The sequence below is a fragment of the Pseudomonas sp. NPDC087336 genome, assembly GCF_044744285.1.
In the GTDB taxonomy this organism is placed as follows: Bacteria; Pseudomonadota; Gammaproteobacteria; order Pseudomonadales; family Pseudomonadaceae; genus Aquipseudomonas.
Map to the genome: position 1 here is coordinate 228,584 of NZ_JBIUYA010000002.1, position 94,043 is coordinate 322,626.

General features: G+C 61.0%; 67 protein-coding genes and 1 pseudogene. 39 read left to right on the forward strand and 29 right to left on the reverse strand.

Annotated elements, in window-relative coordinates; translation table 11 throughout:
- Positions 1–277 precede the first annotated feature (277 nt).
- From ACIO0C_RS03520 to ACIO0C_RS03530, 3 genes are all read left to right on the forward strand, one after another.
- Positions 278–1,078: an endonuclease/exonuclease/phosphatase family protein gene (locus ACIO0C_RS03520; protein ID WP_401307856.1), complete on the forward strand. Its 801-nt coding sequence runs from the start codon at positions 278–280 to the stop codon at positions 1,076–1,078.
- Positions 1,079–1,308: 230 nt separating this feature from the next.
- Positions 1,309–3,891 (forward strand): autotransporter outer membrane beta-barrel domain-containing protein, encoded by a 2,583-nt coding sequence (locus ACIO0C_RS03525; RefSeq protein ID WP_401307859.1) that lies wholly within the window; start codon positions 1,309–1,311, stop codon positions 3,889–3,891.
- A gap of 310 nt (positions 3,892–4,201) precedes the next feature.
- A complete protein-coding gene (locus ACIO0C_RS03530) occupies positions 4,202–5,269 on the forward strand; it encodes an autotransporter domain-containing protein (protein ID WP_401307862.1) in 1,068 nt (355 codons plus the stop codon).
- Positions 5,270–5,342: 73 nt separating this feature from the next.
- Here the strand turns inward: ACIO0C_RS03530 and glgB are convergent, their stop codons facing one another.
- The 3 genes from glgB to ACIO0C_RS03545 all read right to left on the reverse strand — a co-directional run bounded on the left by glgB (position 5,343) and on the right by ACIO0C_RS03545 (position 13,070).
- The gene (glgB, locus tag ACIO0C_RS03535; protein WP_401307865.1) at positions 5,343–7,577 is read right to left on the reverse strand and encodes a 1,4-alpha-glucan branching protein GlgB; all 2,235 of its coding nucleotides are present in this window, start codon (positions 7,575–7,577) and stop codon (positions 5,343–5,345) included.
- A gap of 2 nt (positions 7,578–7,579) precedes the next feature.
- Entirely contained in the window at positions 7,580–10,921 is a 3,342-nt protein-coding gene (treS, locus tag ACIO0C_RS03540; RefSeq protein WP_401307868.1) for a maltose alpha-D-glucosyltransferase, read from the reverse strand.
- 154 nt (positions 10,922–11,075) lie between these two features.
- Positions 11,076–13,070 carry an alpha-1,4-glucan--maltose-1-phosphate maltosyltransferase gene (locus ACIO0C_RS03545; RefSeq protein ID WP_401307871.1) on the reverse strand — a complete coding sequence of 665 codons (1,995 nt, stop codon included), beginning with the start codon at positions 13,068–13,070 and terminating at the stop codon, positions 11,076–11,078.
- 204 nt (positions 13,071–13,274) lie between these two features.
- Between ACIO0C_RS03545 and ACIO0C_RS03550 the strand changes: the two genes are divergently transcribed.
- Positions 13,275–13,442: a hypothetical protein gene (locus ACIO0C_RS03550; RefSeq protein ID WP_401307873.1), complete on the forward strand. Its 168-nt coding sequence runs from the start codon at positions 13,275–13,277 to the stop codon at positions 13,440–13,442.
- Positions 13,443–13,757: 315 nt separating this feature from the next.
- Here ACIO0C_RS03550 and ACIO0C_RS03555 read toward each other — a convergent pair whose 3' ends face one another.
- Complete coding sequence (locus ACIO0C_RS03555; protein WP_401307876.1) at positions 13,758–14,261, reverse strand: MgtC/SapB family protein; 504 nt, start codon at positions 14,259–14,261, stop codon at positions 13,758–13,760.
- A 139-nt stretch (positions 14,262–14,400) separates the two neighbouring features.
- Here ACIO0C_RS03555 and ACIO0C_RS03560 point away from each other — a divergent pair, with 139 nt between their 5' ends.
- The 3 genes from ACIO0C_RS03560 (at position 14,401) to mapR (ending at position 17,776) form a co-directional block, all read left to right on the forward strand.
- A complete protein-coding gene (locus ACIO0C_RS03560) occupies positions 14,401–14,634 on the forward strand; it encodes a DUF3203 family protein (RefSeq protein WP_401307879.1) in 234 nt (77 codons plus the stop codon).
- Positions 14,635–14,829: 195 nt separating this feature from the next.
- Positions 14,830–16,260 carry a cytochrome c oxidase accessory protein CcoG gene (gene ccoG, locus ACIO0C_RS03565; RefSeq protein ID WP_401307882.1) on the forward strand — a complete coding sequence of 477 codons (1,431 nt, stop codon included), beginning with the start codon at positions 14,830–14,832 and terminating at the stop codon, positions 16,258–16,260.
- Between the two features lie 106 nt (positions 16,261–16,366).
- Complete coding sequence (gene mapR / locus ACIO0C_RS03570) at positions 16,367–17,776, forward strand: GntR family transcriptional regulator MpaR (RefSeq protein ID WP_401307885.1); 1,410 nt, start codon at positions 16,367–16,369, stop codon at positions 17,774–17,776.
- Between the two features lie 123 nt (positions 17,777–17,899).
- Here mapR and ACIO0C_RS03575 read toward each other — a convergent pair whose 3' ends face one another.
- The 7 genes from ACIO0C_RS03575 to tpx all read right to left on the reverse strand — a co-directional run bounded on the left by ACIO0C_RS03575 (position 17,900) and on the right by tpx (position 31,053).
- Complete coding sequence (locus ACIO0C_RS03575) at positions 17,900–18,646, reverse strand: SDR family oxidoreductase (RefSeq protein ID WP_401307888.1); 747 nt, start codon at positions 18,644–18,646, stop codon at positions 17,900–17,902.
- A gap of 91 nt (positions 18,647–18,737) precedes the next feature.
- Positions 18,738–20,819: a putative bifunctional diguanylate cyclase/phosphodiesterase gene (locus ACIO0C_RS03580; RefSeq protein ID WP_401307890.1), complete on the reverse strand. Its 2,082-nt coding sequence runs from the start codon at positions 20,817–20,819 to the stop codon at positions 18,738–18,740.
- Between the two features lie 290 nt (positions 20,820–21,109).
- Positions 21,110–22,591 (reverse strand): efflux transporter outer membrane subunit, encoded by a 1,482-nt coding sequence (locus ACIO0C_RS03585; RefSeq protein WP_401307892.1) that lies wholly within the window; start codon positions 22,589–22,591, stop codon positions 21,110–21,112.
- On the reverse strand, positions 22,588–25,695 hold the full coding sequence (locus tag ACIO0C_RS03590) for an efflux RND transporter permease subunit (protein WP_401307895.1): 3,108 nt from the start codon (positions 25,693–25,695) through the stop codon (positions 22,588–22,590). The genes ACIO0C_RS03585 and ACIO0C_RS03590 overlap by 4 nt, the downstream gene beginning before the upstream one ends.
- Positions 25,692–28,796 carry an MdtB/MuxB family multidrug efflux RND transporter permease subunit gene (locus ACIO0C_RS03595; RefSeq protein WP_401307898.1) on the reverse strand — a complete coding sequence of 1,035 codons (3,105 nt, stop codon included), beginning with the start codon at positions 28,794–28,796 and terminating at the stop codon, positions 25,692–25,694. Before ACIO0C_RS03595 ends, ACIO0C_RS03590 begins: the two co-directional genes overlap by 4 nt.
- Positions 28,793–30,109: an MdtA/MuxA family multidrug efflux RND transporter periplasmic adaptor subunit gene (locus ACIO0C_RS03600; RefSeq protein WP_401307901.1), complete on the reverse strand. Its 1,317-nt coding sequence runs from the start codon at positions 30,107–30,109 to the stop codon at positions 28,793–28,795. The genes ACIO0C_RS03595 and ACIO0C_RS03600 overlap by 4 nt, the downstream gene beginning before the upstream one ends.
- A gap of 443 nt (positions 30,110–30,552) precedes the next feature.
- The gene (tpx, locus tag ACIO0C_RS03605; protein ID WP_338580704.1) at positions 30,553–31,053 is read right to left on the reverse strand and encodes a thiol peroxidase; all 501 of its coding nucleotides are present in this window, start codon (positions 31,051–31,053) and stop codon (positions 30,553–30,555) included.
- Between the two features lie 232 nt (positions 31,054–31,285).
- On the opposite strand from tpx, the gene ACIO0C_RS03610 reads away from it, so the two are divergent.
- From ACIO0C_RS03610 to ccoN, 15 genes are all read left to right on the forward strand, one after another.
- Positions 31,286–31,711, forward strand: coding sequence for a YciI family protein (locus tag ACIO0C_RS03610; protein ID WP_401307904.1), 426 nt, complete (start codon positions 31,286–31,288; stop codon positions 31,709–31,711).
- A 359-nt stretch (positions 31,712–32,070) separates the two neighbouring features.
- Positions 32,071–32,862 carry a hypothetical protein gene (locus ACIO0C_RS03615; protein WP_401307907.1) on the forward strand — a complete coding sequence of 264 codons (792 nt, stop codon included), beginning with the start codon at positions 32,071–32,073 and terminating at the stop codon, positions 32,860–32,862.
- Positions 32,863–32,873: 11 nt separating this feature from the next.
- Positions 32,874–34,325 (forward strand): DUF1254 domain-containing protein, encoded by a 1,452-nt coding sequence (locus ACIO0C_RS03620; protein WP_401307909.1) that lies wholly within the window; start codon positions 32,874–32,876, stop codon positions 34,323–34,325.
- A 43-nt stretch (positions 34,326–34,368) separates the two neighbouring features.
- Positions 34,369–35,316 carry a transporter gene (locus ACIO0C_RS03625; protein ID WP_401307911.1) on the forward strand — a complete coding sequence of 316 codons (948 nt, stop codon included), beginning with the start codon at positions 34,369–34,371 and terminating at the stop codon, positions 35,314–35,316.
- An 8-nt stretch (positions 35,317–35,324) separates the two neighbouring features.
- Positions 35,325–36,305 carry an AAA family ATPase gene (locus tag ACIO0C_RS03630; protein ID WP_401307913.1) on the forward strand — a complete coding sequence of 327 codons (981 nt, stop codon included), beginning with the start codon at positions 35,325–35,327 and terminating at the stop codon, positions 36,303–36,305.
- On the forward strand, positions 36,302–37,237 hold the full coding sequence (locus tag ACIO0C_RS03635; RefSeq protein ID WP_401307916.1) for a DUF58 domain-containing protein: 936 nt from the start codon (positions 36,302–36,304) through the stop codon (positions 37,235–37,237). Before ACIO0C_RS03630 ends, ACIO0C_RS03635 begins: the two co-directional genes overlap by 4 nt.
- A complete protein-coding gene (locus ACIO0C_RS03640; protein ID WP_401307919.1) occupies positions 37,234–37,815 on the forward strand; it encodes a DUF4381 domain-containing protein in 582 nt (193 codons plus the stop codon). Before ACIO0C_RS03635 ends, ACIO0C_RS03640 begins: the two co-directional genes overlap by 4 nt.
- On the forward strand, positions 37,802–38,794 hold the full coding sequence (locus tag ACIO0C_RS03645) for a vWA domain-containing protein (protein WP_401307922.1): 993 nt from the start codon (positions 37,802–37,804) through the stop codon (positions 38,792–38,794). Before ACIO0C_RS03640 ends, ACIO0C_RS03645 begins: the two co-directional genes overlap by 14 nt.
- Position 38,795: 1 nt before the next feature.
- Positions 38,796–40,376 carry a VWA domain-containing protein gene (locus ACIO0C_RS03650; protein ID WP_401307923.1) on the forward strand — a complete coding sequence of 527 codons (1,581 nt, stop codon included), beginning with the start codon at positions 38,796–38,798 and terminating at the stop codon, positions 40,374–40,376.
- Positions 40,373–41,689, forward strand: a complete 1,317-nt coding sequence (locus ACIO0C_RS03655; protein WP_401307926.1) for a hypothetical protein — start codon at positions 40,373–40,375, stop codon at positions 41,687–41,689. Before ACIO0C_RS03650 ends, ACIO0C_RS03655 begins: the two co-directional genes overlap by 4 nt.
- The gene (locus ACIO0C_RS03660; RefSeq protein ID WP_401307928.1) at positions 41,686–42,714 is read left to right on the forward strand and encodes an HAD family hydrolase; all 1,029 of its coding nucleotides are present in this window, start codon (positions 41,686–41,688) and stop codon (positions 42,712–42,714) included. Before ACIO0C_RS03655 ends, ACIO0C_RS03660 begins: the two co-directional genes overlap by 4 nt.
- A 72-nt stretch (positions 42,715–42,786) precedes the next feature.
- Positions 42,787–44,367, forward strand: a complete 1,581-nt coding sequence (locus ACIO0C_RS03665; protein WP_401307931.1) for an arylsulfatase — start codon at positions 42,787–42,789, stop codon at positions 44,365–44,367.
- 189 nt (positions 44,368–44,556) lie between these two features.
- Complete coding sequence (locus ACIO0C_RS03670; protein ID WP_401307934.1) at positions 44,557–47,070, forward strand: fused MFS/spermidine synthase; 2,514 nt, start codon at positions 44,557–44,559, stop codon at positions 47,068–47,070.
- Between the two features lie 152 nt (positions 47,071–47,222).
- Positions 47,223–49,577 carry a multiheme c-type cytochrome gene (locus tag ACIO0C_RS03675; protein WP_401307937.1) on the forward strand — a complete coding sequence of 785 codons (2,355 nt, stop codon included), beginning with the start codon at positions 47,223–47,225 and terminating at the stop codon, positions 49,575–49,577.
- A 321-nt stretch (positions 49,578–49,898) separates the two neighbouring features.
- Positions 49,899–51,326 (forward strand): cytochrome-c oxidase, cbb3-type subunit I, encoded by a 1,428-nt coding sequence (gene ccoN / locus ACIO0C_RS03680; protein ID WP_401307940.1) that lies wholly within the window; start codon positions 49,899–49,901, stop codon positions 51,324–51,326.
- A gap of 132 nt (positions 51,327–51,458) precedes the next feature.
- Here ccoN and ACIO0C_RS03685 read toward each other — a convergent pair whose 3' ends face one another.
- From ACIO0C_RS03685 to ACIO0C_RS03700, 4 genes are all read right to left on the reverse strand, one after another.
- Positions 51,459–51,953: a hypothetical protein gene (locus ACIO0C_RS03685; protein WP_401307942.1), complete on the reverse strand. Its 495-nt coding sequence runs from the start codon at positions 51,951–51,953 to the stop codon at positions 51,459–51,461.
- 92 nt (positions 51,954–52,045) lie between these two features.
- Positions 52,046–52,567, reverse strand: a complete 522-nt coding sequence (locus tag ACIO0C_RS03690) for a GNAT family N-acetyltransferase (RefSeq protein ID WP_401307945.1) — start codon at positions 52,565–52,567, stop codon at positions 52,046–52,048.
- Between the two features lie 176 nt (positions 52,568–52,743).
- Positions 52,744–53,721: a LysR substrate-binding domain-containing protein gene (locus ACIO0C_RS03695; protein ID WP_401307948.1), complete on the reverse strand. Its 978-nt coding sequence runs from the start codon at positions 53,719–53,721 to the stop codon at positions 52,744–52,746.
- Between the two features lie 73 nt (positions 53,722–53,794).
- Complete coding sequence (locus tag ACIO0C_RS03700; protein ID WP_401307951.1) at positions 53,795–54,235, reverse strand: carboxymuconolactone decarboxylase family protein; 441 nt, start codon at positions 54,233–54,235, stop codon at positions 53,795–53,797.
- Positions 54,236–54,437: 202 nt separating this feature from the next.
- On the opposite strand from ACIO0C_RS03700, the gene ACIO0C_RS03705 reads away from it, so the two are divergent.
- The 4 genes from ACIO0C_RS03705 to ACIO0C_RS03720 all read left to right on the forward strand — a co-directional run bounded on the left by ACIO0C_RS03705 (position 54,438) and on the right by ACIO0C_RS03720 (position 57,833).
- Complete coding sequence (locus ACIO0C_RS03705) at positions 54,438–55,871, forward strand: PLP-dependent aminotransferase family protein (protein ID WP_401307952.1); 1,434 nt, start codon at positions 54,438–54,440, stop codon at positions 55,869–55,871.
- A gap of 122 nt (positions 55,872–55,993) precedes the next feature.
- Positions 55,994–56,287 (forward strand): antibiotic biosynthesis monooxygenase family protein, encoded by a 294-nt coding sequence (locus tag ACIO0C_RS03710; protein WP_401307954.1) that lies wholly within the window; start codon positions 55,994–55,996, stop codon positions 56,285–56,287.
- Positions 56,288–56,482: 195 nt separating this feature from the next.
- Positions 56,483–56,893 (forward strand): cupin domain-containing protein, encoded by a 411-nt coding sequence (locus ACIO0C_RS03715; RefSeq protein WP_401307957.1) that lies wholly within the window; start codon positions 56,483–56,485, stop codon positions 56,891–56,893.
- A 229-nt stretch (positions 56,894–57,122) separates the two neighbouring features.
- Positions 57,123–57,833, forward strand: a complete 711-nt coding sequence (locus ACIO0C_RS03720) for an ATPase (protein ID WP_401307960.1) — start codon at positions 57,123–57,125, stop codon at positions 57,831–57,833.
- Positions 57,834–58,011: 178 nt separating this feature from the next.
- Here the strand turns inward: ACIO0C_RS03720 and ACIO0C_RS03725 are convergent, their stop codons facing one another.
- Positions 58,012–62,901 carry an NAD-glutamate dehydrogenase gene (locus tag ACIO0C_RS03725; protein ID WP_401307963.1) on the reverse strand — a complete coding sequence of 1,630 codons (4,890 nt, stop codon included), beginning with the start codon at positions 62,899–62,901 and terminating at the stop codon, positions 58,012–58,014.
- A 737-nt stretch (positions 62,902–63,638) separates the two neighbouring features.
- Positions 63,639–64,715, reverse strand: coding sequence for an RHS repeat-associated core domain-containing protein (locus tag ACIO0C_RS03730; RefSeq protein ID WP_401307966.1), 1,077 nt, complete (start codon positions 64,713–64,715; stop codon positions 63,639–63,641).
- Between the two features lie 193 nt (positions 64,716–64,908).
- On the opposite strand from ACIO0C_RS03730, the gene ACIO0C_RS03735 reads away from it, so the two are divergent.
- Positions 64,909–65,262 (forward strand): hypothetical protein, encoded by a 354-nt coding sequence (locus ACIO0C_RS03735; RefSeq protein WP_401307969.1) that lies wholly within the window; start codon positions 64,909–64,911, stop codon positions 65,260–65,262.
- Between the two features lie 111 nt (positions 65,263–65,373).
- Here the strand turns inward: ACIO0C_RS03735 and ACIO0C_RS03740 are convergent, their stop codons facing one another.
- The gene (locus tag ACIO0C_RS03740; protein WP_401307971.1) at positions 65,374–66,765 is read right to left on the reverse strand and encodes a hypothetical protein; all 1,392 of its coding nucleotides are present in this window, start codon (positions 66,763–66,765) and stop codon (positions 65,374–65,376) included.
- A 174-nt stretch (positions 66,766–66,939) separates the two neighbouring features.
- Between ACIO0C_RS03740 and ACIO0C_RS03745 the strand changes: the two are divergent.
- From ACIO0C_RS03745 to ACIO0C_RS03790, 10 genes and pseudogenes are all read left to right on the forward strand, one after another.
- A pseudogene (locus ACIO0C_RS03745) lies at positions 66,940–67,139 on the forward strand (hypothetical protein); the annotation flags it as partial.
- Between the two features lie 261 nt (positions 67,140–67,400).
- Positions 67,401–68,360: an AAA family ATPase gene (locus ACIO0C_RS03750; RefSeq protein WP_401307974.1), complete on the forward strand. Its 960-nt coding sequence runs from the start codon at positions 67,401–67,403 to the stop codon at positions 68,358–68,360.
- Positions 68,361–68,365: 5 nt separating this feature from the next.
- Complete coding sequence (locus tag ACIO0C_RS03755; RefSeq protein ID WP_401307977.1) at positions 68,366–69,310, forward strand: DUF58 domain-containing protein; 945 nt, start codon at positions 68,366–68,368, stop codon at positions 69,308–69,310.
- The gene (locus ACIO0C_RS03760) at positions 69,307–69,801 is read left to right on the forward strand and encodes a DUF4381 domain-containing protein (RefSeq protein WP_401307980.1); all 495 of its coding nucleotides are present in this window, start codon (positions 69,307–69,309) and stop codon (positions 69,799–69,801) included. The genes ACIO0C_RS03755 and ACIO0C_RS03760 overlap by 4 nt, the downstream gene beginning before the upstream one ends.
- Complete coding sequence (locus ACIO0C_RS03765) at positions 69,794–70,873, forward strand: vWA domain-containing protein (protein ID WP_401307982.1); 1,080 nt, start codon at positions 69,794–69,796, stop codon at positions 70,871–70,873. The genes ACIO0C_RS03760 and ACIO0C_RS03765 overlap by 8 nt, the downstream gene beginning before the upstream one ends.
- Positions 70,870–72,603 carry a tetratricopeptide repeat protein gene (locus ACIO0C_RS03770; RefSeq protein ID WP_401307985.1) on the forward strand — a complete coding sequence of 578 codons (1,734 nt, stop codon included), beginning with the start codon at positions 70,870–70,872 and terminating at the stop codon, positions 72,601–72,603. Before ACIO0C_RS03765 ends, ACIO0C_RS03770 begins: the two co-directional genes overlap by 4 nt.
- Positions 72,600–74,252: a BatD family protein gene (locus ACIO0C_RS03775; protein ID WP_401307988.1), complete on the forward strand. Its 1,653-nt coding sequence runs from the start codon at positions 72,600–72,602 to the stop codon at positions 74,250–74,252. The genes ACIO0C_RS03770 and ACIO0C_RS03775 overlap by 4 nt, the downstream gene beginning before the upstream one ends.
- Before the next feature lie 154 nt (positions 74,253–74,406).
- Positions 74,407–75,651 carry an exonuclease SbcCD subunit D C-terminal domain-containing protein gene (locus ACIO0C_RS03780; protein ID WP_401307991.1) on the forward strand — a complete coding sequence of 415 codons (1,245 nt, stop codon included), beginning with the start codon at positions 74,407–74,409 and terminating at the stop codon, positions 75,649–75,651.
- A complete protein-coding gene (locus ACIO0C_RS03785; RefSeq protein ID WP_401307994.1) occupies positions 75,648–79,289 on the forward strand; it encodes an AAA family ATPase in 3,642 nt (1,213 codons plus the stop codon). The genes ACIO0C_RS03780 and ACIO0C_RS03785 overlap by 4 nt, the downstream gene beginning before the upstream one ends.
- A complete protein-coding gene (locus ACIO0C_RS03790) occupies positions 79,286–79,882 on the forward strand; it encodes a glutathione S-transferase (protein ID WP_401307997.1) in 597 nt (198 codons plus the stop codon). The genes ACIO0C_RS03785 and ACIO0C_RS03790 overlap by 4 nt, the downstream gene beginning before the upstream one ends.
- Positions 79,883–79,975: 93 nt before the next feature.
- On the opposite strand, the gene ACIO0C_RS03795 is transcribed toward ACIO0C_RS03790, so the two are convergent.
- From ACIO0C_RS03795 to ACIO0C_RS03835, 9 genes are all read right to left on the reverse strand, one after another.
- Positions 79,976–80,233, reverse strand: coding sequence for a hypothetical protein (locus ACIO0C_RS03795; RefSeq protein ID WP_401308000.1), 258 nt, complete (start codon positions 80,231–80,233; stop codon positions 79,976–79,978).
- Positions 80,230–80,442: a hypothetical protein gene (locus ACIO0C_RS03800; protein ID WP_401308003.1), complete on the reverse strand. Its 213-nt coding sequence runs from the start codon at positions 80,440–80,442 to the stop codon at positions 80,230–80,232. Before ACIO0C_RS03800 ends, ACIO0C_RS03795 begins: the two co-directional genes overlap by 4 nt.
- Before the next feature lie 115 nt (positions 80,443–80,557).
- On the reverse strand, positions 80,558–80,680 hold the full coding sequence (locus tag ACIO0C_RS03805; RefSeq protein WP_008066313.1) for a hypothetical protein: 123 nt from the start codon (positions 80,678–80,680) through the stop codon (positions 80,558–80,560).
- A 200-nt stretch (positions 80,681–80,880) separates the two neighbouring features.
- A complete protein-coding gene (locus tag ACIO0C_RS03810) occupies positions 80,881–81,060 on the reverse strand; it encodes a hypothetical protein (protein ID WP_401308006.1) in 180 nt (59 codons plus the stop codon).
- A gap of 155 nt (positions 81,061–81,215) precedes the next feature.
- On the reverse strand, positions 81,216–82,385 hold the full coding sequence (locus ACIO0C_RS03815) for a lactonase family protein (protein ID WP_401308008.1): 1,170 nt from the start codon (positions 82,383–82,385) through the stop codon (positions 81,216–81,218).
- The gene (locus ACIO0C_RS03820; protein ID WP_401308011.1) at positions 82,378–82,677 is read right to left on the reverse strand and encodes a DUF5629 family protein; all 300 of its coding nucleotides are present in this window, start codon (positions 82,675–82,677) and stop codon (positions 82,378–82,380) included. Before ACIO0C_RS03820 ends, ACIO0C_RS03815 begins: the two co-directional genes overlap by 8 nt.
- A 165-nt stretch (positions 82,678–82,842) precedes the next feature.
- A complete protein-coding gene (locus ACIO0C_RS03825) occupies positions 82,843–84,423 on the reverse strand; it encodes an aldehyde dehydrogenase (NADP(+)) (RefSeq protein ID WP_401308014.1) in 1,581 nt (526 codons plus the stop codon).
- A 10-nt stretch (positions 84,424–84,433) separates the two neighbouring features.
- Positions 84,434–85,426: an AraD1 family protein gene (gene araD1 / locus ACIO0C_RS03830; RefSeq protein WP_401308017.1), complete on the reverse strand. Its 993-nt coding sequence runs from the start codon at positions 85,424–85,426 to the stop codon at positions 84,434–84,436.
- A gap of 82 nt (positions 85,427–85,508) precedes the next feature.
- Entirely contained in the window at positions 85,509–86,831 is a 1,323-nt protein-coding gene (locus ACIO0C_RS03835) for an MFS transporter (protein ID WP_401308020.1), read from the reverse strand.
- A gap of 193 nt (positions 86,832–87,024) precedes the next feature.
- Here ACIO0C_RS03835 and ACIO0C_RS03840 point away from each other — a divergent pair, with 193 nt between their 5' ends.
- Positions 87,025–88,761 (forward strand): IlvD/Edd family dehydratase, encoded by a 1,737-nt coding sequence (locus ACIO0C_RS03840; RefSeq protein ID WP_401308023.1) that lies wholly within the window; start codon positions 87,025–87,027, stop codon positions 88,759–88,761.
- Between the two features lie 120 nt (positions 88,762–88,881).
- Positions 88,882–89,601 carry a FadR/GntR family transcriptional regulator gene (locus ACIO0C_RS03845; RefSeq protein ID WP_401308026.1) on the forward strand — a complete coding sequence of 240 codons (720 nt, stop codon included), beginning with the start codon at positions 88,882–88,884 and terminating at the stop codon, positions 89,599–89,601.
- Between the two features lie 90 nt (positions 89,602–89,691).
- Here the strand turns inward: ACIO0C_RS03845 and ACIO0C_RS03850 are convergent, their stop codons facing one another.
- Positions 89,692–92,076 carry an RND family transporter gene (locus tag ACIO0C_RS03850; protein WP_401308029.1) on the reverse strand — a complete coding sequence of 795 codons (2,385 nt, stop codon included), beginning with the start codon at positions 92,074–92,076 and terminating at the stop codon, positions 89,692–89,694.
- 28 nt (positions 92,077–92,104) lie between these two features.
- Positions 92,105–93,157 (reverse strand): WD40/YVTN/BNR-like repeat-containing protein, encoded by a 1,053-nt coding sequence (locus tag ACIO0C_RS03855; protein ID WP_401308032.1) that lies wholly within the window; start codon positions 93,155–93,157, stop codon positions 92,105–92,107.
- Positions 93,158–94,043: the final 886 nt, after the last annotated feature.

Genomic DNA, 94,043 nt, shown 5'->3' on the forward strand with positions numbered 1-94,043 from the left:
TGCGACACCGTTGCGCAGGGCTCACGTCATGCGTCAACAGCGGAACGCGGAGCGTCCCTGGCGGCATTCCCACGCAGAGCGTGGGAACGATCAAGCCAAATCAAAAGATCGCAGGTCGGCTGTCAGGCCGCCTTCGCTGGCAAGCCAGCTCCACAGTTTGATCGGGTACATCCGCGGTGGCGTTACGCAGAAATGGATGTGCATGCCGAAAACGCGCTGAACTGCACGCTCCCCCATCAGTCGCATACATAAGCAACCCGGATTCAGAGGAGTGAAAGTGAGCAGAGACTCTAATCAGCAGGCAGCAGGTTCAGTACCGCTGGACAGCCCCCCGGTCATCCATCGATTGCGCGTGCTGACAGTCAACACCCACAAAGGCTTTACCGCCCTCAATCGGCGTTTCATCCTCCCGGAATTGCGTGAAGCGGTACGCAGCACCTCAGCCGACCTGGTGTTCCTGCAGGAAGTCGTCGGTGAACATGAGCGCCATTCCTCGCGTTACAACGATTGGCCACAAACCTCGCAATACGAGTTTCTCGCCGACAGCATGTGGAGCGACTTCGCCTATGGGCGAAACGCGGTTTACCCCGACGGTCACCACGGCAATGCACTGCTGTCCAAATACCCGATCCGCGAATACCGTAACCTGGACGTCTCCATTACCGGCCCCGAGCGCCGCGGGCTTTTGCATTGCGTGCTGGACGTACCGGGCCACGCCGAGGTCCATGCGATCTGTGTACACCTGAGCCTGCTGGAGAGTCATCGCCAGTTGCAGTTAAAGTTGCTTTGCCAGTTGCTCGAATCCTTGCCCGATGACGCACCCGTGATCATTGCCGGCGACTTCAACGACTGGCAGCTACAGGGCAACGCCGCCCTCTCGCGCCGTGACTACTTGCACGAAGCCTTCGAACGCCACCATGGCCGACCGGCAAAAACCTACCCGGCGCGCTTCCCGCTGCTGCGCCTGGATCGGATCTACCTGCGCAACGCCAGTAGCCACAATCCGAAAATCCTAGGCCACAAGCCCTGGACACACCTGTCAGATCATTTGCCGTTGGCGGTTGAAGTGCACCTGTAATTCGTCAGACCTGCTCCCTACCTGTCATTTGTGACAGTAGATACATCCAAAAACACTTGCTACGGTGCTCCCGTCCGCTCGATTGACGCGTGCGGACATGCCCCGTAGCCGTCGTTGCCCGAAGGGTTTTTTGCCTTCCTGATGATGTCTCGCAACTCGCGCTGCCGATGCACTTGAAGCCTTGCCCTTCTTGCAAGACATCGGGTGTCGATTCCTACGCGGAGACGAGCATGAAACTTTGCAAAGAACTGCCCACCTACCGTTATAGCGCCTGTGCCATTTCGATCTGGCTATGCATGGGCTGGTCCCTACCCACTAACGCTGCTTGCACCCTTGCTCCCACCGCCGGCAACGACAACTTCGTCTGCGACAGCGGCAACAGTGGGCCGCTGACTGATCTGGCGGGCAACAACACCCTGAGCTTTCCCGCCAATGGCACCGGCACGATTACAGGCAATGTGACATTTGGCGCCGGCAACGACACCTTGGGCATGAATTCCGGCGTCATCACCGGGATCGTCAATCAGGGGGACGGCGACGACACCTTCGACATCAGCGCCGGTCAGGTCACCGGAGCGGTGAACCAGGGCAATGGCGTCGACACCTTTCGCATGGATGGCGGGACTATCCAGTCGCTTGCCCAGGGCGACAGTCGCGACTTTTTCAAGATGACCGCAGGCACGATCGTGGGCGCCTTCGAGGACGGTGACACCGCCGAGATGAGTGGCGGCAGGATCGGCCGGGTCGACATGAAGCTCGATAACAATCGGTTCGATCTGTCGGGCGGGCATATCCTCGGCAATCTGGTCACCGGGTTTGGTACTGACACCATCATCGTTTCCGGTGGCAGGATTGGCGGCAACATCAGTGTCAGCGGTGGCAACGACAGCATCACGGTGACTGGAGGCGAAATCGTTGGCGAGATCCGGGCCAGTGCGGGCAATGACACATTGACCTGGGATGGCGGCGGGATCATCCGTTCGGCGATCCTGATGGACGAAGGCAATGACCGGGCAACCCTGCGCAATCTCAACGACAGCATCCTGGCCCAGACGCCGGTCCTCAATGGCGGCAACGGCAGCGACCTGCTGACCTTCGATAACACCACTTCCAGCGGCGCCGCCCGTTACGTCAATTGGGAAACCGTCAACCTGAGCAAGGCCTCGCGATTCGACTTCGACGGCAGTTTTGTCCTGGGCGACAGCGCCAGCGGCAGCGGCGTGTTCAACATCGACGGCAGCAGTGTCGTGACCTCGACTCAAGGCAGCCTCACCCCCTTTACCGCGGGCCAGCGTGCGACGCTGAACAACGCCGGAATCATCGACCTGGGCAGCGGCAATACCCGCACCAACGACACCCTGACGGTACAGGGCAACTATGCGGGCAACGGCGGCCAGCTATGGTTGCAGAGCGTGCTGGGCGATGACAGCTCTCCCAGTGACAAACTGGTGGTCAATGACGGCACCTTGACCGGCACCACATCGATTACCGTGAATAACCTGGATGGCACGGGCGCCGCCACCTTGCAAAACGGCATTCAGGTTGTCCAGGCCAATGGCACAGCCATCAGCGACAGTAGCGCCTTTACGCTCAAAAACCCGTTATCGATCGGCGCCTTCGATTACCACCTGTTCAAGGGTGGCGTCACCGCCGGGAGCGAAAACAGTTGGTACCTGCGTTCGTCCGTCGTCGCGCCGCCGTTGGTTGCAGCAGCGGTGCCTGCTGTACCCGATCCAGGTCCCACTCCAACTCCCGATCCAGCCGTGCCACCCGTTCTGGTGCCGTTGGTGGCGGCACCGGTGGCGGCAGTCGGTACCCCGCCCTTGCCAGCGCCCGTTGCCGGCGCGGCACCCATTCTCCTGTACCGTCAGGAAGTCCCGGTCTGGTCGGTGTTGCCACCAGCGGCCGCGCAGTTAGCCCGGGCGGCGCTCGGTACCTTCCATGATCGACAGGGTGATCAACGCCTGCTGAATGAAACCGGAACCTTTGGCGCGGGCTGGGGCCGGGTCTATGGGAAAAATTTCGACCAGACCTGGGCCGGCACCGTCACGCCACGGCTCGACGGTTCATTCAACGGGTTTCAGGTGGGTAACGATCTGTTTGCCTCGCAGACTTCCGGTGGGCAAACCCAGCGCACCGGCTTCTTCGTCGGCCATAGCCGCTTGAAGGGTGATGTCGACGGATTCAACCAAGGCTTCCAGGACAAGCACGCCGGCAAGGTCGAGTTGCAAGGCGACAGCCTGGGGCTCTACTGGACCCTGGTCGACCCCAAGGGCTGGTATGTCGATACCGTGGCGATGTACACGTGGCTGAACGGCGACAGCCACTCCGACCGCGGCCTGAAAATCGATAACGACGGCCACGCCACGACCCTCTCGGTCGAGGCCGGCTATCCCGTTGCAGTGACAGGCAACTGGGTGGTCGAACCCCAGATGCAAGTCATCAATCAAAAGGTTGATCTGAAGAGTCAGGACGACGGTATTTCCAAGGTGTCTTTCGATTCGGACTCGGCCTGGACCGGCCGCCTCGGCGCCCGACTCAAGGGCCGCTACGAAGTCGCCGGCCTGCCACTGGAGCCCTGGCTGCGGGTCAACCTGTGGCAGACGTTGTCGGGAACCGACACTGTGACATTCGACGACAGCACCGAGATCAAGACCGAACAACGCTCCTCATCGGCGGATCTGGGAATCGGCGCCATCCTGACGGTGGCGCCTGACGTCAGCCTGTACGTCAATACAGATTACAGCAGCAATATCGACAGCAACCCATTGCGTGGAATGAGCGGCAACCTGGGAATCAGGGTGAGCTGGTAAGTCCGAGCAAAGGCTCTAGCTCGCGAGTTTTTTGACGTTTTATCCAATAAACAAGCACTTAGGTATGCGACGTAAATCAGTCACTTATATGATCTGAAATACCCATACCACTTATCGGCCATTTTCTTGACGCAAGGTCCGGGGTCCTCTTGACTTCACGTTACTACCCCGGAACCACCATCAGGACCAACCGTTAACCACCCGTAAAAACGGGCAGGAATCGGCTTGCCCTAATTCTTCGGTCGCCCCTCACTCGGGGTAGGAGAGACGCCAAAGCGAGATACCGCATGCGATTGCAAGGTAGACCTCCATGAAAACTTCATTCACCCCACAAGAGATCCGTGTCAGTATTTGCACCGTTTCCAGTACCCTGCTGTTATGTTCCTCCATGGAAGTGCAGGCCTCCCCCGCCGAGGAAGAAACGACCCCCTGGTACCGTCAGGACGTCCCCGCGCTCACCTTGCCCGCACTCGCCAGCACCTATCCCGGCCACTTCAGGCCGATTGCCGATACGCGAAGTTCAAGCCTGACCGTCGAAGAGGCCGCGCCCGGGGCCTGGGATCAACTCTATGGCCAAGCCTCACGCCAGGCGCAAACCGACGCCCTGGCCCAAGGCTTTTCCATTCCCGGCGCCGGCGAACTGAAAAGCCCGGCGCTCCTGACCCTGCAAAGCAATACCGGCCACACCCAGCGCGTTGGCCTGATCGGCGGCACCGCCGAGTTCCACGGCACCGGCAACGGCTTGCTGACCAATCGTGCACAATCGAACCCGCAAAACGACACCCTCAACCTTCAAGGGCAGAGCCTCGGCGCCTACTGGAGCCTGACCAGCCCCCAAGGCTGGCACGTCGATCTGTCGGCCAGTGGTGGTCGGGTCAACGGCTTCAGCCGCAATGAGAAAGGCGCCCGCCAAGCCACCGAAGGCAGCGCGGTGACCCTCTCGGTCGAAGGTGGCTTCCCGATTGGCATCAGTGAAAACTGGGTGGTCGAACCCCAGGCGCAATTGATTAATCAGCGGATCACCCTGGATACGCCGTATGCGGGTTCGGGGAATGCGTCCTCCAGCGAACTCAGCGCCTGGAGCGGCCGGGTCGGTGCCAAGTTGAAAGGTAGCTATGACATCAACGGCCTGCCCGTCGAACCCTATGTGCGAACCAACTTGTGGCACACGGTGTACACCGGCAATACCGTGACCCTCGACCAGGTCGACAAGATCAGCAGCAGCCGTTATTCCTCGACGGTCGAACTGGGCCTGGGCTTGGTGGCCAGGGTGACGCCGACCGTGAGCCTGTACGTCAGCGCCGACTACAGCAGCGATGTGGATGACAATGATTTAAATGGGCTGATCGGCAGCCTGGGCGTGCGGATGCGTTGGTGAAAGAAATCTCCAGGCGCTTCGTGGGCAAGCCTGATCGCCGTACGATCCGGTTTGCCCGCGAAGACGGCTTGAATCAGCCCGCCGGCCGCAACATCAGCACCGCCAACGGAGGCAGGTTAAGCACCAGCGACAACGCCTGGCCATGGCTCGGCGTTTCCTCGGCGGTTGCCCCGCCACTGTTGCCATAGTTGGAACCGGCATAGATCGACGAATCGCTGTTGAACACCTCGCTCCACTGCCCGGCAAACGGCACGCCGACCCGATAGGCCTCACGCGGTACCGGCGTGAAGTTGGCGACCACCAGTATCGGCTGGCCGTCCTTGCTCCAGCGCATCCAGGCGTAGACGCTGTTGATCGCATCATCGCCAATCAGCCACTGGAAGCCTTGCGGTATGTCGTCCTGTTCGTGCAGGGCTGGTTCTTCCCGATACAGGCGATTGAGGTCGCTCACCAGCTTCTGCACGCCTTTGTGTTCGGAGTACTGCAATAGATACCAATCAAGCTGTTGGTCGTGGTTCCACTCGCGCCATTGGCCGAACTCGCAGCCCATGAACAACAGTTTCTTGCCCGGATGGGCCCACATGAAACTCAGGTAGGCCCGCAGGTTGGCGAATTTCTGCCAGCGGTCGCCGGGCATCTTGTCGATCAGCGAGTGTTTGCCGTGCACCACTTCATCGTGGGAAATCGGCAGGATGAAACGTTCCGACCAGGCATACACCAGGCCGAAACTGAGTTCGTTGTGGTGATGGGCGCGGTACACCGGATCCTGCTGGATGTAGTGCAGCGAATCGTGCATCCAGCCCATGTTCCACTTATAGGCGAAACCCAGGCCACCCTGTTGCGTGCTCTGGCTGACGCCGGGCCAGGCGGTGGACTCTTCGGCGATCACCAGCGCCCCGGGGGCTTCCAGTGCCACGACATCATTGAGGTGACGCAGGAAGTCGATGGCCTCGAGGTTCTCCCGGCCGCCATGGCGGTTGGGCACCCACTCGCCGGCCTTGCGCGAGTAGTCGCGGTACAGCATCGATGCCACCGCATCGACGCGCAGGCCATCCACGTGGAAATGCTTGAGCCAGTGCAACGCCGACGCCAGCATGTAGCCGTGCACTTCGGTGCGGCCCAGGTTGTAGATCAGGGTGTCCCAGTCCTGGTGGAAGCCTTCCTGAGGGTTACCGTACTCATACAGCGCGGTGCCGTCGAACTGGGCCAGACCATGGACGTCAGTGGGGAAATGCGCCGGCACCCAGTCGAGGATCACGCCGATGCCAGCCAGGTGACAGTCATTGACGAAGGCGGCGAACTCGTCGCCCGTCCCGTAACGGGCGCTGGTGGCGAATTGCGAAAGTAATTGATAGCCCCAGGAACCGCCGAACGGGTGTTCCATGATCGGCATCAGCTCGATGTGGGTGAACCCCAGCTCCTTGACATACGGAATCAGCCGCTCAGCCAGCTCCGGCCAGGTGTATTGACGGGCCACTTCTCCCAGGTCGTCCAGCTCGCACTGCCAGGAACCGGCGTGCAATTCGTAGATTGACAACGGTGCCGTCGGGCGCTGGCGCTCGCCCCGCGATAGCATCCAGTCCTGATCCTGCCAGTCGATCCGTAGCGGTGGAGCGACTTTCGAGGCGGTGTCCGGTGGCAGGCTGGTGGCCAGCGCCATGGGGTCGGCCTTGAGCGGCAGGATCCCGTCCTTGCCAAGGATTTCGTATTTGTAGGCCTCCCCTGCTTGCAGGCGCGGGATGAACAGCTCCCATACCCCGGTCGGGTGGCGCAGGCGCATCGGATGGCGACGACCGTCCCAGACGTTGAAATCCCCCACCACCGACACCCGCCTGGCATTCGGTGCCCAAACGGCGAACCGCACGCCATCGACACCGTCCACGGTCTTCAACTGGGCGCCCAGGGCGCTGCTCAGGTCGCGGTGATTGCCTTCGGCGAACAGGTACAAATCCATGTCACCGAGCAACGGACCAAAACTGTAGGGGTCTTCGGCAATCTGCTCGCCACCGGCCCAGCGGGTGCGCAACAGATACGGCTGCGCCTGCTGGAAGTGCCCGACGAACAGCCCAGGGGTCTGGGTCGCTTCCAGGTTGCCCAGCTCCTCCCCGGATTCCCTGGCCAACACTTGCACGCTCAGGGCGCCTGGCAGATAAGCGCGGATGAATTGTCCGCCGGCACCATCGCCGTGAGGGCCGAGAATGGCAAAGGGATCGCGATGCTCGGCACGCACCAGCGCATCGATATCCCGAGCTCTGGGAAGCAGCGCTTCACTGTGATGATGACCCTGTTCCTTGTTCGAGAAACTCATGACTACTCTCCACCAAGATCGGAAAAGGGTTTAAGCCCACTCAATAATCCATATAAACCGTGCAACGGCACGGGCAGCCAGGCGGGGCGATTTTCCGCCTCGTAGGCCACTTCATACGCCGCCTTCTCCAGACCGAACAATGCCAAAGCGGCATCTTCGCCATCCGGATCTTGCCACGCATGGCCAAGCGTAGCTGCCGCCAGCCGATAAGCGTGGATAAATGCCTGTCTTGCCTCACTTAAATAGCGATCACCGACCCTTTGGCGAGCTTGCTGGGCATGGGCGGTGTTGTCGACGTTATGCACGTTGATGGTCATCGCCGCGGCATAGTCGAAGGAACGCAGCACGCCACTGACATCCTTGTACGGGCTGTGCTTGCCACGACGTTCAGGCAGTGGTCGCGCCGGCTCGCCTTCGAAGTCGATCAGGTACGCATCGCCCTTGATCACCAGTACCTGGCCCAGGTGCAAGTCACCATGCACGCGAATCCGCAGTCCACCCGCGGTCTTTTTGGCCAGCTCCTGCACATGGCCGAGAATGGCCTTTTTGCTCTCCAGTAAACGGCTGACAAGGGTTTTGTCCGCCGGGTTCAGTTCATTTTGATGCTGCTTGAGCAACTTCAATGCATGCTCGATTTGTGCCACGACGTCCTTGCCCGTCGCCGACGCATCCTTTTGCGTGGTGATGTACGGATCAAAATCAGGATTTTCGCTGGACGCCGCCAGCACCTGATGCATTTCACCCAGGCGCTGGCCGAGCATGGCAGCGAAATCCTTCAACTCGCCAAGGGCGTTGTAGTGCTGTTCCTGCTCGGACATGGCTTCCGCCAGTTCGTCGCGCAACGCCCGCTCCAGGTTGTTCTGGGTCCACTCCCAGGCATCGCCCTGATTACTCAGGTAGCCCTGGGCGATCATCAGCAGGTTGTCTTCGCCTGCTGCGTCCCGACGCACCACCGCCCCCAGCAGCGGCGAGATATTGCCGAAACCGGCCGCGGTCAGGTAGGCGCTCATTTCCAGTTCCGGGTGAACGCCCGACGCGACCTTGCGGATCAGTTTCAACACCAGGCTGTTGCCGACCACCACCGAACTGTTGGATTGCTCGGCGGACAGGTAACGCACATCCGACTCCGCCGTCAGGCCCAGCTTGGCGAGTTCGGCGGTGGGTTCGAAACGGATCTCGCCGCCATCGGAAGGCAACACCGTGTGGTTGTGCATGCCTTGCAACACCGCGTGGATAAAGTTTTCCAGGCTGAAGGCATCGGTGATCAACCCGACCTGCGGGCCACGGCGCACCCGCGACAGGGCCAATTGCTGGGGCAATGCCGTGCCGACCTGGTCTTCGGCGATGAAACCGAACGGCAGTTGGTAGCGGCTGGTCTGGCCGCCGCCGGTGACTTCGATTTCACTCAACAACACCGGATGCTGCGCATCGCCAAATCGCACACCGTAGGCCAGGTTGACCTGTTCTATAGCCGCGTCCTTGCCGGCGAACCAGCGGCGGTTCTGCAACCAGTTCGGCAGGATGCCCTGCTCCAGGGTGGTGCGTGATGGTGCCTCAAGCAGTTCTTCCATGCGCTTTTTCAGCACAAGCGTGGTGAAGTCCGGCAGGCTTTGCGCAGGTTCCACGTGCCAGCTAGGCATCTGGTTCTCCGCGGCGAGGCCGAACCAGTAGAAACCGTAGGGCGCCAGGGTCAGGAGGAAATTCAATTGGCCAATGGGGGGAAACGCGTTACCACCGAGCATCTCCACGGGCACCATGCCGACGTACGCCGACAGGTCCAGCTCCACGGCCTGGGCGCTGCGCGAAACGTTGGCCACACACAAAATGATCTCGTGCTTGCCGTCAGGCCCGGTGTATTCACGGGTATAGGCCAGCACCCGGCGATTGCTCGGCGAGAGCATTTTCAAGGTGCCGCGCCCGAACGCCTTGGACTGCTTGCGCACCGCCAACATGCGCCGGGTCCAGTTCAACAGCGAATGCGGATCGCCGGCTTGGGTTTCGACATTGACCGACAGGTAGCCGTATTGCGGGTCCATGATCGGCGGCAACACCAGGCTGGCCGGATCCGCGCGGGAAAACCCGCCGTTGCGGTCGATCGACCATTGCATCGGTGTGCGCACACCGTCGCGATCGCCGAGGTAGATGTTGTCGCCCATGCCGATCTCGTCACCGTAGTACAAGGTCGGCGTGCCAGGCATCGACAGCAACAGGCTGTTGAGCAGTTCCACGCGCCGGCGATCACGCTCCATCAGCGGCGCCAGGCGCCGGCGAATCCCCAGGTTGATCCGCGCCCGCCGGTCGGCCGCGTAGTAATTCCACAGGTAGTCACGTTCCTTGTCGGTGACCATCTCCAGGGTCAGTTCATCGTGGTTGCGCAGGAAAATCGCCCACTGGCAATTGGCCGGGATCTCCGGGGTCTGGCGCAATATGTCGGTGATTGGAAAACGGTCTTCCTGGGCCAGCGCCATGTACATGCGTGGCATCAACGGGAAGTGAAACGCCATGTGGCATTCGTCGCCGTTCAGGCCTTTTTTATCGGTGTCGCCGAAATACAGCTGGGTGTCTTCCGGCCATTGGTTGGCCTCGGCCAGCAGCATGCGGTCCGGGTAATGGGCGTCGATTTCGGCGCGGATCTGCTTGAGGACGTCGTGGGTTTCCGGCAGGTTTTCGTTATTGGTGCCGTCGCGCTCGATCAGGTACGGGATCGCGTCGAGGCGCAAGCCGTCGATGCCCATGTCGAGCCAGTAGCGCATGACCGACAGCACCGCCTTCATGACCTGCGGGTTGTCGAAATTCAGATCCGGCTGATGCGAGTAGAAGCGGTGCCAGAAGTATTGGCCGGCCACCGGGTCCCAGGTCCAGTTGGATTTCTCGGTGTCGAGAAAGATGATGCGGGTGCCGTCGTATTTTTGATCGTCATCGGACCACACGTAGAAATCCCGCGCGGCCGAGCCCTTCTTGGCCTTGCGTGCGCGCTGGAACCAGGCGTGCTGGTCGGAGGTGTGGTTGATGACCAGTTCGGTGATCACCCGCAAACCGCGCTTGTGCGCTTCGGCGATGAAGCGCTTGGCGTCAGCCATGGTTCCGTAGTCGGTGTGGACGCCGCGGTATTCGGCGATGTCGTAGCCATCGTCGCGGCGTGGCGAGGGGTAGAACGGCAACAGCCAGATGGTATTGACGCCCAGGTCGGCAATGTAGTCGAGCTTGGCGATCAGGCCGGGAAAGTCGCCGATTCCGTCGTTGTTGGAGTCGAAGTAGGATTTGACGTGAACTTGATAGATGACCGCGTCCTTGTACCAGAGCGGGTCCTTGATGAAGGTGGCTGCCTTGGGTTTCTTCGCCATTTGAAACTCCTGTTGAATTCGGTATGACCACTGCGGCGAACGCAATGATTTACCTGTAGGAGTGAGCTTGCTCGCGATGGCGTTTGAGCATTCAACAGATGTGTTGCCCGCCGAATTGCTATCGCGAGCAAGCTCGCTCCCACAGGTACTGCGTCTAGGGGGTAATCCGCCAGATCCCGAACGGCTGATACGCCGGATCGATACGCATGAACTGGTACTTGCCATGCCAGGTCCAGCGATGCCCGTTCATCAAGTCTTCGCCCTGGGTTCTGGCATCGTCTGGCAAACCCATTTCCCACAGCGGCAACTCGAAATTCGCCTCCTGGACGTTGTGCGGATCAAGGTTGACCGCCACCAGGATGAAATTGCTGCCGTCGGCGCTGCGCTTGCCGAAATACAGGATGTTGTCATTCCAGGCGTTATAGACCTTGAGGCCCAGATGCGAGTGCAGCGCCGGGTTTTGCCGGCGGATGCGGTTGAGCTGGGCGATCTCGGCAATGATGTTGCCGGGGGCGTTGAAATCCCTGGGGCGGATCTCGTACTTCTCGGAGTCGAGGTATTCCTCCTTGCCCGGTACCGGCGCCGATTCGCACAACTCGAACCCCGAATACATGCCCCATAACCCCGAGCCCATGGTCGCCAATGCCGCGCGGATGAGAAAACCGGGGCGACCGGATTCATGCAGGAACGCCGGGTTGATATCCGGTGTATTGACGAAGAAGTTCGGTCGGTAGCATTCGCGCCACGGCGATTCATTGAGTTCGGTGAAGTAAGTCGCCAGCTCCGCCTTGGTGTTGCGCCAGGTGAAATAGGTGTAGCTCTGCGAATAACCGACCTTGCCCAGCCGCGCCATCATCGCCGGGGTGGTAAAGGCTTCGGCGAGGAAAATCACTTGCGGATAGAGCGCGCGAACGTCGGCGATCAGCCATTGCCAGAACGGCAGCGGCTTGGTGTGCGGGTTGTCGACACGAAAGATCTTCACGCCCTCCTGCACCCAGCCGACCACTATGTCGCGCAGTTCGATCCACAGGCTGGGAATCGCCTCGACGGCATAGAAGTCGACATTGACGATGTCCTGGTATTTTTTCGGTGGATTCTCGGCGTATTTGATCGTGCCGTCCGGCCGCCAGTTGAACCACCCGGGGTGCTGCTTGAGCCAGGGATGGTCCTGGGAGCACTGGATGGCAAAATCGAGGGCGATCTCCAGGCCATAATCCGCGGCCGCCGCCACCAGACGACGGAAGTCTTCGCGGGTGCCCAGTTGCGAGTGAATGGCCTCGTGCCCGCCCTCTTCACTGCCAATGGCGTACGGGCTGCCTGGGTCGTCGGGGCCGGCGGTCAGTGAGTTGTTCGGGCCTTTGCGATAACTGCGGCCGATCGGGTGGATCGGCGGGAAGTACAAGACGTCGAAGCCCATGTCCTGAATCATCGCCAGCCGTGAATGCACGTCGTTGAACGTGCCGTGGCGCGCGGGATCGTCGGTGATCGAACGCGGGAACAGTTCATACCAGCTGGCGAACTGCGCCAGCTCACGCTCCACATCGACCGGGTACTCGGGACTGAGGCTCAGGTAAGCGCGATGATCGGCCTGGGCCATCAACTCGGCGCTACGCGGGTGCAGAAACAGTGCCACCTGCTCAGTTTCGAGCAGGCCCGACAATTGGTGGTGCAACGCGGCCAATTGCTCGCTCAGCAGTCCTTCGGCGCGTTCGGCGGCTTGCTGGACGTGAAGCCGACCTTCCTGCAGCTCAAGGCTGACCGGAACGGAGGCGAGGTGTTTTTTTTCAAGTTCGTAGCAAAAACTGGCGAATTGATCGATCCAGGCTTCGATGCAAAACACATAGCGACCCTGGCTTTGCACCCGAAACCGGCCTTGCCAGCCGTTGTTGCCCAGGTCTGCCATGACCTCGCTTTGCCACACCTCCTCGCCCTCGGCCCGCCAGCGCACACGTACGGCCAGCTTGTCGTGACCGTCGGCGAACACCTTGCTGGTGACCACCACGTCCTGCCCCACCACGGCCTTGACCGCAAACTGCCCGCCATCAAGGGTCGGCTGGGTATTTTCGATCACGATTCGCGGCAGCAGCAACGCCTGGGAAAGTGGCATGTGCGGGTTGTAGCTCAGTTCAGTCGGTTTTTCAGCCGTCATCGAGCATCACTCCTTTACGCCCCATGGACGCTCTTGTGTCTGTTTGTCATCGCGCCGGGCGATTGCCCCCGCAATGAACTCACTTAGGTTCCGAGCGCCGGCCGCCGGGAAAAGTTCAGCGGGATCTGCCGGAATCAAATCCTTCACGCAGTGGTCAACCAACTTAAGCACGACTCACGCCATGTGCCACTGGAGGCATGAACGATGAACAATCCATTCCCCGCCGAAACCCCCGATCCGAACATCGATGACCCGGTGATACCGCCCACCGATCCGCAGCCTGTGCCCGAGCAGGAACCGCCGGGCACTACCCCCCCGCCCAGGGAAGAGCCGCCGAAGACGATGCCACCGGTGATTGTCATCCCTGAATGAAGACAGTTGATCGTTCCCCCTGCTTCGCTGGGGGAACGATTGAAGGAATAAGCCGAATGACGTTTCCTGCGAACGCGAGTTTCTCTGCTTCCAAACCGAACGCAGTCTTCAAGAGGACACTAGAAGCTCGATACTCAAGGAGCTGGAAAATCAGCTATTACATCGTGACTTCGACTATAGCCAGCATGAGCTTGCCGAACACAATCTGTGTGAAGAACTCTGTAGGAGCGAGCATGCTCGCGAAGGTCGTGAACGATGACGCTGGAAGCCTGACACCCCGAGGCGTTCTCTGGTTTTTCGCGAGCATGCTCGCTCCTACAGTTGGTTTTTGTCTTTCTCCAGCATCTTCACAATGCTGGGCATCACGCCGAGAATCAGCAATGCCAACAACGTACTCAACACCGCCGTCGCTTCCCGCCCCAACCCGGCAGACACGCCAATGGCAGCGGTCATCCACAGACCGGCGGCGGTGGTCAGGCCTTTGACGTGGCCTTCGTCGCCGTCCTGGTTTTTCAGGATGGTGCCGGCACCGAGGAAGCCGATCCCGGCTATCACACCCTGGACGACCCGGCTCATGGCGTCGGCCTGGGAGCCGGACATCTGTGGCACCAGCACGAACAGCGCCGCGCCAAGTGCCACCAACATGTGGGTGCGCACCCCCGCCGCCTTGCCCTTTTGCTCGCGCTCGAAGCCGAGAATGCCACCCAGAACCGCGGCCATCAGCAGGCGCACGGTGATTCGGGTCAATTGCGAGGCATCGCCGATGTCGGCGAATTCGGCTTGCAGGGTCACCCAGACTTCATGCCACCAGGCGTTCATGGCGCTTTCCTTGTAAGAGTAAGAGCCTTGCAAAGGATCATGGAAGATGGACCGCGCCGACCATTAATCAGTTGCACAGAACGATGGTCGTTGCCAACACCCTAATGTTTCATCAGTCGTAAAAAACAAGGATTACGTCATGACCGTACGCATCGAGAACGAAGCCTGTTTCTTTATCACCGAAAACGGCGAGGAAATTCGCCTGTGTCCCGATGTGACCATCATCACTGACGCAGACAAAGCCATGTCGGCGGTCGACCTCAACGGCCAGCGTATCTACATCACTGAAGCAGAAGCCGATGCCTTGACCGTAGCAGGTGCAGTGGATGGTCGCCGCCATTTGAAGGCCACCGACAGTGATTCGGTAATTTGACTGATCCGAATCAACAAGCCTCGAAAACGCCTTTTTTAACCGCCCCGCTTCCGCCGCGTCAGGTGCTTCAACTTGTCGCAGTGAAGCCTGCCGCAGGCATCTGATCCGGTTTTTAAAGCAATACCTGAGTCTGTTATGCAAACAGATCGCCGCTCATAGTGCTCCTGCCTGATGGAGGCTGATGAGCGACAGACCATGAGCGATAGAATCCCCGTCCGAACCCTGGAAAGCGCCCCCGTAGTCAAGACTTTCGAACCTTCACGACCAAAGATGAAGGCCAAGTCCAGCGATAACCTGATCCACACCCGCAGTTTCACCGGCCTGTTCCGCTCCCTGCGCATTAGCGGCGCCGGCTTTTTATTCATGCTGTTCTTCGGCACCGTGTGGTTGAACTGGGGGGGTCGCCAGGCGGTGCTTTGGGATCTTTCCGAGAGCAAATTCCACATTTTTGGCGCGACGTTCTGGCCGCAGGATTTCATCCTGCTCTCGGCACTGCTGATCATTGCCGCGTTCGGCCTGTTCGCGATCACCGTGTTCGCCGGGCGCGTCTGGTGCGGCTACACCTGCCCACAGAGCTCCTGGACCTGGATTTTCATGTGGTGCGAGAAGATCACCGAAGGCGAACGTAACCAGCGGATCAAACTGCAAGCGGCGCCCTGGGGACTGAACAAACTGCTGCGCCGCTCGGCCAAACACAGCTTGTGGCTGGCCATCAGCCTGCTGACCGGCCTGACCTTCGTCGGCTATTTCACGCCGATCCGCCCGCTGGCCGAAGAACTGCTGACCTGGCAAATGGGCGGCGTCAGCCTGTTCTGGGTGCTGTTCTTCACCGGCGCCACCTACATCAATGCCGGCTGGCTGCGCGAAGCGGTGTGCATGCACATGTGCCCGTATGCGCGATTCCAGAGCGTGATGTTCGACAAGGACACCCTGACCATTTCCTACGACGTGGCCCGTGGCGAGAACCGTGGCCCGCGCAAGCGTGAGGTCAAGCCGGCCGAGGTCGGCCTGGGTGACTGCATCGATTGCCAGCTCTGCGTGCAGGTCTGCCCCACCGGCATCGACATTCGCGACGGCTTGCAGATGGAATGCATCGGTTGCGCGGCGTGCATCGACGCCTGTGATTCGATCATGGACAAGATGGGCTACGAGCGCGGGTTGATCAGCTATACCTCGGAGCACCAGTTGCAAGGCGGCAAGACCCATCTGATGCGGCCACGATTGATCGGCTACACCGCAGTTCTGCTGGTGATGATCGCTGCGCTGGTCGTCGCGCTGATGGAGCGGCCGATGGTGTCGCTGGACGTCAGCAAGGACCGCGGCCTGTTCCGCGAGAATAGTGTGGGGCAGATCGAAAACATCTACAGCCTCAAGGTGATCAACAAGACCCAGCAACGCCAGGACTACCGCCTGACGCTGGTGGATGGCGATGGGTTCCAGCTGCAGGGCATGACCGAACTGAGCCTGGCGCCGGGTGAGATTGTCGAAGTTCCGGTGTCGGTGGCGATGACCACGCAGCGGCCGAGTAGCAGCTCGCAGAGCATCAGTTTCAAGATTGTCGACGGTGATGAGCCGGGCATTTTTAGCGTGGCCAAGAGCCGGTTTGTTGCGCCGATGAATCGTTGAGCCTCTAGAATGCCTTCGCTACAGGTTGGCGTGATTTTGTAGGAGCTGGCTTGCCAGCGATGAAATTTCCACCGATTTCCCAGACTGACTGCAAACCGGGACTTAGATGAAACGCTACGAAAAATTCGCCGATGATATCGCTGAACTGATCCGCACCGGCGTCCTCGGGCCAGGTCAGCGCGTGCCGTCGGTGCGCTATGCCAGCCAGACCCATGGGGTCAGCCCGTCCACGGTGTTCCAAGCCTATTACTTGCTCGAGCGGCGCGGCCTGATTCGCGCCCGACCGCGCTCCGGCTACTTCGTCAACGCCCATGCACCGCGGCCGTTTTCCGAGCCGGTGATCAGCAGCCAGGTCAATGAATCCACCGAAGTCGATGTCAGCGAACTGGTGTTCTCGGTCCTCGAATCGATCAAGGACCCGAACACCGTAGCCTTCGGCTCGGCATTCCCCAGCCCGACGCTGTTTCCGCTGCAGCGCCTGTCGCGCTCGCTGGCCAGTGCTGCCCGGGACATGGACCCGCGCATGGTGGTCACCGACATGTCGCCGGGCAACCCGCAACTGCGCCGACAAATTGCCCTGCGCTACATGGTGGGCGGCTTGATGCTGCCCATGGAAGAATTGCTGATCACCAACGGTGCGTTGGAAGCGCTGAACCTGTGCCTGCAAGCCGTGACCCAGCCAGGCGACCTGGTGGCCATCGAAGCCCCGGCGTTCTACGCCTGCCTGCAAGTGCTGGAGCGCTTGAAACTCAAGGCCGTGGAAATCCCCGTGCACCCGCGCGACGGCATCGACCTCGGTGTGCTCGCGCAAACCCTGGAACGCCACCCGATCAAAGCCTGCTGGTGCATGACCAGTTTCCAGAATCCCATGGGCGCGACCATGCCCGAGGCAAAAAAACGCGAACTGGTGGAATTGCTGCGCGTCCATCAAGTGCCGTTGATCGAAGACGACGTCTACGCCGAACTCTATTACGGCCAACAGGCGCCAAAACCGGCAAAAGCGTTCGATACCGAAGGATTGGTGATGCACTGTGGTTCTTTCGCCAAGAGCCTGGCCCCGGGTTACCGCATTGGCTGGGTCGCCGCCGGGCGGTATGCACAGAAGATCGAGCGGTTAAAACTCATGACCTCCCTTTGCGCTTCGATGCCGGCCCAGGCAGCCATTGCCGACTACCTGCAGCACGGGGGTTATGATCGGCATTTGCGCAGGTTGCGTTATGCCCTGGAGGAACAGCAAAGCGCCATGCTGTCGGCCATTGCCCGCTATTTCCCGGCGCAGACCCGCGTCAGTCAACCCGCTGGCGGCTACTTCCTCTGGCTGGAATTACCCGAGCAGATGGATTCGCTGAAGTTGTTCCAGATGGCGTTGGCGCAAGGGATCAGCATTGCGCCGGGACCGATTTTCTCGCCAACGCAGCGCTTCAGGAATTGCATCCGGTTGAATTATGGGAGCCCCTGGGATGAAGCAGCGGAAAAGGCGATGGAGACGCTGGGGCGGATTGTGCGGTCGTTCTGAAGTTATTTATTGCGTGGTAGATCGCTTTCGCGAGCAGGCTCGCTCCCTCAGGGTTACGCGGTCACCTGTGGGAGCGAGCCTGCTCGCGAAGGGGGGCAGGTTCAACGACGCAAATCTGAAGCGTTAACGCCCGCCGCCAAGATCGACAAAGGTCCCCGTCGCATAAGACGCCTTGTCCGACAACAACCACACAATCGCCTCCGCCACCTCATCCGGCCGCCCGCCACGGGCCATTGGAATGGCCGATTCGAGCTTGCTGACCCGATCCGGATCGCCGCTCAGCGCGTGAAAATCGGTGTAGATGTAGCCCGGACGCACGGCGTTCACCCGGATCCCCTCACCCGCCACTTCCTTGGACAGGCCAATGGTAAAGGTGTCGAGCGCACCCTTGGAGGCTGCGTAGTCGACGTACTCGTTGGGTGAGCCCAAACGCGCGGCGACCGAGGAGACGTTGACAATGCTGCCGCCCTGCCCGCCGTGCTTGGGCGACATGCGCAAGATGGCGTGCTTGGCGCAGAGCACGGGCGCCAACACGTTGGTCTTGAGGATCTTGAGGATGCGGAATTCGGACATTTCGTCGACCCGGGATTTTTGCCCCACGGTGCCGGCGTTGTTCACCAGCGCCGTGACCCGCCCCAGCTCGCTGTCCACCCGGTTGAACAAGGCGATGACTTCGTCTTCGATGCTGACGTCCGCGCGCACGGCGATGGCTTGGGCACCCAAGGCCCGGACCTGGTCCAGTACCGTTTGCGCCGCCTGCTCATCGGCCTGGTAGTTGATGCAGATCCGATAGCCTTGTTTGGCGGCCAACAGCGCTGTAGCGGCACCAATACCACGACTGGCACCAGTGATGACCATGACTTTGTCCATGCAAGCATTCCCCCTTTCAAGCCTATGCAGTCGGGGGGAGAATAACCGCCATTTACGGATTTTGCATGGCACCGTCATCGGTCCGGCCAGATCAAGCCAGTTCCAATTGCTCGCTGCGGTGGATTTCCTTCATGAAGCGTTCGGCCGGCAACGGGTGCCCCAGCAGATAGCCCTGCAGCGAATCGCAACCGAGTTGGGTCAGGAAGTCCTGCTGCGAGCCCGTTTCCACGCCTTCGGCGACAATCCGCAAGCCCAGTGCCTGGCCGAGGGCGACAATGGCTGAAACGATGGCGGCGTCATCGCTGTCACGCTCCAGGTCGCGGACAAAACCGCGGTCGATTTTCAGCTCGTTGGCCGGCAGGCGTTTGAGGTACATCAAGCTGGAGTAGCCAGTACCAAAGTCGTCGATGGACAGGTCAACGCCCATGTCCGACAGCTCCTGCAGCACCGTCATGCTGGCATCGGCATCGTTCATGGCCGTGGTCTCGGTGATTTCCAGGGTCAGGCTGTTGGCCGGCAAATGGTGGGTGGCCAGGGCCTTGGCGACGCTCTGCACCAGGCCCACATGGCAAAATTGCAAGGCCGAGAGGTTCACCGCGATGCGCCAATCGGTGTAGCCGAGCACATACCACTCGCGCATCTGGCGGCAGGCTTCGTTGAGGACCCATTCGCCGATGGGAATGATCAGCCCGGTCTTCTCCGCCAGCTCGATGAATTTGTCCGGCAACAGCATGCCCTGGGTCGGATGCTCCCAGCGCAACAATGCTTCGGCCCCCACCGGACGGCCGTTGTGGGCATCGAACTTGGGCTGGTAGTGCAGACTGAACTCATTCTGGTCCACAGCATTGCGCAGGTCTTGCAGCAGTTGCAGCTGCTTGCGCGCGTTGCTGTTCATCGAGGCATCGAAGAAGCTGTAGCCGTTCTTACCCGTACCCTTGGCGTGATACATCGCCGCATCAGCGTTCATCAGCAATTCGTGAGCGGTCTGGCCATTGCCCGGATACAGGGCGATGCCGACGCTGGCGGATATCTGCAGATCATGCTCGGCCACCCGGAATGAACGGGCGATCAGGCTCACCTGGCGGGCTGCGAGGTTCATCGCGTCGTCCGGCTCGCTCAATTGCACCAGCAGCACAAACTCATCGCCACCGATGCGCGCCAGGGTGTCCTGGCCCCGCAGGTCTTCACGCAGGCGCAGGCTGACTTCGCGCAGCAGCTGGTCGCCCATATGGTGGCCGAAGGCGTCATTGACCGGCTTGAAGCCATCGAGATCGATGAACATCAACGCCAGGCAACCTCCTTCGTTATCGACCCTGGAGATCCCCTGATCGATACGGTCGGCCAGCAACACCCGATTCGGCAGGCCGGTCAGGGTGTCGTGCAAGGCCAGCTGGGTCAGTTCGCGGTTGGCTTCGGTCAGCGACTGGGCCAGGTTGGCGGTTCGGGCTTCCAGGCGCGCATCGAGGATCGAGGTCAGCAAGGCGATGCTTAATACCGCCAGGGTGGTGATCAGTACCAGGTTGTCGAGGCCGTTGCCGCTCAGGCCATTGGCGGCGGCGCCACAAAAACTGCCCGCAGGGAATTGCGCGGCGGCCATGCCGGTGTAGTGCATGCCGACGATGGCAATGCCCATGATCACCGCCGCGCCACCGCGGACCAGACGTACATAAGGCGTGGGCTGGCGCAGGCGGAACGCAATCCACAGTGCAGCGCCGGAGGCACCGACCGCGATCAGCAATGAGGCGCTGAACAGCGTCGGGTCGTAGTCGATGCCCGGCTGCATGCGCATGGCCGCCATGCCGGTGTAATGCATTGCACTGATGCCGGCACCCATGACCAGCGCACCGAACGCCAGCTGCCAGGCCGGTAACCGTGCCTGACTGACCAGCCACAGGGCGAAGCCGCATGACAGGATGCCGATCAACAGCGACAGCAAGGTGATGGAGAGGTCGTACCCCAGGTCGATGGGCAGCTTGAAAGCGAGCATGCCGATGAAGTGCATCGACCATACGCCGATACCCATGGCAAACGCGCCGCCCGCCGTCCAGCAATGCACCGCCCGGCCCTTGGCCGTGGCAATGCGTCCGGTCAGGTCCAGCGCAGTGTATGACGCGAGTATTGCTACGCAGAGCGAAATAATGACCAGCGTTGGGGAATAACTACCGATGAGCATGGAGGTGTCTCGCAATCACCCCCGTACTGCTTCCATTCTCGGAGGTGTAAATCCGGCCGATTGTACTGATTCCAAATGAGAACGCACTCACAAAATGAGCAAAAGGCCAGCAACTCGATGAAACGCTTGTTTTAAGGTTTTACATTAAGTCCGTCAAACCGAATCTGCACCTGGCAATACCGGTTTTGTAGGAGCTGGCTTGCCAGCGAAAGCGGGGGGTCAGCCGACAAATTCGTTTGCTGGAAGATGGCCTTCGCTGGCAAGCCAGCTCCTACAGTGAATGCCGATGGTCAGGGGTTATCAGTCACCTGAAGCTGCCCGTCCCAGCCGCCACCCAGCGCCGCAATCAACTGCACACTGGCGATCAGGCGGCTCTGCAACAGGTCCAGGGAGCTGCGTTCATTATTCAATGCCGCGGCCTGGACCACGACCACATCGAGGTAGGCGATCACCCCCGCCTTGTACTGGTTCTCGGTCAGTCGCAACGACTCACGGGCCGCGTCCAGCGCCTGTTGTCGCACCACGGCTTCGTCCTGCAGCACCTTGAGCTGGACCAGGAAATTCTCCACCTCCCGGAAACCGTCGAGTACGGTCTGGCGGTATTTGGCCACGGTTTCGTCGTAGGCCGCTTCGCTGCGATCCACTTCCGCCGAACGCTGGCCTCCGTCGAACAAGGTCATGGCCAGTTGCGGGCCGACCGACCAGAACCGGTTTGGCAGGCTGAACAAGTCTTTCGACGTGCTGCTGCTGTAGCCACCGTTCAGGTTCAGGGTCAGGTCCGGGTAGTAAGCGGCCTTGGCCACGCCGATGTTGGCGTTGGCGGCGATGACCGAGCGTTCCGCCGAAGCGATGTCGGGGCGGCGTTCCAGCAGTTGCGAAGGCAGGCTCAGTGGCACATCAGGCAAGGCCGGGATGCTCTGTGTTTGCGCCAGGCTGAATTGCGCCGGCGGCAGGCCGATCAGCACAGCGATGGCGTTTTCCAGCTGGGCACGCTGCCAGATCAGATCGACCATGTCCGCCTCGGTGCCCTTGAGTTGCGTCTGGGCCTGGGCCACCGCGTCCTTGCCGGAAACCCCGGCGCGGTATTGGTTTTCGGTCATTTTCAGCGAACGCTGGTAAGCCGCGACGGTCGCTTCCAGCAAACGTTTCTGCTCGTCCATGACGCGCAATTGCAGGTAGTTCTGCACCAGTTCCGACTGCTGGCTCAGGCGCATCGCCGCCAGGTCGGCAAAACTCGCCTGGGCATTGGCCGTGTCGGCTTCGAGACCGCGGCGCAATTTGCCCCAGACATCGGCCTCCCAACTGACCCCGGCCTGGGCGGTATAGGTGTCACGAATACCGCTGGACGAACTGGTCAGGCTGGAACTGCTGCTGCCGGTGCCCTGGCTGGAACGGTTTTTCCCCAGGGTCAGGTCCACCGTCGGAAAAAACGCGCCCCGGGCGCTGCGCACCAAGGCCTGGGCCTGGCGGTACTGGGCCTCGGACTGGGCAACGGTCTGGTTGGCGCTGTTGAGTTGCTCGATCAGACCATTGAGTTGCCGGTCGCCGTACAGCTCCCACCACGCACCGCGGGCCAGGGCGTCGCTCGGATTGGCCTGAGTCCAGCCGGCCGCTTCCTTGTACTGCGCAGGTTCCGCGGTTTGCGGGCGCTGGTAATCCGGGCCGACGGCGCAGGCACTGAGCATCGCCACGCACAGCGTCAGGCTCAGCAACCGCGAGCCTCGAGCGGTGATCAGCGGTGTAGCCAGGTTGAACAGCGAACGGTCAGTCATAGCGGAGTTTCCAGAGCAGCATCGGTACGCACCCCACGCCAATGGTTGAAGCGATGGCGCAGTTTGTCGAGATAGAGATAAACCACCGGGGTGGTGTAAAGGGTCAGCACCTGGCTGAAAATCAACCCTCCGATGATGGTCAGGCCTAGCGGCTGGCGCATTTCCGCGCCTTCAGCGCGGCTGAGCAACAGCGGCAAGGCGCCGAGGATCGCCGCCAGGGTGGTCATCAGGATCGGCCGCAAACGTTGCAGGCATGCGTTGCGAATCGACTCCAGCGGCGCCATGCCCTGATGGCGCTCAAGCTGCAACGCCAGGTCGATCATCAGGATGGCGTTTTTCTTCACCACGCCGATCAGCAGGAACAGGCCGAGCAACGAGATCAGGCTGAACTCTCCGCCCAGGGCATAGATCGACAGCAGCGCGCCGACCCCCGCCGAAGGCAAGGTGGAAAGAATGGTCAGCGGATGAATATAGCTTTCATACAGCACGCCCAGCACCAGGTACACCGCCACCAGCGCGCCAAGGATCATCCACGGCTGGCTCTTCTGGGTCGCGGCGAAGGCATCGGCGGTGCCGGCCATTTTCGCGATGACGTCTTCCGGCAGCCCCACCGAGGCAATCGCCCGCTCGATGGCGGCACTGCCCTGCTCCACGGTCACGCCTTCGGCCATGTCGAAGGCGATGCTTTCCGAGGCGAACTGGCCTTCATGGCTGACCCGATCGTCTGCCAGGCTGTTCTCGTAATGAGCGATGGTCGACAGCGGAATCCGCGCGCCGTCCGCGGTGATCACCTGCACCTGCTTGAGCGTGATCGGGTCCTGGGCGTACTTGGGATTGACCTCCATCACCACCTGGTACTGGTTGAGGCTGTCGTAGATGGTCGAGATCTGCCGCTGGGCGTAGGCGTTGTTGAGCACTGCCGTGACCATGTCCATGTCCACGCCCAGGCGCTTGGCCTGGTCGCGGTCGACGATCAGCGTCACCTGCTGGGCGCCGCGGCCTTCGCGGGCATCGATCGCGGTCAGTTCCGGCAGCGCCTTGAGCGCGGTCACCACTTTCGGATACCACTCGCGCAGCGCGCCCAGGTCACCGCTTTGCAGGATGTAGGAGTACTGCGACGAGGTCTGTTCGCGGCCACCACCGAACTGCAGGTCCTGGTCGGCCATCAGCATCAGCTGCGCGCCGGGGACCTTGGGCATTTCCTTGCGCAGGCGCTCGATGACCTTTTGCGCGGAAAGGTTGCGTTCCTTGATCGGCTTGAGACGCACCAGCATGAACGCATTGTTGGTGCCGTTGCTGCCACCGATGAAACCGGCGACGCTTTCCACCGCGTCGTCCTTGAGCACGGCGCGGCGGAAGGTCTCCATTTTCGGTTGCATCACACTGAACGACAAACCGTCATCGCCCCGCACGAAACCGATCAGTTGTCCAGTGTCTTGCTGCGGAAGAAATATTTTAGGAACAACGACATACAGCGCAATGTTCACGCCAATTGTTACTAAAAGACTGAGCAACGTCAGGCGCCGGTGGCGCAGCACCCAATCGAGGCTGGTGGCGTACTTGCCGACCATCCATTCGTTGGCCCGCTGACTCCAGCGTTGCAGGCGGTTTTCCTGGCCCGGCGTGTGCGGCTTGAGCCAGCGGGCACAGAGCATCGGCGTCAAGGTCAGCGAAACCACCAGCGACACCACGATGGCCGCCGCCAGGGTGATGGAGAACTCGCGAAACAGGCTCTCGATGATCCCGCCCATGAACAGGATCGACAGGAACACCGCCACCAGCGACGCGTTCATCGACAGCAGGGTGAAGCCGACTTCCTGGGCGCCGAGGTACGCCGCCTTCATCGGCCGCATACCCGCGTCGATGTGCCGGGAGATGTTCTCCAGCACCACGATGGCATCGTCCACCACCAGCCCGGTGGCCAGGATCAAGGCCATCAGCGACAGGTTGTTCAGCGAGAAACCATACAGGTACATCACGGCAAAGGTGCCGACCAGCGACACCGGCACCGCCAACGTCGGGATCAGCGATGCACGGAAGTTGCCCAGGAACAGGAACACCACCAGGATCACCAGCGCCACGGCGATCAGCAGGGTCATTTCCGCTTCGTGCAGCGTGGCCTTGATCACCGGCGAGCGGTCCATGGCCAGGTTCAGCTTGACGCTGGCCGGCAGCACGGCCTGCAACGCCGGCAACTGGGCCTTGATCTCGTTGACCGTCTCGATGATGTTGGCGCCGGCCTGGCGGTTGATCACCAGCAGTACCGCCGAATCGTCGTTGAAGAAACCGCTGTTGTAGCGGTCCTCGACGCCGTCGCTGACCTTGGCCACATCCTTCAGGCGCAGGGCTGCGCCGTCCGCGTAGTGGATGATCAGCGACTCGTAGTCCTTGGCTTTTTCCAGTTGATCGTTGGCCTGCACCTGCCACAGGCGCTGATCGTCCTCGACCGAGCCCTTGGGCCGGCGCACGTTGGCATTGGCGATGGTATTGCGCACATCGTCCAGGGCCACGCCGTACTGGTTGAGTGCCTGGGGTTCGAGCTCGATGCGCACCGCCGGCAGGGAGCTGCCGCCGATCTGCACTTCGCCGACGCCCTGCACCTGCGACAGGCTCTGGGACAGGATGGTCGAGGCCAGGTCATAGAGCTGGCCTTTTTCCAGAACGTCCGACGTCAGCGACAGCACCATGATCGGCGCCTGGGACGGATTGATCTTCTTGTAGGTCGGCATGCTGCGCATACCGCTGGGTAGCAGGTTGCGCGAGGCGTTGATCGCCGCCTGCACTTCCCGCGCCGCGCCGTTGATGTCGCGGTCCAGGTCGAATTGCAGAATGACCCGGGTCGAGCCCTGGCTGGAGCGGCTGCTCATGGTGTTGACCCCGGCGATGGCGCCGAAGGAACGCTCAAGCGGAGTGGCCACTGTCGAGGCCATGACCTCAGGACTGGCGCCGGGCAGGCTGGCCTGCACCACGATCACCGGGAAGTCCATTTGCGGCAGCGGTGACACCGGCAACAGGCCGAAGCTGACCCCGCCCAGCAACATGATCGCCAGGCTCAGCAGCATGGTCGCGACCGGGCGCTTGATGAAAGGTCCCGACAGGTTCATGGCTGCTCTACCGCTTGCGCTGGCTCAGGCTTGCGACCCCAGCGTCGACCGAGACGGTCGAAGTACAGGTAGATCACCGGCGTGGTGAACAGGGTCAGCACCTGGCTCAACAGCAGGCCACCGACCATCACCAGGCCCAACGGTTGACGCAATTCCGCGCCGGAACCGGTGGCCAGCATCAACGGCACCGCGCCGAACAACGCCGCCAGGGTGGTCATCAGGATCGGCCGGAAACGCAGCAGGGCCGCCTGATAGATCGCCGTTTGCGGGTCCATGCCCTGATTGCGCTCGGCGTCGAGGGCGAAGTCAATCATCATGATCGCGTTCTTCTTCACGATGCCGATCAGCAGGATGATGCCGATGATCGCGATCATCCCCAGGTCATTGCCGCTGAGGATCAACGCCAGCAAGGCGCCGACCGCCGCAGAGGGCAAGGTCGACAGAATGGTGATCGGGTGGATATAGCTCTCGTAGAGCACGCCCAGCACGATGTACATGGTCACCACCGCCGCGAGGATCAGCAGCAAGGTGCTCGACAGCGACGCCTGGAAGGCTTCGGCCGCACCCTGGAACCGGGTCTGCACGCCAATCGGCATGCCGATGTCCTGCTGCACCTGCTCGATGATCTCTACCGCTTGCCCCAGCGCCACGCCGGGGGCCAGGTTGAACGACATCATTACCGCCGGGAACTGGCCGATGTGGGTGATCGCCAGTTGCGCCTGGCGCTCTTCGACATGCGCCAGGCTGGACAGGCGCACCTGCCCGCCATCGGTGGTCTTGACGTGGATCTGGTCCAGCGCCTGCGGGCCGATCTTCTCGCCGGACTGCGATTGCAGCACCACGCGATATTGGCTGGCCTGGGTGTAGATGGTGGAAATCTGCCGCTGGCCGAAGGCGTCGTACAGCGCGTCGGTGATGTTCGACACCGACACCCCGACCCGCGACGCGGCGTCGCGATCGATCACCAGGTAGACCTGCAAGCCTTTGTCCTGCAGGTCGCTGGCGACATCGGTCAGTTCCGGGCGCTGGGCCAGCGCTTCGACCAGGCGCCCACTCCACAGGCTGAGCAGCTGCGAATCCGGCGACGACATGCTGAACTGGTATTGCGTACGGCTGACCCGATCTTCGATGGTCAGGTCCTGCACCGGCTGCATGAACAGGCGAATGCCGATCAGTTTGTCCAGCTCCGGCTGCAAGCGCGCGATCACTTGCGACGCGCTCAGGTCGCGGTCACCGTGGGATTTGAGGTTGATCAGCAGCCGGCCGCTGTTGAGCGTCGCATTGTCACCATCGACGCCGATGTAGGACGACAGGCTCTCGACCGCCGGATCAGCCAGGATCACCTTGGCCAGTTCCTGCTGACGCTCGCTCATCGCCGCGAAGGAAATCGACTGCGGGGCCTCGGAAATGCCCTGGATCACCCCGGTGTCCTGCACCGGAAAGAAGCCCTTGGGCACCACCATGTACAGGAACACCGTCAACGCCAGGGTACCGATAGCCACCAGCAGTGTCAGGGGTTGATGCTTGAGAACCCACTTTAACTTGCGTCCGTAAGCCGCGATCATCCAATCAATTGCCGCGCCGCTCGCACGATAGAAACGGCCCTGTTCTTCTTCCTTGGGTTCACGCTTGAGCAGCCGAGCGCACATCATCGGGGTCAAGGTCAGGGACACCACCAGGGAAATCAGGATCGCCACCGCCAGGGTGATGGCGAATTCGCGGAACAGCCGCCCCACCACGTCGGCCATGAACAGCAGCGGGATCAGTACGGCAATCAGCGACAGGGTCAGGGAGATCAGGGTGAAGCCGATTTGCTTGGCGCCCTTGAGCGCCGCGTTCAACGGGCTGTCGCCCTCTTCGATGAACCGGGAAATGTTCTCCAGCATCACGATCGCATCGTCCACCACGAAGCCGGTGGCGATGGTCAGGGCCATCAGGGTCAGGTTGTTGACCGAGAAGCCGGCCAGGTACATCACGCCGAAGGTGCCGATCAACGACAGCGGCACGGCCACCGACGGGATGATCGTGGCACTGGCCCGGCGCAGGAACAGGAAAGTGACCATCACCACCAGGGCGATGGCGATCAGCAATTCGTGCTGCACGTCCGTGACCGAGGCGCGGATGGTCTGGGTGCGGTCAGTCAGCACCGTGACATCGAGGCCGGCCGGCAGGTTGTCGGTGATGCTCGGCAGCAAGGCCTTGATCCGGTCCACCACTTCGATGACGTTGGCCCCGGGCTGACGCTGGATGTTCAGCAGCACCGCCTGGTTTTCGTTGGCCCAGGCCGCCAGGCGCTCGTTCTCGGCGCCGTCGACGATTTCCGCCACGTCCTTGAGCCGCAACGGCGCGCCATTGGCATAGGCCAGGATCAGGTTGGCGTAGTCCTTGGGCGAGGTCAGTTGATCGTTGGCATCGAGCATCGAGACCCGGGTCGGGCCGTCGAAGTTGCCCTTGGGCTGGTTGACGTTGGACGCGCCGATCAGGGTGCGTACGTCCGCCAGGTTCAGGCCGTTGGCCGCCAGGGCTTCGGGGTTGACCTTGATCCGCACGGCCTGGCGCTGGCCACCGGCAATGCTGACCATGCCGACGCCGCTGATCTGGGCGATCTTCTGCGCCATGCGGGTGTCGACCAGGTCATTGAGCTTGGGCAACAGCATGGTCTTGGAGGTGATGGCCAGGGTCAGCACCGGGGTGTCGGCCGGGTTGACCTTGTTATACACCGGCGGTGCCGGCAAATCCTTGGGCAACAGGTTGGTCGCGGCATTGATTGCCGCCTGTACCTGCTGTTCTGCGACATCCATGTTGATGTCGAGGCTGAAGCGCAGGGTCAACACCGAAGCGCCGCCGGAGCTGGTGGACGCCATCTGGGTCAGGCCGGGCATCTGCCCGAACTGGCGCTCGAGCGGCGCGGTCACGGCACTGGTCATGACGTCCGGGCTCGCGCCGGGGTACAGGGTCATGACGCGAATGGTCGGGTAATCGACCTGGGGCAAGGCCGACACCGGCAGCAGGCGATAGGCGATCACGCCGGCCAGGATAATGGCCAGCATGCTCAGGGTGGTCGCTACCGGGCGAAGGATGAACAGCCGCGAGAGATTCATGCGCCGCCCTTTTTCGCCTTGTCGGCGGGTGCCGGTTCAGTCGTGGTGGCCGCCGTTTTGCCCTGGAGGTGGCCGGCCGGGTTGGTCGGCACTTGCTGCGGGTCGTTGACCACTTCCACGTCGCTGCCGTCTTTGAGGCGGTCGGTGCCCTCCAGCACCACCCGCTCACCGGCGGACAGGCCTTCGGTGACCACGGTGTTCTCGCCGTCGCTGGCACCGATTTTCAACTGGCGGATCTTGACCTTCTTGTCGCCGTCCAGGGCATAGACGAAGGTGCCGTTGGTGCCGAACTGGATCGCCGCGGAAGGCGCAAGCACCACGCCCTTGAGGGTGTCGGCCAGCAGGCGCACGTTGACGAACTGGTTGGGGAACAGCGCCTGGTCGCGGTTCTCGTAGCGCGCCTTGAATTTCAGGGTGCCGGTGGTGACGTCGATCTGGTTGTCCAGGCTCTGCAGCACGCCGGTGGCTTGCAGCTTGGTGTCGCCGCGATCCCAGGCCTCGGCCGGCAGCTTGGCACCGCTGCGATAGCGGGCCAGCACCACGTCGAGGCTGTTTTCCGGCAAGGTGAAGGCGACGCTGATGGGCTGGGTCTGGGTGATGATCACCAGCGCCGTGGTGTCGTTGGCCGCCACCAGGTTGCCGACGTCCAGCTGACGCAGGCCGACACGCCCGGCGATCGGCGCGCGGATCCGGGTGAATTCAAGGTTGAGCTTGGCGTCGTTGACCGCCGCCTGGTTGGTCTTGACCGTGCCCTGGTATTGACCGACCAGCGCTACGGCGGTGTCCAGGGTTTGCTTGGCGATGCTGTCCTCACGGTACAGGCCGGTATAACGCTCGACATCCACCTGGGCATTCTTCAACTGCGCCTGGTTCTGCAGCAAGGTGCCTTCCGCCTGGAGCAAGGCGTTCTGGTAAGGACGCGGGTCGATTTCGGCCAGCAGATCGCCAGCCTTGACCATCTGCCCTTCCTCGAAATAGATCTTCATCAGCTCACCGCCGACACGGCTGCGCACGTTGATGGTGTTCAGCGCCGTCACCGTACCCAGCGCCTTGTAATACAGCGGAAAATCCCCCGTGACCGCCGGCGCAACGCGCACCGGAACCGGCCCTGCCGCCCCGCCGAACCCTGGCCGCATCCCGCCTGGCCGGCCGGTGTGCCCGGCGACGGCTTTTTGCCCCGCGCCCTCTTTCGGCGCAGCGCTACCGGGCCAGAATTTCCAGCACAGGGCAGCGATGACCAACAGGACAAGCAGGCCAAACAGCCAGCGACGAGGACTACGGGAAGCAGAGGATTGCATTGAGTGATCAACCATTGGGCGCGTGGGCTTGTTTTACATGAGGCTGAACGATAAGCACTGGTGGGTGATAAGCAAAGCGCCTTTACCGGCAATTTACCTTCGGCTTACGTAACAGGAGATTTATCCAAGACACTGATACACAAATGAAAACGGCCTGGACAAGGGGGACGTTAACAATTGATTTCCACGCCGCGCCGGGCCTGCTGTTGTGCAGGGCAAGGCGCGAGAAGCGCGGTTTGGTCATTCCAAATAAGCTTCGAGCAACGCAGCCCTGCACAACAGCAGGCCCGGCCCTTCGGGTTGAGCCTTAAAGCGGGCCAGGCTGCGTTGCAGGCCTTGGAAAGGGAACAACCATTCCCAGCGGCCTGCGCCTTGCCTGGCCCGCTTTAAGGCGACAACGCGGCGAGGAAATCAATTGAGAACGTCCCCCTAGGCCGTTAACAATTGTAAAAGTAGACTTATTTCAGAACGGCAAGGGCCGCTTCGTAGTTCGGTTCTTCAGCGATTTCCTTGACCAGCTCGCTGTGCAGCACGTTGTCGTTCTCGTCCAGAACCACCACGGCACGGGCGGTCAGGCCTTTGAGCGGGCCGTCAGCGATGGCAACGCCGTAGTTCTCGATGAACTCGGCACCGCGCAGGGTCGACAGGTTCTGCACGTTTTCCAGGCCTTCGGCGCCGCAGAAGCGGGCTTGGGCGAACGGCAGGTCTGCGGAGATGCACAGCACCACGGTGTTGTCGACGCTGCTCGCCTTGGCGTTGAACTGGCGCACGGAGGTGGCGCAGGTCGGGGTGTCGACGCTTGGGAAGATGTTCAGCACTTTGCGCTTGCCGGCGAAGTCTTTCAGGGTGACGTCGGACAGATTGCCGGCAACCAGGGAAAAGGCTGGCGCCTTGGAACCGGCTTGAGGCAGTTGGCCGTTGACTTGAACCGGGTTGCCTTTAAGAGTGACTTGAGCCATGAACGGAGTCCTTCTGAACGTTGGTGGTGGAGAATTTTGAAGAGGCAGAAGTTAACCACGAAATGCGCCGGTGACCTATGGGGTGGATACAAATTGTCATGTGTCGGTGCACAAAACCGGCGTGGGTGCCTGCTTACACCAAACTCCGAAAATTTGTTGACCCACCGCTGTCGATTCAGCCGCAGATCATTCGACTATAAGTGAACAATCCCAATCCTGCGGAGACCACACCATGCGTTTCATGATCATCATCAAGGCGAGCAAAGACTCCGAAGCCGGCATCATGCCCAGCACCGAACTGCTCACCGCCATGGGCAACTACAACGAAGAACTGGCCAAGGCCGGCATCCTCCTCGCTGGCGAAGGCCTGCACCCCAGCAGCAAAGGCGCCCGTGTGCGTTTCAGCGGTGACAAACGCACAGTGATCGACGGTCCCTTCGCCGAAACCAAGGAACTGATCGCCGGCTACTGGTTATGGCAGGTGAAGTCGAAAGAAGAAGCCATCGAATGGGTCAAGCGCTGCCCCAACCCGATGCCGGGCACCGACGCCGAGATCGAGATCCGCCAGGTGTTCGAGTTGGAGGATTTCGGCGCGCAATTAACGCCGGAGTTGCGCGAGCAGGAAGAGCGGGCGTTTGGGCCGGGGAAGAAAGGCTGAAATCCTGACTATTGATTGCTCCACATTGATAGCTGCGAATAGCGGGGGCTGGATCATCTTGATTGCCCTTAGCCACCACTACCGCCTCGCCACAAAAAAACCGACCAGGCCCGCCATCATGTTCATATCGATGGCGAGCTCTGTTTTCCAATCCCTTGATTCGCATTAACTTTTTAGTACACAAAAACATCGAAAAACTTATACAAAAAACCAAAGAATTAATCCCTTGGACTGGCTAACCCCCATATAGCTGCTAGGTTCAAGAGACGTGTCCTACAGGCTTGATCAGAAAGAGACTACGTCGTAACGGCCGCCAAGTGCCGGGTTGTCCAAATGAGCCACCAAGGAATCGGGGAATCATGACAAACAAAATGGGGATCCACGCCTGTCTTTTGGTGGCTTCACTTGCGCCTGTTTTGTGCGCCCAGGCGGACAACGCCGAGACCGCCAACAAAAGCAACAACCCGCTGAACTTCGCGCCAGGCATGAGCGCTCAGGACTATTACACCCCCAGGTACTACGACTCCAATATCCATAGCAATGACCTGCTGATACGCGGCACGCTGCCGATTGCGCCCAACGATTACATTGGCGTGCCGCAATTGATCCGCGCCACGGCGCCGATCAGTACCCACCCGGACCCGAACAGTGGCTACAGCACCGGTGAAGGTGACCTGAACCTGTTCGATATTTTCCTGGTGAAGACCGAAGGCGTGCAGCTGGGCATCGGCCCGTTGCTGACCGCCCCCACTGCCGACCAGGACGAACTCGGCACGGGCAAATGGCAAGGCGGCCTGGCGGCGGTCGCTATCGACTCTTCACCCCGCGGGCTGCTGGGCGCGCTGGTGCAATACCAGAGTTCGTTCGCCGGTGACCACGACCGGCCCCACGTCGAAAGCGCAACGATGCAGCCTTTCATCATCCATAACCTGGAAAAAGGCTGGTACCTGCGCTCCACCGGCATCTGGACATTCGACCTGAAGAACGACACCCACTACATCCCACTCGGTTTGGGTGGCGGCAAAGTGTGGAAAGACGGGTCCAATATCCTCAACACCTTCATCGAACCGCAATGGACCGTCGAGAAAAAAGGCGATGGCATGCCTCAATTCACGCTATTCGTCGGCCTCAACGCCACCTTCGGCAAATAAGGATTCCCCCTATGCACGGTGCGATTCGCGCAGCCGGTTTCAGCCTGATGACGATGTTCGTCAGTTGCGGGGTCGGTGCCCAGGACCCGGATACACGAATCGGCCAGATCGCCATGGAAGGTGAATTGCCGGCCCATGAATCCATCGCCAAGCTCTATGCCGAACTGGATTTCCAGCAAGCCACCCAGAGTTACTTGTGGGCGTTGCCGCTGGTGTCCTACGCACAATGGCAACAAGAATTCAGCGACAAGCTGGGTGCCCGCAGTGGCGACCTGATGGTGCTCGACAGTTACGAAGACAAGCTCGGCGTCATCACCGCCAACGCCACCACGCCCTACATCCTGGGTTTCGTCAATCTCAATGAAACCGGTCCGCTGGTGATCGAGCTGCCCCCCGGGCCGACCGCAGGCGGTGTTGGCGATTTCTGGCAACGCGCGATCATCGACATGGGCCAGACCGGCCCGGACAAAGGCAAGGGCGGCAAATACCTGGTGTTGCCACCGGGCGCCGAGCCACCGGCGGATGCTGGCAAGTATTACCTGGCCAAGTCGCAGACCATGAACGTGCTGGTGGGATTTCGCGTGCTCGATCCCGACCCGGCCAAAGGCAAGGCGTTGGTCGGACAATTCAGGATGTACCCCTACGCCAAGCGTGGGGAGCCTGGCCAGACCCGACTGCTCTCCCCCGGCGGCAAAGCCTGGTCCGGCACCCAGCCACGGGCAATGGCGTACTGGGAACGCTTGCACCAGATCATCCAGAAAGAACCGGTCAACGAACGTGATCGTTTCTACATGGCCATGCTTGCCAGCCTGGGCATCGAGAAGGACCAGCCCTTCAACCCTGATGCCAATCAACGCAAGGCCCTGGAACAAGGTGCACAGATCGGCGAGCTGATCGCCAAGGCCAATACCTTCGCCAAGCGTTTCCCCGGCGCCCAATACTGGCCGGACCGCCAGTGGGACAAGGTGTTGAACATCACCGATCCTTCCCAGCGTGTTGCCTATTACGACCAGTTATGGGAACGCAGCGCCTGGTTCTACGAGGCGGTCACCAACACCAAGGGCATGGTGTCGAAAACCCCGGGGCTGGGCCAGACCTACCTCGGCGCCTATACCGATGCCAAGGGCAACTGGCTCGACGGTGCCAAAAGCTACCGCCTGCACGTCGGCGCCAACCCGCCGGCCAAGCAGTTCTGGTCGCTGACGGTGTATGACATCGACAGCCGCTGCCTGATCGACAACCCGCAGCGCAAAGCCGACCTGTCGTCGCGCCAGGATCTAAAAATGAACGCCGATGGTTCGGTGGACCTGTACTTCGGGCCCACCGCGCCAGAGGGTTTCGAAAACAACTGGGTGCAAACCCTGCCGGGCAAACACTGGTTCAGCTATTTCCGCCTGTATGCCCCGACCCTGCCCTATTTCGACAAGAGCTGGAAACTCGACGACATCACGACTGTGGAATGACGCCGAGTGTTGAATTAAACAAAACAGGTAAATGGAGTCGTTGATGGTCAGGGCTTTTGTTGTACGTCCGCTGTTGGCCTTGTGCATGGTAGGCGTCAGCCCGTCGTTGCTGGCGGCTGAAGGGGGTGGTGGCCGGCCGATGACCGGCCTGCAGGTATTTTCCAATGCCGGGATCGTGCCCCCGGAACCCGGCTGGGTGATGTCGTTGAGCAGTTTCTGGTACGACGGCGAGCTCAAGGGCAATACCCAGGTGCCGATAGTAGGCGCCCTGAGTACCGGCCTGGACCTGAAAGTGTCCTACACCATGGCCAACTTCACCCATGTCTGGGATACCGGCAAGGGTAGCTGGAACTACGCCTCGGCCATCGGCGTGCCGGTGCAATACACCGACATTACCGCGAGCATCACCGGCCCACGCGGCAGGACCCTGGGCACAGAAGATAAAGCCACGCAGTTTGCCGACATGCTGGTGACGCCCATCGCCGCCGGCTACCACTTCGACGAGGTCAACCACCTCTCGCTCTCGCTGCCGATCTACGTGCCGACCGGCGCCTATAACGATGATCGCCTCGCCAACGCCGGCCAGAACAATTACACCTTCATGCCCACCGTGGCCTTCACCCACCTCGACGGCAAGGGCGGCGAGTTCACCCTGTCCGGGGGGCTTGAGTTCTATACCGAAAACGACGCCACGGATTATCAAAACGGCGACATCTTCACCCTCGACGCCCTGTGGACCCACGGTTTCGGTAACGGCTGGAACGCCGGTTTGGCGGCGGGTTACATCCAGCAACTCACCGACGACACCGGGTCAGGCGCCGAAAGCGGCTTTCGCGGGCGTTCGGTGGGTGCCGGTCCGACGTTTGGCTGGCAGGGCAAGTTCGCCGATGCCCAGGCCAATTTCAACGCCCGTTGGATCCCGGAGTTCGACACCAAGAACCGGCCCGAGGGCAATGGTTTTTCGGTCAACCTGACGTTGGCGTTTTTCTAGGAGCATGCATGAGCGCACTCACTGACCTCAACGCCCTGCAAGCCAGCATCGCCGAAGCCGTACTGGGCCAGGATCAGGTGATCCGGCAGATTCTCGTCGGCCTGCTGGCCAACGGGCATTTGCTGCTGGAAAGCTTGCCGGGGTTGGCCAAGACCCGCACCGTCAAGGCGCTGGCCAAGCACTTGGACGCGAAGATGAGCCGTATCCAGTTCACCCCCGACCTCCTGCCCTCGGACATCACCGGCGCCGAGGTGCTGCACCAGGTCGAGGGCCAGAACGAGATCCGCTTCCAGCCTGGGCCACTGTTCGGCAACCTGATCCTGGCCGACGAAATCAACCGCGCCCCGGCCAAGGTCCAGGCCGCGCTGCTCGAAGCCATGGAAGAACGGCAGATCACCGTGGCCGGCAACAGCCATGCGCTGCCGGAACTGTTCATCGTGGTGGCGACGCAGAACCCGATCGAACAGGAAGGCACCTACCCGCTGCCGGAAGCGCAGATGGACCGCTTCCTGATGAAGGTGCTGCTCGATTATCCGAGCGCCGAAAACGAGAGCCAGGTGCTGCGCCTGTTGCGCGAGGAAGAACAGGCCCTCGGCGCCAGGACCGCGGCGGTGCAAGGTTTTGCCCTGTCCCAGGACGTGATCTTCGCCGCACGCCGGGAAGTCAGTGCCGTGCACGTGTCCCCGGCCATCGACCGCTACCTGATCGACCTGATCAACGCCACGCGTCACCCCGCCGACTACGACGCCGACCTCGGTCGCTGGATCGCTATCGGTGCGAGCCCCCGCGGCGGGATCGGCCTGGATCGTTGCGCCCGCGCCGATGCATGGTTGCAGGCCCAGGACTTCGTCTCGCCGGATAACGTGCGCGCCGTGGTGCACCCGGTACTGCGTCATCGCCTGCAACTGAGCTACGACGCGGTGGCGGACGGCGTGACGGCCGATCAGGTGCTTGACCGTTTGCTCGACAAGGTGGCGATCCCGGCATGAACATCGACGGGCGGGTCTACGTCTCTCTGGCGCAATTGATGGCGCTGGAGTTCAAGGCGCGTGACCTGAGTTTTCTCGCGCGCCAGCCGCAAGGCAGCATCCTCGCCGGTAACCATGCCTCGCGCCTGCGTGGCCGTGGCTTGAACTTCGATGAATTGCGCCGCTATCAGCCGGGGGACGATTTACGCCATCTCGACTGGCGCGCATCGCTGCGCACCGGCAAGCCGGTGGTGCGTACCTTCACTGAGGAGCGCGACCGCCCGGCGCTGATCCTGGTCGACCAGCGCATGAGCATGTTTTTCGGCTCGCAACGCAGCTTCAAATCCGCCATCGCCGCCGAACTCGGCGCTTTGGCGGCGTGGATGGTGTTCAACGCGGGAGATCGGGTCGGCGGGCTGGTGTTCAACGATCAGCGCGTCGACAGCATCGCCCCCCTGCGCAGCCGCAAGCGGATCGAAGCGCTGTGCAGCCGTATCGCCCAGCAGAATCAGAAACTGAATGCGGCCAACCCGGACGCCGAAGGCGAAGATCAGCTCGACAAGGTCTTGCAGCAGTGCCTGGCGCTGGCCGGCCATGATCATTTGATCTGCATCGTCAGTGACTTTGCCGGTGCCGGCGAGCGCACCTTGCAGCTGATGCGGCAACTGGCGGCGCACAACGATGTGATCGCCATGCAAGTCTACGATCCCTTGGCGCTGAACCTGCCGAAAAATGGCCGACTGTTGATCACCCAAGGCCAGCTGCAGGTTGAACTGGCGGTGGAACGACGTCAGGTGCACCAGCCCTTGGGCGATTTTCTGAGTGGCCGGCTCAAGGACGTGGCCACCCTGCTGCGCCGCAGCCAGGTGCCGTTGATGATGTTCAGCACCGCCACCCAGGCGCACGAACAACTGCGGGCCGAGCTGGGCAAGCACGCAGGAGCGCGCCGATGAACCCGAATGTCCCGAGCATCGAGCAACTCAAGGAAATCGCACTGCCAGTACCGGTCAGCTACGCGCCGCAGACCTGGGGTTGGTGGATGTTGCTCGCGGTGGTTGTGGTGGCGGTTGTGCTGCTGGGTCTGCGGCGTTACCGGCAATGGCGGCGGGACCTTTATCGGCGTGAGGCGTTGCAGCGATTGGCGCAGTTGCAAAAGCGCAGTGATGACCTGAATGCGTTGCGTGAGTTACCGGAGTTGCTCAAACGCACTGCAATCTCCATGCCCTACACAATTCCTGTAGGAGCGAGCTTGCTCGCGAAGGGGGCCTTACATTCAACATTGATGTCGAATGATCCGACGTCTTCGCGAGCAAGCTCGCTCCTACAAGGTCCTGCAGCCCTTGGGAATGCGGATTGGCAAGCCTTTTTGCAGCGGCACAGTAAGCACCCCCTGCCTGCCAACTTCAGCCAACAACTGTCGCAACTCGCCTACGCCCCTGATGCAGTGCTGCGCGCCATGCCGAACGAGCAACGCCAGCAATTGTTCGCCACCTGCAAACGCTGGGTGGAGCGTCATCATGTGGCAGCTTGATTACCCCTGGCTGCTGCTTCTGCTGCCCTTGCCATGGTTGGGTTATCGCTACCTGCCTGATTACCGTGAAGCGCGCAGCGCCGTGCGCGTGCCGTTTTTCAGTGCCATGAGCCGCGCGGTCGGCCAGACGCCGAGCCAAGCCGGCACGCGCACCAACCCTTGGCAATTGCTGCTTAACTTGTTGGTTTGGGCTCTGTTGCTGCTGGCGGCGGCCCGGCCGGTGTACGTGGAAAAACCCATCGAGCGCCAGCAACCGGTGCGCGACCTGATGCTGGCCATCGACATTTCCCAGTCCATGGAAACCACCGACTTCACCGACGCCAACGGCGAGAAGATCAATCGCCTGGCAGCGGTAAAGGAAGTCGTGCATGGCTTTATCGACAAGCGCAAGGAGGATCGCCTCGGCCTGATCGTGTTCGGCAGTGGCGCGTACCCCCAGGCGCCCTTGACCCTTGATCACGCCAGCCTTTCGCTGTTGCTGGACGACACCGGCATCGGCATGGCCGGCCCGAACACGGCGATCGGCGATGCTATTGGCTTGAGCCTGAAACTGCTTGACCAGGCCCATGAGCAGGAAAAAGTCGTGATCCTGCTCACCGACGGCAACGACACCAGCAGTGCGATCACCCCGGACCACGCGGCGCAAATGGCCGCGGCCAAAGGCGTGGTGATTCATACCATCGGCATTGGCGACCCTGACGCCTCGGGTGAGGCCAAGGTCAACTTGCAGGGCTTGCAGCAGATCGCCACGGCGACAGGCGGAAAGTTCTTTCGCGCCGAAGACACAAACGCGCTGGACCAGGTCTACAGCACCCTCGACAAACTCACTGCGCATCAAGTGAAAACCCTCAGCCACCAACCCAAACGAGACCTGTTCTGGTGGCCGCTCGGCGCCGCGATCGCCCTGCTTGCGCTCTACCACGCGTGCGCAATGCTACTGCCACGTTTGTCCATCGCTCGTCAGCGGCAGGAGGCTTGAGATGGAGATCAACCTCAGCGACTTCCACTTCCTGCGCCCACTCTGGCTGTTGCTGCTGCCTTTTGCTGCCCTGTTGCCACTGCTGTGGCGCCGCAGCCGCGACTTGCAACGGCGTTTGCGCAGCAACATCGCCGGGCACTTGCTGCCGCACTTGCTGATGACCCCCCGGGACCAGCAATGGCTACGCCCGGTGCATCTGGCTTGCGCGCTGTTGATGCTGGGTGCGGTTGCCGCCGCCGGGCCGACCTGGGAACAGGATCGCCCGGATTTCCTGGAAAACCGGGCGCCGCTGATCATCGCCATTGATCTGTCGCCGTCGATGGACGCCAGCGACGTGCAACCGAGTCGACTGGAAGCGGCCAAGCACAAGCTGCATGACCTGATCCAGCGTCGCGCCAGCGCGCGCAATGCGCTGATCGCCTACGCTGGCAGCGCACATCTGGTATTACCCCCGACTGACGACCCGGCCCTGCTCGACAGCTTCATTCAGGCCCTGGGCACCGAACTGATCGGCAAACCGGGGAAAAATGTCGGGGCGGTGATCGATCAGGCCAAGCGCCTGCTGGCAGCGGAAAAAACCCCGGGCACCCTGTTGTTGCTTACCGACGGCGCCGACACCTCGGCCCTGGCGGGGTTGGATCCACAACTGGCCGACAGCGCGCTGCAGGTCCTGATCCTCGCGGTCGGCAGCGAGGACGGCGGGATGATCCGCGACGCCAATGGCCAGCCACGCACCGACAGCAATGGTCGCCCGACACTGGGTAGCTTCGATCAGGCCGCACTCAAGCAACTCGCGTCAGCCATGGATGCACCGCTGGGCAGCCTGACGCTCAATGACGACGACCTGGATTGGGTCGAACTGCACGCCCAACAGCATTTCCAGAGTGCCAGTGACGAACAGCACGAGTTGCACTGGAAGGACGCCGGCTACTGGCTGTGCTGGCCGCTGTTGTTGATCGCGTTTTTCAGCGTGCGCAAGGGCTGGAGCCTGAACTGGATGGCCGGTTTTTTGCTGGCTGTCGGCCTTATTGCGCAGCCGGCCCCGGCGCAAGCCAATGCGCTGACCGATGCCTTTTTCACCCCGGACCAGCAAGGTCGCTGGGCCTTCGACCATGAACACTTCCCGCAGGCCGCCGCGCACTTTGTCGACCCGTACTGGAAAGGCATCGCCGCCTACAACGCCGCCGATTTCGATCTGGCCCTGGCCAGCTTCGCGCGGTTGCAAACGCCCCAGGCGTATTTCTACCTGGGCAACATTTACGTGCGCCGCTTCAAGTTCGACGAAGCCATCGCGGCCTACACCCAAGCGCTGAAGTTGCAGCCGCAATTCCCTGAGGCCACGGCCAACCTGGCGTTGGCCATCGCCTTGCACAAAGACACCGAAAGCGCCGAACAAAACGCCCCCGAGGTCAAGCCGGACGAAATCAAGATGGACAAGGCACCGGGCAAGGGCCAGAGCAAAGCGCTGCAAACCGAACAGGCGGCTTCAGATGCACAGTGGTTGCAGAACCTGACGACATCGCCGGCCAAGTTCCTGAAGCACAAGTTCAGTTTGCAGGATCAAGTGGGGGCTAAACCATGACCTGGCCGTTAAACCTCATCGCCTTGTTACTGAGCCTGATCAGCACCACCACCCTCGCCGTCGAACCCGAACTGCGCGTCCAGGCCAGCCTGCAACCCGCCGACACCGCCATGGTCGGCAGCCTCATCGAATTACGCCTGGATGTGCTGACCGACACCTGGTTCACCAGCGCCCCCACCCTGCCCGACCTGAAATTGCCCGGTGCCCTGGTGCTGCCGTCGGATGGCCATGCCGAACACCTGAACCAGACGCTCGACGGCAAATCCTTCAACGGCATGCGCTACAGCTACCTGATCACGCCCAACGTGGCCCAGGCTTTCGATATTGCGCCGCTGACGGTACGGGCAACCCCGGGGCAGGCCACCCTCGAGCTCAGCGCGCAAAGCCAAGCGCTGCACTTCACGGCGACACAACCGCCGGGGTTCAAGCCCGGCGAGCCGGTATTGGTCGCCCAGGAGTTGCGTTTCACCCAGGACATCATCAAGCCGGCCACTGCGTTGAAAGTCGGCGACAGCCTCACCCGCCAATTGACCCTGCAAGCCGACGGCGCCCTGGCCATGTCGTTGCCGACGCCGGCGCTGGGGGATGTCAGTGGCCTGAGCCGTTACCCGAAAAACCCGCAAGTCAGCAATCTGGACGACGGCCGCGGCAACTTCATCGGTGGCCAGCGCATCGACAGCGTGACCTATCGCATCGACACGCAAGGCCAGCACACCCTGCCGGCCATCGAACTGAAATGGTGGGACACCGGTAGCCAGCAGACCCGCACTGCCCAGGTCCCCGCGGCTAGCTTCGACGCCGTTGCCAACAGTGCCTACAAACCGGTGTTCTCGATCACCGAAGACCTGAAAAAACTCGGTCAATCCCAGCGCCTGCACCTCTCGGGATTCACCTTTGGCCTGCTGGCGCTGCTGTTGGGCGTGGCGCTGCTCGCCTGGTTTGCCCGACCGTATGCCCATCGCGCACACCTCGCCTGGCAAGCGCGCCGCCGTGCCCGCGAGGCGGCGTGGCTGGAATCGTCCGAGTATGCCTGGCGCCAGATCCCGCCACAGCTTGAGGGCCAACCCGCGCAGCTGAGCGCCCTGTACCTGTGGACCCGGCGCCGTCGCAAGGGCTTGAAACTGACCGCTTTCGGCCCGCGTCTGCAAGCGTTCCTGCGCGCGTGCTACGGCCGGCAGCCGACCAAAGATCAGGCCCTGCTTCAACTCAGGCAATCCTTGACTACGCTGCATAGTCAGGCCGAACACAAGCAAGAATCAGTCGCTAGCGCACTGCGACCACTCAACCCCGTTCACGAGAAGGATTTCCCATGACGAACCCGATAGCGCACCGCCAGTTCCACGGCTTAAAGCTGCTGTTGGCACTGGCCCTGAGCCTGCCATTGCTGGTGCAGGCCGCTGAACCACTGCCGTCGTGGAATGACGGTCCGTCGAAAAAGAACATCATCGAATTCGTCCAGGCCGTGACCGATCAGAGCAGCAAGGACTTCGTCAAACCCGAAGACCGTATCGCCGTGTTCGATAACGACGGCACCTTGTGGAGCGAACAGCCGATGTATTTCGAGCTGCTGTTCGCCCTGGAAGAGGTCAAGCGCACCGCGTCGCAGCACCCGGAATGGAAAACCACCCAGCCGTTCCAGGCCGTGCTCGAAAACGATCACCAGGCCCTGGCCGCCAGCGGCCTTGACGGCATGATGAAAATCTTCGGTGCAACCCACACCGGCATGACCACCGAAGCCTTCGACGATTACGCCAAGACCTGGTTGAGCCAGGCCCGCCACCCGAAAACCGGCAAGCCGTACACCGAAATGATCTTCCAGCCGATGCTGGAAATGCTCGACTACCTGCGCCGCCAGGACTTCAAGACTTACATCGTCTCCGGTGGCGACACCGGCTTCATGCGCGCCTTCGCCGAAAAGGTCTACGGCATCCCGCCCGAGCAGGTGATCGGCACCACATTCGTCACCACCTTTGAATACAAGGATGGCAAGGCGTCGATCCTGCGCACGCCAAAACTGGCCCACAACGATGACGGGCCGGGCAAGCCGGTGAGCATTGATGCCGTGATCGGGCGCCGACCGATTCTGGCGTTCGGCAACTCCGACGGCGACCTGCAAATGCTGCAGTGGACTGCGGCCGGGACCGGCAAACGTTTCATGGGGTTGGTGCATCACACCGACGCCAAGCGTGAATGGGCTTATGACCGCCAGTCGCAGATCGGCCGTCTGGACAAGGCCCTGGACGAAGCAAAAACCCGTGGCTGGACCGTTGTGGACATGGCCGCCGAGTGGCGCCGGATCTATCCGTTCGATGCCGCCACCTCTGAGCAAGTGCAATAAAAAAAATCGTGACGCAGGACCGCAATGAACGTTTGTCGCACCGAGCGACGTAAGTGAAAAGGAGCAGGTCAGATGACTCGCATACGCAAATGGTTACCGAAGTTGGCCCTGGTGGCGACATCGGTGATGGCGATCTCGGCAACCGCTGGGGCCGCCGATAAACCCAATATTCTCGTGATCTTCGGCGACGACATCGGCCAGACCAACATCAGCGCCTATTCCATGGGCGTGGTCGGCTATAAGACGCCCAACATCGACCGCATTGCCAAGGAAGGCATGATGTTCACCGACTATTACGCGGAGAACAGCTGCACCGCCGGACGGTCTTCGTTCATTACCGGCCAGACGCCGCTGCGCACCGGTTTGTCCAAAGTCGGCGTACCGGGTGCACCGGTCGGCCTGCAAAAGCGCGACATCACCATTGCCCAAGCGCTGAAATCCCAGGGCTATGCGACCGGTCAGTTCGGCAAGAATCACTTGGGTGACAAGGATGAATACCTGCCGACCAACCATGGTTTCGACGAGTTCTTCGGCAACCTGTACCACCTCAACGCCGAAGAAGAACCTGAGCGCCCGTACTGGCCCAAGGATGACCCCGAGTTCGTCAAGGCCATGTCACCTCGTGGCGTGATCCACAGCTATGCCGACGGCAAGATCGAAGACACCGGCGCACTGACCGTCAAGCGCATGGAAACCATCGACGACGAAACCACGGCGGCGGCGCAAGCGTTCATCGAGAAACAGGCCAAGGCGGACAAGCCGTTCTTCGTCTGGATGAACACCACCCGCATGCACTTGTTCACCCACGTGCGTGAGTCGATGAAGGGCCAGAGCGGCATGCCCGGCAACGACTATGCCGATGGCATGCTCGAGCACGACGGCGACGTCGGTAAACTGCTGAAAACCCTCGATGACCTGAAAATCACCGACAACACCATCGTCGTCTACACCACCGACAACGGCCCGAACCAGTTCTCCTGGCCGGACGCGGCGACTACGCCGTTCCGCAACGAGAAGAACTCCAACTGGGAAGGCGCCTATCGCGTTCCGGCGATGATTCGCTGGCCAGGCAAGATCAAGGCCGGTGAAGTGTCCAACGAGTTGTTCTCGGGCATGGACTGGTTCCCCACCCTGCTCGCCGCTGCTGGCGACACCGGCGTCAAGGACAAACTCCTCAAAGGCTGGGCACCGACTTCGGGCGGTACCAACTTCAAGGTGCACCTGGACGGTTACAACCAGCTGCCTTACCTGACCGGTCAACAGCCTAAAAGCGAGCGCAAGGAGTTCTACTACTTCAACGACGACGGCGTGCTGGTGTCGATGCGCTTTGATAACTGGAAAGCGGTATTCTGCGAGCAGCGTGCACCTGGCGGTTTTAAAGTCTGGAGCGAACCGTTCGTATGCCTGCGCGTACCGAAAATCTTCAACCTGCGGATGGACCCGTATGAAAGGGCCGACGTGGTTTCCGACCAATACTACGATTGGACTACCAAGAACGTTTACCTGACTGAAATTGCAGTCATGAAGTCGGCGGCGTTCCTGCAAACATTCATCGATTATCCACCTAGCCAGAAACCGGCCAGCTTCAGCATTGACCAGATCCGTGCTGCGGTAGATGCGAAAATCGCGGAAAAAATGAAAGCGGCTCAGTAACACTGCTTGACCACCGCTCGCCCTCATCGGCGAGCGGCGATCGTTCCCACGCGCCGCAAAGGAATGCCTCAAGGGACGCTCCGCGTTCCAGCTCTCGAAAGGGACGCAGAGCGTCCCGGGCTGCATTCCTTTGCGGCGCGTGGGAACGATCTACGTGTGAATTCGAATTCTTTTCAAGGCAACGAACCTATGTCCTCACGTGTCGCCAGCAAGTCGTCGGCCATCCCTGCCCCCCACGTCGCCTCCCCGGCGCTGTTGATCCCCGCCCTGTTGCTGTTCGTCTCCGGTGCCGCGGCGCTGGTGTATCAGGTGCTGTGGATCAAGCAGCTGTCGCTGGTGGTGGGCGTCGAGGTGTATGCCATAACCACCGGGATCAGCGCATTTTTTGCCGGCCTGGCCCTGGGCGGCCTGTTGTTCGGCCGCTGGGCGGACCGCTTGCAGCAACCGGTTCTGTTGTACGCCGGGCTGGAAGTGCTGGTGGCGGTGCTGGGTGTCGGCGCGACCTTCGCCATGAGCCTGGCGGCCGGTCCGTTTGCCTGGTTGGAGCAGCAGGTGGGCCTGCTGGCCTGGGTGTTGCCGTTTGCGCTGGTGGGCATTCCGGCATTGCTGATGGGCGGCACGCTGCCGGTGCTGGTGCGCGCCCTGGCCGCCGATCCGCAGCAACTGGGCAAGGCCGGTGGTCACCTCTACGCGGCCAACACTGCGGGCGCCATTGCCGGCACTCTGCTCGCGGCGTTCGTATTGATTGCCACCCTCGGCGTGCGCGGCAGTGCCCTGGCCGCCGCGATGCTCAATCTGCTGGCCGCCGCCGGTGCCCTGTGGTTTCAGCGCCAGCGTGTCCTGGCCGTTGAAACCCCGGTCAAACACCACGCCGACAAAACGCCGGATCGCCTGGCCCTGTGGCTGTATTCGATCGCCGGCGGCGTGGCCCTGGGCTACGAAGTGGTCTGGTCGCAGTCCATCGTGCAGTTCATGAGTACCCGCACCTATGCCTTTGCCGTGGTGTTGGCGACGTACCTCACCGGCCTGTTCCTCGGCAGTGCCCTGCTCGCCCGTCGGGTTGATCGCCTGCGCGATCCCTGGGGTGTGTTCGGCCTGCTGATCGCCGGTGCCGGTTTAATCGCATTGTTGGAAGTCGCCCTGCTTGGGCGTTGGCTGGTGCTTGCACAAAGCGCGGCCGAAGCCTGGGTGCTGTCATTGGGCGCCAGTGAATTGCTCGGCATGAGTACACGCTTCGCCGTGGCGGCGCTGAGTATCGTGTTCGTGCCGACGGTGCTGCTCGGCGCCGCGTTTCCCGTGGCCCTGCGCCTGAGCGTCGGGCGCGAGCATGTAGGGCGCAATGTCGGTGAGGTGGTGGCGTTCAATACCCTCGGCGGTATCGTCGGGGTGATGCTCTGCGGCTTTGTGCTGATCCCGCTGCTGGGGCTGGTTCGAACCCTGGGGCTGCTGGCGATCATTGCGGCGGGGATTGGCTACTTTGCCGTGCGCAAGGGCCACGGCGTCAAGAAGGGACGGCGTCAGGGGGTGATCGCCCTCGGCCTGGTCTCGGTGGCGCTGGCGCTGCTGACCCCGGTGGACAAACTGGCCAGCCTGCTGCCCGGCGCGCGCAACGGCACCTTGGCGTTCTACGAGGAAGGACGTGGCGGTACCGTCGCCGTGGTCACTCAGGGCAAGGGCCAGAGGGCGTTCCAGCGCTTGTATATCCAGGGTGTTTCCAACACCGGCGACGCCATGCCCTCGCTGCGCTACATGCGGATCCAGGCGCTGCTGCCACTGTTGATCCACAACGGCGAACCCCGCTCGGCACTGGTGATCGGTTTCGGCACGGGCATCACCGCCGGCGCCCTGACGCGCTATCCGGGCCTGGAGCAGCGCGTTGTCGCTGAACTGTTGCCGTCGGTAGTGAAGGCCGCGCCGTTGTTCAAGGGTAACTTCAATGCCGCCACCGACCCGGGTGTCGACGTGCGCCTGCGCGACGGTCGCCAGGAACTGTTGCGCAATCCGCAGCGCTACGACCTGATCACCCTCGAACCCCCACCGCCCTCCGCTGCCGGTGTGGTCAATCTGTATTCCCGGGATTTCTACCAGTTGGCCGCCAGCCGCTTGCACAAGCAGGGCCTGGTCGCGCAATGGCTGCCGCTGCCAACACAGAACATCGACGACTCGCGTTCGCTGGTGCGTAGCTTCCTCGATGTCTTCCCCTACGCCACGCTGTGGACCAGCGAGTTCCACGAGATGCTGCTGGTGGGTTCGCTGGAACCGATCGAACTGGATGCTGCAAAAATCACTCAACGTTTCCAGCAGGACAGCGTACGCAGCACCTTGCAGGACGTCGGGATCGGCTCGGCCGCCGCCCTGCTCGCAACCTGGGTCACCGATCGCGGCGGCCTGGAACGCTTCGCCGCTGATGCACCTGCCGTAACGGATGACCAGCCGCGAATCGAATACGCGCCGTGGGTGCGGGCCAAGGAGATCAGCCGCGTGCTGCCGGCCCTGCTGGACTTGCACCAACCGCCGGTGCTGCTGAACGCCGATCAGGGGTTTACCGAGCGAATGAACAACCACCGGCAGCGCCTGATGCAGTTCTACCGGGCGAGCCTGCACGCCTATGAGGGTGACCGGGATGCCTGGGCCAGGGATGTGCGTGAGGTGATGCGCGGGGATGGGGGGAATCCGTATTATCGGTGGTTTGTCGGGGAGTGATGCGTCGCCTGTCCAGCCGCCTTCGCGAGCAAGTCGAAAGGGCCATCAGCTTTACCGCAACCATCATTTGACAGACGCCGGCCATCCGGCAAAGCTGCATCGAGCATGAACGCGCGCCTGACGGCAAACGCACCTGGACTACGGAAGTCGTAATGCCGAAACATAAAAATAAAGCTGTAGAGCCAAACCCTGATTCGCAATCGACCCTGATCCATCGATACCTGTTCCCCGTCACTATCGGCGCCTTGTTGCTGGCGGTCGCGGGCATCGGCTGGTTCCTGCTGCGCAGCCAACCGGCTCCCGTGACCTATGCGCCGGTCAATACACCTGTCGCGCAACCCGCAAAACCGCAACCTGTCGCCATGGCGCCGGCGACCATGGTCGACGAACAGCAATGCCAGGCCTGCCACAGCGCACAGGTCAAGGACTGGCAAGGTTCCCATCACCAATTGGCGATGCAGGAAGCCAACGCCCAGACCCTGCTCGGCGACTTCAACAACGTCACCTTCAAGGCCGAAAACGAAACCACCCGATTCTCGCGCAAGGACGACGGTTTCTGGGTCAACACCCCTGGCATCGACGGCAAGAACGCCGACTTCAAGGTCGCCTACACCTTCGGCATCGCACCGCTGCAGCAATACCTGATCGAGGTCGGCGACGGTCGCTTGCAAGCCCTCGGCATTGCCTGGGATACCCAGAAGCAGCGCTGGTTTCATCTCTATCCAGGCCAGGGTGTGACCTTCAAGGACCCGCTGCACTGGAGCAAGCCGAGCCAGAACGCCAATTTCATGTGCGTCGAGTGCCATACCACCGGGTACAAGCGCAACTTCGATGCTGCGAAAAACACCTTCGACAGTCAGTGGAACAACCTCGGCGTCGGCTGCCAGGCCTGCCACGGCCCGGCCTCCAATCATCTGCAATGGACGGCGAAAAAAGGCGATCTGACCCACTCGGGTTTTGCCGTCGACCTCAAGGATAAAAACGCCACCGTCGAGATCGAAACCTGCGCCCGCTGTCACTCGCGTCGTGCGCCACTGGGCGACGGTTTCACCGTTGGCAAGCGCCTGATGGACGACTACCTGCCAAGTGCCCTGACCCGCGAGCTATACGCCTTGGACGGCAAGATCAAGGATGAGGTGTTCGAACACGGCTCGTTCGCCCAGAGCAAAATGTTCGACAAGGGCGTGCGCTGCAGCAATTGCCATAACCCCCACAGCAGCGAACTCAAGGCGCCGGGCAATGGCGTATGCCTGCAATGCCACAACACCGCTGGCAAGACCTCCGTCGAAGGCGTCGACGGCAAGGGCCTGCAAGCGAAAAACTACGATTCCATCGAACACACCCGCCACACCATGGGCCAGCCGGGTTCGCAGTGCATCGATTGCCATATGCCCGGCAAGTTCTATATGGGCAATGACTTTCGGCATGACCACAGTTTCAGCATTCCCAACCCCGAGCGGGCGCAAAAGCTCGGTACACCGGACGCCTGCCTGACCTGTCACCAGGGCAAGGCCGGCGACAAGGTTACCGAGCAGTTCAAGCGCTGGAACACTTCCACCGCCGCCCAAGCCCCGCGCTACGACGAAAGTCTGTGGCTGATCCGCAACGGCCAGCCTGGCGCCGCGCAAGCCCTGTACGAGCAACTGCAGCGCAGCAACCTGCCGGCGATTCAACGGGCGACCCTGCTTGGCGAGTTGCCGCTGTACCCCAGCGAGCAGGCGCTGAAACTGGCCACCCGGGACTTGAGCAACCCGGCACCGCAAGTGCGTGAAAGCGCTGTGCGGGCGATCAGCGCGTTCCTGCCGCCTGCGGAACGTGCGCCGCTGTTGACGCCGTTGCTGAGCGATCCGGTCAAGGCGGTACGCATTGCCGCGGCCCGGGACTTGCTCAGCGTGGCGCGCAATGGCCTGGGCACGGCCCAGGACAACTGGAACGCGGCCATCGCCGAGTACGAGACCGTGCAAAAGAGCCTGGCCGAACGCGCCGAAGCCAACCTCAACCTGGCCATGCTCTACCAGGCCAGCGGCCGCAGCGGCGAAGTCGAAGGCTTGTTGCGCACCTCGCTCCAGCGCGACCCGGACTTCTACCCGGCGCTGGTGACCTTGGTGCAATGGCTGGAAGCCAACGGTCGCGGCCAGGAAGCCCAAGTGCTGCTGACGCAAAGCCTGAAGGAACACCCCGACGCCGCACTGCTGCAACACACCCAGGGCTTGTCGCTGGTACGTGCCGGCCAATCCGCACAGGCCATGCCCTTCCTGCGCAAAGCCGCGCTACTGGAACCGCAGAGCCCGCAATACGGCTATGTGCTGGCCGTGGCCCTGCATGACAGCGGCAAGGTCGATGCCGCGTGCGAGGAGCTGGAAAGGCTGTTGAAAGTGCAGCCAGCCAACCGCAATGCGCGGTTGTCGCTGATCCAGTACTACCTGGACAGCGGCCAGGAACCCAAGGCCCAGGTGCTGTTGCAGGGCTGGAAGAAAATGAACATGGGGGATCCGGCGTTGAAATGATCGGGGGGGCTTGCCCAATGGCCCCTTCGCGGGCAAGCCTCGCTCCTACAGCGAAAGCGTCAGCCCTGCCAATGATGACTTGAGTCATCGCCTCCGAAACAACGGCCGCGGCCACACGGCGTGTTCCCGTGGATTTTCCAGCCAGCGTGCCAGCGGCAAGATCAGCTTGCCCGCTGGCTTTGAAAAAACCGTATCAGAAGAAATGCAGCAGGGCTGGAGCCGTATTAAATCTGCTCCGCATAAATCAGTTTTTCCTGAGCCTGTTTTGTTTTCACCACGGTTTCTACAGTGCACGCCATTGCAACCGTGGAAGCATTGATCATGAGCACAACAACTACCGGACAGGCCTATAACTACAAGGTCGTGCGCCAATTCATCGTGGCGACCGTGATCTGGGGCGTCGTGGGGATGGCGATGGGCGTGTGGATCGCCTCGCAGCTGGTGTGGCCGCAGCTGAACCTGGACCTGCCGTGGACCACGTTCGGGCGCTTGCGCCCGCTGCACACCAGCCTGGTGATTTTCGGATTCGCCGGCAGCGCGCAGTTCGCCGCCAGCTACTACGCCGTACAACGTACCTGCCAGGTGCGGCTGTTCTCGGACAAACTCGCCGCCTTCACGTTCTGGGGCTGGCAATCGGTCATCGTGGTGATGCTCGTTACTTTGCCGCTGGGCTACACCACCACCAAAGAATACGCCGAGATCGAGTTCTCCGGGGCGGTATGGATGACCCTGGTCTGGGTCGCCTACGCCGTCGTGTTCTTCACCACCGTGGTGCAGCGCAAGACCCGGCACATCTATGTCGGCAACTGGTTCTTCGGCGCATTCATCGTGGTGATTGCGATGCTGCACGTGGTCAATCACCTGGCGATTCCGGTGGACTGGTTCAAGTCCTATCCGGTGTATTCCGGGGCTACCGATGCCATGGTGCAGTGGTGGTACGGGCACAACGCCGTGGGTTTTTTCCTGACCACCGGCTTCCTCGGAATGATGTATTACTTCGTGCCCAAACAAGCGGGCCGGCCGGTGTACTCCTATCGTTTGTCGATCGTGCACTTCTGGGCGCTGATCACCCTGTACATCTGGGCCGGCCCCCACCACTTGCACTACACCGCCTTGCCGGACTGGGCGCAGTCGCTGGGCATGGCCATGTCGCTGATCCTGTTGGCGCCGAGCTGGGGCGGGATGATCAACGGCATGATGACCCTCTCGGGCGCCTGGCATAAATTGCGCACCGACCCGATCCTGCGCTTTCTGGTGCTGTCCCTGGCCTTCTACGGCATGTCGACCTTTGAAGGGCCGATGATGGCGATCAAGACGGTCAACGCCCTCTCCCACTACACCGACTGGACCATCGGCCACGTGCACGCCGGTGCACTCGGCTGGGTGGCGATGATCACCTTCGGCGCGACGTACCACATGGTGCCGAAAGTCTTCGGTCGCGCGCAGATGCACAGCATCGGCCTGATGAACCTGCACTTCTGGCTGGCAACCATCGGCACCGTGCTGTACATCGCCTCGATGTGGGTCAACGGCATCACCCAGGGCCTGATGTGGCGCGCGATCAACGATGACGGCACGCTGACCTACTCCTTCGTCGAAGCCTTGCAGGCCAGCCATCCGGGGTTCGTGGTGCGTTTTGCCGGTGGCGTGCTGTTCCTCACTGGCATGCTGGTGATGGCTTACAACGTGTGGCGCACGGTGCGGGTGTCCGACGTGGCGATGGCGGAAAGTGAGGCGCAGATAGCCTGATGCCGTTTGCCGATGACCCTGAGGTCGCACGACGGGTGGAAGCCGCTACCGGCAAGCGCATACATGCGGTCGCGCCGCAGTTGGGGGAGGTACCCTTGTAGGAGCTGGCTTGCCAGCGAAGGCGGTCTCAGATCAGCCACGTTCTCGTGGAATCAGACTCTGCAACTGCTGCGCCAGAAAATCCGCCTCGAAGACAAAAGTATCCGGGTCTTTAAGGCCATTGGTCTTGCGCCATTGCCAACCATTGGACGGCGGCATGCACACCAGCGAAACACTGCCATAGCGCGCCGAGGTAAAGCCCATCACCGCCAGGGAAATCTGCCCACCGGCCCCCATCACATCCGGCACGAACTCCACCGGTTTGCCGGCGATCAAAATGCTCAACTTCTCAGTCTTGAAGGTGGACGCCTCCACCGGAACACTTGGCCCGGACGCGACATACGCTTCGCGGCTCACCTCCAGCAGATTCGGCGCCAGAACCGGCTCCAGCCACTGCTGGATTTGGTCGAATAGCTCACCGATGCGCCGGGCCCACTCGGCCGATTGCGTCTCGAACAGCTGTTTTTTGTGCGCTTCGCTTTCTGCGTAATGACGAAGCATCTCGCCCAGTTGCCGTACGTCGTCCATTGCGGTGTTCCTTTGATTGAAGCGGTGTTGCGGATATTGAGCATGGCAGATGCGCGCCGCCCGCGTACGACTAAAAGCGCGAGCGGTATGGATCAATCGCTATTGGGCATGCGGCGCAATCGCGCCATGCTCAAGGTATCGACGTAGGCGCCATCGCGCACCGCATAGTCGCGAAACAGTCCTTCTGTCTCGAAGCCGAACTTGCGGTACAGGCCGATGGCCGCTTCGTTGTCGGCATACACGCTCAGTTCAACCCGCCGCAGGTTCATCCAGTTGTCGGCGATATCCAGCACCGCAGCCAACAGTTTCGAACCCACGCCCTTGCCCTGCCATTGGGACGCAACGCCCATGCCGAAGTTGCCTGCGTGGCTGCGGCGGATGCGTGGAAACTGCTCCAGTGTGATGCTGCCGATGACCGTCCCTTGGTGCAGGGCCACCAGTTGCACGATCCGCTCATTGTCCGTTTCCACGCGTTTGCGCCAGGTCTCGGAGGATGGAAACGGCATCTGCAGCGTCTGACGGGCGACGACCGGTTCGTGGTAAAGCGCGGTGATGCCTGCAACGTGAGATTCGTTGAGGCGTTCGAGGGTGATGACAGCGTCGGTGGCGTGCATGGGTGATTCATCCTTGATACAGACATGGCCGCCCACTCTACAACGCATCCTTCATGGAAAGACACCCTGTAGGAGCGAGCCTGCTCGCGAAAAACCTGAGAACGCCGCGGGGTTTCAGGCTTCCCCCGTTATCGTTGGCGTCCATCGTCGGAACGCCACCCGGAGCATGCTCGCTCCTACAGGAACCAGTCCCGACGTTCGCTGAAAGTGTTCTGGATCAACTCGACGATCATCTGCACCTGCGCCTCCCTCTCGGACTCGGCATTCACCGCCAGCCACACCTCGCGCTGCATCGGCGGTTGGAACAACCCCGGTAAACCGATCAAGCCGCGGTCGAAGTGGCTCATGTAGCCGGGCAGCAGGCCGATGCAGGCGCTGCAACGGATCATCTCCAGCATCAGAGGATACGAATGCGACTGCACGATCCCGGCCGGGCGCTGATCGGCCAGGTCGTTCCAGGGGCTAAAACTGTCGATCTGCCGATCATGCTGCCATTGCACCAGCATGAAATCGGCCAGGTCATCGAGGCTGTCGGGCCGCGCGGCGACCCGTGAATAGCGCTTGGCGATGTGCGGAACGTAGTCGAGTCGCGCCAGGCATTGCGGCTTGCTGACGGCGAAACTCGGGCCCGGCAGCGGCGAGTCGGTCCCCGCCAGCCACACCACGACATCGGCACTGACCGCCTGCAGGGACAATTCGCTGTCGAGGGTAATGATGTCCAGGCGCGCGCTGGCATTGCGTCGCAGCAACGCCACCAGATCACGACCGAGGATGTCGTGCAGGATCGTCTCGGCGACCGCCAGGCGCACAATGGGTTGCTCGATCACCGGCAGGTCGCGTTCATGCGCCAGCGCGGTCAGCTGCTTGTGCAGTTGCAAGCCGTCACGACTGAGCACCAGCCCGTTCTGCGAAGGGCTGAACAGCGAACACTGCAACTGCTTTTCCAGCTGCGCCAATTGCTTGCGCAGCCGGGTTGCCTTGATGTTGAGGCGGCGGGCTGCCTGCATGAAGCAGCCGCAACGGGCGATCACGCTCAAGCACTGCGCCTGCAGCGGATCGATCTGCGCCGCGCGGGTGCGCCAGGACGTGGTTTTATCGAGGGCTGCGCGATAATGCGCTACAGGCTGAACGCCCCGGGTTTCCATGAATGACATCGATGACTCCCTGTCGATCTTCCACTGGGAGTTCCATCCTGCGCAATCTGCATGAACGACGTATGACAGCTGCTCAGGCGCTGGGCGCCTGGCGAAAACTCACGGCCAGTCGATTCCAGCTGTTGATGGTGGTGACCGCGATGGTCAGGTCCACCAGTTCACCTTCGCTGAACTGCTCTCGGGCTTGCTCGTAGACAGCGTCCGGCACGTGGTCCTGCGAAAGCAGTGTCACTGCCTCGGTCCAGGCCAGGGCGGCGCGCTCGCGCGGGTTGAAGAAGTTGCTGTCGCGCCAGACCACGATGGAGTACAAGCGGCGGTCGGTCTCGCCCAGGCGCCGGGCGTCCACCGAGTGCATGTCGGTGCAGAACGCACAGCCATTGAGCTGCGAAGCGCGGATCTTGATCAGGTGCAGCAGCGCCGGCTCGATGCTCAGGCTGCTGGTCAGGGCTTCCATCGCTATCATCGCTTTCATCGCCTTGGGCGAGGCGCTGTAGTAATCCAGGCGGGGGGTCATGGCGCGACCTCATAAGGCGATCATGTGCCGCCAAGGTAGTCGTTGTTAACGCGGCGTTACATATCCAATTTCGCGAATTATTCGTGGACCACCTGGCCCAGACCAATTGGCGGTTTTTGCGCCACGCAACTACTGCATAAACGCCAGTTGAGGTTAATCTGACGATGCACACGCGCCTCAATTGCCATGGAGCCTTGCCGGTATGGAACTACACGTTGTCATTAACGGACGCAAGGACCTGGCGGGCCAGTTGTATACGCAACTGCGCAGCGCTATCGAATCGGGCCGCCTGGCCGCCGGGACGCAACTGCCTCCCAGTCGCCTGCTGGCCGAGCAACTGGGCATTTCCCGCAAGACCATCTCCGATACCTATGCCCAGCTGACCTATGAAAACTTCCTCACCGGGGTGATCGGCAAAGGCACCTACGTCAACGCCCGCGTCTCGAAAGTCGAGCGCAAGCAGAGCCATTCGGAGCTCGCCGGGTTCGAGGTGATCGAATCCTGGCGCAACCTGCCGGTGTTTCTGCGGCATCCGACGCTGGAAGGCTCGCTGCGCTACGACTTCATTGGTGGCGCCACCAGCAAGGGCCAGTTTCCCCAGGACGACTGGCGGCGTTGCACGTCCCACGCCTTGCGCCAGATCGCCGGGTCCAAGGGTTTCTACAGCCTGCCCGAAGGCCTGCCGGCGCTGCGCAATGCCATCGCGCAGCACATTGCCTTTTCTCGCGGGGTCAATTGCCAGGATGAGGACGTGGTGGTGTGCAATGGCGCGCAACAGGCGCTGGATCTGATTTCCCGGGTACTGATACGAGCGGGCAGTGTCGTGGCCATGGAGGACCCCGGTTATCCGCCGGCGCGCCTGTTGTTCGGCACCCACGGCGCCACGGTGATTGGCGTACCAGTGGACGCCGAAGGCATTGTCGTGGAGAAAATTCCCCTCGGAACGCGGCTGATCTACGTCACCCCCTCGCACCAGTTCCCGCTGGGCATGCCCATGAGCCAGGAGCGCCGTGCTGCGCTGCTGGCACGCGCCCATGAGCTGGGGGCGATCATCATCGAGGACGACTACGACAGCGAGTTCCGCTATGAAGGCCGCCCCACGGACTCGCTGCAAAGCATGGATGAGCGCGGAATCGTCGCCTATGTCGGGACCTTCTCGAAAACCCTTTTGCCAGAGCTGCGCCTTGGGTACGCGATCCTGCCGCCGGCGATTCTCGAAGCGGTGGTGCGCGCCAAGCAACTCACCGACCTGCACACCTCCACCCTGCCCCAGTGGGCGCTGGCTAAATTCATCGCCGAAGGCTGTCTGCTCAAGCACATTCGTCGCTGCCATACGGTCTACGCGGGCAGGCGCGAGCGGATCCTGGCGCGCATGGCTGGAGATCTCGCGCCCTGGCTTGAAGCGGTGCCGACCACCGCGGGTTTTCACATGGTGGTGCTGTGCAAGGTAGCGATCGACGTGCCACTGGTGATCGAGCTGGCGAAAAAAGTAGAAGTCGGGCTCTATGCCATCGACAGCTTTTTCTACCAGCAAGCGCCCCAAGCGGGGTTTTTCCTCGGTTTTGGCGCCATCGAGACCCTGGACATCGACATTGCCCTGGATCGTTTCCGGGACATTTTGCAGCAGGTTGCCTGACGGATTGGTCTGCGATTTTATTCGGCGATTGGCTATTGGTGGTCCGCAGGTGCAGGCCTATCCTGCATAGGCGTTATCCCTCAATGAGCAGGATTCGTCCGGCCTGATTCAGGAGTGAGCCAATGTCCTACAAAGTGATCAATACCGTACAGGTGCAGGCCGCCGCTGGCCGCTCGGAAGAGCTGGGTAAGCAATTGCAAAAGATTGTCGACACCCTGCGCGAACTACCGGGCTGTGAATCCTATATGGTCGACCGCTGCCCTGAGGACAGTAATCGCTGGACTGTCAGCGCCCACTGGCAATCGGAATCGGCGATGCAATCGCATTTCAACAGTCCCCAGGTGCAAGGCTTCATCGACCTGATCGATTGCCAGCTGGCCAACGCCGTCGACTTCAACAGCTTTCCGATCAGATAAGACACGGTTAAAGATCGCAGTCCTTGGCCGCGTTTGCAGAGTATGGGTACCTCTGCAAACGTTCCGGGGACTGCGATCTTTTTCATTGCAGCGCCGCACATTGGTCCCCTGGCCTTCGCGAGAATTGGCTGTTTGTTCATCCCCCCTGGCGCAATAGATTGGTCCCTGACAACCAACCATTGCAGGTGATGAAACATGAACCTTTTGCGCTGCTCTCTCGCTGCCTTTGCCTTGACCGTTTGCGCTTCGGCGTTTGCCCATGAAGCCGGTGACCCTTCAGAAAAGGTCACGGTGTTGCAGGACCAGATGCTGAAAAACGCCCCAGGCAAAAAGGCTTTGATGATTGAGGTCGACTACAAACCTGGCCAGGCGTCCATCGCCCACAAACATGACGGCACCGCCATGGCCTATGTGCTTTCGGGATCGATCACTTCCCAGGTGAAGGGCGAAAAAGAGGTCACGTACAAGGCTGGCCAGTATTGGTACGAACCCGCCGGCTCGGAACATCTGGTCTCGAAAAATGCCAGTAAAACGAAACCTGCGAAGCTGTTGGTATTCATGGTGTTGTCGCCGGACGAGAACGTGTTGACCCCCTTGCAAAACTGATCGTTAAACCCGCAGCCATAAATAAAAATACCCGAACGCTTGATTCGGGCGCTTTTATATCTTCAGGCAATTAACCGCCCTTACTTAAACCGAACAAAACTATGGGTCACTGGATAACTTCACGGATTGGCTATTTCATTAATCAGGGCACGGTTTAGTCTGGAGTCACTGCCGCCCCCATGCGGTAACTGTAACTTTCCGACCGAAGTTGTTTCACTGGAGAAACACCATGAAACTTGCGTTTGTCAGTACATTGACCATGACCGTGCTAATAACCGGATGCTCAATTCCCACGGCGCCTTCAGCAGTGACACCGCTGGACGGTATCTTCACGCAACCGGTGAGCCGCAGCAGCGCAACGCGCATCCCCAACGGCAGCGATGTAACGCTTGGCATCGTCTACAGCCGCAATACCCAGGCCAACCGCGCCTACCTGCAGGACTACCAGGCCAATGCCGGCACCGGTTTCGGCCAGAGCCTGCTGGTGCAGTCGATCCATGATGCCTATGTGGCCACGTCAAAACCGGATCTGGCGGTGGACTGGGTCAAGGCCTCCCTGCAACGGCAATTTGGTTCGGTCACCGTGTACCCGGACATGCAGAGCCTGCAGGCGGCAAAACCGGATGTGGTCGCCGTCGTCGACAGTCGCAGCCAATTGATCACCTCGCGCAGTTCGGACGTCGAAGCGAATGTCAGTGTGGACTTCTATGACAAGAACCTGAGTTACATTGGCACTGCAAAAGGGTATGACGCGAAGGCACTAAGTCCGGTGTGGGCGGATTTTAAACGCAGCGAAGAGATTGTCGCCGACATTAACGAGCAACAGAATGTGCAAGTAAGGGCACTGCAGAAGTTTGACCAGTCGCTCAATAATTTGTTGTCCAGGCCGACAGATAAAGTGTCGATGCTTGATGATAACAAGGTTCAGAAATTGTATTGACTGAAAGGGCCCTTTCGCGGCCAAGCCCGCTCCCACAGTGGATCGCGTTTTTTTGGAAATACTCGGTCACCTGTGGGAGCGGGCTTGCCCGCGAAGAGGCCGGAACAGGCTCTAAAAAAACATCCGGCAAAAAAAACCCCGCATCTCTCAATGCGGGGCTTTTTCATTCAGCGCCTGATCAGGCCGCCGGTTCCAGCTCGGCGCTGGCGCTGGCAGTGACAGGCACCACCGCCTGCCCGCTCAACGCCAGGTCCAGCAACTCGCGGTTGGCTACCGCGTACATGGCGTAGTCCGTACCGCTGGCGGCACGAATCTCCACCAGCATGGCGCGCCAGCGTCCGATCATGCTTTCGTGCTGCGCCATCCACGACGCCAGGCGTGTTTCCACGTCCTGGGTGCCGTTGCCCTCTTGCAGGACCGAGATGGTGATCGCACGTTGCTGCCAGTCGACGTCATCGCGGAACGCTTCACGGGCCAGGGCCTGCCAGTTGTTTTCCACCGGCAGGGCACTGATCTGTTGCAGGTACCAGGTGATGTCCAGCGCACTGCCCACGGCGAAGTAGGCCTTGGCCACGTCCGCAGGGTCCTGGCCGGTCACGTCGGAGGCCTCGATGATCGGCAGCAGGGTGTACAGGTGCGTGGTGCCAGCCACCATGCGTGCCAGCAACTCCGGCACACCGGCTGCGACGTACGCCTGATAACGGGTCTGCCAGGTTTCGCGGATCTCGCCACTGAGCAGTTCGTCGAGCTTGAGGCCCAGCGCCGCCAGGTGCGGACCGAAATGCGCGACGTCACGGGCAGCGTTCTGCTCGTTGCGACGGGCACGCAGGAACCAGCGCGTGGCGCGACGGCCCAGGCGCATCAGCTCGTCCATCAGCTCCAGTTGCACGTCGGCGGAAACCTTGTAGTCCAGGTTTTCAATCTGACGGAACCAGTGCGGGAGATGGAAAATGTCACGCACGATCACGTAGGCGCCGGCCACGTTCGCCGGGCTCATGCCGGTCGACTCCTTGAGTCGCTGAACGAAGGTGATGCCCATGTGGTTGACCAGATCGTTGGCGATCTGGGTGCTGACGATTTCGCGCTTCAGGCGGTGACGGCGCATGGCTTCGGAGAACTTGCTCACCAGGGTCGGCGGGAAAGCGGTTTCCATGTCGCGGGTCAGGTAGTCGTCGTCCGGCACCAGGGAGCCCAGCAGCTGCTCCTTGAGGTCGATCTTGCTGTAGGAGATCAGCACCGACAGCTCGGCACGGGTCAGGCCATGGCCCGCCGCGACGCGCTCGTTGATCGCCTCTTCAGCCGGCAGGAACTCGATGGCGCGATCCAGCTTGCCGCGACCTTCCAGATCGTTCATCAGGCGCTTGTATTCGGCAATCCGCGGCAAGGCACGACGGGCTGCCAGGGACAGTGCCTGGGTCTGCTTGTAGTTGTTGCCCAACACCAGGCCACCGACTTCGTCGGTCATGCTCGCCAGCAACTGGTTGCGCTGCTTGTCGGTCATGTCGCCGGCCTGAACCACTTCGTTCAGCAGGATCTTGATGTTTACTTCGTGGTCGGAGCAGTCCACACCACCGGCGTTGTCGATGAAGTCGGTGTTGGAACCGCCACCATTGAGGCCGAATTCCACACGACCCAGCTGGGTCATGCCGAGGTTACCGCCCTCGCCCACCACTTTGCAGCGCAGTTCGTTGCCGTTCACGCGCAGTGCATCGTTGGCCTTGTCGCCCACATCGGCGTGGCTTTCGCTGCTGGCCTTGACGTAAGTACCGATACCGCCGTTCCACAACAGGTCCACCGGTGCCTTGAGCAAGGCGTTGAGCAGTTCGGTCGGGGTCAGCTTGTCGGCCTGGATGTCGAAGCGTTCCTGCATCTGCGGGGAAATCGCGATGCTCTTGGCGCTACGGGAGAAGATACCGCCGCCTTCGGACATGATGCTGGTGTCGTAATCCGACCAGGCCGAACGTGGCAGGTCGAACAGGCGCTGACGCTCGGCGAAGCTGGTCGCCGGGTTCGGGTTCGGGTCGATGAAGATGTGCAGGTGGTTGAACGCCGCGACCAGTTGCAGCTTGTCGGACATCAACAAGCCGTTACCGAACACGTCACCGGCCATGTCGCCGACGCCCACCACGGTGATGCTGTCTTCCTGGACATTGATGCCGCGCTCGCGGAAGTGGCGTTGTACGCCAACCCACGCGCCCTTGGCGGTGATGCCCATTTTCTTGTGGTCGTAACCGGCCGAACCACCGGATGCAAACGCATCACCCAGCCAGAAGCCGTAGTCGATGGCGATGCCGTTGGCGATGTCGGAGAAGGTTGCGGTGCCTTTGTCCGCGGCAACCACCAGGTACGGGTCATCGTCGTCATGACGCACGACGTTGGCCGGCGGAACCAGCGCGCCGTCCTTGAGGTTGTCGGTGATGTCCAGCAGGCCGGAAATGAAGATGCGGTAGCAGGCAATGCCCTCGGCCGCGATCTCGTCACGGCTGCCGCCCAGTGGCAGGCGACGCGGCAGGAAGCCGCCCTTGGCGCCCACCGGCACGATGACCGAGTTCTTCACTTGCTGGGCTTTTACCAGACCCAGGACTTCGGTACGGAAGTCTTCTTCACGGTCGGACCAGCGCAGGCCACCACGGGCCACGTTGCCGAAGCGCAGGTGCACGCCTTCGACGCGTGGCGAGTAGACGAAGATTTCGAACTTCGGCACAGGCTTGGGCAGTTCAGGAATCAAGTGCGGGTTGAACTTGAAGCTGAAGTACGACTTGTTATGGCCGTTGGCGTCAGTCTGATAGAAGTTGGTGCGCAGGGTGGCCTTGATCAGGTCCAGGTAGCGACGCAGGATGCGGTCTTCGTTCAACACCTGAACGTCGTCCAGTGCAGTCAGGATCGCATGTTCCAGACGCTGCTCGAGGTCGTCGCTGCTGAGCTTGCGCGCCAGGTAGAAACGGGTCTTGAACAACCGGGTCAACTCGCGGGCGATGTCGGTGTGGTTGTTCAGGGTGCTGGCGATGTAGCCCAGGTCGAAGCCCAGGCGAATCTGCTTGAGGTAACGGGCGTACGCACGCAGCAGCGCCACGTCGCGCCATGGCAGGCCGGCGGTCAGTACCAGGCGGTTGAACGCATCGTTTTCGGCATCGCCGCGCACGATGTGGACGAACGCGTCCTGCAGGGTGTCGTTGAGTTGCTGGATGTCCAGGTCCAGGCCTTCGGCTGCGGTGAAGGCGAAGTCGTGAATCCAGAACTCGCGGCCACTGTTGTGACGCAGGCGGTACGGGAACTCACCCAGCACGCGCAGGCCGAGGTTTTCCAGGATCGGCAGGACGTCGGACAGGGCCAACGGGGTATCGGCGTGGTACAGCTTGCAATGCAGCTCACGCTGACCGACCTGGCCCAGTGGCTGGTAGAAGCTCATCACCAGCGGATTTTTTTCGTTGAGGTTCAGCAGGTGCTGCATGTCGACCACAGCCGAATGCGCTGCGAAACGCTCGCGGTAACCGGCCGGAAAGCCTTTCGGGAAGTCGGCCAGCACGTTGGTGCCATGGGCTTCGCCGAAGGTTTCGACGGTCAAGGCCGAGTAATCGTCCTGCCAGCTGCGGCACGCCTGGATCACTTCGTTTTCCAGTTGCTGCGGGTCGATGTCGATGCGGTTTTTCGGGTCGACGCGCAGAATCAGTTGCACGCGGGCCAGCACGGACTCGGAGAAGAAGGTCCAGAACTCGCAATCCGAGGCCTTGAGTCGATCCATCAGCACTTGCTGGATCTTCTGGCGCACTTCGGTGGAGTAGATGTCACGCGGCACGTAGGCCAGGCAGTAGCAGAAGCGACCGTACGGGTCCTTGCGCAGGAACACGCGGATCTTGTTGCGTTCCTGGATCTGCACGATCGACATCACAGTGCTGAACAGCTCGTCCACCGGGGTCTGGAACAGATCGTCGCGCGGCAGCACTTCGAGCACCTGTGCCAGTTCCTTGCCCAGGTGGGCCTTGGCCTGGAAGCCCGAACGGCGTTCGATTTCCGCGACCTTGCGGCGGATGTACGGGATGACCCGCACGCTCTCGCCATACACCGAGGAGGTGTACAGGCCCATGAAGCGGCATTCCTTGATGACCTTGCCGTTGGCATCGATTTCACGGATCGACACGTAGTCCGGGTAAGCTGGACGGTGCACACGGCTTGGGTGCGCGGCCTTGGCGAACGACAGCAGGGTCGGTTCGCGCAGGTAGTTCACGGCGTAGTCTTCGATGCGCAGGTCATCGTAGGTCAGGCCGGCGCGCAGCAGTTTGGTCAGGCCAAGGAAGGAGTCCTTGTCATAGACGATGTGGCCGCCGTCGGCTTCATCGCTGACCACGAACTCTTCGTAGCCCAGGAAGGTGAAATGGTTGCCCACCAGCCATTCGAGGAAACCCTTGATTTCGCTCTTTTCGTCGGCATCGATGGCGAACTGGCTGTTGTCCAAGTTGGTGAGGATTTCCTGCACCTTGGCTTTCATCGGTTCGAAATCGCCAACCGCAACGCGCACTTCAGCGAGTACCTGCTCCAGCTCTTTGCTCAGCACGTTCAGTTCGGCCGGATTGGCGCACCGGTCGATTTCCAGGTACATCAGCGACTCGTGCAGCACGTCATCGCCCTGGGTGCCTTTGGGCAGGATTTCCAGTAACTCGCCCTTGCTGCCACGACGCACGCTCAGCACGGTGGTTTGCAGGGTGTGGATGCTGTAGCCGCGGCGGTTCAGCTCGGTACGCACCGAATCCACCAGAAACGGCAGGTCATGGTGCAGCACTTCGACCGCGGTGTGGGTCGACTGCCAGCCGTGGCGTTCGTAATCGGGGTTGTAGACGCGCACTTGCGGCTGCGCGTGATCGAAGCGCTCAAGCAGGCGCCACGCAGAAAGGGTACAGCCAGCGAGGTCAGACAACCGACGTTGGGTCAGTTCATCCAGGGAAATGATGCCGAAGAATTGTTCAGCGAACAGCGCCACTTGTGGCAGTGCCTGTTCACTGATGTGCTGCGCCAGTGCCGCTTGCAGTTGGTGCTGGAAGTCGGCTTTGCTGGCTGCGGTGAAGAACGCCATCTGTGGTACTCCGCTTGGGCTTGTTATTGATGGAAGCGTCGCGCGAAACACCCCTGTTCGGGGCTATGTTTCAAAGCTATCCGTCACCCTGTTCCTGATTCTCGGGCAGAGGAAACAGGGTGACAGGTGGGTGAAGCTAAACGAGACGCTCGGGTCACATTCACCTTCCGTGAATGGGCATCTGCAAAAGCGACTGGGCTGCGGGCACGCAATGCCTTTACGGGTGCTCATCCGTTGCGCAGCTTAACGAGTGCGGCAAGGCCCCTGCTTGCGGTGCTGCGACATATTCGGTCAACGGTACGTAACTCGCACCGGTTGCACCGGATAACACTAGCAGCCATGGGGAAAAATAGATGATTTAAGCAGCAAATATGCCGCGTGCGCACCCGTAATGACCGCAGGCACGCCGCCAGTCACACAACTGGCATGCTGATCAGTCAATCAGATCCTCAGATGCCTGGTATTCCCTGACCGCCGCGCAGTCGTGACACAACATCTGCAACGTAACTTTGTCTATTTCACTTCGACGTTGTTTGAATCGCGGCTTGGCAAAATAATTGCGGGCATCCCATCAGACCCGCACCGAACGTGGCGCTGGGAAAAAATGGCATGCTTACGCTAATTGCTGGCCAGGGCGCGCTGCACTATACGGAGCATGTTGTCAAGGATGGTGCTGGACACATGGTTACACAAGTCGATTGAAGTCGACGATTGTGGGAACATCCTATCCATACCGCCTATTTCCTAATGCCAGCGTATTCTCTGACTATTTCTTCCGGCCTGAAAATAGCGGAACGAAAGCGAGCGCCATCGCCAAATTTTTCTTTATTCATCCATAAATAGAAGGGGCCTTTAAAGTGTTGACCTACTGGGCTAGCAGCCACTTCCTCAGGAATAACAGAAGCTAAAACCTTGCCATAGTAAGCTTTCACAGGCCGGCCGGAAATAAGCGCAAACTGCTCCCCAAACGAGTACTTCTCTCCATTCAGCGGTTCGGCAGAATGACAAGTTAAAAGTCGAACATGATCATAACGATCGGCATGAATACCATGTTTTTTTGCAACATTATAGAGTTGTTCCGGCCCTAAGAATTTTCCTTCGCTGGTTTGGACTACATTGGGTAGCCCATGGGCTTCAAAAGTGACCCTCCTCCCGCCTTTATACTTATCTGTATATGTGAATATTCCCGGAGCGATCTGAGTGGGATTTTCCTGACGTTTAACATGCAGACCGGATCTGAAGGAGCGGTATTTTGCCTGTATTCTAGAAATTAAACTTAAGGATATGTGCCCCGTAGGATCTATCCGATTAATTGGATCACCTAGACCGTAGGCATATGAATTCATCCCACCTTTTCCAAATGGACTCAGATTGTCGGGACTATTGAATCGCATCAACACAGAATTGAATCCCCGATAACCGTTGCCCAGCAAATAATGCCCCGTCACCGGATCCGGCCGTTGACCGGTGAAACTTAACAAACTGGATAAGCCGCCTGCGAAAGGCTGATAGCCGTATGGAGAGTAACCTTTGGAACATGGAAACTGGGAATTTAACAAACTCAATATGGAGCATTGCAGGTCAGTGGACATCAATGCGCTCTCGCGCAGATTATTGTCATGATTGTGCTGCGCCAAAATCCGATCTTCGTACTGAAATATCGAACGCCCAACTGCGCCTTGAGTTTCGCAAGACAGGAGGTTTTCACAGTAAAAACGTTGGCACACGACCCGGTCGGCCTGATAGTGGCCGGTTAGTCGGTCCAATGCGTCATATTGATAGCGGGCAAGAGGCTTTTTCTGTTCACTGACCATGGAGGGCGACCCACTCGACCATTTCCTTAGGGCCTTGATTATCGAAGTATCTCGGGGCTGTGGCTACTAGCAGAACTGATAGCGGATCCACCTGAATTCGTCATTGAGCAGACACAACCCAGCAATAAATCCATTCCAATGGCAAAATGACAATTTGTCTGCCATAAACACGCCCAGCGTCAGGACTACTCAAATGCAAATGACTACCGCCCTCTTGATCGTCAACCCATGCGACGACGAAGAAGACAACATGGCCATGCTCTGCTGTCACAGCGACAAGGGCGAAATGTTCCTGATGAGCCGTTACCCGGATGAAGACGAGCTGGAAATCACCCTCGATGGCGAGCCATCGACCCTCGACGGCGTGAAAGTCACCCTCGGCCCTACCCTGCTGAAGATCGAGATCGCGGCGGCGGATGCCGATGCGTTGAATGGGGATGATGTGCTGGAGATCACGTTTAACCCAGACATGGTGGATCTGGCGGAAGTCGAGCTGACCTTGAAGAATATTCTCGATGGTACTGGCACCTTTATCAGCCAGATTTGAGGTGTTTGATCTGCCCTCATCGCGAGCAGGCTCACTCCTACATTGATGGTGTACGACGATCAATTGTAGGAGTGAGCCTGCTCGCGTGATTAACTTGAAAGAGCGACCGGACTAGTCGATCAAGTCTTCGATAGCTTGAAATTTACTCACAGTGGCACAGTCGTAACACATCGTCTGTACGGTCATCTTGTCCATACTGGCGTCGATGTTGCTTGAATCACACTCACGACAAAATAGCTGCAAATTCCCTGTCAGGACATCCCGTGCCATGGCTGCGGAAAAAAACCGCGGTACCAGCTCATCCCGCCAATAGAGCCCCGGTGAGTTGGAGAAACCAGCCCCGCTGTCCTTGAGCACCACGTCATACAACAAACGCTGCAATGCCGCTTGCGGTACCCGAGAATCGCGATAGCCGGTCTTGCGCCAGCCGCGCGCCAGGGCATCCTGCGACGTGCGCAGCATATTGCGCGGAATGGTATTGGAGGCGTGTGTTCGCCCCTTGGAATTGCCAGTCGCATAAAAATGCGCCGCATTCTTCACAGCCAATCGCGCAAAGTAATAAATGTGACTCACCGAAAAATTCTGCAAAAGCTGCCCAATCACGGTTTTCGCACTGCCTTCGGCACTGAAGACAAAATTCACTTCGTTAGCCAGTACATGAATGTATTGCAGCGATTCCTCCCGCGCCAGACGGAACATCAATGCATAAAGCTCGCTTTTCCATACAGGCTGCACGCTCGCGGACAGCTCATTATAGAGGGCTGTATACAGAGAGTCGCGGGAACAACGTAAACCGGGCTCCAGTGCAACATTGGGAATCCAGCCAACGGCAAAAAAGTTGTTGATCCGACATCCGGATGATCGGTCAAAAGCGCTGATATCCGACTCCAGATCGACTGACAACACACCCTGCTCGTGGAGGTCTTTAACCAGTTCCCGACTGGACTCATTACTGGGGGACAGCGGTTCACCTCTCGACGTGGCATCCAGCGGTGCAATACTTTCGTCGCCTGCGGCGCGTCCATCATCCAACAGGGCGAGTAATACCAGTTTCTGGACGAAGCTCAATGAAGCGAAAGGTACCGGCGGACTGGGTGCTCCGTAGCGTTGCTCCAGTTCACGGCGCTCACGATGTGCCTGTTCAGCGATTTCCAGTTGTCGGATCCTGTAACACTCGGTGCAAGAACATCGCGTTTGCCGACCATGGCCCACTACGATATGACGGTGATCGCAACTAACACATTTAAATGGCTCACGAAGTGAGCCCGGGGTGTACCTTGGCTGTCGACGCACCCACATCGGCAACTCGCAGTAGGGGCATGTCAAATCTTTGCTGATGATGGGCGGCAGCACCCTCAACAAGCTGCGGACATTCCCCGGAATATTGAACTCGCTGATCAATGCTGCACTTTTTTCACCCTTTAGATAGCGCTGGTATATCTCCTCCACTTGTTGCTCGGTCAAGTGCCTGATCTCAGGCGCCCACGGGAAATACTGACTCATCTGAAGAGGTCCTTTGTTGGTTATTTTCCAATGCATTCCCTTGCTTCCAAGCCGCCAAATTAAGGCAATAGAATCAAGCTGGACAGAGGAAAACTATGCTCTCGCGACCCAATCAGAAATTTCGTACTTCAAGCGGGAACAAATTTGACAGAAATTTCTCTCATCATTCGAAGAAACACCCTGGATGGCTAGTCGTCACCCTAAGCCCTACCCTGCTGAAGATCGAAATCGCTGCTGCGCATGCCGATGCGTTGAATGGGGATGATGTGCTGGAGATCACCCATAGCACTGCTGAGAGTGATCTGGCTGAGGTGGAAGACACTTTGCAAAACATTCTGAAGGGGACCGGGACCTATATCAGCGAACTTAGCTGATTCCTCCCTTCCGCCACTGATCGTTCCCACGCTCTGCGTGGGAATGCAGCCCGGGACGCTCTGCGTCCCATTGGAACGCGGAGCGTCCCTTGAGGCATTCCCACGCAGAGCGTGGGAACGATCTGTACCGTTTCGCCAATCATTTCCCGCACTTTGCACAAAATGCCGTTAGTCGCCGCCCCCCGCGATGGATTAAAGTAACGCCCCCAGCCCTGGCGTTATTCGAACGTCTTCGGTCACCCTTTCCAGGAACAGTCATCGATGGAACATCGTGAAGCGCTGCTAGCGCTGCGAACCTTTCTTTCAACGCAGATTCTCGGCCAGGAAAAACTCATCGAGCGCTTGCTCATCGCCTTGCTTGCCGACGGCCACATGCTGGTCGAAGGTGCCCCTGGCCTGGCCAAGACCAAGGCCATCAAGGAATTGGCAGAAGGCATCGAAGCGCAGTTCCATCGCATCCAGTTCACCCCCGACCTGTTGCCTGCCGACATCACCGGTACCGAGATCTATCGTCCGGAAACCGGCAGCTTCGTGTTCCAGCAAGGCCCGATCTTCCATAACCTGGTGCTGGCGGACGAAATCAACCGCGCCCCGGCCAAGGTTCAATCGGCATTGCTCGAAGCCATGGGTGAGCGCCAGGTCAGTGTCGGGCGCAGCACCTATGAGCTGTCGCCGTTGTTCCTGGTGATGGCCACGCAGAACCCGATCGAGCAGGAGGGCACCTATCCCCTGCCCGAAGCGCAGCTGGACCGTTTCCTGATGCACGTGAAAATCGGTTTTCCGGACGCGGCTGTCGAACGCCGCATCCTGCAACAAGCCCGTGGCGAAGCCTTGAACGGCGAAACCAAGCCCGAACGCCGGGTCAGCCAGCAGGCGATCTTCGCCGCGCGCAAGGAGATCCTCGGCCTGTATATGGCTGACGCCGTGGAGGAATACCTGGTGCAACTGGTCATGGCCACGCGCACCCCGTCCAAGTTCGATCCGGAAATGGCCGAATGGATCGCCTATGGCGCCAGCCCCCGCGGTTCGATTGCCCTGGATCGTTGCGCCCGCGCCCACGCCTGGCTGGCCGGTCGTGACTTCGTCAGCCCCGAAGACATCCAGGCGGTACTGTTCGATGTGTTGCGCCACCGCATCATTCTTTCCTTTGAAGCCGAAGCCGCCGGTATCGACCAGGACCGCGTGGTCCAGCGGATTCTCGACGTCGTAGCTGTCGCTTGACCCCGATGAACGCCATTTTGCCGTCCGAGCCGGGCATCCGTGTCAGCCTCGCCGAGTTGATCGAGATGCGCCATCGCGTGCGTGAAGTGCAGCTGTTTTCGACGCCTAGCCAGCGCAGCCCGCTGATTGGCCTGCACCACTCCAAGCTGCGGGGCCGTGGCGTGGACTTTGACCAGGTGCGCGTCTATCAGGCCGGCGACGACGTGCGCAGCATCGACTGGCGCGTCACCGCCCGGACCCAGGAGCCCCACACCAAGCTGTTCCACGAGGAACGGGAGCGGCCGATTTTCATCATGGTCGAACAGAGCCGTCGATTGTTTTTCGGCTCGGGGCTGATGTTCAAGTCGGTGCTCGCCGCCCAGGCCGCGAGCCTGATTGGCTGGGCCGCGCTGGGGCATAACGACCGGGTTGGCGGCCTGGTGTTCGGCGACAATGAGCACTACGAAATCAAGCCACGGCGCAGCAAACAGAGCCTGCTGCAGTTGCTCAACCGCCTGGTACGGGTCAACCAGTCTCTGCACACCGAAACCGAGCCCGACCGCGATGCCTTCGGCATTGCCCTGCGCCGCGCGCGCGAAGTGCTGCGGCCCGGCAGCCTGGCGATCGTGATTTGCGACGAGCGAGCCTTGTCCGAAAGCGCAGAACAACAGCTGAGCCTGCTGTCGCGCCATTGCGACCTGTTGCTGTTGCCGGTGTCCGATCCGCTGGACCATGCCCTGCCCGCCGCCGGATTGTTGCGTTTCGCCGAGCGTGGCGCACAACTGGAGCTCGACACGCTCAATTTCGACCTGCGCCAGACGTATCGCGCCCAGGCCGAAGCCCGCATCGCCCGCTGGGAGTTGCTGGCGCAAAAGCTGCGGGTGTTGCTGATGCCATTGAGCACGCAAAGTGAAATGGTCGAGCAACTGCGCGAGTACCTCAACCCACAGAAGCCGGGAAAAGGTCGATGAACGGTCTCGAGCAACTGCAACCCCTGATTTCCCCACCCCCCGTGGGTTTCTGGCCGCCGGCTCCGGGCTGGTGGTTGCTGCTGCTGTTGCTGCCGGCCATCGGCTTTGGCCTGTGGAAACTGCGGTACCTGTTGCCTGGCAAGCCGCCGGTCGCGCCCGTTGAACAACCCCTGGACCCGGTGCGCGTGGCCGCCCTGGCCGAACTGGCGCGCATGCCCAAACCTTATGATGGTGCGCCCGCCGGTGCCTGGCTGCAGCAGCTCAATGGCCTGCTCAAGCGTCTATGCCGCAACCATTATCCCTATAGCCAGAGCCATACCCTCAATGGCCGCAAATGGCTGGCGTTTCTCGATAACCGCTGCCCCGCTGCCGGCCTGACCCGCTGGATGGTGCTGGTCGAAGGCGCCTACAAACCCGAATGCAAGCTTGACGACAAGGCCATCGCCGGCTTGACCCAGGCGGTCGACACCTGGATTCGCAAACATGTTTGAGTTCGCCTGGCCGTGGATTTTCGCCCTGCTGCCGCTGCCCTGGTTGATGCGGGCACTGTTGCCGGTGGCCGACAGTGGCGAACCGGCGCTCAAGGTCAGCTTCCTCAGCGACCTCGAAGGTCTCGCCCGGCGCCGCGCCCGCGCCAACCTGCCCGCCTGGCGCCAACAGGCACCGTTCCTGCTGCTGTGGTTGCTGCTGTTGAGTGCCGCGGCGCGCCCGCAATGGCTCGGCGAACCGCTGCCGATTGCCGCCAGTGGTCGCGACCTGCTGGTGGCGGTGGATGTGTCCGGCTCAATGGACTTTCCCGACATGCAGTGGCAGGACGATGACGTCAGCCGCCTCACGCTGGTCCAGCATTTGCTCGGCGATTTCCTCGAAAGTCGCGACGGCGACCGGGTCGGCCTGATCCTGTTCGGCAGCCGGGCGTACGTGCAGGCGCCCCTGACGTTTGACCGGCATACCGTGCGTGTCTGGCTCGACGAGGCGCGCATCGGCATCGCCGGCAAGAACACCGCCATCGGCGACGCCATTGGCCTGGCCGTCAAGCGTCTGCGGCAACGTCCGGCACAAAGTCGCGTGTTGATCCTGGTGACCGATGGCGCCAACAACGGTGGTGAAATCGATCCGCTCACCGCCGCGCGCCTGGCGGCCAGGGAAGGCGTGAAAATCTACCCGATCGGCATCGGCGCCGACCCGGAACAAAGTGGCACACCGGGTTTCCTGGGGATCAATCCGAGCCTGGATCTTGACGAACCCACCTTGAAAGACATCGCCGACGCCACCGGCGGCCAGTACTTTCGCGCTCAAGACGGCAAGCAGCTGCAATCGATCAAGGCCATCCTCGACCAACTGGAGCCTGTGACCCAGCAACCGACCCAGGCCCGCCCGGCCCAGGCGTTGTATCACTGGCCGCTGGCGCTGGCGTTGTTGCTGAGCATGCTGCTGGTGGTGCGCGTGCTGTGGCCGGATAACCCGCTGCATCGACTGTTCAACAAGGACCTGTTCTTGCAAACGCAATTGCCTGACTGGCGCCAGCGCCTCAAACGCCTGCGCCTGCGGAGGCGCCGATGAGCGATCTCTGGCCGTACTGGTTCCGCCCGTGGTGGCTGCTGTTGCTGCCGCTGCTTGGCTGGCTGCTCTGGCAACTGTGGCACCGGCAGAAACGCGCCGGGCGCTGGCAGATGATCCTGCCACCGGCGTTCCATGCGACGTTGCTCAGTGGCGGCAGCGGGCGCGAAAGCAAGCTGCCGTGGGTTGCCCTGGGCGTGGCCTGGATGATCGCCGTCGTCGCATTGCTCGGGCCGAGCTTTTCCCGCGTCGAACAGTCCAGCCAGAAACCCGCCGACCCTTTGGTGGTGATCCTTGAGCTGACCCCGCAAATGCTCGCCACCGACGTTCAGCCAAACCGCCTGGAGCAGGCTCGGCGCAAACTCTTCGATCTACTGCAAAGCCGCAACGATGCACAGACTGCGATCGTTGTCTTCGCTGGCAGCGCCCACACCCTGGTTCCGCTGTCGGACGACCTGTCCACCAGCCGCAACCTGCTCGATGCGCTCAAGCCGTCGTTGATGCCTGAAGCCGGACATCGCGCCGACCTGGCGGTGCTCAAGGCATTGGCCTTGCTGGATCAGGCCGCACTGGGCGACGGCCGGATCCTGTTGATCGGCACCACCCTGAGCGAACAGGAGCGCCTGGGCATCCGCCAGGCCTTGAGCGGCAAATCGACACCCTTGCTGATGCTCGGCATCGGCACCGCCGAAGGTGCGCCCATTACCCAGGAAGATGGCAGTTTCCTCAAGGATGAACAGGGGGCGATTCTCGTGTCGCGCCTGGACGAGCCTGGCTTGAAATCCTTCGTCAATGACCTGGACGGACGCTATCGCCGCGCACGCCTGAGCGATGCCGACCTGCGCGCCCTCGGCCTGTTCGACAGTCCGCGCGACCTGCGCGACAACGGCCAAACCCTGCGCCTCGACACCTGGGCAGACCAGGGCTACTGGTTGCTATTGCCGTTGCTGTTGCTGGCGGCGTGCGCCGGTCGGCGCGGCTGGTTGCTCTGCCTGCCGCTGTTGCTGATGCTGCCGCAGCCGGGTTATGCCTTCGACTTCCAGGACCTGTGGCTGCGCCCCGACCAGCAGGGCGTGCACTTGCTCAAGCAGAAACGCCCGGCTGAGGCGGCGCGGCACTTCGAAGATCACCAGTGGCAAGGCGTTGCCCTCTACGAAGCCGGCGACTACAGTGGCGCCGCCCGGCGGTTCGCCGAAGGCAACGATGCCCATGCCCACTACAATCGCGGCAACGCCCTGGCCAAAAGTGGCGAGCTGGAGGCGGCACTGGATGCTTATGAACAGGCCCTCGAACGCCAACCGGATCTGCGCCCGGCGCTGACCAACAAGGCCTTGGTGGAAAGCCTGCTCAAGCAGAAGGCCGCAGCGCCCCCTCCTGACAAAGCCGTCGATGAGGCGACCAGCGATGCCGAGCAGCAAGCACCACCCAGTGACGCTGCGCAACCGTCGCAAAGCGGTGAACCCGAAACGGCTGGCGAACACGCGCAGGCAAGCACCGAGCCCTCCGCCACCACGCCCCCGCGCCCCGGCACCAATGAGGTCCCGGGCAGCGAACTGGGAGACGAACAGTACACCGTTGCGCCCATGCGCCCGGCCAGCGACAGTATCGACGGCGAGCAGCAGCAGGCACTGGAGCAATGGCTAAGGCAGATCCCGGATGACCCGGGGGAATTGCTCAGACGCAAATTCTGGTACGAACAGCAACAACATCAGGATCAGGGAAAAACTCGATGACCCGCTTCACCGCCTTCACGCTTGCCCCGCTGCCCGCCTTGCTGCTCTGTGTGATGCAGACCCAGGCAGCCGAGCTGGTCGCCAGTGTCGACCGGGCTCGCCTGAACTCCGGCGAGACGATCGAGCTGACCCTGGAATCCAACGACGTGACCCAGTTCGGCAAGCCCGACCTGACGCCCCTGGAGCCCATGTTCGACGTGCGGGGCACCCGCCAGGTCAACCAGTTGAACACACTCAACGGCGACAACCAGGCCACCACCCGCTGGATCATCACCCTGCTGCCCTTGCAAAATGGCACCGTGGTGATCCCCGCGCTCAAGCTGGGCGAGGTCCAGAGCCAACCAATCGCCGTGAAAGTGGTCGAAAGCGCCCCCCAGGCGACCCCGGACAAACAGGCACCGGTATTCATCGACGCCAGCCTCGATCAAACCAGTGTGTACGTGCAAGCCCAGGCGGTACTGACCTTGCGCATCTACCATTCGGTGTCGCTGTACGACGACAGCAGCCTGCCGCCCTTGCAGATTCCCGACGCCCGCATCGAACAGCTGGGCGAGTCGCGTACCTACGAAAAAGACATCAACGGTCTACGCCACGGCGTCATCGAGATGCGCTATGCGATCTACCCGCAACACAGCGGTGAGCTGATCATTCCGGCGCAGATATTCAATGCCGTCCTAGTGGACGCTCAACCCGTCCAGGACGCCAGCGCCCAGGCGCCGAAATCCGGCAAATTGATGCGCGTGAGTTCCGGTCAACTGCTGTTGACGGTCAAGGCCAAGCCCGTCACCTACCCTGCCGACCTGCCCTGGCTGCCGGCTCGCAGCCTGACACTCAGCGAAAGCTGGAACCCGGAACCGGAACACGTTCAGGTCGGTGATTCGCTCACCCGCAGCCTGACGGTCAAGGCCGAAGGCCTGGCCAGCTCGCAACTGCCGCCACTGCCCGGTACCGAGGCCAGCGGGTTGCGGCGCTATCCCGATCAACCGGTGCTGGGTAACCAGAACAGCGAGCGAGGCCTGGTCGGCAGCCGTGAAGACCGCGAAGCGCTGGTGCCTTCGCGCAGCGGCGCCATAGAGTTGCCTTCGGTCGAAGTGGTCTGGTGGAACACCTTCGAAGACCATCTGGAGCACAGCAGCCTGCCCGCCCGGACCCTGCAGGTGGCCGCCAATCCCAGCCTGATGGTCGACACCCCCGCTGGCACCTCGGCACTCGATAACAGTGCCGGTAGCGAGACGCTCTGGCGCTGGAAACTCAGCAGCCTGATCCTGGCCTGCACCACCCTGCTGGGGTTCGGCCTCTGGTGGCGGGCGCGCTCGCAACCGGCGATCCAGCGTGCGGCACAAACCGGCCCGAGCCCACGCACCGTGCTCGACGACCTCAAGCGCGCCTGCCAGGCCAACGACTCCCACGCCACCCGCCAGGCGCTCGACGCCTGGGCCCGCCAGCAACCGGAAACCCTGGCCGACATGGCCGCCCGCTTCGTCCCCCTGTCCGACGCCCTCGACGGCCTGAACGGCGCGCTCTACAGCGAAACCGGCCAGCACTGGCAAGGAGAAGATCTGTGGCGGGCGATTCGTACGATTCCGATGGCTGAACGGGTGCAGGACCCGGTCGGGGACAGTGGGTTGCCGCCGCTTTATCCGAAGTAACACCCCCCTGTAGGAGCCGCCCGCAGCAAGCCGGCTCCTACAGGTCTACGCGCAGTGTCTGACCACATCCAGCGCGTTTGCCAGTAAACTCTCTCCCCTTTCGCCGTTGTCATTTTTCCTCGCGGCCATCACCTTTTTTCCTACGGAGTTCGCCTTGCGTCTGTTCCACACCTCCGACTGGCACCTCGGGCAGAATCTGCACGGCCAGGATCGCGATTTCGAGCACGGCTGTTTTCTCGACTGGCTGCTGCGCCAGCTCAAGCTGGATCAACCCAATGTGCTGCTGATCGCCGGCGACATCTTCGACACGGTCAACCCGCCGGTCAAAGCCCAGGAACGCCTTTACGATTTCATCGTCAGCGCCCATGAACAGCAACCGTTGCTGACCATCGTGATGATCGCCGGCAACCACGATTCAGGTTCGCGGATCGAACTGCCCGCCCCCTTGATGCGCCGTTTGCGGACCCATGCATTGGGTCGGGTGCTGTGGCTGGATGACGGGCAACTGGACGCCGAACGCCTGTTGCTGCCACTGCCCGATGCCCGGGGAGAAATTGCCGCCTGGTGCCTGGCGCTGCCGTTCCTGCGCCCCGCCGAAGTCACCGGCGCGCATCTGGGCGACGACTACCTGCGCGGCATCGGCCAGGTGCACGAATGGCTGATCGCAGCGGCCAATGCCAAGCGCCAGCCCGGTCAAGCGCTGATCGCCATCAGCCATGCGCACATGGCCGGTGGTTCGGTGTCGGAGGATTCCGAACGCAGCCTGATCATCGGCAACGCCGAGGCCCTGCCCGCCAGCCTGTTCGGGCCGACCATCAGCTACGTCGCCCTGGGGCATTTGCACAAGCCACAGAAGGTCAACGGTGAGGCGCGCATTCGCTACAGCGGCTCGCCGATCCCCTTGTCGTTCTCGGAAATCGGCTACCAGCACCAGATTCTCGACATCACGCTCGACGGCGAAACCCTGGTCAGCGTCGAACCGAAATTGATCCCCCGCGCCGTCAACCTGCAGCGTATCGGCCCTGCGCCCTTGGCAGACATCCTGGTGCAGCTGGCCGATCTACCCATCATCGACCTGTTGGCCGACTACCAGCGCCAGCCCTGGCTGGAAGTGCGGGTGCGCCTGGACGAGCCGCAGCCGGACTTGCGCCATCAAGTGGAAAGCGCCCTGCTGGGCAAAGCCGTGCGCCTGGTGCGCATCGGCGCCGAATACGCGGGCAACGGCAGCCGTGAAGGCTCCGATGACGGCGCCGGGTTGATCGAGCTGGACCAGCTCACGCCCCAGGAACTGTTCAGCCGCGCCTGGCAGGACAACTACGGCAGCGAGGTCGATGAGCAAACGCTCAAGGACTTTGCCGAGCTGCTGCAAGACGTGCAGATGGAGGACGAACAGCCATGAAGATCCTCGCCATCCGCCTGAAGAACCTCGCCTCCCTGGCCGGCCCGTTTGAAATCGACTTCACCGCCGAACCCCTGGCCAGCGCCGGACTGTTCGCCATCACCGGCCCCACCGGCGCGGGCAAGAGCACCCTGCTCGACGCGTTGTGCCTGGCCCTGTTCGGTGCCGTGCCGCGCCTGAACAACACCGGGCGCGACGCCAAGGTGCCGGACGCCGATGGCGAAATCGGCACCGGCGACCCACGGACCCTGCTGCGTCGCGGCACCGGCGAAGGCTATGCTGAAGTGGACTTTGTCGGCGTCGATGGCCGGCGCTATCGCGCGCGCTGGGAAGCTAATCGCGCCCGGGAAAAGGCTGGCGGCAAGCTGCAAGCCAGTCGCCAGAGTTTGCGCGACCTCGATCAGGATCAACTGCTGGCCAGCCAGAAAGGTGAATACAAGACCCAGCTCGAGGCCGCTCTGGGCCTGAATTTCGAACAATTCACCCGGGCCGTGCTGCTGGCGCAGAGCGAGTTCAGCGCCTTCCTCAAGGCCGATGACAATGACCGCAGCGAACTGCTGGAAAAACTCACCGACACGGCGCTCTACACCCGCTTGGGCCGCCGAGCCTTCGAAAAGACCCGCGAAACCCGCGAAGCCCACAAACTGCTGCAGGATCAGGCCAGCGGTGTCACACCGCTGACGCCAGAGGCGCGCGCCGAACTCGACGAGCGCTTCCACGCCGCACAACAGCAACTGAAATTGCAGCAGGCGCAACTCAAGCAGCTTGAGCTTCAGGATGCCTGGCTTAAAGAACTGCGTCGTTTGCATGACGCGCAACTGGCCGCTGCCGAACAATTGCACAGCGCTCAACACACCTGGGAAAACCTGGCCGGCGAGCGCTTGAAGCTGACGCGCCTCGAACAACTGGCCCCGCAACGGCATCAGTTCGCCCGCAAGGCCGAGGTCGATTCGCTACTCACGCCCCTGACAGAGCAGATTGCCCAGCATACCCGGCAACATGGCGAACTCAGCGAGCGCCAGGCGCTACTGGAACAGCAACTGGGCGCAACCCGGATCGCCTTGAGCGAAGCACAGCAACGGCAAACCGACTGTGCGCCACTGTTACGCCAGGCTTTCGAAGAGCAAAGCACCCTCGCCCACTTGGCCAAGGACGCAGCCCTCAGCGCAGAAACCAGGCAGAGCGCCGAACAGGCCTGCACCCAAGGCCAGAACGCGATTCAAACCTTGCACGAACAACAGGCCCGGGCTGGCGAACACTTACAGCGCATGGCGGCCGAACTCGCACAAAGCGCAGATCTGGCGCCGTTGAGCGATGCCTGGAATGCCTACCGTGATCGCCTGCAACAGCTGATGTTGATCGGCAATCGCCTGAACAAGGGTCAGGCGGAACTGGCGAATCTCGAACAGAACGCCGTGCGCACCGCGCAAGCCTTCACTGCGCAGAAACAGCAACTGGAGGTGTTGTTCAAGGAGGCCGGTGCCGAGCCGGATGCCGTCGCCGAGCAGATCGGCATCCTCGGCAGCCTGTTGCAGGACAACCGCAAGCAACTGCGGGCCATCGAAGACCTGACCCGGCTGTGGGACAGCCAACAGGACCTGGACCGGCGCGGCGCCGAGTTGCAACAACGCCAGGTCGCTGCGCAACAGGAACGTGAGCGCCTGACCCAGGACGGGGTAAAGGCCAAGGCTGAACTCGCCGTCGCCGAGCAGACCCTGACCGTCACTCGCGAACTGTTGGAGCGCCAGCGCCTGGCCCGCAGCGCCAGCGTCGAGGAACTGCGTGCACAGTTGCTCGATGACCACCCCTGCCCGGTCTGCGGCAGCCATGAGCATCCTTATCATCAGCCCGAAGCCCTGTTGCAAAGCCTGGGTCGCTTTGATGAAAGCGAACAGGCAACGGCACAGAAAGCCGTCGATCAGCTCAAGGAAAAGCTCACCGAACTGCGTGCGCAAGTGGGCGGACTGATCGCCCAGCAAAAGGAACTGCTGCAACAGCAGGAACAACTGGCAACTGCGCAGCAAACCCTGGCGCCAAGCCTTCAAGCGCATCCGCTGGCCACCGCACTGCAAAACCAGAATGCCGACAAACGCGGCGCCTGGCTCAGCCAGCAAAACAGTCAGCTGAACCAAAGCATCACCCAGGACGAACAACGGCAAACCGCCCTGCTCACCCTGCAACAGGACGCTGCACGCCTTACCCAGCAATTGCGCCACGCCGAAACCGCGCATCAGAGCGCGGCCCAGCACCTGGACAATCAACAGCGTGAACTGGGCAATGACCGCCAGCGCCTGAACGAAGAACTCAGCGCCTTCGCCAGTCTGCTGCCAGCCGATACCCTGCAAGCGCTTCGTACCGAGCCCGCCGCGACCTTCATGCAGCTTGACCGGCAGATCGCCGAGCGCCTGGCGCAACTCGATCAGCAAAAGGAAGAACTGGCCGAACAGCAACAGCGCCAGCAAAACCTCGAGAAGGAACAGGATCGACAGCAGACCCGCGTGCAACAATTGCAAACCGCCGAGCAGCAGTTCAACGCCCTGGTCATGCAACAACAGGCCAGCCAGCAAGCGCTCGGACAATTGCTCGGCTCGCACAGCAGCGCCGAGCAGTGGCAGCAGCAGCTTGAGCGGGAAGTGGAACAGTCGCGCCACGCCGAAGCCAGCACCGCCACGGAACTGCAAAATGTGCTTACGCAACTCGTGCGAATCGCTGCCGAACTCAAGGCGCAGCAAGAACGTTTGCACGCGCTGGAAAGCGAACAGCGGGAGCTCGCTGGCAAAATCGCCGAATGGCGCACCCGTCATCCAGAGCTGGATGACGGTGGCCTTGAACAACTGCTGCGGGTCGACGACGCCCATGTGAGCGAACTGCGTCAACGCTTGCAGCTCAGCGAAAAAGCCATCGAACAGGCCAATGTCCTGGTACAGGAGCGCGACAAGCGTTTGCTCGATCACCAGGCGCAACACAACGGCAACCTGGATGACGAGCAACTGGCCAACGCGCTCACCCAATTGCAAAACCAGTTCAGCGTCAGCGAGCAACGCTGCGCCGAGCTGCGGGCCGAACAGGCTGAGGATCAGCGCCGGCAGAACGCCAATCAGGCCCTGGCGCAACAGATCGCCGACGCCTACACCGAGTACCAGCGCTGGGCTCGCTTGAACGCGCTGATCGGTTCGGCCACCGGCGACACCTTCCGCAAGATCGCCCAGGCCTACAACCTCGACCTGTTGGTGCACCACGCCAACGTGCAATTGCGCCAACTGGTGCGGCGCTACCGCCTCAAGCGCGGCGGCAGCATGCTGGGCTTACTGGTGATGGACACCGAGATGGGTGACGAACTGCGCTCGGTGCATTCGTTGTCCGGCGGCGAGACGTTCCTGGTGTCGCTGGCCCTGGCGCTGGGCCTGGCATCGATGGCCTCGAGCACGCTGAAAATCGAATCGCTGTTCATCGACGAAGGTTTCGGCAGCCTCGATCCGGAGTCCCTGCAATTGGCCATGGACGCCCTCGATGGTCTGCAGGCCCAGGGGCGCAAGGTCGCGGTGATCTCCCATGTGCAGGAAATGCATGAGCGGATTCCGGTGCAGATCCAGGTCCGCCGCCAGGGCAACGGCTTGAGCACCCTGGAGGTGAAATGATCACGCTCTACTCGTTCCGCCGCTGCCCGTACGCCATGCGGGCACGCATGGCGCTACGCTACAGCGAAGTGGCCGTGGACATTGTCGAAGTCAGCCTGAAGGCCAAACCCGCTGAAATGCTCGCGCTGTCGAGCAAAGGCACAGTGCCGGTGTTGAACGTCGACGGCCGGGTCATCGATGAGAGCCTGGAAATCATGCGTTGGGCCTTGGCACAGCATGATCCGCTGGACTGGCTGCTCAAGGATGACCCGCAAGGGCAGCTCGCCATCGCGGCGTTGATAGAGGAGAACGATCAGGTCTTCAAGGTGCATCTGAACCGCTACAAGTACGCCGAACGCTATCCCGAACAGCCGATGGCGTTTTACCGCGCCGAGGGCGAGGTGTTCCTGCGTAAGCTGGATGAGTTGCTGGACGGTCGCGATTATTTGCTGGCCGACCACCCAACCCTGGCCGACGTGGCGCTGATGCCGTTCATACGGCAATTCGCCCATGTCGATCGCCAGTGGTTCGCGCAGGCGCCGTATCGACGACTGCAGGACTGGTTGCAGCGGTTTCTGGCGTCGGCGTTGTTTACATCAGTGATGGCGAAATAAAACACGATCCCTGTAGGAGCCCGGCTTGCCGGCGAAGGCGTCGTCGAGATCGCCTTCGCCGGCAAGCCGGGCTCCTACAGGGAACGTGATGGGTCAGGCTAATACTTCACACATGCCGATGGACGAGCAATCAACATGGAACGGTCCGAAAAAACCTTCATCAGGCGTGATCGGCGGGTTGCCGGCCAGCATCCCCATGGCCTTGGCCGTTTCGATGTTGCGCGCGATGTTGTGGTTGGCCTCGATGGCCCGTGCCACCCCGCCTATTGATCCGTGCCCGATCCCCAGCAGGGAAAAGCCATTGGTAATGAATGCCAGGAAGGCGATAACCAGAAGTTTGCAACGGTTCATGCTCCGCCCACTCCCGCCAGTTCGGCCGGATCGACCATCGCCTGTTGCGCGCGATGTTCAAACTGGATGCCAGGGTGTGCGACATGGATCGGCGGTTCGTCGGTCTGCTGCGACTGCGGTGAAAGACTGACAACCAGCACCATGACCAGGTAAAGACCGATTGCCACATAGGCGCCGTGTTTGGCAGAGGTGATGATCGTGCTGGCCATGATGAACTCCGTGGACATGTTTCAGAGTCCACAGAATCAATCAAAAAAGCACCGGTAACCAACGAGTCTGATGCATAGCAAATATCAACTTCGTTGATCATTAAGCCAGTCTATCTCAGTCTTCAATAAAACTTATCATGCGCTCGCGGGCAGCGTCGGGTTCTCCGGGGATGGGCCCGGCAGACAGGATCGGGGTCGAATAGAGGAACAGCAGCACCACGGCAAGACGCATCGTCATTTTGGCAATCCTTTTCTTCAGAAGGAGGAGTCAAAAAATCAGCGTCAAATTTAGAGGCATGGCCACCTGATATCAAGCATCGGCGGCTAACTTGTCGCAAACGCGTTATGCAGGAGCGACATCACTTCAACACCTTTCGCGGCCTGGGCTTCGATCGGCAAGTGACTTCGCTCCTGCATAAAGGCTGCAGGGCTTGAATTTCAGTGTTGGGTTTTGTGATCCAGGGCGGCGTAGAAGTTGGCACTCTGTTGCAGGTATTTCTGGGTGTAGCTCTGGGCGTGGGTTTTCTTGTCGTTGATTTCAACGTTGGCGCTGGCTGGCAGGGCCACGGTGGCGGAAATGGCGGAAGCGGCGATTACGGAGAAGAGATTGAAGTTCATGCTGTATTCCTCGGAGTCGGTTGGCTTGCTTGCCCGGTGGGGCCGTGAAGCAAACGTAACCCTCGAGGGTTAGCAGCTTGAAATCTTTTGTAGCACTTACAGATATCACCCTCATTGATAGAAGGATGCAGGCCCCATCAACCGGGGCCTGCGGCCTATTGACGCACCAGGAACTTCAGGTCACTGGGTGCATCCATCGGCAGGTTTTGCACAGTTTTACCGAGCAATCCCGTCTTGGCATCGCGTTCGACAACGGTGATCTGGTTGCTTTTCTGATTGGCGATCAGAAGGAACTTGCCACTTGGATCGAGGCTGAATTCCCGTGGATGATCCCCCTCCACCGAGCGCCGTTGCAGTTCCTTGAGATGGCCCGTCGCCGGGTCGATGGCAAACACCAGCAACTGGTTGGCCGTGCCTCGATTGCTGGCATAGAGGAACTTGCCGTCCGTTGATGCATGCAAGGCGGCGGCGGCCTTGTCGGAAACGGGCTGACCGGCAGCCAGGTCGACCATCTGGGTTTGCTCGAGCTTGCCGTCGCGGTAATCGAACACCGCCACTTGCGCACTCATTTCCATGGTCAGCCAAGCGTGCTTGCCATCGGCACTGAACAGCAAATGGCGCGGCCCGCTACCGGGCGGCAGTTGGACGAACGACGGTGCGGCCGGGGTCAACGGCAAGTCAGGATTGGCCTTGGGGTCGAAGCGGTAGACAAAAACCTTGTCCGCCCCCAGGTCGTTGGAAAACACGTATTGGCCGTCAGGCGACGGTATCGTCGCGTGCACATGCGCCGACATCTGCCGCTCGGGGTTGACCCGGCTGGCCGGATGGCTGCTCATCTGCACCACCGGTTTGAGCGTGCCATCGGCCGCCACCGGCAACACCGCCAGGCTGCCGCCCGGATCTTCAGCCACCGAGTAGTTGCTGACAAACAAGTGGCTCGCTTCAAGGCTCAGGCTCGAATGCGTTGGCTCGTTACCGAGGCTTTGCACCTGATTGATCAGGGTTAGCTCATGGGTCTTGGGGTCGATGGCATAGCTGCTGACCCGCCCTACCGGATCGCTATGGCCCGGGCCATTTTCGTTGACCACGAACAAACGCTGCTGATCCCTGGACAGGGTCAGCCAGGATGGGTTTTCGCTCTTGATCACTTGCAGCGGCCTGGCGTCGATCTGCCCGCTCGCACTGTCAAAGTTCAGGCGATAAATACCCTGGCTTTGGCCGGAAGTGTACGAACCCACGAGCAATTGATAGTTATCGGCGGATGCCACCTGGACGCCCATGGCGCCGATGCTGCCGGCAATCAACAGTGGCCAGAGGTTACGCATCCTGTTGATCGTCGTCTTCGTTGTTGTCGCCGCTGATGACGTCGCCGAGGCACACCAGGCGGTGTTCGCCGTCGTTATCGTTGATCAGCCAGCTTTGCAGGGTGGCGTCGAAGGTTGCGGCCTGGACCTGTGCCGGGGTGAATTCCCAGTGCTTGGCCGCTCGACCGTCCATGCATTCGATGTGCAGGTTGTCGTCGACATCAAGGGCGAATTCGAAGGCGTGCAGCCCGTCGATTTCCACCATCCCGCAATGTTCGAGGGCGTTGAGCAAGGTGTCTGTTACGGCAGTCATGGCAGTCAATCTTTGAGTGGGAAAAACGCAATGATAGCGCACGCACCCACTGCTCGTTCCCACGCTCTGCGTGGGAATGCCTCCACGGACGCTCCGCGTTCGGCTCTGGAAGGGACGCAGAGCGTCCCGGGCTGCATTCCCACGCAGAGCGTGGGAACGATCAAGTCAAAGGGCGTCGCGAGTCGGCTTGCCATCCACCAGGCGCTGGATGCCCAGCGGGTTTGCGTTCTTCAGCGCATCCGGCAGCAGGCCGTCCGGGTAATTCTGGAAGCACACCGGGCGCAGGAAGCGGTCGATGGCCAGGGTGCCCACCGATGTGCCACGCGCATCCGAGGTCGCGGGATACGGCCCGCCATGGACCATCGAATCACAGACCTCCACGCCGGGTGGATAGCCATTGAGCAGGATTCGCCCGACCTTCTGCTCCAGCAATCCCGTCAGCTCACTGAACTGCTCGAAGTCCGCCGGCTCGCCGATGATCGTCGCGGTCAATTGACCATGCAGGCCGTTCAGCGCCACGCTCAATTGCGCCTGATCCGCCACTTCCACCACCACGGTGGTCGGGCCGAACACTTCCGCTTGCAGCACTTCATCCCCGTCTATCAGCAAGCTGGCATCGGCCTTGAACAGTTGCGGTTGCGCCTGACGCCCTTGTTGCGGGCTACCCGCCAGGTGCTCGATACCTGTATGATCAAGGAGCTTTTGCAAGCCTTTTGCATAGCTGCCCAGGGTCCCGGCGTTGAGCATGGTCTGCGCCGGTTGATCGGCCATCATGTCGGCCAGCAGCTGGAGGAATGCAGTGAATTGTGGCGAACGGATGCCGATCACCAGGCCAGGGTTGGTGCAGAATTGACCGCAGCCTTGCACCACCGACGCCGACAGGCCGCGGGCGATGGTTTCCGTGCGCGCTTGCAGTGCCTGGGGCAGCACAATCACCGGGTTGATGCTCGACATCTCGGCGAACACCGGGATCGGTTGTGGGCGCGCCGCCGCCATGTCGCACAGCGCACGACCACCGGTTAGCGAACCGGTGAAGCCCACCGCTCGAATGGCCGGGTGCTTGACGAGCGCTTCGCCGACACCGCCGCCGTAGATCATGTTGAACACGCCAGCCGGCATCGCGGTTTTTTCTGCCGCGCGGATGATCGCATCGGCCACCTGCTCGGCCGTGGCCATGTGGCCGCTGTGGGCCTTGAACACCACCGGGCAACCGGCGGCCAGGGCCGACGCGGTGTCGCCACCGGCGGTGGAAAACGCCAAGGGGAAGTTGCTGGCCCCGAACACCGCCACCGGGCCGAGCCCGATACGGTATTGGCGCAGGTCGGGACGCGGCATCGGTTGACGCTCAGGCAGCGCCTGGTCGATACGCGCGCCGTAGAAATCGCCGCGCCGTAGCACGTTGGCGAACTGGCGCATCTGCCCGCTGGTGCGGCCACGCTCACCGATGATCCGTGCGGCGGGCAGCGCAGTTTCGCGGCACACCAGGCTGACGAATTCATCGCCCAGCGCATCCAGTTCATCGGCGATGGCATCGAGAAATTGCGCGCGACGCTCGGCACTCAAGGTGCGATAAGCCGGGTACGCTGCGGCACCCGCCCGAGCGGCGGCATCGACTTCCTCGGGCGTGGCCTGAATGAAATCATGGGGCAATGCCTCACCGGTTTCGGCGTCGACGCTGTGCAATGTCACGCAGCCCTTCGCACTGCGCTGGCCGCCGATGTAGTTGTGACCAAGAATTGGGATCATGCATGACTCCTCAAAGTGTGCCGACAGTGCCGGGTTCAAAAGCCGCATCGACCGCAGCGATGCCATTGATCAACGGCGCGCCGAATTCGCCCTGGCTGATCTCGAACACATCGCCCGGTTGCGTGCGGATGCCGTCAGCGAAGGACAGGGTCGCGGTGCCAAAAAAGTGGATGTGCACGTCCCCAGGGCGCAGAAACTGGCTGTACTTGAAATGGTGGTATTCAAGGTTCGCCAGGCTGTGGCACATGTTGGCCTCGCCACTGAGAAACTCGTTCTGCCACAGCACCTGGCCGTCGCGCAGGATGCGGCTGGTACCGGCCAGGTGTTGCGGCAGCTCGCCGACCCGCAGCTCCGGGCCATAGCTGCAACTGCGCAGCTTCGAGTGAGCCAGGTACAGGTAGTTCTTGCGCTCCATGACGTGATCGGAAAACTCGTTGCCCACTGCAAACCCGAGGCGATACGGCTTGCCGTCGTGGCCGATGACATAGAGGCCACTGAGTTCAGGCTCTTCACCGGCGTCTTCGGCAAACGGTGGCAGCGGGAACGGCTGGCCGGGGCGCACAACGATGCTGCCGTCGCCCTTGTAGAACCATTCCGGCTGTACCCCCGCCTCACCGGCTGCGGGCTTGCCGCCCTCCACGCCCCACTTGAAGATGCGCATGGTGTCGGTCATCGCGGCTTCGTCACCGGCCTGCTGGTGCATCTTGTCCCGGGCCGACGCGCTGCCCAGGTGAGTCAGGCCGGTTCCGCTGACCAGCATGTGCGCCGGGTCGGGGTGATCCAGCGGTGGCAGGATGCGCAGTTGTGCCAGCAGTTCGGCGTAGTCGTGGCCGCTGCCCAAGCCCAGGCTCTGTACCTGTTGCTCCAGATTGACGCCCGCTTCGATCGCCGCCAGGGCCAGGTCGCGAACCGTGCGCGCCTCGCGAACTTCCAGGACCTGCGCCCCCTCGACCACGCCGACGCGGCGTTCGCCGTTACTCAATTCGAATTGAACCAAACGCATGAATTTTTCCTTTTATTTGAAAACACCGCAAACCCTGTAGGAGCTGGCAAGCCAGCCCCTACAGGTTCGTATCAAGCCTGTGTCAGGTACGGGTGGTGCCCCGCGCACTCGCGGCAAATTCATTCGCCGGCAACACGTGCTTGCGCTCCAACTGGCGATACACCACGCCGGTCAACACCAGGCCGAACAGCATCACGCAGGACAGGAAATACAGCCCCGACGCCAGGTTGCCGGTGTATTCCTTGAGCGCGCCGATCACGAACGGGCCGATGTAGCCGCCGAGGTTGCCCACCGAGTTGATCAGGGCAATGCCCGCCGCCGCACTCGCGCCGGCAAAGAAGCGACCGGGCAAGGTCCAGAAAATCGCCGTGCATGAAAACAGGGCGAATGCGACCAGACACAGCGCCATCAATTGCAATACCGGAAAGATCAGCCAGGCACTGAGGAACAGGCCGATCGCGCCCAGCACATAAAGCACTGCCAGGTGGCCGTAACGATCATTCAATCGATCGGAGCTGCGCGGGATGATCAGCAGACCGATGATCCCGAAGACATAGGGCACCGATGACACGAACCCGGTCACCAGGTCGCTGCCGCCAAACTGCTTGATCAGGGTCGGCAGCCACAGGCCCAGGCCATAGATGCTCAGGGTCACCGGCAGGTAGAACAGCGCCAGCAGTAGCACGCGCTTGTCCTTGAGCGCGTGCAGCGGGTTGCCGTGACGGGTCTGGCCGTAGGCCTGCAGGTCTTTTTGCAGCTCGCCGGACAGCCAGTCCTTCTCGGCCTGGTCCATCCATTTCACCTGTTGCGGACCATCCGGCAACCAGCGCAGCACCGGCCAGGTCAGCAAGATCGCCGGGGTGCCGATGACGATGAACAGCCACTGCCAGCCGTGCAGGCCGAGAACGCCGTCCATGCCCAGCAGACCGCCGGATACGGGCCCGGTGATCATCATCGCGATGGGTTGGGACAGGATGAACAGCCCCAGGATCTTGCCGCGGTGGCGCACCGGGAACCACTGGGTGATGTAGTAGAGAACGCCCGGAAAGAACCCGGCTTCCGCCGCACCGAGCAGAAAGCGCATCAGGTAGAAGCTGTTCGGCCCCTGCACGAAGGCCATGCCGATGGTAATGGCGCCCCAGGTGACCATGATCCGTGCGAACCAGCGCCGCGCGCCAAAACGGTCAAGCATCAGGTTGCTGGGGATCTCCAGGAGGAAATAGCCAATGAAGAACAGTCCTGCGCCCAGCCCGTACGCCGCATCACCCAGACCGATGTCGGCGCCCATGTGCAGTTTGGCGAAGCCCACGGCGGAGCGATCCACGTAGGCGATCAGGTACAGCAGGATCAGGAAGGGAATCAGTTTCAGCGTGATGCGACGTATCAGCCGCAGTTCCTGGCTCATGAGATCGGTCTCCGATTGTTGTTTTTATAGAACCTCGGGGGACGCCTCTCACCGTTGACCGTCAGGGCCATCCCTCCGCTGAAAACGACTATATAGTAATACTATTTAACCAACAACTCTTCCAAACTGGCGAATTTGCGCTTATGTTACGCCTCATCACGAACATATTAGTCATACAATAAGAGAATCGATCATGTCTGATAAGAAACCCACCCTGCGCTCCGCCCAATGGTTTGGCACCGCCGACAAGAACGGCTTCATGTACCGCAGCTGGATGAAGAATCAGGGCATCGCCGACCACCAGTTCCATGGCAAGCCGATCATCGGCATCTGCAACACCTGGTCGGAACTGACCCCGTGCAACGCGCATTTCCGCCAGATCGCGGAACACGTCAAGCGCGGAGTGATCGAGGCCGGAGGCTTCCCGGTGGAATTTCCGGTGTTCTCCAACGGTGAATCCAACCTGCGTCCGACCGCCATGCTGACCCGCAACCTGGCGAGCATGGATGTGGAAGAAGCCATTCGCGGCAACCCGATCGATGGCGTGGTGCTGCTGACCGGTTGTGACAAGACCACCCCGGCGTTGCTGATGGGCGCGGCCAGTTGCGACGTGCCCGCGATCGTGGTCACCGGCGGGCCGATGCTCAACGGCAAGCACAAGGGCAAGGACATCGGCTCGGGCACCGTGGTCTGGCAACTGAGCGAACAGGTCAAGGCCGGCACCATCACCATCGACGACTTCCTCGCGGCCGAGGGCGGCATGTCCCGCTCGGCCGGTACCTGCAACACCATGGGCACGGCCTCGACCATGGCCTGCATGGCCGAAGCACTGGGCACGTCCCTGCCCCACAACGCGGCGATTCCCGCCGTCGATGCCCGCCGTTATGTGTTGGCGCACATGTCCGGCATGCGTGCCGTGGAGATGGTGCGCGAGGATCTGAAACTGTCGAAGATCCTGACCAAGGAAGCCTTCGAAAATGCGATCCGGGTCAACGCCGCCATCGGCGGTTCGACCAATGCCGTGATTCACCTCAAAGCCATCGCCGGCCGCATCGGTGTGGAGCTGGACCTTGACGACTGGACCCGCATTGGTCGCGGCATGCCGACCATCGTCGACCTGCAACCGTCCGGGCGTTTCCTGATGGAAGAGTTCTACTACGCCGGTGGCTTGCCAGCGGTATTGCGCCGCCTTGGCGAAGCGAACCTGATCCCGAACCCGAATGCCTTGACCGTCAATGGCAAATCCATCGGCGAGAACACCAAGGATGCGCCGATCTATGGCGAAGACCAGGTGATCCGCACCCTCGACAACCCGATCCGCGCCGACGGCGGGATCTGCGTATTGCGCGGCAACCTGGCGCCGCTGGGCGCGGTGCTCAAGCCCTCCGCCGCCGCGCCCGAATTGATGCAACATCGCGGGCGGGCCGTGGTGTTCGAGAACTTCGACATGTACAAGGCGCGGATCAACGATCCGGAACTGGACGTGGATGCCAACTCGATCCTGGTCATGAAAAACTGCGGGCCCAAGGGTTATCCGGGCATGGCCGAAGTCGGCAACATGGGCTTGCCGGCCAAGCTGCTGGCCCAGGGCGTGACCGACATGGTGCGCATTTCCGATGCGCGCATGAGCGGTACGGCGTATGGCACCGTGGTCTTGCACGTCGCACCGGAAGCGGCGGCTGGCGGACCTTTGGCAGCGGTGAAGGAAGGAGACTGGATCGAACTCGACTGCGCCAGCGGCCGTCTGCACCTGGATATCCCTGATGCCGAACTGGCGGCGCGCATGGCCGACCTGCAGCCGCCACAAAAGTTGCTGGTGGGTGGCTATCGCCAGCTGTACATCGACCACGTCTTGCAGGCGGATCAGGGCTGCGACTTCGACTTCCTGGTTGGCTGCCGTGGTGCCGAAGTACCGCGTCATTCTCACTAACACCACCATCCCCCTGTCAATGATCGTTCCCACGCTCCGCGTGGGAACGATCACCTCAAGACTGTGCCGCGCCTGCTATCATGCGCGGCATCTCCATCGCACAGGACCGCGCCGTTCCCCATGGATTACCGCAAACCCTCCGACCGCAAAAGCATGCACTCGCGCATCGTCCAGGAACTGGGCATGCAGATCGTCTCGGGACGTTTCCTGCCGGACGACAAACTGCCCGCCGAAGCCCTGCTCTGCGAAGAATATGCCGTCAGCCGGCCGGTGTTGCGCGAAGCCACCCGTGTCCTGGTGGCCAAGGGCCTGGTGTACTCCCGTCCGCGGGTCGGAACGGTGGTCAAGCCGCGCAAGGAATGGCACATGCTCGACCCGGACGTTCTGCATTGGCTGATGCAAAGCAGCCCGCAGAACCGGTTCTTCGACCTGCTGACCAGTGTGCGCAGCATCATCGAACCGGCCGCCGCCGCCCTCGCCGCACAGTTCGCCACCGACGCCGATATCGCCGCCATCGGTGAAGCCTACCAACGCATGGAGGCCGCGCCGACACCCGAAGCCTTGCTGCAACCGGACCTTGATTTCCACAGCCGTATTGCCGACGCCACCCACAACGACCTGTTGGCCAACCTGTGCAATATGCTCTCAGTGGCCATTGCCGAAGCATTGAAGCATTCCAACCAGCGGCCGAACCTGCATGAACTGGCGTTGCCTCGGCACAAGGCGATTCTCACGGCAATCGAGAACCGTGATGCACTGGGTGCACGGCATGCGACGCTGGTACAGCTTGATGACGCACGCAGTGCGTTGAATGTGGTGCTCGGCGCCGATCCCGCCTGATCACCACAAAACCAATGTGGGAACTGATGTGTATTTCAGATAAAAAAAAAGCCGCAACCATGGTTGCGGCTTTTTTGTTTCAGCCAGGGATCAGTGAGCAAACAGCGAATTGCCCTTCTGCCCCGCCAACTTCTCCGGCTTGATCAGGAACCGCGCCAGTGCCGGCAGCAGCCACAGTGCACCGAACATGTTCCACAGCAGCATGAAGGTCAGCATCAGGCCCATGTCGGCCTGGAACTTGATGGCCGAGAAGATCCAGGTGCACACGCCGATGGCCAGGCACAGGCCGGTGAACAGCACGGCCTTGCCGGTGGATTTCAGCGTCTGGTAGTACGCCTCCTGCAACGGCAAGCCAGCACGCAGGAAGCTTTCCAGGCGGCTGTAGATGTAGATGCCGTAGTCCACGCCGATGCCCACGCCCAGCGCCACCACCGGCAGGGTCGCGACTTTCACGCCGATGCCCATGAAGGCCATCAGGGCGTTACCCAGTACCGACGTCAACACCAGCGGCAACACGATGCACAAGGTCGCCGCCCAGGAACGGAAGGTGATCATGCACATGACCGCGACGCAGATGTACACCAGGATCAGGATGGTCAGCTCGGACTTCTTGATCACTTCGTTGGTGGCCGCCTCGATACCTGCGTTACCGGCAGCCAGGATGAACTCCAGGTTCTCGGTGTTGTGTTCCTTGGCGAACTCCTGCACCGCATGCACCGCACGATCCAGGGTTTCGGCCTTGTGGTCGTTGAGGAACACCAGCACCGGTGCCAATGAACAGCTGTTGTTGTACAGGCCATCGGCACGGGCGATGGAGTTGTTCAGCACATCAGGGTTACGCGACAGGGTTTCCCATTTCAGGTTGCCCTCGTTCATGCCCTTGATCATCTGCTTGGACACGGTGACCAGCGAGATCGCCGACTGCACGCCCTCGGTGTTCTGCATCTTCCACATCAGCTCGTCGATCGGCGCCATGGCTTCGTAGCGCGAGCAGCCTTCAGCCTTGGTCTTGACCATCACCACCAACACGTCGGAACTGGTGGAATAGTTGCTGATGATGAAGTTGTTGTCCTTGTTATAGCGCGAGTCCGGACGCAGCTCCGGCGCACCCTGGTCGAGGTCACCGATTTTCAGGTTCTGGCTGTACCACAGACCACCGCCAAAGGCGACCAGCGCCAGGAAAATGGACACCGGTGCAACTTTCGCGCTGGCGAAGTTCGACAGCAGGCGCCAGAACGGGTGCTCGCGGATCGCATCCTTCTTGCTGCGAGCCACGGCGCGCTTGCTGATGCCGACGTAGGAAATCGCCACCGGCAGCAGGATCAGGTTGGTGAACACAATCACTGCCACACCGATGGAAGCACCGATGGCCAGCTCACGGATCACACCGATATCGATGATCAGCAGCGTGATGAAGCCCACTGCATCGGCGAGGATCGCGATCATCCCCGGCAGGAACAGCTGGCGGAAGGTGCGCCGCGCCGCCGTCAGGGCGTTTTCCGCTTCACTGGATTGCAGGGCGATACCGTTGATCTTCTGCACGCCGTGGGAAATACCGATGGCGAAGATCAGGAACGGCACCAGCATCGAGTACGGATCGAGCCCGAAACCGAAAAAGTGCATCAGCCCCAGCTGCCAGACCACCGCCACCAGCGTGGTACTCAATACCGCCACGGTACTGCGCATGCAGTTGGTGAACCAGTACAGCAGGATCAGGGTGATGACGAAGGCGACACCGAAGAACATCACCACCATCACCAGGCCGTCGATCAGGTCGCCGACCTTCTTGGCGAAACCGACGATGTGGATCTTCACGTTGGGGTTCTGTGCTTCGAACTTGTTGCGGATCTTGTCTTCAAGCTCGTGGGAGAACTTGCGATAGTCCAGCGCCAGCAACTTGCCCTGGTCCTGTGGGTCCGGGTAGGACTCCAGCAGCGGGATGTCGACGATGCTCGACTTGAAGTCGTTGGCCACCAGCCGCCCCACCTGCCCGGACTTGAGCACGTTGTTGCGCAACAAATCGAGGCTTTGCTGGGAGCCATTGTAGCTCTGCGGGATCACTTCACCGCCGGCAAAGCCCTCCTCCGTCACCTCGGTCCAGCGTACGCTCGGGCTCCACAGCGATTTGAGGCCGGATCTGTCAACGCCGGAGATGTAGAACACCTCGTCGTTGATCTGCCGCAACGTCTCCATATACTCCTTGGAGAAGATGTCGCCATCGGTGGCTTCCACGGAAATGCGTACCGTGTTGCCCAGGTTCGCCAGATCGTTGCGGTGCTCCATCATCTTTTGAATGAACGGATGCTCGAGCGGGATCATTTTTTCGAAGCTGGTGGACGGGCGTATCAGCGTCGCCTGCCAGAACAGGAAAACACTGACCAGCAGGCAGATGAAGATAACTGCCGGGCGGTTGTTGAAGATCAGGCGCTCAAGAAACGTCGCCTTGTCCTGATGATGGGTGCTTAAGGATGTCATAGCTACGCCTTCTTATTATTAACCCGGCTCATTTGCCCAGCTCAGCGCCATTTGGCGAAGTGGCGCGAACGCCGCCCTGTCCAGCCAGAATCAGATTGCCGTTCCCCGCGGCGACGACCGATGAGAGCGAGATTCGATCCCGACGGTTGAAGACGCTGAAGGTTTCACCGTTGTCGCTGCTGCTGATCACCGAACCGCCGTTGCCGACGATCACAATGGAACCATCGTCAAGCAATGTACCGCCGGACAGACCGAACTCCAGGTCTCCGCGTTCAGCCTTGAGCTCGACCTGCTCCCAGGTGCTGCCGAAATCCGTGGAGCGGTAAAGATTACCGCGCAGGCCATACGCCAACAGCGTGTTGGGTTGCGCGGTGCCGATCACACCGAACAGGGAACCCTCGTACGGACCTTCGAGCTTTTCCCAGGTCTGGCCCCAATCGGCCGAGCGAAACATGCTGCCCTGCTCGCCGACGATGAACAGGCCGGCATCCTTGACCGCGGTGATGGCGTTGAGGTGGAACTGGTCTTCGTTGTCCAGGCGATCGCTGACGTCTTCCCAGTTTCTCCCACCGTCGGTGGTGGCCATCAACGCACCGTAGGCGCCAACGGCAAAGCCGCTGTTGGCGTCCTGGAACCAGACATCGAGCAGCGGCGATTCGCGTTTCAGGTCTTCGAATTGCTTGGTCCAGGTGATACCGCCATCGTCGCTGGCGAGAATCTGCGCGTCATGCCCGACGGCCCAGCCACGCTTGTCATCGACAAAGAACACCGAGGTCAGCAGCTGCCGGGTTGGCACCTTGGCCTGGGTCCAGGTCGATCCCTGGTCATCGGAATACAGAATGTGCCCGCGATCCCCGACCGCCACCAGGCGCTTGCCCGCATGCACGACATCGAGCACCAGGCTTTTGCTGGCCTTGGCCGATTCAACGGAATAAACCACGTCGGATGCCGGCGCGTCAGCGGCCAGCACCGGTGCCGACCACACGGCACAACCCAACAGCGAGAGCGCTGTAGCCAGCAACGCGAACTTGCGCAATGCCGGCGGGCGGCAGATACCCACACCCATGACAGGCTCACTCATAGACCTTCCCCCTTTATTATTGTTAGGTCGTTCAACCTTTCAGGGCGCCGAAAGGGGTTGTTCACGGGATGACCTTTTTCAAAGCATAGTCTTGAAACCCGCAATCCAGAGCCCCTTCGGAAGCTGGCTTATCCTATCGGTGTTTTTCGACGGCTGACAATCGACGGCACGTTATGTTTTGTTAACCGGAGGGGGGATGGGGGGTTGCTGAATGATTGGGTATTGGGTGGGGTGATTGCGGTGTACATATCCGTTATTTAGGTAACGGCCACTTATGGTTTCGCTCTTACAGCGAGTCACTTGGAAAAGCCTGTAGGAGCGAGCCTGCTCGCGATGGGGCAAGAAAATCAAAAGCCAAAGCAACAGCCAGAACGAGGCGGCCTGACAGCCGACCTTATTGCAGGTCTGTCCGCGATTGCCCTGTAGGAGCCAGGCTTGCCGGCGAAGAACGATAGCGCGGTGCAACAGAGACACCGCAGCGCCTGATTCGCCGGCAAGCCTGGCTCCTACGGGAGATTGGGTACGTCCCCCAAAACAGGTCGAGTGTCAGCTCGCCTCGCTTGCTTTTGATTGTGATCCACCCGCCCCTTCGGGAGGCTGAGCGGAGGTGTTCATCCGGGGAGTGGCGCGCAGCGCCGTTCGACGCAGTCGAACACGCTGCATGTAGGTGCAGCGAAGCCAACCGGAGGGCAGTGTCCCCGGATGGATACCGGAGCGAAGGAACTCCGAGCCCCAGCGAGGGGCCGGACGCTCGGGGCGAGCCTTTTTTTGCTTACTTTTTTTGGCGTTTGCCCTCCGTGTCAGGCTACCTGTCGCCCTTGTTGATTGACTCATTCATTCAAGAGGGCGAAGGTGTTTAGCAATGTCCAAGCGCTATGACGACGAC

What these genes read in the sequence shown, in the direction of transcription:
- ACIO0C_RS03525 (WP_401307859.1), top strand. Translation starts at nt 1,309, where the DNA reads ATGAAACTTTGCAAAGAACTGCCCACCTACCGTTATAGCGCCTGTGCC.
- ACIO0C_RS03530 (WP_401307862.1), top strand. Translation starts at nt 4,202, where the DNA reads ATGAAAACTTCATTCACCCCACAAGAGATCCGTGTCAGTATTTGCACC.
- glgB (WP_401307865.1), bottom strand. Translation starts at nt 7,577, where the DNA reads ATGAGTTTCTCGAACAAGGAACAGGGTCATCATCACAGTGAAGCGCTG.
- treS (WP_401307868.1), bottom strand. Translation starts at nt 10,921, where the DNA reads ATGGCGAAGAAACCCAAGGCAGCCACCTTCATCAAGGACCCGCTCTGG.
- ACIO0C_RS03545 (WP_401307871.1), bottom strand. Translation starts at nt 13,070, where the DNA reads ATGACGGCTGAAAAACCGACTGAACTGAGCTACAACCCGCACATGCCA.
- ACIO0C_RS03550 (WP_401307873.1), top strand. Translation starts at nt 13,275, where the DNA reads ATGAACAATCCATTCCCCGCCGAAACCCCCGATCCGAACATCGATGAC.
- ACIO0C_RS03555 (WP_401307876.1), bottom strand. Translation starts at nt 14,261, where the DNA reads ATGAACGCCTGGTGGCATGAAGTCTGGGTGACCCTGCAAGCCGAATTC.
- ACIO0C_RS03560 (WP_401307879.1), top strand. Translation starts at nt 14,401, where the DNA reads ATGACCGTACGCATCGAGAACGAAGCCTGTTTCTTTATCACCGAAAAC.
- ccoG (WP_401307882.1), top strand. Translation starts at nt 14,830, where the DNA reads ATGAGCGATAGAATCCCCGTCCGAACCCTGGAAAGCGCCCCCGTAGTC.
- mapR (WP_401307885.1), top strand. Translation starts at nt 16,367, where the DNA reads ATGAAACGCTACGAAAAATTCGCCGATGATATCGCTGAACTGATCCGC.
- ACIO0C_RS03575 (WP_401307888.1), bottom strand. Translation starts at nt 18,646, where the DNA reads ATGGACAAAGTCATGGTCATCACTGGTGCCAGTCGTGGTATTGGTGCC.
- ACIO0C_RS03580 (WP_401307890.1), bottom strand. Translation starts at nt 20,819, where the DNA reads ATGCTCATCGGTAGTTATTCCCCAACGCTGGTCATTATTTCGCTCTGC.
- ACIO0C_RS03585 (WP_401307892.1), bottom strand. Translation starts at nt 22,591, where the DNA reads ATGACTGACCGTTCGCTGTTCAACCTGGCTACACCGCTGATCACCGCT.
- ACIO0C_RS03590 (WP_401307895.1), bottom strand. Translation starts at nt 25,695, where the DNA reads ATGAACCTGTCGGGACCTTTCATCAAGCGCCCGGTCGCGACCATGCTG.
- ACIO0C_RS03595 (WP_401307898.1), bottom strand. Translation starts at nt 28,796, where the DNA reads ATGAATCTCTCGCGGCTGTTCATCCTTCGCCCGGTAGCGACCACCCTG.
- ACIO0C_RS03600 (WP_401307901.1), bottom strand. Translation starts at nt 30,109, where the DNA reads ATGGTTGATCACTCAATGCAATCCTCTGCTTCCCGTAGTCCTCGTCGC.
- tpx (WP_338580704.1), bottom strand. Translation starts at nt 31,053, where the DNA reads ATGGCTCAAGTCACTCTTAAAGGCAACCCGGTTCAAGTCAACGGCCAA.
- ACIO0C_RS03610 (WP_401307904.1), top strand. Translation starts at nt 31,286, where the DNA reads ATGCGTTTCATGATCATCATCAAGGCGAGCAAAGACTCCGAAGCCGGC.
- ACIO0C_RS03615 (WP_401307907.1), top strand. Translation starts at nt 32,071, where the DNA reads ATGACAAACAAAATGGGGATCCACGCCTGTCTTTTGGTGGCTTCACTT.
- ACIO0C_RS03620 (WP_401307909.1), top strand. Translation starts at nt 32,874, where the DNA reads ATGCACGGTGCGATTCGCGCAGCCGGTTTCAGCCTGATGACGATGTTC.
- ACIO0C_RS03625 (WP_401307911.1), top strand. Translation starts at nt 34,369, where the DNA reads ATGGTCAGGGCTTTTGTTGTACGTCCGCTGTTGGCCTTGTGCATGGTA.
- ACIO0C_RS03630 (WP_401307913.1), top strand. Translation starts at nt 35,325, where the DNA reads ATGAGCGCACTCACTGACCTCAACGCCCTGCAAGCCAGCATCGCCGAA.
- ACIO0C_RS03635 (WP_401307916.1), top strand. Translation starts at nt 36,302, where the DNA reads ATGAACATCGACGGGCGGGTCTACGTCTCTCTGGCGCAATTGATGGCG.
- ACIO0C_RS03640 (WP_401307919.1), top strand. Translation starts at nt 37,234, where the DNA reads ATGAACCCGAATGTCCCGAGCATCGAGCAACTCAAGGAAATCGCACTG.
- ACIO0C_RS03645 (WP_401307922.1), top strand. Translation starts at nt 37,802, where the DNA reads ATGTGGCAGCTTGATTACCCCTGGCTGCTGCTTCTGCTGCCCTTGCCA.
- ACIO0C_RS03650 (WP_401307923.1), top strand. Translation starts at nt 38,796, where the DNA reads ATGGAGATCAACCTCAGCGACTTCCACTTCCTGCGCCCACTCTGGCTG.
- ACIO0C_RS03655 (WP_401307926.1), top strand. Translation starts at nt 40,373, where the DNA reads ATGACCTGGCCGTTAAACCTCATCGCCTTGTTACTGAGCCTGATCAGC.
- ACIO0C_RS03660 (WP_401307928.1), top strand. Translation starts at nt 41,686, where the DNA reads ATGACGAACCCGATAGCGCACCGCCAGTTCCACGGCTTAAAGCTGCTG.
- ACIO0C_RS03665 (WP_401307931.1), top strand. Translation starts at nt 42,787, where the DNA reads ATGACTCGCATACGCAAATGGTTACCGAAGTTGGCCCTGGTGGCGACA.
- ACIO0C_RS03670 (WP_401307934.1), top strand. Translation starts at nt 44,557, where the DNA reads ATGTCCTCACGTGTCGCCAGCAAGTCGTCGGCCATCCCTGCCCCCCAC.
- ACIO0C_RS03675 (WP_401307937.1), top strand. Translation starts at nt 47,223, where the DNA reads ATGCCGAAACATAAAAATAAAGCTGTAGAGCCAAACCCTGATTCGCAA.
- ccoN (WP_401307940.1), top strand. Translation starts at nt 49,899, where the DNA reads ATGAGCACAACAACTACCGGACAGGCCTATAACTACAAGGTCGTGCGC.
- ACIO0C_RS03685 (WP_401307942.1), bottom strand. Translation starts at nt 51,953, where the DNA reads ATGGACGACGTACGGCAACTGGGCGAGATGCTTCGTCATTACGCAGAA.
- ACIO0C_RS03690 (WP_401307945.1), bottom strand. Translation starts at nt 52,567, where the DNA reads ATGCACGCCACCGACGCTGTCATCACCCTCGAACGCCTCAACGAATCT.
- ACIO0C_RS03695 (WP_401307948.1), bottom strand. Translation starts at nt 53,721, where the DNA reads ATGTCATTCATGGAAACCCGGGGCGTTCAGCCTGTAGCGCATTATCGC.
- ACIO0C_RS03700 (WP_401307951.1), bottom strand. Translation starts at nt 54,235, where the DNA reads ATGACCCCCCGCCTGGATTACTACAGCGCCTCGCCCAAGGCGATGAAA.
- ACIO0C_RS03705 (WP_401307952.1), top strand. Translation starts at nt 54,438, where the DNA reads ATGGAACTACACGTTGTCATTAACGGACGCAAGGACCTGGCGGGCCAG.
- ACIO0C_RS03710 (WP_401307954.1), top strand. Translation starts at nt 55,994, where the DNA reads ATGTCCTACAAAGTGATCAATACCGTACAGGTGCAGGCCGCCGCTGGC.
- ACIO0C_RS03715 (WP_401307957.1), top strand. Translation starts at nt 56,483, where the DNA reads ATGAACCTTTTGCGCTGCTCTCTCGCTGCCTTTGCCTTGACCGTTTGC.
- ACIO0C_RS03720 (WP_401307960.1), top strand. Translation starts at nt 57,123, where the DNA reads ATGAAACTTGCGTTTGTCAGTACATTGACCATGACCGTGCTAATAACC.
- ACIO0C_RS03725 (WP_401307963.1), bottom strand. Translation starts at nt 62,901, where the DNA reads ATGGCGTTCTTCACCGCAGCCAGCAAAGCCGACTTCCAGCACCAACTG.
- ACIO0C_RS03730 (WP_401307966.1), bottom strand. Translation starts at nt 64,715, where the DNA reads ATGGTCAGTGAACAGAAAAAGCCTCTTGCCCGCTATCAATATGACGCA.
- ACIO0C_RS03735 (WP_401307969.1), top strand. Translation starts at nt 64,909, where the DNA reads ATGCAAATGACTACCGCCCTCTTGATCGTCAACCCATGCGACGACGAA.
- ACIO0C_RS03740 (WP_401307971.1), bottom strand. Translation starts at nt 66,765, where the DNA reads ATGAGTCAGTATTTCCCGTGGGCGCCTGAGATCAGGCACTTGACCGAG.
- ACIO0C_RS03750 (WP_401307974.1), top strand. Translation starts at nt 67,401, where the DNA reads ATGGAACATCGTGAAGCGCTGCTAGCGCTGCGAACCTTTCTTTCAACG.
- ACIO0C_RS03755 (WP_401307977.1), top strand. Translation starts at nt 68,366, where the DNA reads ATGAACGCCATTTTGCCGTCCGAGCCGGGCATCCGTGTCAGCCTCGCC.
- ACIO0C_RS03760 (WP_401307980.1), top strand. Translation starts at nt 69,307, where the DNA reads ATGAACGGTCTCGAGCAACTGCAACCCCTGATTTCCCCACCCCCCGTG.
- ACIO0C_RS03765 (WP_401307982.1), top strand. Translation starts at nt 69,794, where the DNA reads ATGTTTGAGTTCGCCTGGCCGTGGATTTTCGCCCTGCTGCCGCTGCCC.
- ACIO0C_RS03770 (WP_401307985.1), top strand. Translation starts at nt 70,870, where the DNA reads ATGAGCGATCTCTGGCCGTACTGGTTCCGCCCGTGGTGGCTGCTGTTG.
- ACIO0C_RS03775 (WP_401307988.1), top strand. Translation starts at nt 72,600, where the DNA reads ATGACCCGCTTCACCGCCTTCACGCTTGCCCCGCTGCCCGCCTTGCTG.
- ACIO0C_RS03785 (WP_401307994.1), top strand. Translation starts at nt 75,648, where the DNA reads ATGAAGATCCTCGCCATCCGCCTGAAGAACCTCGCCTCCCTGGCCGGC.
- ACIO0C_RS03790 (WP_401307997.1), top strand. Translation starts at nt 79,286, where the DNA reads ATGATCACGCTCTACTCGTTCCGCCGCTGCCCGTACGCCATGCGGGCA.
- ACIO0C_RS03795 (WP_401308000.1), bottom strand. Translation starts at nt 80,233, where the DNA reads ATGAACCGTTGCAAACTTCTGGTTATCGCCTTCCTGGCATTCATTACC.
- ACIO0C_RS03800 (WP_401308003.1), bottom strand. Translation starts at nt 80,442, where the DNA reads ATGGCCAGCACGATCATCACCTCTGCCAAACACGGCGCCTATGTGGCA.
- ACIO0C_RS03805 (WP_008066313.1), bottom strand. Translation starts at nt 80,680, where the DNA reads ATGACGATGCGTCTTGCCGTGGTGCTGCTGTTCCTCTATTCGACCCCG.
- ACIO0C_RS03810 (WP_401308006.1), bottom strand. Translation starts at nt 81,060, where the DNA reads ATGAACTTCAATCTCTTCTCCGTAATCGCCGCTTCCGCCATTTCCGCC.
- ACIO0C_RS03815 (WP_401308008.1), bottom strand. Translation starts at nt 82,385, where the DNA reads ATGCGTAACCTCTGGCCACTGTTGATTGCCGGCAGCATCGGCGCCATG.
- ACIO0C_RS03820 (WP_401308011.1), bottom strand. Translation starts at nt 82,677, where the DNA reads ATGACTGCCGTAACAGACACCTTGCTCAACGCCCTCGAACATTGCGGG.
- ACIO0C_RS03825 (WP_401308014.1), bottom strand. Translation starts at nt 84,423, where the DNA reads ATGATCCCAATTCTTGGTCACAACTACATCGGCGGCCAGCGCAGTGCG.
- araD1 (WP_401308017.1), bottom strand. Translation starts at nt 85,426, where the DNA reads ATGCGTTTGGTTCAATTCGAATTGAGTAACGGCGAACGCCGCGTCGGC.
- ACIO0C_RS03835 (WP_401308020.1), bottom strand. Translation starts at nt 86,831, where the DNA reads ATGAGCCAGGAACTGCGGCTGATACGTCGCATCACGCTGAAACTGATT.
- ACIO0C_RS03840 (WP_401308023.1), top strand. Translation starts at nt 87,025, where the DNA reads ATGTCTGATAAGAAACCCACCCTGCGCTCCGCCCAATGGTTTGGCACC.
- ACIO0C_RS03845 (WP_401308026.1), top strand. Translation starts at nt 88,882, where the DNA reads ATGGATTACCGCAAACCCTCCGACCGCAAAAGCATGCACTCGCGCATC.
- ACIO0C_RS03850 (WP_401308029.1), bottom strand. Translation starts at nt 92,076, where the DNA reads ATGACATCCTTAAGCACCCATCATCAGGACAAGGCGACGTTTCTTGAG.
- ACIO0C_RS03855 (WP_401308032.1), bottom strand. Translation starts at nt 93,157, where the DNA reads ATGAGTGAGCCTGTCATGGGTGTGGGTATCTGCCGCCCGCCGGCATTG.